The 115,343-nt window shown below is 70.5% G+C and carries 99 protein-coding genes, 3 tRNA genes and 1 pseudogene (2 of these 103 running past the window's edge); 38 read left to right on the forward strand and 65 right to left on the reverse strand.

The genetic code is table 11. The features are described 5' to 3' along the window. The 3 genes from QSK39_RS27725 to QSK39_RS27735 all read right to left on the reverse strand — a co-directional run. Positions 1-132 carry the 5' portion of a DUF2127 domain-containing protein gene (locus QSK39_RS27725; protein ID WP_285480744.1) on the reverse strand. The gene continues 345 nt to the left of window position 1, outside the view, so only the first 132 of its 477 coding nucleotides appear in the window; it begins with the start codon at positions 130-132; its stop codon lies beyond the left edge, outside the window. Between the two features lie 72 nt (positions 133-204). Further along, a complete protein-coding gene (locus QSK39_RS27730; RefSeq protein WP_285480745.1) occupies positions 205-765 on the reverse strand; it encodes a TetR/AcrR family transcriptional regulator in 561 nt (186 codons plus the stop codon). A gap of 48 nt (positions 766-813) precedes the next feature. Further along, positions 814-2,109 (reverse strand): glycoside hydrolase family 92 protein, encoded by a 1,296-nt coding sequence (locus QSK39_RS27735; protein WP_285480746.1) that lies wholly within the window; start codon positions 2,107-2,109, stop codon positions 814-816. Here QSK39_RS27735 and QSK39_RS27740 point away from each other — a divergent pair. Further along, positions 2,063-2,230: a hypothetical protein gene (locus tag QSK39_RS27740; protein WP_285480933.1), complete on the forward strand. Its 168-nt coding sequence runs from the start codon at positions 2,063-2,065 to the stop codon at positions 2,228-2,230. The two genes, QSK39_RS27735 and QSK39_RS27740, sit on opposite strands and share 47 nt — an antisense overlap. A gap of 4 nt (positions 2,231-2,234) precedes the next feature. Next, the gene (locus QSK39_RS27745; RefSeq protein WP_285480747.1) at positions 2,235-2,513 is read left to right on the forward strand and encodes a hypothetical protein; all 279 of its coding nucleotides are present in this window, start codon (positions 2,235-2,237) and stop codon (positions 2,511-2,513) included. On the opposite strand, the gene QSK39_RS27750 is transcribed toward QSK39_RS27745, so the two are convergent. The 4 genes from QSK39_RS27750 to QSK39_RS27765 form a co-directional block, all read right to left on the reverse strand. Continuing rightward, positions 2,497-3,945 carry an amidohydrolase gene (locus QSK39_RS27750; RefSeq protein WP_285480748.1) on the reverse strand — a complete coding sequence of 483 codons (1,449 nt, stop codon included), beginning with the start codon at positions 3,943-3,945 and terminating at the stop codon, positions 2,497-2,499. The two genes, QSK39_RS27745 and QSK39_RS27750, sit on opposite strands and share 17 nt — an antisense overlap. Before the next feature lie 218 nt (positions 3,946-4,163). After that, positions 4,164-5,720: an ABC transporter permease gene (locus QSK39_RS27755; protein WP_285480749.1), complete on the reverse strand. Its 1,557-nt coding sequence runs from the start codon at positions 5,718-5,720 to the stop codon at positions 4,164-4,166. Then, positions 5,717-6,625 (reverse strand): ABC transporter ATP-binding protein, encoded by a 909-nt coding sequence (locus QSK39_RS27760; protein WP_285480750.1) that lies wholly within the window; start codon positions 6,623-6,625, stop codon positions 5,717-5,719. Before QSK39_RS27760 ends, QSK39_RS27755 begins: the two co-directional genes overlap by 4 nt. 2 nt (positions 6,626-6,627) lie before the next feature. Further along, complete coding sequence (locus tag QSK39_RS27765; protein WP_285480751.1) at positions 6,628-7,242, reverse strand: TetR/AcrR family transcriptional regulator; 615 nt, start codon at positions 7,240-7,242, stop codon at positions 6,628-6,630. 237 nt (positions 7,243-7,479) lie between these two features. Between QSK39_RS27765 and QSK39_RS27770 the strand changes: the two genes are divergently transcribed. Next, a complete protein-coding gene (locus QSK39_RS27770) occupies positions 7,480-10,713 on the forward strand; it encodes a S8 family serine peptidase (protein WP_285480752.1) in 3,234 nt (1,077 codons plus the stop codon). Positions 10,714-10,872: 159 nt separating this feature from the next. Next, positions 10,873-11,904: a glycoside hydrolase family 99 protein gene (locus tag QSK39_RS27775; protein ID WP_285480753.1), complete on the forward strand. Its 1,032-nt coding sequence runs from the start codon at positions 10,873-10,875 to the stop codon at positions 11,902-11,904. On the opposite strand, the gene QSK39_RS27780 is transcribed toward QSK39_RS27775, so the two are convergent. After that, positions 11,892-13,055: an ROK family transcriptional regulator gene (locus QSK39_RS27780; protein WP_285480754.1), complete on the reverse strand. Its 1,164-nt coding sequence runs from the start codon at positions 13,053-13,055 to the stop codon at positions 11,892-11,894. The two genes, QSK39_RS27775 and QSK39_RS27780, sit on opposite strands and share 13 nt — an antisense overlap. 99 nt (positions 13,056-13,154) lie before the next feature. Here QSK39_RS27780 and xylA point away from each other — a divergent pair, with 99 nt between their 5' ends. After that, a complete protein-coding gene (gene xylA / locus QSK39_RS27785; protein WP_285480755.1) occupies positions 13,155-14,303 on the forward strand; it encodes a xylose isomerase in 1,149 nt (382 codons plus the stop codon). Positions 14,304-14,374: 71 nt separating this feature from the next. Next, a complete protein-coding gene (locus tag QSK39_RS27790; protein WP_285480756.1) occupies positions 14,375-15,106 on the forward strand; it encodes an SDR family oxidoreductase in 732 nt (243 codons plus the stop codon). A gap of 54 nt (positions 15,107-15,160) precedes the next feature. Here the strand turns inward: QSK39_RS27790 and QSK39_RS27805 are convergent, their stop codons facing one another. The 11 genes from QSK39_RS27805 to QSK39_RS27850 form a co-directional block, all read right to left on the reverse strand. Next, entirely contained in the window at positions 15,161-19,051 is a 3,891-nt protein-coding gene (locus QSK39_RS27805; protein WP_353051080.1) for a carbohydrate-binding protein, read from the reverse strand. 103 nt (positions 19,052-19,154) lie between these two features. Beyond that, positions 19,155-20,156 (reverse strand): sugar phosphate isomerase/epimerase family protein, encoded by a 1,002-nt coding sequence (locus QSK39_RS27810; RefSeq protein WP_285480757.1) that lies wholly within the window; start codon positions 20,154-20,156, stop codon positions 19,155-19,157. A 21-nt stretch (positions 20,157-20,177) separates the two neighbouring features. Continuing rightward, on the reverse strand, positions 20,178-21,545 hold the full coding sequence (locus tag QSK39_RS27815) for an alkaline phosphatase family protein (protein WP_285480758.1): 1,368 nt from the start codon (positions 21,543-21,545) through the stop codon (positions 20,178-20,180). Beyond that, a complete protein-coding gene (gene eboE / locus QSK39_RS27820) occupies positions 21,542-22,669 on the reverse strand; it encodes a metabolite traffic protein EboE (protein WP_285480759.1) in 1,128 nt (375 codons plus the stop codon). The genes QSK39_RS27815 and eboE overlap by 4 nt, the downstream gene beginning before the upstream one ends. Further along, entirely contained in the window at positions 22,666-23,517 is an 852-nt protein-coding gene (locus tag QSK39_RS27825; RefSeq protein ID WP_285480760.1) for a TatD family hydrolase, read from the reverse strand. Before QSK39_RS27825 ends, eboE begins: the two co-directional genes overlap by 4 nt. After that, positions 23,517-24,062: an EboA domain-containing protein gene (locus tag QSK39_RS53100; RefSeq protein ID WP_353051081.1), complete on the reverse strand. Its 546-nt coding sequence runs from the start codon at positions 24,060-24,062 to the stop codon at positions 23,517-23,519. Before QSK39_RS53100 ends, QSK39_RS27825 begins: the two co-directional genes overlap by 1 nt. After that, entirely contained in the window at positions 24,059-24,880 is an 822-nt protein-coding gene (locus QSK39_RS53105) for a sugar phosphate isomerase/epimerase family protein (protein ID WP_353051082.1), read from the reverse strand. The genes QSK39_RS53100 and QSK39_RS53105 overlap by 4 nt, the downstream gene beginning before the upstream one ends. Beyond that, positions 24,877-25,704, reverse strand: coding sequence for an SCO3242 family prenyltransferase (locus tag QSK39_RS27835; protein ID WP_285480922.1), 828 nt, complete (start codon positions 25,702-25,704; stop codon positions 24,877-24,879). The genes QSK39_RS53105 and QSK39_RS27835 overlap by 4 nt, the downstream gene beginning before the upstream one ends. Further along, positions 25,701-26,810, reverse strand: coding sequence for an inositol-3-phosphate synthase (locus tag QSK39_RS27840; RefSeq protein WP_285480761.1), 1,110 nt, complete (start codon positions 26,808-26,810; stop codon positions 25,701-25,703). Before QSK39_RS27840 ends, QSK39_RS27835 begins: the two co-directional genes overlap by 4 nt. Before the next feature lie 220 nt (positions 26,811-27,030). Further along, positions 27,031-28,299, reverse strand: a complete 1,269-nt coding sequence (locus tag QSK39_RS27845) for an ROK family transcriptional regulator (RefSeq protein ID WP_285480762.1) — start codon at positions 28,297-28,299, stop codon at positions 27,031-27,033. A gap of 305 nt (positions 28,300-28,604) precedes the next feature. Then, a complete protein-coding gene (locus QSK39_RS27850; RefSeq protein ID WP_285480763.1) occupies positions 28,605-29,054 on the reverse strand; it encodes a MarR family winged helix-turn-helix transcriptional regulator in 450 nt (149 codons plus the stop codon). Between the two features lie 135 nt (positions 29,055-29,189). On the opposite strand from QSK39_RS27850, the gene QSK39_RS27855 reads away from it, so the two are divergent. After that, positions 29,190-30,374, forward strand: coding sequence for an MFS transporter (locus QSK39_RS27855; RefSeq protein ID WP_285480764.1), 1,185 nt, complete (start codon positions 29,190-29,192; stop codon positions 30,372-30,374). Between the two features lie 23 nt (positions 30,375-30,397). Beyond that, positions 30,398-31,231: an aldo/keto reductase gene (locus QSK39_RS27860; RefSeq protein WP_285480765.1), complete on the forward strand. Its 834-nt coding sequence runs from the start codon at positions 30,398-30,400 to the stop codon at positions 31,229-31,231. A 36-nt stretch (positions 31,232-31,267) separates the two neighbouring features. On the opposite strand, the gene QSK39_RS27865 is transcribed toward QSK39_RS27860, so the two are convergent. The 5 genes from QSK39_RS27865 to QSK39_RS27885 all read right to left on the reverse strand — a co-directional run bounded on the left by QSK39_RS27865 (position 31,268) and on the right by QSK39_RS27885 (position 35,036). Then, on the reverse strand, positions 31,268-32,107 hold the full coding sequence (locus QSK39_RS27865; RefSeq protein ID WP_285480766.1) for an SAM-dependent methyltransferase: 840 nt from the start codon (positions 32,105-32,107) through the stop codon (positions 31,268-31,270). Positions 32,108-32,244: 137 nt separating this feature from the next. Next, a complete protein-coding gene (locus tag QSK39_RS27870; protein ID WP_285480767.1) occupies positions 32,245-33,339 on the reverse strand; it encodes a beta propeller repeat protein in 1,095 nt (364 codons plus the stop codon). A gap of 57 nt (positions 33,340-33,396) precedes the next feature. Then, positions 33,397-33,759: a DUF4180 domain-containing protein gene (locus QSK39_RS27875; RefSeq protein ID WP_285480768.1), complete on the reverse strand. Its 363-nt coding sequence runs from the start codon at positions 33,757-33,759 to the stop codon at positions 33,397-33,399. Beyond that, complete coding sequence (locus QSK39_RS27880; RefSeq protein WP_353051089.1) at positions 33,756-34,409, reverse strand: alpha/beta fold hydrolase; 654 nt, start codon at positions 34,407-34,409, stop codon at positions 33,756-33,758. The genes QSK39_RS27875 and QSK39_RS27880 overlap by 4 nt, the downstream gene beginning before the upstream one ends. A 198-nt stretch (positions 34,410-34,607) precedes the next feature. Continuing rightward, complete coding sequence (locus tag QSK39_RS27885) at positions 34,608-35,036, reverse strand: helix-turn-helix domain-containing protein (RefSeq protein WP_285480769.1); 429 nt, start codon at positions 35,034-35,036, stop codon at positions 34,608-34,610. 157 nt (positions 35,037-35,193) lie between these two features. Here QSK39_RS27885 and QSK39_RS27890 point away from each other — a divergent pair, with 157 nt between their 5' ends. After that, entirely contained in the window at positions 35,194-35,613 is a 420-nt protein-coding gene (locus tag QSK39_RS27890; RefSeq protein WP_285480770.1) for a hypothetical protein, read from the forward strand. 58 nt (positions 35,614-35,671) lie between these two features. Here QSK39_RS27890 and QSK39_RS27895 read toward each other — a convergent pair whose 3' ends face one another. From QSK39_RS27895 to QSK39_RS27905, 3 genes are all read right to left on the reverse strand, one after another. Then, on the reverse strand, positions 35,672-35,833 hold the full coding sequence (locus QSK39_RS27895) for a hypothetical protein (RefSeq protein WP_285480771.1): 162 nt from the start codon (positions 35,831-35,833) through the stop codon (positions 35,672-35,674). A 124-nt stretch (positions 35,834-35,957) separates the two neighbouring features. After that, positions 35,958-36,500: a type 1 glutamine amidotransferase domain-containing protein gene (locus QSK39_RS27900; RefSeq protein WP_285480772.1), complete on the reverse strand. Its 543-nt coding sequence runs from the start codon at positions 36,498-36,500 to the stop codon at positions 35,958-35,960. A gap of 76 nt (positions 36,501-36,576) precedes the next feature. Then, positions 36,577-38,130, reverse strand: coding sequence for a SpoIIE family protein phosphatase (locus tag QSK39_RS27905; protein WP_285480773.1), 1,554 nt, complete (start codon positions 38,128-38,130; stop codon positions 36,577-36,579). A gap of 139 nt (positions 38,131-38,269) precedes the next feature. Here QSK39_RS27905 and QSK39_RS27910 point away from each other — a divergent pair, with 139 nt between their 5' ends. Then, complete coding sequence (locus QSK39_RS27910) at positions 38,270-42,931, forward strand: HAMP domain-containing protein (protein ID WP_285480924.1); 4,662 nt, start codon at positions 38,270-38,272, stop codon at positions 42,929-42,931. On the opposite strand, the gene QSK39_RS27915 is transcribed toward QSK39_RS27910, so the two are convergent. Next, positions 42,886-42,956, reverse strand: a tRNA-Gly gene (locus QSK39_RS27915). The two genes, QSK39_RS27910 and QSK39_RS27915, sit on opposite strands and share 46 nt — an antisense overlap. A gap of 79 nt (positions 42,957-43,035) precedes the next feature. On the opposite strand from QSK39_RS27915, the gene QSK39_RS27920 reads away from it, so the two are divergent. After that, positions 43,036-43,112: transfer RNA gene (locus QSK39_RS27920), tRNA-Pro, on the forward strand. Positions 43,113-43,206: 94 nt separating this feature from the next. On the opposite strand, the pseudogene QSK39_RS27925 reads toward QSK39_RS27920, so the two are convergent. Continuing rightward, positions 43,207-44,666 (reverse strand): annotated as a pseudogene (locus QSK39_RS27925) (tyrosine-type recombinase/integrase). A gap of 2 nt (positions 44,667-44,668) precedes the next feature. Beyond that, complete coding sequence (locus QSK39_RS27930; RefSeq protein WP_285480775.1) at positions 44,669-44,920, reverse strand: helix-turn-helix domain-containing protein; 252 nt, start codon at positions 44,918-44,920, stop codon at positions 44,669-44,671. A gap of 484 nt (positions 44,921-45,404) precedes the next feature. Here QSK39_RS27930 and QSK39_RS27935 point away from each other — a divergent pair, with 484 nt between their 5' ends. After that, positions 45,405-47,756 (forward strand): tetratricopeptide repeat protein, encoded by a 2,352-nt coding sequence (locus QSK39_RS27935; RefSeq protein ID WP_285480776.1) that lies wholly within the window; start codon positions 45,405-45,407, stop codon positions 47,754-47,756. 381 nt (positions 47,757-48,137) lie between these two features. Here QSK39_RS27935 and QSK39_RS27940 read toward each other — a convergent pair whose 3' ends face one another. The 5 genes from QSK39_RS27940 to QSK39_RS27960 all read right to left on the reverse strand — a co-directional run bounded on the left by QSK39_RS27940 (position 48,138) and on the right by QSK39_RS27960 (position 53,742). After that, on the reverse strand, positions 48,138-50,129 hold the full coding sequence (locus tag QSK39_RS27940; protein ID WP_285480777.1) for an NACHT domain-containing protein: 1,992 nt from the start codon (positions 50,127-50,129) through the stop codon (positions 48,138-48,140). Positions 50,130-50,328: 199 nt separating this feature from the next. After that, positions 50,329-51,363, reverse strand: coding sequence for an IS481 family transposase (locus QSK39_RS27945; RefSeq protein ID WP_285480778.1), 1,035 nt, complete (start codon positions 51,361-51,363; stop codon positions 50,329-50,331). A gap of 241 nt (positions 51,364-51,604) precedes the next feature. After that, the gene (locus QSK39_RS27950) at positions 51,605-51,958 is read right to left on the reverse strand and encodes an ArsR/SmtB family transcription factor (protein ID WP_285480779.1); all 354 of its coding nucleotides are present in this window, start codon (positions 51,956-51,958) and stop codon (positions 51,605-51,607) included. Beyond that, positions 51,955-52,374, reverse strand: coding sequence for a hypothetical protein (locus QSK39_RS27955; RefSeq protein ID WP_285480780.1), 420 nt, complete (start codon positions 52,372-52,374; stop codon positions 51,955-51,957). The genes QSK39_RS27950 and QSK39_RS27955 overlap by 4 nt, the downstream gene beginning before the upstream one ends. A 210-nt stretch (positions 52,375-52,584) precedes the next feature. Beyond that, positions 52,585-53,742, reverse strand: a complete 1,158-nt coding sequence (locus QSK39_RS27960; protein ID WP_285480781.1) for a helix-turn-helix domain-containing protein — start codon at positions 53,740-53,742, stop codon at positions 52,585-52,587. A 125-nt stretch (positions 53,743-53,867) separates the two neighbouring features. Between QSK39_RS27960 and QSK39_RS27965 the strand changes: the two genes are divergently transcribed. The 3 genes from QSK39_RS27965 to QSK39_RS27975 all read left to right on the forward strand — a co-directional run bounded on the left by QSK39_RS27965 (position 53,868) and on the right by QSK39_RS27975 (position 58,052). Continuing rightward, the gene (locus tag QSK39_RS27965) at positions 53,868-54,575 is read left to right on the forward strand and encodes an HAD family hydrolase (protein ID WP_285480782.1); all 708 of its coding nucleotides are present in this window, start codon (positions 53,868-53,870) and stop codon (positions 54,573-54,575) included. 23 nt (positions 54,576-54,598) lie between these two features. Then, a complete protein-coding gene (locus QSK39_RS27970) occupies positions 54,599-55,624 on the forward strand; it encodes a restriction endonuclease (RefSeq protein WP_285480783.1) in 1,026 nt (341 codons plus the stop codon). A gap of 352 nt (positions 55,625-55,976) precedes the next feature. After that, positions 55,977-58,052 carry a KAP family P-loop NTPase fold protein gene (locus tag QSK39_RS27975; protein WP_285480784.1) on the forward strand — a complete coding sequence of 692 codons (2,076 nt, stop codon included), beginning with the start codon at positions 55,977-55,979 and terminating at the stop codon, positions 58,050-58,052. Here the strand turns inward: QSK39_RS27975 and QSK39_RS27980 are convergent. Next, positions 58,049-58,357 (reverse strand): sigma factor-like helix-turn-helix DNA-binding protein, encoded by a 309-nt coding sequence (locus tag QSK39_RS27980; RefSeq protein ID WP_285480785.1) that lies wholly within the window; start codon positions 58,355-58,357, stop codon positions 58,049-58,051. The two genes, QSK39_RS27975 and QSK39_RS27980, sit on opposite strands and share 4 nt — an antisense overlap. Positions 58,358-58,944: 587 nt before the next feature. Here QSK39_RS27980 and QSK39_RS27985 point away from each other — a divergent pair. Next, on the forward strand, positions 58,945-59,451 hold the full coding sequence (locus tag QSK39_RS27985; RefSeq protein WP_285480786.1) for a SigE family RNA polymerase sigma factor: 507 nt from the start codon (positions 58,945-58,947) through the stop codon (positions 59,449-59,451). Further along, complete coding sequence (locus tag QSK39_RS27990; protein ID WP_285480787.1) at positions 59,448-60,653, forward strand: hypothetical protein; 1,206 nt, start codon at positions 59,448-59,450, stop codon at positions 60,651-60,653. The genes QSK39_RS27985 and QSK39_RS27990 overlap by 4 nt, the downstream gene beginning before the upstream one ends. A 46-nt stretch (positions 60,654-60,699) precedes the next feature. Here QSK39_RS27990 and QSK39_RS27995 read toward each other — a convergent pair whose 3' ends face one another. Together QSK39_RS27995 and QSK39_RS28000 are read right to left on the reverse strand one after the other, a co-directional pair. After that, positions 60,700-61,482 (reverse strand): haloalkane dehalogenase, encoded by a 783-nt coding sequence (locus tag QSK39_RS27995; RefSeq protein ID WP_285480788.1) that lies wholly within the window; start codon positions 61,480-61,482, stop codon positions 60,700-60,702. Beyond that, positions 61,479-62,258 (reverse strand): SDR family oxidoreductase, encoded by a 780-nt coding sequence (locus tag QSK39_RS28000; protein ID WP_285480789.1) that lies wholly within the window; start codon positions 62,256-62,258, stop codon positions 61,479-61,481. The genes QSK39_RS27995 and QSK39_RS28000 overlap by 4 nt, the downstream gene beginning before the upstream one ends. A 67-nt stretch (positions 62,259-62,325) precedes the next feature. Here QSK39_RS28000 and QSK39_RS28005 point away from each other — a divergent pair, with 67 nt between their 5' ends. Next, positions 62,326-62,691 carry a winged helix-turn-helix transcriptional regulator gene (locus QSK39_RS28005; protein WP_285480790.1) on the forward strand — a complete coding sequence of 122 codons (366 nt, stop codon included), beginning with the start codon at positions 62,326-62,328 and terminating at the stop codon, positions 62,689-62,691. On the opposite strand, the gene QSK39_RS28010 is transcribed toward QSK39_RS28005, so the two are convergent. From QSK39_RS28010 to QSK39_RS28025, 4 genes are all read right to left on the reverse strand, one after another. Beyond that, positions 62,664-63,248 carry a bleomycin resistance protein gene (locus QSK39_RS28010; RefSeq protein ID WP_285480791.1) on the reverse strand — a complete coding sequence of 195 codons (585 nt, stop codon included), beginning with the start codon at positions 63,246-63,248 and terminating at the stop codon, positions 62,664-62,666. The two genes, QSK39_RS28005 and QSK39_RS28010, sit on opposite strands and share 28 nt — an antisense overlap. 9 nt (positions 63,249-63,257) lie before the next feature. Then, a complete protein-coding gene (locus QSK39_RS28015) occupies positions 63,258-64,820 on the reverse strand; it encodes a carbohydrate-binding protein (protein WP_285480792.1) in 1,563 nt (520 codons plus the stop codon). Between the two features lie 115 nt (positions 64,821-64,935). Beyond that, complete coding sequence (locus QSK39_RS28020) at positions 64,936-65,382, reverse strand: nuclear transport factor 2 family protein (protein WP_285480793.1); 447 nt, start codon at positions 65,380-65,382, stop codon at positions 64,936-64,938. Between the two features lie 5 nt (positions 65,383-65,387). After that, positions 65,388-66,263, reverse strand: coding sequence for a TIGR03619 family F420-dependent LLM class oxidoreductase (locus QSK39_RS28025; RefSeq protein ID WP_285480794.1), 876 nt, complete (start codon positions 66,261-66,263; stop codon positions 65,388-65,390). A gap of 147 nt (positions 66,264-66,410) precedes the next feature. Between QSK39_RS28025 and QSK39_RS28030 the strand changes: the two genes are divergently transcribed. Together QSK39_RS28030 and QSK39_RS28035 are read left to right on the forward strand one after the other, a co-directional pair. Continuing rightward, a complete protein-coding gene (locus QSK39_RS28030) occupies positions 66,411-67,232 on the forward strand; it encodes a hypothetical protein (protein WP_285480795.1) in 822 nt (273 codons plus the stop codon). Positions 67,233-67,283: 51 nt separating this feature from the next. Then, the gene (locus QSK39_RS28035; protein WP_285480925.1) at positions 67,284-68,117 is read left to right on the forward strand and encodes a DJ-1/PfpI family protein; all 834 of its coding nucleotides are present in this window, start codon (positions 67,284-67,286) and stop codon (positions 68,115-68,117) included. Here the strand turns inward: QSK39_RS28035 and QSK39_RS28040 are convergent. Together QSK39_RS28040 and QSK39_RS28045 are read right to left on the reverse strand one after the other, a co-directional pair. Further along, positions 68,105-68,914, reverse strand: a complete 810-nt coding sequence (locus QSK39_RS28040; protein ID WP_285480796.1) for an Fpg/Nei family DNA glycosylase — start codon at positions 68,912-68,914, stop codon at positions 68,105-68,107. The genes QSK39_RS28035 and QSK39_RS28040 overlap by 13 nt on opposite strands. Then, the gene (locus QSK39_RS28045; protein WP_285480797.1) at positions 68,914-69,387 is read right to left on the reverse strand and encodes a ribose-5-phosphate isomerase; all 474 of its coding nucleotides are present in this window, start codon (positions 69,385-69,387) and stop codon (positions 68,914-68,916) included. Before QSK39_RS28045 ends, QSK39_RS28040 begins: the two co-directional genes overlap by 1 nt. A 45-nt stretch (positions 69,388-69,432) precedes the next feature. On the opposite strand from QSK39_RS28045, the gene QSK39_RS28050 reads away from it, so the two are divergent. Both QSK39_RS28050 and QSK39_RS28055 read left to right on the forward strand, forming a co-directional pair. Next, complete coding sequence (locus tag QSK39_RS28050) at positions 69,433-70,155, forward strand: 2-phosphosulfolactate phosphatase (RefSeq protein WP_502873312.1); 723 nt, start codon at positions 69,433-69,435, stop codon at positions 70,153-70,155. Then, complete coding sequence (locus QSK39_RS28055) at positions 70,152-70,961, forward strand: MBL fold metallo-hydrolase (protein WP_285480798.1); 810 nt, start codon at positions 70,152-70,154, stop codon at positions 70,959-70,961. Before QSK39_RS28050 ends, QSK39_RS28055 begins: the two co-directional genes overlap by 4 nt. A gap of 7 nt (positions 70,962-70,968) precedes the next feature. Here the strand turns inward: QSK39_RS28055 and QSK39_RS28060 are convergent, their stop codons facing one another. Beyond that, the gene (locus QSK39_RS28060) at positions 70,969-71,589 is read right to left on the reverse strand and encodes a mycothiol-dependent nitroreductase Rv2466c family protein (RefSeq protein ID WP_284742165.1); all 621 of its coding nucleotides are present in this window, start codon (positions 71,587-71,589) and stop codon (positions 70,969-70,971) included. A gap of 161 nt (positions 71,590-71,750) precedes the next feature. Here QSK39_RS28060 and pepN point away from each other — a divergent pair, with 161 nt between their 5' ends. After that, positions 71,751-74,318 carry an aminopeptidase N gene (gene pepN, locus QSK39_RS28065; protein ID WP_285480927.1) on the forward strand — a complete coding sequence of 856 codons (2,568 nt, stop codon included), beginning with the start codon at positions 71,751-71,753 and terminating at the stop codon, positions 74,316-74,318. A gap of 259 nt (positions 74,319-74,577) precedes the next feature. Here the strand turns inward: pepN and QSK39_RS28070 are convergent, their stop codons facing one another. Both QSK39_RS28070 and ctaJ read right to left on the reverse strand, forming a co-directional pair. After that, positions 74,578-75,066, reverse strand: coding sequence for a DUF5130 family protein (locus tag QSK39_RS28070; RefSeq protein ID WP_285480799.1), 489 nt, complete (start codon positions 75,064-75,066; stop codon positions 74,578-74,580). Next, positions 75,053-75,304, reverse strand: a complete 252-nt coding sequence (gene ctaJ, locus QSK39_RS28075) for an aa3-type cytochrome oxidase subunit CtaJ (protein ID WP_285480800.1) — start codon at positions 75,302-75,304, stop codon at positions 75,053-75,055. Before ctaJ ends, QSK39_RS28070 begins: the two co-directional genes overlap by 14 nt. A 278-nt stretch (positions 75,305-75,582) precedes the next feature. Between ctaJ and QSK39_RS28080 the strand changes: the two genes are divergently transcribed. Then, positions 75,583-75,954 (forward strand): hypothetical protein, encoded by a 372-nt coding sequence (locus QSK39_RS28080; RefSeq protein ID WP_284742168.1) that lies wholly within the window; start codon positions 75,583-75,585, stop codon positions 75,952-75,954. A 115-nt stretch (positions 75,955-76,069) separates the two neighbouring features. Here the strand turns inward: QSK39_RS28080 and QSK39_RS28085 are convergent, their stop codons facing one another. Continuing rightward, entirely contained in the window at positions 76,070-76,567 is a 498-nt protein-coding gene (locus tag QSK39_RS28085) for an HNH endonuclease (RefSeq protein WP_329044121.1), read from the reverse strand. Between the two features lie 358 nt (positions 76,568-76,925). Between QSK39_RS28085 and QSK39_RS28090 the strand changes: the two genes are divergently transcribed. The 3 genes from QSK39_RS28090 to QSK39_RS28100 all read left to right on the forward strand — a co-directional run bounded on the left by QSK39_RS28090 (position 76,926) and on the right by QSK39_RS28100 (position 80,051). Further along, entirely contained in the window at positions 76,926-77,915 is a 990-nt protein-coding gene (locus tag QSK39_RS28090; protein WP_285480802.1) for a mechanosensitive ion channel family protein, read from the forward strand. Between the two features lie 143 nt (positions 77,916-78,058). Continuing rightward, positions 78,059-78,442, forward strand: coding sequence for a globin (locus QSK39_RS28095; protein WP_072477289.1), 384 nt, complete (start codon positions 78,059-78,061; stop codon positions 78,440-78,442). 58 nt (positions 78,443-78,500) lie between these two features. After that, the gene (locus QSK39_RS28100) at positions 78,501-80,051 is read left to right on the forward strand and encodes a glycoside hydrolase family 13 protein (protein ID WP_285480803.1); all 1,551 of its coding nucleotides are present in this window, start codon (positions 78,501-78,503) and stop codon (positions 80,049-80,051) included. On the opposite strand, the gene QSK39_RS28105 is transcribed toward QSK39_RS28100, so the two are convergent. From QSK39_RS28105 to QSK39_RS28140, 8 genes are all read right to left on the reverse strand, one after another. Next, positions 80,048-80,485: a hypothetical protein gene (locus QSK39_RS28105; protein ID WP_285480804.1), complete on the reverse strand. Its 438-nt coding sequence runs from the start codon at positions 80,483-80,485 to the stop codon at positions 80,048-80,050. The genes QSK39_RS28100 and QSK39_RS28105 overlap by 4 nt on opposite strands. Positions 80,486-80,539: 54 nt before the next feature. Next, positions 80,540-80,794 (reverse strand): hypothetical protein, encoded by a 255-nt coding sequence (locus tag QSK39_RS28110; RefSeq protein ID WP_285480805.1) that lies wholly within the window; start codon positions 80,792-80,794, stop codon positions 80,540-80,542. Between the two features lie 56 nt (positions 80,795-80,850). Then, the gene (locus tag QSK39_RS28115) at positions 80,851-81,486 is read right to left on the reverse strand and encodes a DUF8010 domain-containing protein (protein WP_284742175.1); all 636 of its coding nucleotides are present in this window, start codon (positions 81,484-81,486) and stop codon (positions 80,851-80,853) included. Next, positions 81,479-81,898: an acyl-CoA thioesterase gene (locus QSK39_RS28120; protein ID WP_285480806.1), complete on the reverse strand. Its 420-nt coding sequence runs from the start codon at positions 81,896-81,898 to the stop codon at positions 81,479-81,481. Before QSK39_RS28120 ends, QSK39_RS28115 begins: the two co-directional genes overlap by 8 nt. Then, the gene (locus tag QSK39_RS28125; RefSeq protein WP_285480807.1) at positions 81,895-86,880 is read right to left on the reverse strand and encodes an NAD-glutamate dehydrogenase; all 4,986 of its coding nucleotides are present in this window, start codon (positions 86,878-86,880) and stop codon (positions 81,895-81,897) included. Before QSK39_RS28125 ends, QSK39_RS28120 begins: the two co-directional genes overlap by 4 nt. Positions 86,881-87,544: 664 nt before the next feature. After that, positions 87,545-90,178 carry a tetratricopeptide repeat protein gene (locus QSK39_RS28130; RefSeq protein WP_285480808.1) on the reverse strand — a complete coding sequence of 878 codons (2,634 nt, stop codon included), beginning with the start codon at positions 90,176-90,178 and terminating at the stop codon, positions 87,545-87,547. A gap of 16 nt (positions 90,179-90,194) precedes the next feature. Then, positions 90,195-91,871: an energy-dependent translational throttle protein EttA gene (gene ettA / locus QSK39_RS28135; RefSeq protein ID WP_285480809.1), complete on the reverse strand. Its 1,677-nt coding sequence runs from the start codon at positions 91,869-91,871 to the stop codon at positions 90,195-90,197. 136 nt (positions 91,872-92,007) lie between these two features. Continuing rightward, positions 92,008-94,026, reverse strand: a complete 2,019-nt coding sequence (locus tag QSK39_RS28140; protein WP_285480810.1) for a bifunctional copper resistance protein CopD/cytochrome c oxidase assembly protein — start codon at positions 94,024-94,026, stop codon at positions 92,008-92,010. 56 nt (positions 94,027-94,082) lie between these two features. Between QSK39_RS28140 and QSK39_RS28145 the strand changes: the two genes are divergently transcribed. Next, complete coding sequence (locus QSK39_RS28145; RefSeq protein WP_285480811.1) at positions 94,083-94,721, forward strand: phosphoglycerate mutase family protein; 639 nt, start codon at positions 94,083-94,085, stop codon at positions 94,719-94,721. On the opposite strand, the gene QSK39_RS28150 is transcribed toward QSK39_RS28145, so the two are convergent. Both QSK39_RS28150 and QSK39_RS28155 read right to left on the reverse strand, forming a co-directional pair. Beyond that, a complete protein-coding gene (locus tag QSK39_RS28150) occupies positions 94,695-95,855 on the reverse strand; it encodes a sensor histidine kinase (protein WP_285480928.1) in 1,161 nt (386 codons plus the stop codon). The two genes, QSK39_RS28145 and QSK39_RS28150, sit on opposite strands and share 27 nt — an antisense overlap. Before the next feature lie 402 nt (positions 95,856-96,257). After that, positions 96,258-97,433 carry an MFS transporter gene (locus tag QSK39_RS28155; RefSeq protein ID WP_285480812.1) on the reverse strand — a complete coding sequence of 392 codons (1,176 nt, stop codon included), beginning with the start codon at positions 97,431-97,433 and terminating at the stop codon, positions 96,258-96,260. A 208-nt stretch (positions 97,434-97,641) separates the two neighbouring features. Here QSK39_RS28155 and QSK39_RS28160 point away from each other — a divergent pair, with 208 nt between their 5' ends. From QSK39_RS28160 to QSK39_RS28170, 3 genes are all read left to right on the forward strand, one after another. Then, the gene (locus QSK39_RS28160) at positions 97,642-98,025 is read left to right on the forward strand and encodes a peptidase inhibitor family I36 protein (protein WP_285480813.1); all 384 of its coding nucleotides are present in this window, start codon (positions 97,642-97,644) and stop codon (positions 98,023-98,025) included. A gap of 1,254 nt (positions 98,026-99,279) precedes the next feature. Continuing rightward, a tRNA-Arg gene (locus tag QSK39_RS28165) sits at positions 99,280-99,356 on the forward strand. 336 nt (positions 99,357-99,692) lie between these two features. After that, positions 99,693-99,896 (forward strand): hypothetical protein, encoded by a 204-nt coding sequence (locus QSK39_RS28170; protein ID WP_285480814.1) that lies wholly within the window; start codon positions 99,693-99,695, stop codon positions 99,894-99,896. Positions 99,897-100,409: 513 nt separating this feature from the next. On the opposite strand, the gene QSK39_RS28175 is transcribed toward QSK39_RS28170, so the two are convergent. Together QSK39_RS28175 and QSK39_RS28180 are read right to left on the reverse strand one after the other, a co-directional pair. Beyond that, positions 100,410-101,654 carry a cytochrome P450 family protein gene (locus QSK39_RS28175; RefSeq protein WP_285480815.1) on the reverse strand — a complete coding sequence of 415 codons (1,245 nt, stop codon included), beginning with the start codon at positions 101,652-101,654 and terminating at the stop codon, positions 100,410-100,412. A 4-nt stretch (positions 101,655-101,658) separates the two neighbouring features. Then, complete coding sequence (locus QSK39_RS28180; RefSeq protein WP_285480816.1) at positions 101,659-102,825, reverse strand: epoxide hydrolase family protein; 1,167 nt, start codon at positions 102,823-102,825, stop codon at positions 101,659-101,661. Positions 102,826-103,144: 319 nt separating this feature from the next. On the opposite strand from QSK39_RS28180, the gene QSK39_RS28185 reads away from it, so the two are divergent. Genes QSK39_RS28185 through QSK39_RS28195 form a run of 3 tightly spaced genes read left to right on the forward strand, consistent with a single transcriptional unit; the run spans position 103,145 to position 105,610 of the window. Continuing rightward, a complete protein-coding gene (locus QSK39_RS28185; protein WP_285480817.1) occupies positions 103,145-103,684 on the forward strand; it encodes a phosphopantetheine-binding protein in 540 nt (179 codons plus the stop codon). 2 nt (positions 103,685-103,686) lie between these two features. Beyond that, a complete protein-coding gene (locus tag QSK39_RS28190; RefSeq protein ID WP_285480818.1) occupies positions 103,687-104,850 on the forward strand; it encodes a pyridoxal phosphate-dependent aminotransferase in 1,164 nt (387 codons plus the stop codon). Next, positions 104,843-105,610, forward strand: a complete 768-nt coding sequence (locus QSK39_RS28195) for an SDR family NAD(P)-dependent oxidoreductase (RefSeq protein ID WP_285480819.1) — start codon at positions 104,843-104,845, stop codon at positions 105,608-105,610. The genes QSK39_RS28190 and QSK39_RS28195 overlap by 8 nt, the downstream gene beginning before the upstream one ends. 19 nt (positions 105,611-105,629) lie before the next feature. Here QSK39_RS28195 and QSK39_RS28200 read toward each other — a convergent pair whose 3' ends face one another. From QSK39_RS28200 to QSK39_RS28215, 4 genes are read right to left on the reverse strand one after another with little or no spacing between them, the layout of a single operon-like run. Then, a complete protein-coding gene (locus QSK39_RS28200; protein WP_284742191.1) occupies positions 105,630-105,866 on the reverse strand; it encodes an acyl carrier protein in 237 nt (78 codons plus the stop codon). A gap of 31 nt (positions 105,867-105,897) precedes the next feature. Beyond that, positions 105,898-106,914 (reverse strand): beta-ketoacyl-ACP synthase III, encoded by a 1,017-nt coding sequence (locus tag QSK39_RS28205; RefSeq protein WP_285480820.1) that lies wholly within the window; start codon positions 106,912-106,914, stop codon positions 105,898-105,900. After that, a complete protein-coding gene (gene dmpG, locus QSK39_RS28210) occupies positions 106,911-107,954 on the reverse strand; it encodes a 4-hydroxy-2-oxovalerate aldolase (protein ID WP_285480821.1) in 1,044 nt (347 codons plus the stop codon). The genes QSK39_RS28205 and dmpG overlap by 4 nt, the downstream gene beginning before the upstream one ends. Further along, positions 107,951-108,862 carry an acetylating acetaldehyde dehydrogenase gene (locus QSK39_RS28215; RefSeq protein WP_285480822.1) on the reverse strand — a complete coding sequence of 304 codons (912 nt, stop codon included), beginning with the start codon at positions 108,860-108,862 and terminating at the stop codon, positions 107,951-107,953. Before QSK39_RS28215 ends, dmpG begins: the two co-directional genes overlap by 4 nt. Positions 108,863-109,139: 277 nt before the next feature. Here QSK39_RS28215 and QSK39_RS28220 point away from each other — a divergent pair, with 277 nt between their 5' ends. The 4 genes from QSK39_RS28220 to QSK39_RS28235 all read left to right on the forward strand — a co-directional run bounded on the left by QSK39_RS28220 (position 109,140) and on the right by QSK39_RS28235 (position 114,360). Beyond that, positions 109,140-110,636: a 4-hydroxyphenylacetate 3-hydroxylase family protein gene (locus tag QSK39_RS28220; RefSeq protein WP_285480823.1), complete on the forward strand. Its 1,497-nt coding sequence runs from the start codon at positions 109,140-109,142 to the stop codon at positions 110,634-110,636. A 16-nt stretch (positions 110,637-110,652) separates the two neighbouring features. Further along, positions 110,653-112,014: a condensation domain-containing protein gene (locus QSK39_RS28225; RefSeq protein ID WP_285480824.1), complete on the forward strand. Its 1,362-nt coding sequence runs from the start codon at positions 110,653-110,655 to the stop codon at positions 112,012-112,014. Further along, positions 112,011-113,351: an extracellular solute-binding protein gene (locus tag QSK39_RS28230; protein WP_285480825.1), complete on the forward strand. Its 1,341-nt coding sequence runs from the start codon at positions 112,011-112,013 to the stop codon at positions 113,349-113,351. Before QSK39_RS28225 ends, QSK39_RS28230 begins: the two co-directional genes overlap by 4 nt. Before the next feature lie 169 nt (positions 113,352-113,520). Continuing rightward, on the forward strand, positions 113,521-114,360 hold the full coding sequence (locus tag QSK39_RS28235) for an SCO6745 family protein (RefSeq protein WP_502873313.1): 840 nt from the start codon (positions 113,521-113,523) through the stop codon (positions 114,358-114,360). A 53-nt stretch (positions 114,361-114,413) separates the two neighbouring features. Here the strand turns inward: QSK39_RS28235 and QSK39_RS28240 are convergent, their stop codons facing one another. After that, positions 114,414-115,343, reverse strand: partial view of an acyltransferase family protein gene (locus QSK39_RS28240; protein ID WP_285480827.1) — the 3' portion only. It continues 192 nt past the right edge of the window; 930 of the gene's 1,122 nt are visible here — the last part of the coding sequence; its start codon lies beyond the right edge, outside the window — the gene reads right to left on this strand; its stop codon occupies positions 114,414-114,416.

Raw genomic sequence — 115,343 nt, forward strand, 5'->3', positions numbered from 1 at the left:
CCCGCTGACGGTCGAGGCCGGGATGAACGCGAGGATCAGCGCCCCGACGACCTGCAGCGCGCCGTCGAGGCCCTTGATCGCGATCGCGATCCGGAAGAACTTCTCGGTCGCGGTCGTCTTCGCTTCGGTCATGCCTCCAGCTCAGCACGAACGGCAGGTCAGCGCACCCGGAGGGCCCTTTTGCGCCATTCGTGCCGGGCTGGGTCAGCGGCTCTCCGCCCGCACCACGTCCTCCGCGAACGCGACCGCCGCCTTGGCCGTGTCGTCGCCGAAGATCGGGCCGTTCGCGTACAGGCCGTCGATGATCGTCATGATCCGGTCCGCCAGCCGGTCCGGGTCGGCCGCCGACGTCTCCGCCGCCAATTCACGCAGCCGCGCCCGCGCCCGCACCAGGTACTCCACCGCCACGCGGTGGGCCGGGTGCCGCGGCTCCGGGAACTCCGCCAGCGTCGCGCGCAACGCGCACCCGCGTGAGCCGGGCTCGGTCGCCCGCACCCCGGCCTCGCGCACCAGCTCCACCAGCCGCCCTTCCGGGGACGGGGACGCCGCCCGGACGCCGGCCACCAGAGCGTCCCAGCCGGCGGCGCAGCGCCTCAGGTACGCCACGACCAGGTCGTCCTTGCTCGCGAAGTGCGTGTAGAGCAGGTTCTTGCCGCAGTCGCACTCGTCGATGATCCGCTGCAGCCCGACGGCGTGCACCCCGTGCCGGTCGAACAGCCGGGTGGCGGTTCCGAGGATGCGCTCACGGGCGTCCGGCGTCGGCATGCCGGGATAGTAATGGCCTCCCCGGCTTCCGGGGAGGCCATTACGCACTCACATCGCCGGCGGCGCCGACTTCGTGCCCCAGCTCGTCGGGGTATCGCTCAGGCGGAACCGGATCTTCCCCGCGCGGAGCAGGTCCGCGTGGGAGATCCAGCTGCGGTCGTAGCCGCGGGGTCCGACCTGGACGTCCTTTGTGTACTGCAGTTTCGCCGCGCTCGCACCGGGCGCCTCGATCTCGATCTCGCGGCCGCCGGCCGGGTGGATCTCGACCTTCTCGAACATCGGCGTGCTGAGCAGGTACGTCCCGGAGCCGGGCTGGGCTTCGAAGACGCCGGTCATGCCGAAGACGAGCCACGACGAGATGGTGCCGAGGTCGTCGTTGCCGGGCATGCCGTACGGCGTGTCGGTGAAGAGCGTCCGCGCCGCGCGCAGCACCGCCGACGTCTTCCACGGCGCGCCGGTCCAGCTGTACATCCAGGGCGCGTGCAGGTCGGGCTCGTTGTTCGGGTTGAACGCGAAGTTGTTGTGGTAGTCGTACGCGCCGTGGACCCAGGAGTCCTTGGCGGCCTTCGCCGGGTCGGTGAGCAGCAGCGGCGTGTCGAAGAACGTGTCGAGCCGCTGCTCCGCCTGCGCCGGGCCGCCCATCAGGCCGAACAGCTTCGCGGTGTCCTGCTGGGCGAGCCACTGGTACTGCCACGGCGTGCCCTCGTGGAAGCCGACGGACTGCGCCGGGTCGGGGTCGCCGACGCCGGTGCCGTCCGCGGCCTTCGTGCGCGGGAAGCCGGTGAAGCCGCGGGATTCGACGCCGGTGTCCCAGAGGTTGGCGAAGTTCCCACAGCGCGCCTGGAGGGTCTTGGCCTTGTCCCGGTAGCCCAGACCGGCGGCCATCGTGGACAGCGCGCAGTCGGCGAGGGCGTACTCGAGGGTCGCCGAGCCGGCCTGGCGGGTGTCGCCGTAGGTGTAGCCCGGCAGGTCCTGGTAGCCGATCCAGCCGTTCTTCACGTAGCTCGGGTTGCCGTCCCGGCCGCGGAAGATCGACTGGTCCGCCGGGACTTCGGTGGCGTTGCGCCACAACGCGTCGAACAGCTGCCGGGCGGTGCGCTCGTCGAGCAGGCCCCGGCGGTAGTTGTCGACCACCCAGGGCGTGACGGGGTCGCCGCTCATCACGTTCGTCTCGCCGCCGGCCAGTGCCCAGCGCGGTACCCAGCCGCCGTCCTGGTAGATCTCGAGGACGGACTTGGTCATGTCCGCCGCCTTGTCCGGGTGCAGCAGCGCGACCAGCTGGTTCTGCGAGCGATAGGTGTCCCACAGCGAGGTGGCTCGCCGCTTCGCCGAGGTCGACGGCACCCGGCAGGGACCGTACAAGCAGCTGGTGAACCCGCTCGCCGCGTTCGACGCCGTCGTGCACATCGACAAGATCACCCCCTGGCACACCTTCATCGGCGCTCCGGACCGCGGCGAGGATTAGGGAGATGGCGAGTGCGCTGCACGCTCACGCCGAGTCCGTCGCTTCGCTGGGCCGCGCCTACGCGGATCTCGCCGAGCGGCACCGGACCGCGGCGGACGCCGGGCAGTTCGCCGAGTGGATCGCCCGGGCCGGCGAACTGGCGGTGGCCGCCGAGCGCCTGCTCGCGCTGGAGATCGAGCTGGCCCGCGGAGCCGGTGTCACCTGGGTCGCCGTCGCCGGTGCGCTCGGCGTCAGCCGGCAAGCGGCGTGGAAACGGTTCGCCGGGGTCAGACCTGGTGCGTGACGTGCCCGGCCAGGACGGTCGCCGTCACCGGGAGGGCGCGCAGGTCGGCAGCGGACAACGTCGACGGGTCCGCCGCCGTCACCATCAGGTCCGCCACGTCCCCCACCGAAACCCCACGACGCCCGCCCGAAGACGCGGCCAGCGCGTCCGGGAACGAAAGCGCCTGCTCCGGGTGCCACGCCGGACGGTCGTCGTCCGTGCGGAAGACCGCCGACGCGATCCCGTCCCAAGGATCCAGCGGGGCCACCGGTGCGTCCGACCCGAACTCCAGCCGGGCACCCGATTCCAGCAACGAGCGGTACGGGAACGCGCGGGAAGTCCGGCCGTGCCAATGGCGGTCGGCGACGTCGCGGTCGTCCGGCTGGTGCGCCGGCTGGACGGCCGCGATCACACCCAGCTCGGCGAACCGCGCGATGTCGGACGGAGAAAGCAGCTGCGCGTGCTCGATCCGGCCCGGGCAGCCCACCGATGCGAACGCATCCAGCGCGATCGCGTTGGCCTGGTCACCGATCGCGTGCACCGCCGGGAGCAGACCGTGCGAGAAAGCCCGCTCCATCAACGGAACCAAGGCCGACGGCGGCAACTCGAGCAAGCCCGGGGAGTCCGAACCCGGGTAAGGGTCGTGGCAATAAGCCGTGCGGGTGTTCAAAGACCCGTCCACGAAGAGCTTGAACGGGCCCACCGTCAGCAGCCCGCCCGAATCCGGGAGGACGTCGCCCGTGCGGTGGCCGCGCTCGATCGTCTGGTCCAGCAGGTGCTTCGCGATCACGCAGGAAATCCGGGCCGCCGGGGCGCCGCGGCGCGTCCAGTCCGCCACCGTGTCCGCGTACTCGTAGTCGACGATCTGCGTCACGCCCCGCGCCGCCGCCGCGGACACCGCTTCGGTCACCCACTCGTCCTGGACGTCGATCGCGGCCGTCGGGAGCTGGGCCGTCGCGCTCATGCAGTCGTTCTCCAGCAGCACCCCCGTCGGGTGGTCGCGGCCGATCAGCTTCAGCGCCGCCGGGCTCAGCCACAGCGTGTGCAGGTCCGCGCTGAACAACGCGACCGCGCGGCCGGGCAGCGCCCGCTGGAGCAGGTCCTTGTGCGGCTTGTCCGGCCACAGCCCGTCACGGAAACCCGCGCCCACGACCAGCTCCGACTGCGGCGCGGGCGTCGCCAGCAGGTGCGCCAGCAGCAGTTCGACCGCCTCCCCCGCCGACCGCGCCGCTTCCAGGGGGATCCGGCGGCGGAACGTCGCCCACTGCACGAGGTGGACGTGCGCGTCGACCAGCCCCGGCAGCAGCGTGCCGCCGTGCCCGTCGACGACCCGCGCGGCGAACCCGGCCGAACCCGGCTCGGTGATCGCCGTGACGCGGCCGTCGTTGACGCGGACGTCCGCGAGCTCCCCGCCGAGGCCCGGCCGCACGCGGCGCAGGAGTAGATCATCCATGCGACCACCCTGCCAGCCGGGCCCGTCCGGGTGAAGCACCGAGTGAGATGGGAATGAGATGGGTAGTAGCTACGGTTGTAGGAGATGGCAGCCGTCGCCCGCCGAAGGGTCAGGGCCGGTCCATGGGCGCCGCCCTCATAAGCCGCGCAGGGTTCGACTCCCTCGGTTGCCGCTCGACAGGAAGAGCCACCGCCGCGAGACGGTGGCTCTTCGCGTATTCAGCCCACCGGGATGTCACGCCTTCGCAACGCCGCCAGACCACCCGCGCCGGCCACCAGAGCGATCGCCACCAGCCACACCACCGGTGCCACCGAGAACGTTCCGCCCGGCAGCCGCGCCAGGTGCTGGAACGGGGAAATCCCCAGCACCACGTCGTTCCACCGCAACGCCGTCCCCACCAGCGACAGCAGCAGGAACGCGCCCAGCAGCCCCCACGCCGCCGCCGCGAAGCGCGGGAAGAAGCCGACCAACGCCGCCGCCAGCCCGGCCAGTACCCACACCGCCGGCAGCTGGGCCAGCGCCGCCGGGACCAGCGAAGTGCCGTACGCCGCGCCGGTTGCCAGACCGGTCACCGCCAGCAGGAACGCCGACCCCAGCACCGCGAACGTCAAGTGCGCGAGGGCCCAGCCGAGCCGGCCGACCGCCGTCGCCAGCAGCGGTTCCGCCCGGCCCGCCGCCTCTTCCGCACGCAGCTTCAGCGTCGCCTGCACCGCGTAGCCCGCCACCGCCAGGCCGAACAACGTCATCGTCCCCGCCAGGTACGCGTCCGTCACCGCGCCACCGCCGCCGAGGCGCGACAGCACGTCCGCGACGGCCTGGTTGTCCCGCATCATCTCCGCGACGTTCTTCCCGACCCCGCCCATCAGCAGCCCGACCAGCGCCAGGCAGACGGTCCAGGCCAGCAGCGTCCCCCGCTGCAGCCGCCAGGCCAGCGCCAGCGGCGACCGCAGTGACGACTTCGCGCTCGCCCGCCCCAGCCGCGCCGGCAGCAGCGCCGCGCCGAGGTCCCGTCGCGCGGACAACGCCACCGCCAGCACCACGAGCAAGCCGGTGACCACCAGGGCCACCGCGAGGACCCACCACTGCTCCCCCGCGAACGGCCGCATCCGGTGCGCCCAGCCGATCGGCGACAGCCACGCGACCCAGCCCGCCGAACCGCTGCTGTCGCCCGCCGCCCGCAGCAGGAACGCCAGGACGAGCCCGCCGATCCCGATGCCCCGCGCGCCGCCCGCGCCCCACGTGAGCTGCGCGGCGACCGCGCCGACACCCGCGAACACCCAGCCGGCCAACGAGAACCCGAGCCCCAGCGCGAACGCCCCCGCCGCCGGAACCCCTTGCGCGGCAACGCCGAGCCCGACCAGCAGCCCGTAACCGAGACAAGCGCCGCACGTGGCGATCACCGCGGCCGCCAGCCCGGCGTGCCGCCCGACGACGGTCGCGCCGGTCAGCTCCCGGCGGCCCGCCTCCTCCTCGGTCCGGGTGTGCCGGACGACCGTGAGCAGCGCGATCAGCCCGACGACCACCGGGACGAACCCGCACTGCCACGCCAAAAGGTTGCCCACCGACGAGCTGTACAGCGGGCCGTTGCGGACCACGAACGTCGCGCTGGACGCGTTGAGGTCGTAGAAGTGCTGCCGCGCCGCCGCATCCGGGTAGGCCGCCTTGATCGACGAGAGGTACCCCATCGGCGCGACCGCGAGGCAGACGATCCACAGCGGCATCAGCAGCCGGTCGCGGCGCAGCACCAGCCGCAGCAGCGACCAGGTCCCGGTCATCGCGCCGCTCCGACCGGCTCGTCGTGGCGGTAGTGGCGCAGGAACAGCTCTTCGAGCGTCGGCGGCCGGCTCACCAGGCTCTTCAACCCGGCTTCGGCGAGGTGCCGCATGAGGTCGTCCAGCGAAGCCTGGTCGACGGACAGGTGGACGTGCGAGCCGTAGGTGCTCAGGTCGTGCACGCCCGGCAGCGCCGCCAGGCCGTCCGGCACCCGCGCGAGCGACGCGTCGATGGTGATCCGGCCCAGGTGCCGCAGCTCGTCCAGGGTGCCGGACTCGACGGTGCGCCCGGCCCGGATGATCGTGACGCGGTCGCAGAGCGCCTCGACCTCGGACAGGATGTGCGAGGACAGCAGCACGGTCCGGTCGCCGCGTTCGCGTTCCTCCGCGACGACCTGCCGGAACACCTCCTCCATCAGCGGGTCGAGCCCGGACGTCGGCTCGTCGAGCACCAGCAGCTCCACATCGGACGCCAGTGCTGCGACGAGTGCGACCTTCTGCCGGTTGCCCTTCGAGTACGTCCGGCCCTTCTTGCGCGGGTCGAGGTCGAAGCGCTCGACGAGCTCGGCGCGGCGAGCGGGGTCGAGCCCGCCGCGCAGCCGGCCGAGCAGGTCGATGACCTCCCCGCCGGTGAGGTTGGGCCAGAGCGTGACGTCGCCCGGGACGTACGCGAGGCGCTTGTGCAGCTCGGTCGCGTCGGTCCACGGGTTCCCGCCGAGCAGAGTGGCGTGGCCGCCGTCGGCCCGCATCAGCCCCAGCAGGACGCGGATCGTGGTGGTCTTGCCGGCGCCGTTCGGCCCGAGGAAGCCGTGCACCTCGCCGGTGTGGACGGTCAGGTCGAGCCCGTCGAGGGCCTTCGCCGCACCGAACGCCTTGGTGAGGCCGTCGGCGGTGATCGCTTCGGCCATCGTCAGTCCTTCCGTTGGTAGGCGGCCAGCGCTTCGCGGGCCTTTTCGAGGATTTCGGGGGTGGCGAGCGGGTTCATGAAGAGGTGCCCGGCGGCCATGGACATCCGCAGCATCGCCTCGTTGGTGCCCGGTTCCTCGCCGAGCGCGCGGGCGACGTGGTCCTGCAGGATCATCAGCCCGCCGGTCATCGCGGCGAGCGCGGCAGCGACGCCCCGCGGGTCGGGCATGTCCATGCCCTGCTCGCGGAAGTAGCGCTCGGTGCCGTCGACGATCTCGGTGAACTGCGCCTCGGCGGCGGCCGAGCCGTCGATCATGGCCCGGCCCAGGTAACGCCGGTAGAGCAGCTGGCGGGCGTCGAACGTCGGGAGGAACCCCGGGTTCGCGACGCCCTTCGCCAGCACCTCCTCCTTGAACTTCAGCAGCTCGTCGAAGACGTAGGTGTCACACGCCTCGCGCAGGCCGTCCTTGGACCCGAAGTGGTGGCGGATGAGGCCGCCGGACACCCCGGCGGCTTCGGCGATGTCGAGGACCGACGTCTTCTCCATGCCGCGCTCGGTGAACAGCTTGATCGCCGCGTCGCGGATCCGGGCCCTGGCCGTGAAGTCTTCCGTGCTCATCAGCAGTCCTATACGTGCGTGTAGTCGACTACACGAGAATATAGCCCGCTATACGCACATGTAGCAAGGCCGCACTTTCACGGGGAAGCGCCGCTTCGAGTTGCCTCCTAACCGGGCATCCCGTTAGGCCATTCGGCTCGCAACCAATTGCGGTCAATGGGCTAAGTGTCTGATTGCTGACGAAGATCTCACGTTGTGTACTTCACGGACGCATCTCTTCACGAAGGGTCGTTCTCAGTGACAACGCACAGATCGCGCTGGAGACGGCGGGCCGGGATCACCGTCCTCGCCACCGCTCTCGGCGCTTCCGTCCTCGGCGTCGCCGTTCCCGTGGCGTCCGCCCAGCAGGCCCCGCCGACCTCCGGCGCGGCCGAGGGCAAGACCCTCGACGAGCACGACCGCGCGCTCGTCGCCGAAGCCGAGAAGGCCGGGAAGCCCGACGTCACGCTGCTGATCGCGGCGGAGAAGGGCCAGACCGCCGCCGCCGTGAACGAGCTGAAGGCGCTCGGCGGCGTCGTCCAGTCCACCGACACCAAGCTCGACTACGTCAAGGTCAGCGTCCCCACGGACAAGGCCGAGAAGGCCGCGAAGCTCAAGTCGGTCAACGCGGTCGACGTCGACGGCCTCGTCTACCGCGACGACCCGAAGCCCGACGGCGCGCAGGACCCCTCGCCGCAGCCGGCCCCGGGCAAGAACACCCCGCGCGTGAACCCGTACCTCCCCACCGGCGACACCTACGCGGCCCAGTTCGGCCAGGTCCTGCCCAACTGGGACGGCAAGGACACCACGGTCGCGGTGCTGGACTCCGGCGTCGACCTCGACTCCCCCGCGCTGGCCACCACCAGCCACGGCGAACGCAAGATCGTCGACTGGTACAACGCCAACGCCACCAACTCCGGTGACGGCACCTGGGTCAAGCAGTCCACGGCGACCTACACCGGCGCCTTCACCTCCAACGGCAAGAGCTGGACGGCCCCGGCCACCGGCGGCCCGTACACGTTCGGCCTCTTCACCGAGACCGCCGGCGACCTGGGCGCCGCGGACAGCGAGACCGGCGGTGACGTCAACCGCGACGGCGACCGCGCCGACTCCTGGGGCGTGCTGCAGGACAGCGTGACCAAGGAGGTCCGCGTCGACCTCAACGGCAACGGCGACTTCACCGACGAGAAGCCGATGACCGACTACGCCAAGAAGTACGACGTCGGCTTCTTCGGCACCGACAACCCGGCGACCGACATCGCCGAGCGGATGGCCTTCGTCGTCCAGACCGACAAGCCGGGCTTCGTCGGCATCGGCATCGCCGGCGCCGAGCACGGTTCGCACGTCGCGGGCATCGCCACCGGCAACGACCTGTTCGGCGGCAAGATGGACGGCGCGGCCCCGGGCGCGAAGGTGCTCGCGGTCAAGGTCTGCCTCACCGGCAGCGCCTGCACGTCGTCGGGCCTGATCGACGGTGTCGTCTACGCGGCCAGCCACGGCGCGGACGTCATCAACATCTCGATCGGCGGCCTGCCGGCGCTCAACGACGGCAACAACGCCCGCGCGGAGCTCTACAACCGCACGATCGCCGAGTACAACGTCCAGATCTTCATCTCGGCCGGCAACAGCGGCTACGGGGCGAACACCGTCGGCGACCCGTCGGTGGCCACGGACGCGATCTCGGTCGGCTCGTACATCACCAAGGAGACCTGGCTCTCGAACTACGGCTCGAAGACCCAGAACGCCGAGTCGCTGCACCCGTTCTCCTCGCGCGGCCCGCGTGAGGACGGCGGCTTCAAGCCGGACATCATCGCGCCCGGCGCGGCGATCTCCACCACCCCGCGCTGGGAGGCGCCGGGCCCGGTGGCCGGCACGTACAGCCTGCCCGCGGGCTACGCGATGCTGCAGGGCACGTCGATGGCGGCGCCGCAGGCGACCGGCGCGGCGGCACTGCTGGTGAGCGCGTACAAGGCGACCCACCAGGGTCAGCGGCCGCCGGTCGCGCAGCTGCGCGCGGCCATCAAGTCGACCGCGCGGTTCGTGCCGGGCATCGGCGCGTACGCCCAGGGCGCGGGCCTGTTCAACGTCCCGGCCGCGTTCGTCGCGCTGTCGCTCAACCCGAAGCCGGACGCCGTTTCGACGTCGGTCGAGGTGCACACCGCGCTGTCGGGCCTGCTGGCCACCCCGAACACCGGCGTGGGCATCCACGACCGCGAGGGCGTGACCACGGGCAAGGCCTACACCCGCACGTACACGATCACCCGCACGACGGGCTCGGCGAAGCCGGTGCCGTACTTCGCGCGGTGGACCGGCAACGACGGGACGTTCTCCTCGGCGTCGACGGTGGTGCTGCCGCTGAACACGCCGGTGAAGTTCGACGTCAAGGTGAACCCGAAGAACGCGGGCGTCCACTCGGCGCTGCTGTACCTGGACAACCCGCTGACCATCGGCATCGACGTGCAGACCCTCAACACGGTCTTCGCGCCGCAGGAGTTCACCGCCGCCAAGGGGTTCCAGGTCGACGTCTCCGGCAAGATCGCCCGCAACCAGGCGACCAGCTACTTCGTGCGGGTGCCGCAGGGTGCCAGCGCGCTGAAGGTGGACCTGGACGCGGGGGCCGGTGCCCCGGGCAAGGGCCAGGTGCGGTTCCTGCGCTACGACCCGACCGGTGTCCCGGCCGAGGCGAGCACCTCGACGACGTTCTGCTACCTCCCCGACGCGGGCGCGGGCTGCCCCGGCGGCACGCCGACCAGCCGGACCATCGCCAACCCGCTGCCGGGTGTGTGGGAGATCGTCGTGGAAGCGCGCCGGACGTCCGATGTGGACAATGCGGCGTACAAGCTGACGGCTTCGGTGCTGGGCACGACCATCGCGCCCAACCCGGACACGATCGCCTCGGCGACGCTCGGCCAGCCGGTCGCGCGGTCCTACACCGTGACGAACACGCTCGGCGCGTTCACCGGCAAGCTGAACGGTGCCACGCTGGGCAGCGCGAAGATCGCGCGGCCGTCGATCGCCGACGGGGCGCAGCAGCAGTACCAGATCGCGGTGACGCCGGGCTCTACATCGCTGACGGCCACGATCGGCAAGACGTCCGACGTGGGCGCCGACCTGGACCTGGTGCTGTACAACTGCACGACCGGCTCCTGCGTGCAGGCGGCGATCAGCGCAGACGGTGACTCGGAAGAGTCGGTGACCGTGGCCAACCCGGCCGCGGGCGTGTGGGTCGCGCTGGTCGACGGGTTCGCGGTGCCTTCGGGCACCACGGACTACGACTACCTCGACGTGTTCACCAACCCGGCGTTCGGTTCGGTCGCGGTGACCGACGCGAACGCGGCGCGGGCGTCGGGCAGCTCGTGGACGGTGCCGGCGACGGTCACGGCCGCGGCCGTCCCGGCGGCGGGCCGGGTGCTGCGCGGTCAGCTGACCGTGCAGACCGACACGGGTGTCACGGTCGGCTCCTCGCTGGTGCTGGTCAACTCCGTGAGCTAGTCCCGCTCAACGGAAACCGCCCCGGGTCTCACCCGGGGCGGTTTTCGTTTTCCTGGTGGGTTCCCGACGCAAGTTTGCGCATGTCCGGTGAACTCTTGCCCTCGTTCGCGACGCGTCCGTATGGTCTGGAACACTCCGCACCCACCGAGGGGTTCCCGCATGCGACGGATTTCGGCGTGGTTCGCCGCGCTTCTCCTGCTGGCCACCGCTTTGCCGGGCACCGCGCACGCCGCGGCGGCGCTGTCGGGCCGGACGCACCTGTTCTACTACCCGTGGTACGGCAGCAACGCCGGTGCATACCGCCACTGGCAGCAGGGCGGGCACACACCGCCGGACGACATCGGCGCGAACCTCTACCCGGTGCTGGGGCCCTACGACTCCGGGGACTTCTCCGGCGCCGTCGAGCAGCACATGCGGTGGATCGAGCAGTCCGGCGCCGGGGTGATCGTCTACAGCTGGTGGGGCCAGGGGTCCTATGAGGACGGTCTGGCGGCGGGCGTGCTGGAAGCCGCGGCGCGGCACGGGATCCGCGTCGCGTGGCACCTCGAGCCGTACGGCGGGCGGACGGCCGCGTCGACGGTGTCGGACATCGGCTACCTCACCGGCCGGTACGGCTCCAGCCCGGCGTTCTACCGCGAGGGCGGCCGCGGCGCGTTCTACGTGTTCGAGAGCCTGCGCATCACGGACTGGACGCCGCTGGACCAGGTGCGGTCGTCGGCGATCGTGCTGGCGCAGACGACGGACACGAGCAAGGTCGCGCACTTCGGCGGGATGTACACCTACGACGCGATCGCGGGGGCGACGGCGCCGGGCTGGCGCGACGCGGGCGCGTACTGCGAGGCGAACGGCCTGGTGTGGGCACCCTCGGTGGGCCCGGGGTACATCGACGACCGGGCGGTACCGGGCAACACGACCCCGACGCTTGCGCGGGACAACGGGGCGACCTACGACCGGGAGTGGCAGAACGCGCTTTCCTCGGGCGCCGATTGGGTTTCGGTGACGTCGTTCAACGAGTGGCACGAAGGGTCGGTCATCGAGCCGGCCCGGTCGGCCCCGCCGTCGCCGGCCTACGAGACCTTCAACGGCGCGTACGGCACTTCCGGGACGGCGTCGGAAACCGCCTATCTGGACCGGACGCGTTACTGGGCTTCGCAGCTCGCCTCGCCTTGGGTGCGGGCCTACGCCTCCTGAACCCGCGCCAGGAACGGCGCCGGCTCGGCCAAGACCCGGTGCACCACCCGGCCCGCCGCGCCCAATGTCGCGGCGTCGCCACCGAGGCGGGACGCCGACAGCACCGGTGGCGTGCCCCGGAGCCCGCCGAGCCGGGCCGACAGCACCTCCGACACCGGCTCGGACAGCCACGGGTACAGCTGCGTGAACACCCCGCCCAGCACGATGCGGTCGACGTCCAGGAGGTTCACCGCCGACGTCAGCGCGAGGCCGAGCGCGCGGCCGGCCGCTTCGCACGCCGCCAGCGCCACCTGGTCGCCGTGCGCCAGGGACGCCAGCAGCGCGGGCACGGACAAAGCATTCCCCGCCGTCAGCAACGCCTCCTGCCCGGCGAACGTCTCCAGGCACCCGCTGCCCCCGCACCGGCAACGCGGCCCGTCCGGCGCCACGACGACGTGGCCCAGCTCGCCTGCCAGCCCGCGGGCACCGGAGAACAACGTGCCGTTCACCACCAGGCCCGCGCCGATGCCCACTTCGCCTGACACGTAGAGGAAATCCCGCTCGCCGTCGCCGAACCAGAGTTCGCCCAGGGCGGCGAGGTTCGCCTCGTTGTCCAGCTCGACCGGGACGGGCAAGTGCAGCAGGTCGGCCGGGCGGACGTCCTGCCAGCCCAGGTTGGGGGCGCTGAACAGCACGCCGTCGCCGACCGGGCCGGACACCGCCAGCACCGCGCCCGCGACCTCCAGCCCGAGCCGGTGCGTCTCGGTCAGTGCCTCCGTCGCCAGTGCCTGCAGCTCCGCCAGGACCTTCTTCGGCCGTGAACCGCGGTTGTCGCGCTCGCGGCGGGCGGCGAACCGGACGTCGCCGGTGAGGTCGAGCACCCGGACCGCGAGGTAGTCGACGTTGATCTCCAGCCCCAGCGACGCCACGCGCGCGCCGCTGAGCACGACCTCGACGCCCGGCCGGCCGCGTTCGCCCGCTCGCGCGGGGCCGGTCTCGGCCAGCAGGCCCGCGTCCACCAGGTCGCCGACGAGCTTGCTGACCGTGGACTTCGTCAGGCCGGTGAGCTCGGCGAGCGCCGCGCGGGTCAGCGGGCCGCCGCGGCTGACCGCGCCCAGCACGACCTCGAGGTTGCGGGCGCGCATCGAGTCGTGCCGCACGGCCTGGGTCATCGCGTCCCTCCCTGCGAAGCACTCTAACCGGCCTCTTGACGCCCGGGACCACCGCGGCGCATATTTAGTCTACAACGTGAACTAAATGAAGGGACAGTCATGAGCGACTACGCTCCCCAGCCGGCCGACAAGTTCACCTTCGGCCTCTGGACCGTGGGCTGGCCCGCGAACGACCCGTTCGGGGTCGGGACGCGGCCGCCGCTGGACCCGGTGGAGAGCGTGCACCGGCTGGCGGAGCTGGGCGCCTACGGCGTGACGTTCCACGACGACGACCTGCTGGCCACCGAGCCCGACCGCGACGTGGCGATCGAGCGGTTCCGGAAGGCGCTGGCCGAGACCGGGCTCAAGGTCCCGATGGCGACGACGAACCTGTTCACCCACCCGGTGTTCAAGGACGGCGGCCTGACCAGCAACGACCGTGACGTCCGGCGCTACGCGCTGCGGAAGGTGCGCCGCAACCTCGACCTCGCGGCCGAGCTGGGCGCGGAGACCTACGTCGTCTGGGGTGGCCGAGAGGGCGCCGAGTCCGACGCCGCCAAGGACGTCCGCGCGGCACTGGCCCGCTACAAGGAGGGCCTGGACCTGCTCGCGGACTACGTCGTCGAGAAGGGCTACTCGCTGCGGTTCGCCCTCGAGCCCAAGCCGAACGAGCCGCGCGGCGACATCCTGCTGCCGACCATCGGGCACGCGCTGGGCTTCATCTCGCAGCTCGCGCGGCCCGAGCTGTTCGGGCTGAACCCCGAGGTCGGGCACGAGCAGATGGCCGGGCTCAACTTCGTGCACGGCATCTCGCAGGCGCTGTGGCAGGGCAAGCTGTTCCACATCGACCTCAACGGCCAGCACGGCCCCAAGTACGACCAGGACCTGATCTTCGGCCACGGCGACGTGAAGAGCGCGTTCTTCCTGGTCGACCTGCTGGAGAACGGCGGCTACGAGGGTCCGCGCCACTTCGACTACAAGCCGATGCGGACCGAGGACCCGGCGGACGTGTGGGTGTCCGCCGCGGCGAACATGCGGACGTACCTGATCCTCAAGGAGAAGGCGGCGAAGTTCCGTTCGGACCCGGAGGTCGCGGAGGCCCTGGCGGCATCCCGGGTTCCGGAGCTGTCGACGCCGACGCTGGCGCCGGGCGAGTCGTTCGACGACCTGCTGAACGACGACTTCGACCTCGACGCGGCGGCGGCCCGCGGCTACCACTTCACGCGGTTGAACCAGCTGGCCCTGGAGCACCTCTTCGGCGTCCGCTGACCGGTGCGGGGCCGCCGCACGGACTCCGTTCGGCGGCCCCGCACGGCCCGGCCGCTCACTACGATCCGGGCATGACAGTCGCCTTGGTCACCAACGTGACGCAGTACGCGGGTCCCGCCGGCGCCGGAGCCCTCGCCGCCGACGGGTTCCGGGTGGTCTGCCACGACGAGACGTTCACCGACGCCGAAGTCCGCGACAAGTTCGCCGCCGGGAACCCGGACCTGACGCCGGTCGCCGAACAGGAGGCCGCGGCGCTGCTCACCGCCGCCGGGGACCACGGCAGCGTCGATGTCGTGCTCAGCAACGACTACGTGCCGCCCGCTGCGGTCCGGACGCCCTTCGACGGCGCGCCGCTCGGCGACCTCGAGTTTCTGATGCGCCGGCTGGTGTACCGGCCCTTCGAGCTGATCCAGGCCGCGACCCCGGCGATGAAGGCCGGCGGAGGCGGCCGGATCATCCTGATGACGTCGGCGGTCGCGGTCCGGCCACTCGCCACCGCGGTCCTGTACAGCGCGGCGCGGGCTGCGGCCACCACGATGACGACCGCGGCCGCCAAGGCGCTGGGCGAGCACAACATCCAGCTCAACGCCATCGGCCCGAACTGGTTCGAGAACCCGACCTACTTCCCGCCCGGGCTCTGGGAGTCCGACGCCGACCTGCGCGCGACCGTCGCCAAGGAGGTCCCGCTCCAGCGCCTCGGCCGGCAGGAGGAGATGGGGGCGCTGATCGCGTTCCTCGCCTCCGGCAAGGCCACCCCGGTGACGGGCCAGTTCTTCGGCTTCACCGGCGGCTGGCTCCCGTGAACCGTGAAGGGCACCCTCATGGCCTTCAAGTCCACGAGGGTGCCCTTCACGGCATTACGACACGGTCAGCGTGTCGATGTCGAACAGCGAACCCGCGCCGCCCCGGAAGACCAGGTGGAGCGGGCCCGAACCGGCCGACACCGTCTCGGAGACCGTCTGAAACGTCTCCCAGCTGCCCGTGTTCGGCACCGCGACCGTGCCCAGCAGGGCGCCGGTCGCCGAGCCGTCGCGGATCTCGATCGTGCCGCCCGCGCCCGCGGAGGACACGACCGCGCTGAACCGCGTGATGCCCGCCGTGCTCACCGACGCGTAGCCGGCCCAGTCGCCGTTCTCGATGTAGCCCAGCGTCTGGCCGCCGCTCGCCGGCGCGTGCGACGCGATCTGCACGCCCGCACCCGACGTGAACGACTCACCCTCCACAGTGGACGACTGAGCGACACCGCAGTCCGCCGCGACGACCCCGGCGGCGTACCGGATCCCGCCGACCAGCTCGGTCCGGAACGCGGTGTCCGAGTACGACTCGATCGTGTGGCCGAGCCCGGTGTAGAACGCGCGGCCGCTGCCCTGCGGGTGGCACCACGTGATCGGGTGGTCGGCACCCATCTCGCCGCCGGTGTAGCTGGACTCGTCCAGCGTCTGCAGCACGTGCACCTGGCCACGCGGGTTCGTCCGGTAGTTGTACAGCTCGTCGGTGCGGGTCCAGACCGCCGGCAGGTGCGCCGTGGCCGGGTGGGTGCCGTCCTCCGTCACGAACCGGGCCGACTGGATCGCCGGGTGGCTCTTGAAGTACGCGCCGACGAGCGTGCCGTACCACGGCCAGTCGTACTCGGTGTCCGCCGCCGCGTGGATTCCGAGGTAACCGCCGCCACCCTCCACATAGGACTCGAACGCCGCCTGCTGGTTCGCGTCCAGGACGTCACCGGTGGTCGAGAGGAACACCACCGCCTTGTACGCGGCGAGCGAAGAGGCCGTGAACACCGACGCGTCTTCGGTCGCCGTCACCCCGAATCCCTGCGCCTCGCCCAGCTCCCGGATCGCCTGGATCCCCGCCGGGATCGAGTCGTGCCGGAAGCCGGCCGTCTTGGAGAACACCAGTACGTCGTACGCGGGATCCACCTGGGTCGGCATACTGCTCAGGCTAAAGGTGTCGATGTCGAACAGGGAACCGGAACCGCCGCGGAACACCAGGAACAGCGGTCCTGATCCGCTCGACACCGACGTCGTGACATTCTGGAAGACCTCCCAGTCACCGGTGACCGGCACGGTCACCGAACCCAGCAGCGTCCCGGTCGCCGAGCCGGACCGGATCTCGATCGTGCCGCCGGCGCCGGCCGACGACACCCGCGCGGTGAAGGTCCGCGCGCCGGACGTGCTCACCGGCGCGTACCCGGCCCAGTCGCCGTTCTCGATGTAGCCCAGGGTGTTCCCGCCGCTGGCCGCGGCGTGCGGGGCGACCTGGACACCCGAACCGGACGTGAACGACTCGCCCTCGACCGCGCCCGCCTGGGTGGCGGTGGCGAAGGTGAACGCGTCGAGGTCGAACAGGTTGCCCTGCCCGGTGACGCCCTTGAACACGAGGTACAGCGTGGTCGTGCCGGCCGGCCGGTTCGCCAGGTTCGCCGTCACGGTCTGGAACGTGTCCCAGTCCCCGGTGTTGGCGACGGCCGCCGATCCGAGCAGGGTGCCGGTCGGCGAGCCCGCGCGTACTTCGAGCGTTCCCCCGGGACCGCCGGACGACACGCGCGCGCTGATCGACGACGCGTTGCCCAGCGCGTACGGCGTGAACGAGATCCAGTCGCCGTCGTCGGTGTACCCGACCGTCCGGCCGCCCTCCGCGGAACCGTGGTCGGCGAGCTGGATCCCGGACTGCGCCGAGAAGTGCTCGCCCTGGCGGTGCCGTGGCTGGAGCTTGTGCACGCTGTGCGACGTCAGCCCGCCGTTGTCGGTGTACTGCGCGTCGAAGACGCCGAAGATGTTCGCCGCGGCGTCGTGCTCACCGTCGACCGGGACGGCGATCGAGCCGCTGCACCCGGTCGCCTGCGTGATCTGGTGCTGGTGGCTGTCGTGGCCCAGCAAGTACGTGACCTTGACCTTCGAGCAGTCCAGCGGCCCGTCCTCCGGGTCACTGCCGGTCACCTGGAACGGCACGGTGTCCCCGAAGGAGAACAGCTGGCCGTCCGCCGGAACACCCAGTGAAACCGAAGGCGCGGTGTTCCCGACCGTGACGACCAGGCTCGCGGTGCCGGTCAGGCCCTCCGGGTCGGACACCGTGAGCGTCGGCGAGTAGGTGCCGTTGGTGGCGTAGGTGTGCGCTGGGTTCGCCGAAGTCGACGTGGCGCCGTCACCGAAGTCCCAGCGGTAGCTCAACGCCCCGCCTTCGGGATCACTGCTGCCCGCGGAGGAGAAGTTCACGGTCAGCGGGTTCGGCCCGGACGTCTTGTCGGACGCGGCTTTCGCGACCGGGTTGCGGTTCGTGCCCGCGAGGTACTCGATCCGGTAGAGCGCCTGGTTGTCGTCGCCGGTGCCGTAGTCGAGGACGTAGAGCGCGCCGTCCGGGCCGAACGCCATGTCCATGACCTGCGTGCCGGTCCACGGGAAGTTGTCGATCGTGCCGCGGCTGCCGTCGGCGTCGACGGTGACCGCCTTGATCCACTTGCGCCCGTACTCCCCGGCGAAGTACTTGCCGTCCAGCGACTGCGGGAACTTGACCGTGGACGTCGAATCGGCGTCGTAGCGGTAGACCGGCCCGCCCATCGGCGACTCCGAGCCGCTGCCGAACTCCGGCGGCGAACCTTCGTCACCGGCGTACTTGATCCACGCGGCCTTCGGCACCGGCAGCTTGGCGAGCCCGGTGTTGCGGAACGAGGAGTTCGTCGGCCCGCCCGCGCAGTCGTACTTCGCGCCGGACGGCCCGCTCGGGAACGTGAAGTGGTTGTACGTCTCGGTCGTGGTGTTCGAGCCGGTGCAGTACGGCCAGCCGAAGTTGCCCGCACTGGTGATCCGGTCGAACTCGACCTGGCCCTGCGGCCCGCGGCTGGCGTCGGTGACCCCCGCGTCCGGGCCGTAGTCGCCGAGGTAGACGACGCCGGTCGGTTTGTCGACACTCATCCGGAACGGGTTGCGGAAGCCCATCGCGTAGATCTCGGGACGGGTGCTCGCGGTTCCCGGCGCGAAGAGGTTGCCGGACGGGATCGTGTACGTCCCGTCGGCCTGCGGGTGGATCCGCAGCAGCTTGCCGCGCAGGTCGTTCGTGTTGCCGGACGAGCGCTGCGCGTCGAACTGCGGGTTGCGCGTGGTCCGCTCGTCGATCGGCGAGTAGCTGTCGGAGGAGAACGGGTTCGTGTCGTCGCCGGTGGTCAGGTAGAGGTTGCCGGCGGCGTCGAAGTCGATGTCACCGCCGACGTGGCAGCACTGGCCGCGGTCGTTCGGCACGGCCATGACGACCTTTTCGCTGGCCAGGTCGAGGGTGTTGTCCGTCTTGAGGACGAACCTCGACAGGTGAAGCTCGCCCTTAAACGGCGCGAAGTCGGCCTCGGTGCCGTCGGTCGGCGCGTCACCGTCCGGTGTGGACAGTCGTGGCGAGTAGTACAGCCAGATGTAGCGGTTCGAGGCGAAGCCGGGGTCGGCGGCGACCCCCTGGAGGCCTTCCTCGTCGTGGGTGTAGACGTTCAGCTTGGCCGCGACGGACGTCGCGCCGGCCGCGGTGGTGACGCGGACGGTGCCGTCGCGGGAGGTGTGCACGACCGAGCGGTCGGGCAGCACGGCGAGCGACATCGCCTCGCCGAGCTCGGCCGCGCCGGTGGCGAGGGCGACCTGCTGGTAGTCGGCCGCGGGGATGTCGGCTCTGGCGGGAGCGTCGATGGTGAGCAGGAGGCCGGCGCCCAGGAGTGCGGTGCCGAACAGCCTCGCCCACTTCGCAGGGGACCTTGGGGAAGGGTGCGTCATGCTGGATCCTTCCTGATTTTGAGCGTGCTTCGCCCCGGGTTGGCGCGAGGCCGCTTTCGATCACCTTCCGACGGGGCTGGCGGTCACCCGTTGAACAGAAGCCTTACTTCGAGGAGAAGGCGGCGTCGAACGCCGCCGTGGGTGGGGTGAAGTTGAGCTTGCGGACGAACTCCAGCGCCTCCGGCGCGCCGGTCAGCCGGTCCATGCCGGCGTCCTCCCATTCGATCGAAATGGGACCGTCGTAGCCGATGGCGTTGAGCATCCGGAAGACGTCCTCCCACGGGACGTCGCCGTGGCCGGTGGACACGAAGTCCCAGCCGCGCCGCGGGTCCGCCCAGGGCAGGTGGGAGCCGAGCCGGCCGTTGCGGCCGTTGAGCTGCTTGCGGGCCTCCTTGCAGTCGACGTGGTAGATGCGGTCCTTGAAGTCCCACAGGAACCCGACCGGGTCGAGGTCCTGCCAGACGAAGTGCGACGGGTCGAAGTTCAGCCCGAACGCCTCGCGGTGCCCGATCGCCTCCAGCGTCCGGACCGTGCTCCAGTAGTCGTAGGCGATCTCGCTCGGGTGCACTTCGTGGGCGAAGCGCACGCCGACCTCGTCGAAGACGTCGAGGATCGGGTTCCACCGCGTGGCGAAGTCCGCGTACCCGCGCTCGATCATCGACGGCGGCACCGGCGGGAACATCGCCACCGTGTGCCAGATCGACGAGCCGGTGAACCCGACCACGGTGGACACGCCGAGCTTCGCCGCGGCGCGGGCGGTGGTCTTCATCTCCGCCGCCGCCCGCTGCCGGACGCCCTCGGGCTCGCCGTCGCCCCAGATCCGGGCGGGCAGGATCGCTTCGTGCCGCTCGTCGATCGGATGGTCGCAGACGGCCTGGCCGAGCAGGTGGTTCGAGATCGCCCACACCTTGAGGTCGTACTTGGCCAGCGTCTCCAGCTTCGCCTGGACGTAGCCGTCTTCCGCCACCGCGCGATCCACTTCGAAGTGGTCTCCCCAGCAGGCGATCTCGAGGCCTTCGTAGCCCCAGCCGCTCGCCAGCTCGCACACCTCCTCGAACGGCAGATCGGCCCACTGCCCGGTGAACAGGGTCAACGGTCGTGCCATGTCCTGACCTCCTGGTGAGTCCTACTCGGTTCGGATGGCCGCCAGCAGCAAGTCCTTGACTTCGGTGGCGTGGATCTTTTCGCGTGCGAGCGCCGGGTCCGAGCACAGCAGCACCGGCCCGTCTTCGGGCGAGTCGGGCAGCCGCCCGTGGCTGCCGCGCACCGGCGCCGGGTCGAGCGGGACGACCTGCATCGAGTACCGCAGGCCGAGCTTCTTGCGGGCCAGCGCGGACGCCGCCTTCAGCTTCACCGCCGGGTCGTTCGGGTCGAAGAACAGCTCGGCCGGGTCGTACCCGGGCTTGCGGTGGATCTCGACGGTCTTCGCGAAGTCCGGCGCGCGGTCGTCGCTCAGCCAGTAGTAGTACGTGAACCATGCGTCCGGCTCGGCGATCGCGACCAGCTCGCCCGCGCGTTCGTGGTCGATCCCGATGCCCGCCTGTCCCTCGCGGTCGAGGACGACGTCCACTCCGGACAGTCCGGCGACGATGTCCCGCACCCGCGGGATGTCGGCCGGGTCGGCGACGTAGACGTGCGCGACCTGGTGGTCGGCCACCGCGAACGCCCGCGACGTCCACGGGTCCAGGTACTCCATGCCCGCTTGGACGTACACGTTGAGCAGGCCTTCGCGGCGCAGCGCCCGGTTGATGTCGACCGGCCGGCTGGCGTTCGTGATGCCGTACTCCGAGAGCGCGACGACGGTGTGCCCGCCGGCGGCCGCGAAGTCCAGCAAGGGCTTCAACGCCGTGTCGATCTCGCGAGCAGCCGCCGCGGCCTGGGGCGCGTCCGGGCCGAACCGCTGGAGGTCGTAGTCCAGGTGCGGGATGTAGACGAGCGTGGTGTCGGGCTGGTCCTCGGTCATGATCTTCTGCGCCGCGGCGATGATCCACTTCGACGACGTGATCGCGGCCGTCGGACCCCAGTAGGTGAACAGCGGGAACTCGCCGAGCGCGCCGACCAGCCGGTCGTGCAGCTGCGGCGGGTGGGTGTAGGCGTCCGGGGACTTCTTGCCGTCGGCGTGGTAGATCGGCCGCGGGGTCACCGTCAGGTCGACGTCCATGCCCATCGCGTACCACCAGCAGACGTTCGCCACGCGATGTCCGGCCTGCGCGCGGCGGGCGGCGTCCCAGAACTTGTCGCCCTGCACGAGCTTGTTGTGCTGGCGCCAGAGGAAGATCTCGCCGAGGTCGCGGAAGTACCAGCCGTTGCCGACGATCCCGTGCTCGGCCGGCTGCAGCCCGGTGAGGAACGTCGACTGCACCGAGCACGTCACCGCCGGGAACACGGTGTCGAGCTGCGCGGTGAAGCCGGGTTCGGCCATCTTGCGCAGGTTCGGCATGTGCGGGAGCAGCCGGGGTGTCAGCCCGACGACGTCGATGACCAGCAAGCTCATTCGGAAACCTCTTCCAAGCCTAATTCGATCAGGGAACGCCGGGTCCAGTCCAGCTCGGCGGCGATGCCCGCGACGAGCCCGGCGTCGTCGGCGGGTGCGTCCGGGAGCACCTGCCAGGTGTAGGTCTCGACCTCGACGTGGTCGGTGCGCGCGGTGGCGCCCCCGAACAGCTCGGCCAGGGTCCCGGCCAGCACCGGCCGGGTGGACGTCAGCGGCGGCGCCGGGTCGGCGTGCAGCGGCACGTGGAAGTGCACCCGCCACGGCGCCTCGCCCGGGAGCCCGCCGGCCAGCGCCTCGTCGAGGTCGTCGGCGCCCGGCGGAGCGCTTTCGTTGCTCTGGTGCAGGAACCGGGGTTCCACGAACGATTCCAGAGCCTTGCGCGTCTCCGGGTCGGCCGGGTTCGCGGCTTCGAGGGCGGCTGACGCCTGCAGCTTGACGACGTCCAGGCCGGCCGCTTCGAGCCGCCCGAGCGCGTCCGCCGGGTCCTCGAACCCGACCGCGAGGTGGCACGTGTCGAGGCAGACGCCCAGCCACTCCTTGTCCACTTCGGACAGCAGCGACGCCGCCTGCGCGGTCGTCTCGATGACGCAGCCGGGCTCGGGCTCGAAGGCCACGCGCACCGGGCGGTCCTGCTTCGCCAGGCCCTCGGCGAGCAACTCGAGCTGGCCGCAGTCGTCCCGCCATTCGGTGCGCCACCCCAGCGGCAACGTCGAGACGCTGCCCCGGACCGCGTCTTCGGGCATCAGCTCGGCGAGCAACCGCGCCAGGTCGAGGGTGTACCGCGTCCGTTCGGGCGTCGACCAGTCCGGCCGGTACACCTTGTGCTTGACGACCGGGTCGTGGAAACCCTGGTACGGAAACCCGTTGAAAGTGACAACCTCCAGCCCGCGGGCCGCCAGCTCCCGGCCCAGCCGGGCCACCGCGGCCGGGTCCGCCACCAGCTCGGAAGCCACCGGCCGGGCCAGCCACAGACCGAGCCCCAGCCGGTCGACCCCCAGGCGTTCCCGCACCGGCTCGCCGAAGCGGGCCAGCTGGGTGAGCACGCCGTCGAGGTCCTCCGCCTGATGCACGTTGGTGCAGTAGGCGAGGTGGACGAGCGTGCCGTCGCGATGCCGGAACCTCACTTGCGCGCACCTCGCAGGATCGAGTTGCCCGCGAACTCGGCTTCCGTCGCCTCGCCTTCGAGGTCGAGACGGCCGCTCTGGCCGTAGAACTCGACCGGGTTGCGCCACAGCACCTGGTCGACGTCGTCCTCGGTGAACCCGGCGGCGAGCATCGCGTCGCCGGTCTTGCGCGTCTTGAGCGGGTCGCTCTTGCCCCAGTCCGCCGCGGAGTTGACCAGCACCTTTTCGGTCCCGTACTCGCGAAGGATGGCGACCATCCGCTCTTCGTCCATCTTGGTGTCCGGGTAGATCGAGAACCCCATCCAGGAACCGGACTCCTTGACCATCGCGACGGTCACCTCGTTGAGGTGGTCGAGCACGACGCGCTCCGGCGCGATGCCGGACTCGCGGACGACGGCGATGCTGCGCTCGGTGCCGGCCGCCTTGTCGCGGTGCGGGGTGTGCACCATCGCGGGCAGCTCGTGGTCGATCGCCAGCGCGAGCTGCGCGGCGAACGCCTTGTCCTCCTCGGCGGTCATCGAGTCGTAGCCGATCTCGCCGACCGCGACGACGCCGTCCTTCTCGAGGTAGCGCGGCAGCAGGTCGAGCACCGGCGCGCACCGCGGGTCGTTGGCTTCCTTCGGGTTCAGCGCGATCGTGCAGTGGTGGGCGATGCCGAACTGGCTCGCGCGGAACGGCTCCCAGCCGACCAGCGCGTCGAAGTAGTCGGTGAAGCTGCCGGCGTTCGTGCGCGGCTGGCCCAGCCAGAACGCCGGCTCGACGAGCGCGCGGACGCCGGCGGCGTGCATCGCCGCGTAGTCGTCGGTGGTGCGGGAGCTCATGTGGATGTGCGGGTCGAAGATGCGCATCAGGCGTCCTGTTCGTTCAGCAGCGGGAGGAGGTCGGCGGGCACGGCGCGGCCGGCGGCGGTGCGCTCGGCGGCGAACGACCGCATCATGCGCAGCAGCTCCTCGTCGGTCCGGCGGTCCAGCCCGGCGACCTCGGCCAGCGGGATGCCCATGAAGACGCACTTGAGCACGCCGTGGCGGTAGGCGGCGTCGTCCAGGTGCGCGGCGGCGTACTCCCCCATCGCGGCGGTGACGAGCCGGGTGTCGTTGGTGCGCAGGGCGTCGGCGACCAGCACGAGCCCGGCGTCGCCGATGTCCACGACGGACAGTCCACGGAGGACGGCCCGCTTCTCGGCGGCGTCGCCGTAGCGGTAGAGGTCCGGCATCTCCGCGGCCGCCGCGGGCGCGGCTTCCAGGAGCTTGACGCGGGCCACGTCGTCGACCGTCCAGCCCGGCGTGTCCGACGGACCCCGGCCGACGCGGCGGCCGACGCCCGGGAACAGCGTGCGCAACGCCGAAGCGTCGGTGGCGACCTTGGTCAGCGCGTCGTCCAGCCAGGCGTTCACGCGGCCACCGCCTTGCGCAGGAACGCCAGGGACTCGCGCGTGATCCGCGGTGCCGCGTGGCTGTCGCGCGGCAGTTCCACCGCGACCAGCCCGGGGTACGGCGACAGCGCTTCCAGCACCGGCGGGAAGTCGATCTCGCCCCGCCCGAACTCCAGGTGCTCGTGGGTGCCCCGGCGCATGTCGTCGATCTGCACGTTCACCAGCCGCGGCAGCGCACGCCGGACGCAGTCGGGCACGGACGCCGTCTCGTTGCACCGGCAGTGCCCGATGTCCAGCGTCAGCCCGAACCGCTCCGGGTCACCCAAGCGCCGGGCCAGCTCGAAGTAGCCGTCGAGGTCCTCGACGAGCATCCCCGGTTCCGGCTCGAAGCCGAGCTTGACGTCGTGGTCGTCGGCCGCCTTGAGCACGTCGGCACACCCGTCGGCCAGATGTGTCCACGCGTCCTCGGCGGAGAGGTCCGCGGGCTTGTTGCCGCTCCAGAAGGACACCGCTTCGGCGTCGAGGTCCGCCGCGATCTCGACGGCCCGGGTCAGGAAGTCGATGCGCGACGCCCGATCCGGGTCGAGGAACGTCGGCGAGTGCTTGCGCCACGGGTCGAGCAGGAACCGGGCGCCGGTCTCGATCACGACGGCCAGCCCGAGCCGGTCCAGTTCCGCGCCGAGTGACGCGACCCGGCGGGCGAGGTCCGGGCCGAACGGGTCGAGGTGCTGGTGGTCGAGCGTCAGCGCGACGCCGTCGTAGCCCAGGTCCGCCAGGACGCGCAGGGCGTCGCCGAGGCGGTGGTTGGCGAAGCCGTTGGTGCCGTACCCGAACCTCATGTCGGCGACACCTTCCGGCTCAGCGCCCGCGCGATCGGGAACGCGGCGGCGACGGCCAGCGCCGAGCGCCACGCGCCGGTGCGGGCGATCAGCCCGGCCTGCAGCGGGATCATGCCGTGGATGCCCGCGCCGACCGCGCGCCGGATCTTCGGCGCGGCCGGGTCGCGGACGGCGTCGTACTGCGCCCGGCCGGTGGTCACCGCGTACGTCCCGAGCAGCGCCGAGGCCAGCGGGCCGACGCGGCCGGCGGCGATGCGCACCCCGGCCGTGGCGGCGAGGGTGGCCGCCGGCAGCGCGGGCTTCGCACCGTCCACTTCGGACCTTGACAACGTCGTCACGGCGTACGTGTGGGCCCCGACGGTGAGCGCCGCGGGCACCGCGGCCCGGGCACCGCCCGCGCCGAGCAGGACGTCCAGCGCCCGGGTCGCGGCCATCGCGGCCGGCCCGAACACGGTCTCCTTGAGCACGAAGTCGTACGCCCAGACCGTCGCGGCCAGCGGCAGCGCGACCCGCAGGGCGGGCTTCCCGCCGGCGGCCGCGGCGATGCCCAGCCCGCCCGCGGTCAGCCCGGCCGCGACGCCGAGCGCGGTCGCCGGCTTGACCCGGCCGGACGGGATCGGCCGCTCGGGCCGTTCCATCGCGTCGAGGAAGCGGTCGGCGTAGTCGTTGAGCGCCATGCCAGCCCAGTAGAGGCAGACGGACGCGCCGGTCAGGGCCACCGTCCGGCGGCCGAAGGGCCAGCCCGAGGCGGCGGCCCCGGCGACGGCGTCCCCGGGCACGGTCAGCGCGGCAGGCGCGCGGACGAGTTCGACGAGCGCCTTCACCGGTTCGCCCACTCACGCAGGGCCGCGAACTGCGACGCGAGGTCGTGCGGGCCGTCCCCGACAGGATCCTTGAAGAAGAAGCCGAACTCGGCGACCGGGCCGGCGACGCCGTCGCGGCACGCCTTGCCGGTCAGCCGGGCGAGGTCGAGCACCAGCGGCGCGGCGAGCGCGGAGTCGCAGCCCTGCCAGGTGAGCTGCAGCGTCATGCGCGTGCCGAGGAAGCCTTCGAAGAGCACGTGGTCCCAGGCTGTCTTCCAGTCACCGAGCGCCGGGACGTAGTCGATGTGCACCTCGCCGTCGACCTCCCGGCCGAGGTTCTGCGAGAGCACCTGCTGCTTCGACGCGTTCTTGCTCGACGCCGCGCCGGGGTCGGCGAGCGTGGCGCCGTCGCCCCCGCCGAGCAGGTTCGTGCCCGACCACGAGAGGACGTTCAGCGCGCGCTGGGCGAACATCGGCGCGAGCACCGAGCGCAGCAGCGTCTCGCCGGTCTTGCCGTCGCGGCCCGCGTAGGGCTGCCCGGCCGTGCGGGCGAGTTCGTCGAGCGCGGGCAGCCGCGCGCCGGTGGACGGGGTGAAGTCGACAAAGCCACAACCCGCGCGGAACGCGGCGTAGGCGTACAACGCGCTGGGCGGCAGGGCTTCCAGGTCGTCTTCCAAGGCAGCCAAGGACTCGTGCGCCGGGTGCGGCGCGCACGGCGCTTCGGTGGAGGAGACGTTGACCACCACCACGTGGTCCAGACCCTCCCGGAACTCGGTCAGGTCCGCGACGATCCGGTCGGCGGCGGCACGCCCGCCCCCGGACGGCGCCGGCCGGAGCCGGGCTTCCGCCGCTTCCAGCTCCGCCGTGACCGCGCCGGGCAAGGTGGCCGGCAGCACCCCCGCCGCCGCAAGCTGCTCCGCCCGCTTGACCAGCGGCGTGTCGACGACGTCGTGGCCCCCGAAGACCAGGTCTCCCAGGCCGGGAAGGTCCGCGCCGGCGAAGTCCGGCAGCTCGGTCACGCAGCCCGTGCGCGCGGCGAGTCCCGCCCGCATCGCGGCGGCGCCGGCGACGGCCGTGGTGGCCACCGATCCTCGGGCGCCGATCAGCCAGACACCGATCTTCCCCATGTTCATCCTCCAGTTCGGCGAGTTCAGCCCGCGCCGGTCGCCCCCGACGGGACGCGGGTCGGGACACCACTCGGGTCGGCGAGCGCGGTGCCCCTGGGCACGCAGAGGTCCCCCGGACTACATCGCCGGAGTCGATCAAGTGTTTCCGCACGCCTTCGCGACGAAGGCACACCGGGTCTTCGAACAGGCTCTTGGCCGATACCGGCCATTACGAGTGCCGTCATCCGCTGTCCCTTTCCGGCCGTACCGGCACCAGCGCCGGATCGTCGAACACCGCCTGCAGCGCGACGTGCGCGCCGCCGCGCGAAGCCGCGGAGAACCCGAGCCAGGACAGCTCAATGCGGCAGCCCCCGATGCGCGGGGCGATCACCCGGGCCTCCAGCTCGGCCAGCATCGGGGCGAGCAGGTACGGGCCCAGCTGGGCGAAGTAGCCGCCGAGCAGCACCACGCGCGGGTTGAACACGTTGACCAGCACGGCCGCGCCGACCCCGAGGCCGGTGCCGACCTGCGCGAGCGCGTCGAGCGTCCGCTTGTCCTTCAGCTCGGCGCGGCGGCGGATCATGTCGAGCCGTTGTTCGAGGTCGAGCGACGGGTCGTGCACCGGGTCGGCCGGCGACGCGGCGAGCCGCAGCATCCCGGCCAGCCCGACGAGCGTCTCCCAGCAGCCGCGGCGCCCGCACCCGCAGACGCGGCCCGCGGGATCGACCTGGATGTGCCCGACCTCTCCCGAAAACCCCTCCGCGCCACCGAGCAGCCGCCCGCCGGAGATGACGCCGCCGCCCACGCCGATTTCGCCGGTCAGGTACACGAGGTCGGCGGTCCCGGCGACGCTGCCCATGGCGTACTCGCCCAGCGCGCCGAGGTTCGCGTCGTTGGCCGTGCGGATCGGGAACGACGGCGGGCCCAGCCGCCGGGTCAGCCGTTCGGTGATCCCGCGCACCACCGAGACGTCGGTCCAGTGCAGGTTCGGCGCGAAGGCGACGGTGCCGCTTTCGTCGACCAGTGCCGGCACCCCGATGGTCACGCCGGCCGGCACGACCCCGAGCCGGCGGCACTCCCGCAGCGCCCGCGCGGTCAGCTCCGCGCCCGCGTCGAGCACCTTCGCCACCGGAAGCGCTTGGACGTCGAGTGCCACGCGTTGTTCGAAGAGCACGGTGCCGGTGAGGTCGAGGGCGAGCGCGGTCAGGTAGTCGACGTTGATCTCGACACCGATGCCGCCGACGCCGCGGCCGTCCAGCTCGACGATCGTGCCCGGGCGCCCGACCGCGCCGGCGCGTTCCCGTTCGCCTTCGCGAGCCAGCCCGCGCTCGACGAGCTCGGCGACGAGACTCGAGACGGTTCCCTTGTTCAGCCCCGTGTCCGCGGCGATCGCCGCACGCGAGCGGGGTCCCGCGTCGCGCAGGTGCCGCAGCACGAGCGCGAGGTTGCTCCGGCGGACGGCGGCCTGGTCGGCCGGGCGCACCGGCTTGAGCGAGAAGGAGGAGTCCACGCCGACACCACCCCGGTTCGTCTGGTGGTTCAACAAATTAGGTGCGGCGAAACGATCGGGTCAACGAGGGCACCCGGCGCCTTTCGTGGACAAAAGCCACACAAATCGTTCTGACCAGCGAAACTATCGAACGCAGGCAGCAAAAGGGTCCCACGGATGGAGCACGGGTTAGGGCGCCCGCCCGCCCCAATCCCACCGCCGAACGGGACCGACTTCCGTCGTGTCCCGGTCATCGGGACACCGGAGGTCTTACCGCGGGCCGACGCGAAAGTGTCGCCGCGGCACCGAAACTTTCCGCAAGCGGTTCAGCGGGTGAAGGTCAGCGTGCCGAGCGCGGCGACCAGCGGCGCGAGCTCCGGCAAGGCCTCGGCTTCGGCGAGGGCTTCCGCCAGCGCCGTGTCGTGGGTGGGCCGCGCCGCTGTCAGCAGGGCCTGCCCCGCCGGCGTCACCTCCGTGTAGATGCCGCGGCGGTCGTCGGCGCACAGGTAGCGGGCCAGCAGCCCGCGGCTCTCCAGCCGGGTGACCAGCCGGGTCGTCGCCGACTGGCTGAGCACCACCGCGTTGGCCAGCTGGTTCATCCGCAGGTGGAAGCCGTCCTGGCGGGCCAGCGCGTCGAGCACGCTGTACTCGCTCACCGACAGCTCGTGGTCGCGCTCGAGCGCGCGTTGCAGCCGGTCTTCGATCCGCGCGTGCAGCGCGGCCAGCGTGCGCCAGCCCTGCGCACGGGCTTCGACGGCGTCGTCGTCCAGTGACACGGTTCACCTCTCCCGGGCTTGCCGCATACGTTTGCGCGCGGCACTATCAAGCCTGTGCAATATACGGCGCGTGCAACTATCTCGGACGCTCGTAGTTGCTCACGCCCACAAGACTACTCCGGAAGAAGGAAGTCCATGCCCGCCGCTCTGCTCGCCCTCGCGATCAGCGCTTTCGGGATCGGCACCACCGAGTTCGTGATCATGGGCCTGCTGCCCGAGGTCGCGGCCGACTTCGGCGTCTCGATCCCGTCCGCAGGCCTGCTCATCTCCGGCTACGCGCTCGGCGTCGTCGTCGGTGCCCCCGTGCTCACCGCGCTCGCTTCGCGGGTCCCGCGCAAGACCGTGCTGGTCGCGCTGATGGGCCTGTTCATCGCGGGCAACGTGCTCTCGGCGCTCGCCCCGAGCTACGGCCTGCTGATGACCGGCCGGGTCGTCGCGGCCCTCTCGCACGGCGCGTTCTTCGGCGTCGGCTCGGTCGTCGCCGCGTCGCTGGTCGCCCCGGCCAAACAAGCGAGTGCAATCGCCCTGATGTTCACCGGGCTGACCGTGGCGAACGTGCTCGGCGTGCCCGCCGGCACCGCGCTCGGCCAGGCCTTCGGCTGGCGCTCGACGTTCTGGGTGGTCAGCGTGCTCGGGGTGCTCGGCGCGATCGGCATCCTGGCGCTCGTGCCGCACCAGGAACCGGACCCGGGCGCGGGCCTGCGCGGCGAGCTCGCCGTGTTCCGCCGCCCGCAGGTGTGGCTCGCCCTCGCCATGACGGCGCTCGGCTTCGCCGGGGTGTTCGCGTCCTTCACCTACATCGCGCCGATGATGACCGAGGTCGCCGGCTTCTCCGGCGGTGCCGTCACCTGGCTGCTGGTGCTCTTCGGCGCCGGGCTGTTCGCCGGCAACCTGCTCGGCGGCAAGGCCGCGGACCGCAAGCTGATGCCCAGCCTGTACGTGATCCTCGCGGCCCTCGCGCTGGTGCTCGTCGCGTTCGTCTTCACCGCCCACGCGAAGGTGCCGGCCGCGATCACGATCGCGTTGTTCGGCGCGGCCGGCTTCGCGACGGTCCCGCCGCTGCAGGCCCGCGTGATGGCCAAGGCCGAGGGCGCCCCGGCGCTGGCTTCGGCGGCGAACATCGCCGCCTTCAACCTCGGCAACGCCGGCGGCGCGTGGCTCGGCGGCCAGGCCATCGAGTCCGGCCTCGGCTACACCGCCCCCAACTGGATCGGCGCCGTGCTCGCCGCGGCGGGCCTCGCCGTGGCGCTCGTCTCCGGCCTGCTCGACCGCAAGTCCCGGGTTAGTTTCGACCCCGGGGAACGGGTACTCGCCCGATGAACCACCCACCGAAAGGAACTCTTGTGACCAGCGTGCCCGTGATCGAACTGAACAACGGCGTGCGGATGCCCCAGCTGGGCTACGGCGTGTTCCAGGTCCCGGACGACGAGACCGCCACCGCCGTCAAGGCCGCGCTCGAAGCGGGCTACCGCAGCATCGACACCGCCGCCGTCTACGGCAACGAGAAGGGCGTCGGCCAGGCTTTGGCCGAGTCCGGCATCGCCCGCGACGAGCTCTTCATCACCACCAAGCTGTGGAACTCCGCCCAGGGCTACGACTCGACGCTCAAGGCGTTCGACGAGAGCATGAAAAAGCTGGGCCTGGAGCAGCTGGACCTCTACCTGATCCACTGGCCGACGCCCGAGCGCGACAAGTACCTCGACACGTGGAAGGCGTTCGAGAAGCTGCACGCCGACGGCCGGGTCCGCGCGATCGGCGTGTCCAACTTCCAGCCCGCGCACCTGGAGCGGCTGCTCGACGCGGCCGACGTCGCACCGGCGGTCAACCAGGTCGAGCTCCACCCCTACCTGCAGCAGCAGGAGGTCCGCGAGTTCGACGCGAAGCACGGGATCGCGACCGAGGCGTGGAGCCCGCTGGCCAAGGGCGGCTCGCTGCTGGGCGACCCGATCGTCGCGGAGCTGGCGGTCAAGCACAGCCGCACGCCGGCGCAGATCGTGCTGCGCTGGCACCTGCAGCTGGGCAACGTGGTGATCCCGAAGTCCGTGACGCCGTCACGGATCGCGGAGAACTTCGACCTGTTCGGGTTCACCCTCGCGGAGGATGAGCTGGAGTCGCTGACCCCGCTGGACCGCGGCGAGCGCACCGGCCCGAACCCGGACACGTTCAACGCCGCCTGAGCGCGCACGCCCGTCCCGGCACCGCCGGGGCGGGCGTCACTGCTTGCGGGCGACTCCGCCCAGGGTCAGGAAGTTCAGCTCGCTCAGCGGGTGGAGCCGGGGGCCGTCGGGCCACCATTCGTGCAGGTAGACCAGCCCCGGCCGGAGCAGTTCGGTGCCCTCGAAGAACGCCGTGATCTGTTCGCGGGTGCGGTACACGCTGCCGAGGCCGGTGCCCTGGAAGCTCGTCTCGAGCAGCCGCGCCAGTTCTTGGCGGGGCGAGTCCTCTTCCGGGTCGAAGTTGTGCGTGAGCAGCAGGTACGAGCCGGGCGCGAGCGCCGCCACGTACTCCGCGACGATCGACTTCGCGCGCTCGAAGTCGTCGATGTGGTGGACGATCGACGTCAGCATCAGCGCCACCGGCCGCGTGAAGTCGAGGTACTCCTTGACGACCTCGTCGGCCAGCGTCTCGGCCGGGCGGGTCAGGTCGGCGCCCGTCACGTGAGTCAGGTAGTTCTCCTCGAGCAGCGCCCGGCCGTGCACCTGCACGACCGGATCGTTGTCGACGTACACGACCTGCGCGTCCGGGTTGTACCGCTGGGCCACCTGGTGGGTGTTTTCCGCCGTCGGCATGCCCGAGCCCAGGTCGAGGAACTGGTCGATGCCGCGTTTCCCGGCGAGGAACCGGACCGCGCGCACCAGCCAGTCGCGGTGCTCCTTGGCCATCGTGCGGGCGCCGGGCGCGATCGCGAGCAGGCGCCGCATCGCTTCGCGGTCGACCTCGTAGTGGTCGTGGCCACCCAGCAGCGCGTCCGACAGCCGGGCCAAGCTCGCCTTGGAGAAATCGAGGGAAGCCGAGCCTCCCTCGGTTCCGGACCGCAGGTCGCCAGGCGTCATCGACTGTTCTCCCTTGTCTGTGGCGCCGGCCCCCTGCCCGGGCCCGGCCACCTGTGTCCGGCAACGGACAGTGCACAGACTACGACATGCCGTTCATCAAGAGAACCGGGCCGAAGGGCCTTACCTGCCAGGGACAACTACCCGATCGTCCATTCGCGCCACATGTGTCCGCCGTCCGTGGTCCGATACAGGGCGGAGCCGCCGTCGGCGTCCGGCTGGCCGTCGACGACCACACCGGTGCCGCCACCGGGGAAGTCCAGATCGGTCAGGCTGAGCCCGCGGTCGGACAGCACGCTCGTCGTCCAGGTGCGGCCGCCGTCGGCCGTGCTGTGCAGGAACCCGGTGCCGCCGCCCTCGGCCGCGACCGTCGCGGACGACGGTGACGCCGCCGCGAAGCCCTGCGTGATCCCGGCGAACGGCGCCGCGTCCCCACCGCTGAACGTCCCGCCGAGCTTCGCCGCGTGCCGCAGCTGCCGCTCGGTCGAGCCGGGCTGCGGCGAACCGGGGCTGCTGCTGCACAACGCCACGACCTGCCGGTCGCGGACCCCGGCCAGCGAAGCGACCGACCCGGCCGGGCACGGCGGTTCGGCCGGGGTGAAGCGGACGCCGTCGCGCGAGGTCCAGTACTTCTCCGTGCCGTAGTCCGTGCCGAGCGCGACCTGCAGCCCGCCGCCGACGGCCAGGTCGCCGTAGGTGATCCCGCCGGTGGCCGCGAAGCCGGGCACCGGGAGCAGCACCGGCGAGCCGGCGATGCCGGAGTACAACCGCGTCGAACCGTGCCCGTCGCCGAAGGTGGTGAGGACGGCGAAGACCCGGCCGGCGGTTTCGGTGATCTTCGAGAGGTAGTAGGGCTCCCGCGCGCCGACCAGGCCGACCGGGTGCCAGCTCACGCCGCCGTCGCGCGTCGTGCGCACGCGGACGCCGTCGCTGACGTACGCGACGCGGTCGCCGGTGAAGGTCAGCGCGACGTGGTTGTGGTTGTCCGGCAACGCCATCGGCGGCGCGCCGAGCCGGCGCCAGTGCGTCCCGCCGTCGGTGGTGCCCAGCAGCGCCGGGCACCACGACTTCGCGCAGGGCGAGTAGCCGAGGACGTACCCGGTGGCCGGGCTCGTCCAGCTCGTCGACGCGGGCCGGAACCCCCTCGGCACAGCGGATTCCGCGGTGGCGGGCGAGGCCGACACGGCCAGGAGGGTGAGGACGGACGCGAGCAGCGCCGGGATTCTCATGATCACCTGGACGTGCCGCGCGGGACGGGGTTGCCCGTCCCGCGCGAGGTTCCCTCCCGCGGCTCAGCGCGCCGCGGCCAGCCGGGTGTCGAGCTCCGCGAGGTCGGCCACGAACCAGACGTTCCGGCCGCGGTCGGACTCCCGCACGACGTCCCGGAAGGCGGTGCTCGCCTCGACGTGCGCGCGGACGTCGCCGAGCAGCACCAGCCGGAAGCCGTACTGGACGATCTTCGAGAAGAAGTGCCCGATCAGCTTGGTGTGCATGTCGAAGAACCGGGCGGGGAACCGCTCGACCGGCACGACGAGCACGTCGACCTCGTGGCCGTAGGTGGCGCCGACGAGGTCGACGGCGTCCTGCTCGGTGGCCAGCTCCGGCCCTTCGGACGGCACGAACCACACCCCGGTGCCGTGGCGCTGGTCGATCACGATCCCGCTCCTCTCAAGAACTCCACGGTGGCTTCCGCCCAGCCGGGCAGGAAGTGCCCGGCCTCTTCGGCCAGGCGGACGTCGGCGTCCGGCCGGGCTTCCCGCAGCTTCGCCGCGGCGTCCCGCTGGTCGAGCAGGACGTCGCGCGCGCCGAAGTGGGCCTGCACCGGCATCGCGAGTGCGCGCAGCCGCTCGACCGGGAACGCCGGGATCGGCTCCAGCCGCGGCTTGAAGTGCTCGAACGTCGCCAGGGTGAACTCGCCGATCGCGCGCCGCCCCGGGTCGGCGGGGCCGCCGTGGGCGACCATGGCCAGCGAACGCCGTCGCCCCCAGCCGCCGAACCGGCTGTAGGCGGCGAACTTGAGCAGCGGCGCGACCCGGCGGCGGCCGATCCCGGCCGGGTTGACCAGCACCAGCGCCGAAACGCGCTGGGGACGGCGCAACGCGTGGTCGAGGGCCCACCAGCCGCCCAGCGAGGTGCCGAGGAAGGCCGCGCGGGGCAGTTCGAGCGCGTCGAGGACGTCGTCGAGCCACTCGGCGTAGGCCGGCGACCCGAGCGGCGGCCGCGCTTCGACGGTCCGGCCCGGCTCCCCGGGCGCGTCGACGGCGTGCACGCGCAGGTGCTCCGCGAGCGTCGCGATGTCGGGCAGCCAGTGCGCGGCGGTGCCCCCCGGAGCCCTGCAGCGCGACGACCGGCGGCGCGTCCACCGGACCGGAGACCACGGCGAAGGTGTCCCCGAGGCGGGTCTCGAACGTGTGTGCCTCGGACGGTACGGGCCAGTCTTCGAGGAGGGCGTCGTAGCGCTGCCGGACGGCTTTCGCGCCTTCGGCCGACCGGTAGACGGTGGTCACGTCAGCCCCTCGGTGAACGAGGCGACGAAACGCAGCAGGTCCGCGCCGGCGGCGAGGTCGCCGAGCACGATGATCTTCATGGTGGCGCGCTCCTTGTCGTAGATGGTTTCGACGCGCAGGGGCCGCTCACCCCCGTCCCGCGGCCCGTTCACCGAGGCGACGACGACGGTGGCGATCCGGTCGGCCGTCGCGCGGTCGACGCCGCTGACCTCGGCGACGCTCGAAAGCTCGGCGACGGGCCGGTCCGGCCGCGGTTCGGCGACCGGCAGCCCGGTGAATGCCTCGAGATCGTCGGCGGTGATGCGGTACTGCTTGCCGATCCGGACCGCCTTGAGCCGCCCGTCCCGCACGTAGTTCCGCACCGTGCGCACGTGCAGCCCGAGCTTCGCGGCGACCTGGTCGACGGAGAAGACCTCCTGCGCCATGACCCTCCTTATGTTCCGCAAACTACCCTACCATGTCAACCCTCAGGGAAGTTTGAGGAACATGCGGTTCGCTCACCCGGGTGACGGGTATCCCCCGGTGTTGCTCCCGATCGCCCAGGTACGTCCACATCGGACAGTCGAAAGGACGGCGACGTCGATGCCGTATCCCCCGCCCCAAGAACCGTACGAACCGCCGTACGAACCGGCTCCGGCCGAAGAAGTCGTGGAGCGCACCCACCCGCGCATCCGGATCGTGCGGACGGTCAACGCCCTCATCCACCTCGTGTGCGGGGTCTTCGCCCTGGTGCTCGCCGTGCACATCCTGCTGGTGTTCGGCGAGGCGAACGCCGCGAACGGCTTCGCGCACCTCATCTCCGAGTGGTCGGCCGGCGTCTCGCTCGGCCTGCGCAACCTCTTCACCCCGGACAACGAGAAGTTCCGGGTGTTCTGCAACGACGGCCTGGCCGCGGTCATCTGGCTGGTCATCGGGGCCGTGCTGACCGACGTCATCACGCGCATCGGCGCTCCCGGCCCGCGGCGGGTCTGGTACCGGCGCCGCCGCAGCTACTACGGCTGATCCAGCGCGCGAAGAAGCCGCCCCGGTCGCGACCGGGGCGGCTTCTTCCTGCGCTGGGTCAGCTCTGCGGCTGTTCGGCGACCGGTTTGACGGGCTCCGGCTCCGGCTGCGCCGCGACCTCGGCGGGATCGGCGGGCCGGGGAGTGGGGACGCCCTGGGCGGCGACCACGTCGAAGTGCTCCCGGCACCAGCGGCCGTAGCGGCGTGCCTGCACTGTCATGGTGTCCACCTCCTCTCCACGGGCGATCCTGGTCACACCCTCAGCGTCCTCCGCCGGGCCGCCGAAAGCCAACAGATTTAAGCCGGACTTAAGGACACGAGCGGGTGAATGTCTACAAAGGACTTCAGCCCGCGAACTCCCGCACGACCGTCCGGCAGAACGCCGGCAGGTCGTCCGGGTTGCGGCTCGAGACCAAGCCGTTGTCGACTACGACTTCTTCGTCGACGACGGTGGCCCCGGCGTTACGCAGGTCGGTCCGGATGCTCGGGTACGACGTCAGCGTGCGGCCACGCACGACATCCGCTTCGACGAGCGTCCACGGACCGTGGCAGATGACGCCGACCGGCTTGCCCGCGCGGACGAAGTCGCCGACGAATTTCACCGCTTCGCCGTTCGCCCGGAGGTTGTCGGGGTTCATCGTGCCGCCCGGGAGCAGCAGTGCGTCGAAGTCGCCGACGCCGACGTCGGCCACCTTCCGGTCGACCGCGAACCGGTCGCCCTTGTCGATGTCGCCGTTCATCGCCTGGATCTCGCCGGTGTCCAGCGACACCAGCTCCACCGTCGCGCCTTCGTCGAGGACGGCCTGGCGCGGCTGCTCCAGCTCGACCTGTTCGACACCGTCCGCGGCGAGGATCGCGACGCGGCGGCCGTGCAGTGCGTTCGCCATGAATCTTCCTCCGTCGAGATCAATGCACGGAAGAATTACCCCCTCCGGAGGCGGTCAAACGCGGTCCACAAAGGACTCAGTCCGAACACTCGATAGCCAGCACCGCGATGTCGTCGTGGGCCGAACTGCCGAGCCAGTCGCGCACGGCCTGCCGCAGCCGCCGCACGACCTCGCGGGCGGGCTGGCCCGCCGCGGTCGCCAGCACCGCGCGCAGCCGGTCGTCGCCGAACAGCTCCGTCGGGTCGTGCCGGTTGCGGGCCTCGGTGATGCCGTCGGTGTAGAGCAGGCCGACGTCGCCGCGCTCCAGCCGCACCTCCGCCTCGGCGAACCGGGCCTGCGGCGAGATCCCGACCAGCGTCCCGGGCACGGTGACCTCTTCGACCACCCCGCCCCGGCGGACGATCAGCGGCGCCGGGTGCCCGCCGGAGGCCAGCGTCAGGCCGACCCCACCGTCGGACGGCCGGGCCGTGCCGAGCACCAGCGTGGCGAACCGGCTGCTGCCGCCGGCGATGAGCAGCTCGTTGAGCAGCCGCAGCAGCGTCCGGCCGTCGCGCTCGACCATCGCGAGCGCGGTCAGCGCGTGCCGGACCCGCCCGGTCAGCGCCGCGGCCTCGGCGCCCTTGCCGCAGATGTCGCCGAGCACCAGGAACGCGCTGCCGTCGTCGTGCGCGAGGACGTCGAAGAAGTCGCCGCCGACCGCGAGCACCCCGGCGGCCGGCTCGTACCAGGTCTCGAACCGGGCGCCGTCCAGCTCGGGCGGGTCGACCGGGCGCAGCGTGGTCTCCAGGCCGCGCGTGGCCTCCTCCTGGCGGGCGTAGCGCTGCGCGTTGGCCAGGGCCGTCCCGGCCGCCCTGGCGAACTCGACCACCGCGCGCCCCTGCTCGGCGCCGAACTCCGGGTCCGCCTTGCGGCCCAGCAACAGGGCACCGGTGACGCCGGAGCCGCTGTTCGGGCCCAGCGACACCACCGCGACCTCGGCGTGCCCGGCGAACCGGTCGGCGACGACCGGGGGCAGCGTGGCGACCTCGGGCTCCGGCACGGGGGCCGACTGGGGCTTGCCGGTGGCCGCGAACGTCGCCGCGAGCACCGGCGCGACCTGCGCCGGGACCCGGCGGATCCGGCCGTGGCCGTGTGCCGACGGGCGCTCGCAGCTCCACCACTCCCACCGGCCGCGGGTGGTCGGCAGCAGCACGAAGACGGTCTCGGCCAGCGCGGAGGAAGCCAGCTCGGCGATCACCCGCGCGGTGCCGTGGCGCCCGCGCGCGGCGGCCAGCCGGGGCCCGGCCTCGGCGAGGAAGTCGCCGACGTGCCGCTGCGGGACGTCTTCCGCGGGCACGGTCCAGGCGTGCCAGCCGCCCGGCAGGGCCCGGACCCGGGCCGGACGGCGGTTGCCCGCCACCTCGACGTGCCCGGAGGTCTCGGCGACCGGGTGCAGCCGCGGCTCGGCGCCGCCGGTCAGCGTGTTCGCCGCCGGGTTCGCCCAGCGCAGCGCGCCGTCGGCGTCCTGGAGGAACACCGCGTCGCGCACGTCTTCGAGGACGGCCCGTCCGAAGGCGTCGAAGCCCGGCGGCGCGTCCTCACCGGACATCGGCGGCAGGGCCGCCGAGGCCGGGGCCGGACGTGACACCATGCACGGACCTCCTGCCTCCGGACAGCTATCGCACGGTTACCGCGTGAGCGGGCGGACTGGCTCGAAGTGTAGGGCGAATCATGACACGCTGGGTCATGGACCATGGCTGGCGCATGCGTGGTGGAGAGGGTCGGCACACATGACAACGGAATCCCAGAGCGAGGCGGCGGCGCTGGAGCGGCTGCTCGTGGCGGTGCGGGATCTCGGGGACGGCAACTTCCGCCGGCGGCTCGTGCCGCACGGCGACGGCATCTCGGCGCAGCTCGCGGTCGCGTTCAACGACATCGCCGAACGCAACCAGCGGCTGGTCAGCGAGCTGCTGCGGGTGCGCGCGGCCGTCGGCCAGGACGGCAGGCTGAGCGAGCGGCTGGAGGCCGAAGTCGGCCCCGGCGGCTGGAGCACCGCCGTCGACAGCGTCAACGGCCTGGTCGAGGATCTGACGCGGCCGACGATCGAACTGGACCGGGTGCTCGGCGCCGTCGCCGAAGGTGACCTCTCCCAGCCGATGACCCTCACCCTGGACGGCCGTCCGCTGCAGGGCGCGTACGCGACGCTGGCGAAGACGGTCAACGGCCTCATCGCGCAGCTGTCCCGCTTCGCCGCCGAAGTGACGAGGCTCTCCGGCGAGATCGCGGGTGAGGGACGTCTCGGCGGCCAGGCGGTCGTCCCGGGCGTGTCCGGGACCTGGCGCGACCTGACCGACTCCGTCAACTTCATGGCCGACAACCTGACCGAGCAGGTCCGCAACATCGCGCAGGTCACCACGGCCGTCGCGCGCGGCGACCTGACCCAGAAGATCAACGTCGACGCCCGCGGCGAGATCCTCGAGCTCAAGAACACCATCAACACGATGGTCGACCAGCTGTCGTCGTTCGCCGACGAGGTCACCCGCGTCTCCCGTGAGGTCGGCTCGGACGGCAAGCTCGGCGGCCAGGCCCAGGTGGCCGGCGTCGCCGGGACGTGGCGCGACCTCACCGACTCGGTCAACCAGATGGCCGACAACCTCACCGACCAGGTCCGCGGGATCTCGCAGGTCGCGACGGCGGTGGCCAACGGCGACCTGACGAAGAAGATCGAGGTCGACGCGCGCGGCGAGATCCTGCAGCTGAAGAACACGCTCAACACGATGGTCGACCAGCTCTCGGCGTTCGCCGGCGAGGTCACCCGGGTGGCGCGCGAGGTCGGCTCCGAGGGCAAGCTCGGCGGCCAGGCCGAGGTGGCCGGCGCGGCCGGGACGTGGCGCAGCCTCACCGACTCGGTCAACGGCATGGCCGACAACCTCACCGACCAGGTCCGCAACATCTCGCACGTGACCACGGCCGTGGCGAAGGGCGACCTGACCCAGAAGATCACCGTCGACGCCCGGGGCGAGATCCTCGAGCTCAAGACGACCATGAACACGATGGTCGACCAGCTCTCCGCGTTCGCCGACGAAGTCACCCGCGTCGCCCGCGAGGTCGGCACCGAGGGCCAGCTGGGCGGGCAGGCGCAGGTCCCCGGCGTCGCCGGCACCTGGCGCGACCTCACCGGCTCGGTGAACTTCATGGCGAACAACCTGACCACCCAGGTCCGCAACATCGCCCAGGTTGCGACGGCCGTGGCGCGCGGCGACCTGACGCAGAAGATCGCGGTGGACGCCCGCGGCGAGATCCTGGAACTCAAGACGACGCTCAACACCATGGTCGACCAGCTCTCGGCGTTCGCGGACGAAGTCACCCGCGTCGCCCGCGAAGTCGGCACCGAAGGCAAGCTCGGCGGCCAGGCCACCGTGCCCGGTGTCGCCGGGACCTGGAAGGACCTCACCGACAACGTCAACTTCATGGCGAACAACCTGACCGACCAGGTCCGGAACATCGCCACGGTGACGTCGGCGGTCGCGAAGGGCGACCTGACCCAGAAGATCTCGGTCGACGCGCGCGGCGAGATCCTCGAACTCAAGACCACGCTCAACACGATGGTCGACCAGCTGTCCGCGTTCGCCGACGAAGTCACCCGCGTCGCCCGCGAAGTCGGCACCGAAGGCAAGCTCGGCGGCCAGGCCACCGTCCGCGGCGTCGCGGGCACCTGGAAGGACCTCACCGACAACGTCAACGTCATGGCCACCAACCTGACCGACCAGGTGCGCAGCATCGCCACCGTGGCGGCCGGCGTGGCCAACGGCGACCTGTCGAAGAAGATCGCGATCGTCGCCCAGGGCGAGGTCGCGGCGCTGGCCGAGACGCTCAACGGCATGGTCGAGACGCTGCGCGCGTTCGCCGACGAGGTCACCCGCGTCTCGCGCGAGGTCGGCACCGAAGGCATCCTCGGGGGCCAGGCGCGGGTCCCCGGCGTGGCCGGGACCTGGAAGGACCTGACCGAGAACGTCAACTTCATGGCGCACAACCTGACCAGCCAGGTGCGCAACATCTCGCAGGTGACCACCGCGGTCGCGCAGGGCGACCTGACGAAGAAGATCGACGTCGACGCCCGCGGCGAGATCCTCGAGCTCAAGACGACCATGAACACGATGGTCGACCAGCTCTCGGCGTTCGCCTCGGAGGTCACGCGCGTGGCGCGCGAGGTCGGCACCGAGGGCAAGCTGGGCGGCCAGGCCGAGGTCGGCGGCGTGTCCGGCACCTGGCAGCGGCTCACCGAGAGCGTGAACCAGCTGGCCGGGAACCTGACCACGCAGGTCCGCGCGATCGCGCAGGTGGCGACCGCGGTGACGGCGGGCGACCTGACCCGGCACATCGCGGTCGACGCGTCCGGTGAGGTCGCGGACCTCAAGGACAACATCAACCAGATGATCGCGAACCTCAAGGAGACGACGAGGACCAACCGCGAGCAGGACTGGCTGAAGACGAACCTCGCGCAGCTGTCGGGCCGGATGCAGGGGCACCGCGACCTGGCGTCGGTCGCGGCGCTGATCCTGTCCGAGCTGGCGCCGCTGGTCCGCGCCCAGCAGGGCGCGTTCTTCCTGGCCCGCGACGACGACCGCGACGGCACGGTGCTGGAGTGCATCGCCGCGTACGGCCTCGCCCAGTCCCGCGCCGGCCTGCGGTTCGCGATCGGCGAGTCGCTGATCGGGCAGGCCGCCGTCGACCACCGCACGATCCTGGTCCAGGACGCGCCGCCGGAGTACGCGCTGGTGTCGTCCGGGCTCGGCTCGGCGTCGCCGGTGAACCTGATCGTGCTGCCGGTGCTGTTCCAGGGCGAAGTGCTCGGCGTGCTGGAGCTGGCGTCGGTCAACGAGTTCAGCACGGTCCACCAGGACCTGCTGGAGCAGCTGCGGCACACGATCGGCGTCAACGTCAACACGATCCTGTCCAACTCGCGCACGGAAGCGCTGCTGACGGAGTCGCAGCGGCTGGCCCAGGAGCTGCGGGCGCGCTCGGAGCAGCTGCAGGCCCAGCAGGGCGAGCTGCGGCGGTCCAACACGGAGCTGGCCGAGAAGGCGGCGCTGCTGGCCCAGCAGAACCGCGACATCGAGGTCAAGAACAGCGAGATCGAGCAGGCGCGCCAGGAGCTGGAGGAGCGTGCGGGGCAGCTGACGGTGGCGTCGCAGTACAAGACCGAGTTCATGGCGAACATGTCGCACGAGCTGCGGACGCCGTTGAACAGCGCGTTGATCCTGGCGAAGCTGCTGTCGGAGAACCCCGAGGGCAACCTGACGGAGAAGCAGATCCAGTTCGCGAAGACGATCTACGCGGCGGGGTCCGATCTCCAGCAGCTGATCAACGACATCCTGGACCTGGCCAAGGTCGAGGCGGGCCGGCTGGACATGCAGATGTCCGACATCACGCTGCCGGAGCTGGTGGACTACGTCGAGTCCCTGTGCCGCCCGCTGACGGCGGACAAGGGCCTGGAGTTCGCGGTCCACATCGACCCGCCGGTGCCGGGCAGCGTCCACACCGACGAGCACCGCCTCCAGCAGATCTTGCGCAACCTGCTCTCGAACGCGGCGAAGTTCACCGACGAGGGTCGCGTCCGCCTCCACATCCGGGCGGCGGATCCGGCCGAGGTGGAGCAGGAGGCGCTCCGGAACGCGCCCGGCATCATCGCGTTCGCGGTCGAGGACACCGGGATAGGGATCCCGGAGGAGAAGCTGGCGGTGATCTTCGAGGCGTTCCGCCAGGCGGACGGCACGACGAGCCGCAAGTACGGCGGAACGGGTCTCGGGCTCAACATCAGCCAGCAGCTGACGGAGCTTCTCGGGGGCGAGCTGCGCGTGGTGAGCGAGCCGGGGGTGGGCTCGACGTTCACCCTCTACCTTCCGGTGGCGGCGGCCAACCTGGTGGACCCGGCGGTGACGGCGCTGTCGTCCCCCCGCCTGCCGGCGGTGCCCAGCACGGTCCTGGTGGCGGCTCCCGACGTGACCCCGAAGCGCTTCCACGGTGAGAAGGTCCTGATCGTCGACGACGACCTGCGCAACGTGTTCGCACTGGCGGCGGTCCTGGAGCAGGCGGGCCTGGAGGTGGTCTACGCGGAGACGGGCGTGGACGGAATCAGGGCACTGGAGCGCCACGAGGACACGGCACTGGTCCTGATGGACGTGATGATGCCGGAGCTGGACGGCAACGCAACGATCGCAGCGATCAGGGCCGAGGCGGCGAACGCGGACCTGCCGGTGATCGCGGTGACGGCGAAGGCAACCCCGGAGGACCGGGCCAGGACGTTGGCCAGCGGCGCGGACGACTACATCACGAAGCCGGTGGACACGGACAAGCTGCTGGACGTGATCGCAGCATCGTTGGAAGCGGACGCCGCATCGTTCGGAGCGGGTGACGGGAATCGAACCCGCGTAGCTAGTTTGGAAGACTAGGGCTCTACCATTGAGCTACACCCGCGTGCCCCCGGAGGTACCCGGGTGCGAGGCCAGCTTAGCGTGACCCGCTAGGCTGACCGCACACCCCCCTGGGGGTGTCACGGGATGTGGCGCAGCTTGGTAGCGCATCCGCTTTGGGAGCGGAGGGTCGCAGGTTCAAATCCTGTCATCCCGACCAGCAGTACGGCTTTGACCAGCAAAAACGGCGGGACCACTTCACAGAAGCGGGGCCGCCGTCTCAGTTTCCGTCTCAGTACAAGCCGTTATACGGCTCAAACCACCACGCGCAAGCCGGGCGGCTCCTCGTCGCCGGGGCTATCCCCTGACGCCTTCGCGGCGTCGAGCAGTCGCTGAAGCTGGTCGATCAGTGAGGAGGGGTCAGGCTGCGCCACCGGCGTGGGCTTGGCCGCCGGGGGCGCGTCGCTCCACAGGAAGTTCTCGACCTGGTCGGCAATCCCGGCGACAACTTCGGTGGGCACGCGCACGTACCGTTTCGCGACCGCCGCGTCGCCCCACCCCATCACTTCCATGATCGCGGGTAGAGGGACCTTCAAGACCAGCAGCATCGTCGCCGCGGTGTGCCGCGCGTCGTGGAGCCGGGCGTCGCGGACTTTGGCCTCCGCCAGCAGTGTCTTCCACTCGTCATGGTCGGCGCGCGGGTCGATCGGTCGGCCGGTGGGCTGGGTGAACACCCAGCCGCCCTCATGCCACTCGGTGCCGGCGAACTCCCGTTTCTCGTCTTGTGCCGCCTTGTGCTTGCGCAGTAGATCGAGCAGTGGCCTGGGAATGCCGACGGTGCGGCGCCCGGCCTTCGACTTCACGTCGACTTCGCGAAGGCCGCCGCCGTGACGCTTCGGGCAGGAGCTGGCGTGCCGCACGCAGTCCGGCGAGCAGACCGGCGGACAGTTTGCGTGCCGAGTGCACGTCGGCGGGCACGGTGCGAGCTTGTGGAGCCGCTCGCCACACCGATGCGAGTCGTCACAGCCGTGCTTCCACTTGTACCGCTGGAGCTGGCGAGGCGTGCGCAGCAGGCCAGCGTCAAAGTCGAGCCGCGACCACTTCAAGCCGAGCGCTTCACCACGGCGCAGGCCGAGCGCGAGAGCGATCACGAATCGCGCGCCATTGCGCCGGCCTCGAGCGGAGGCCAGGACACGCTTCGCCTCGGCTGCGGTCAGAGGGGTGATCTCATCCTCGTCGACGCGCGGCGGCTTCGCGAGCTTCGCCGGATTCTTGGTCAGGTGCCCGCGGTCGACCGCCACGCCGAATGCAGTTTTCGCCGTGCGGTGGACCTGGTGCGCCGTTCCAGGCTTCGCGCCGGCGTCGGCCATCTTCGCGTAGAGCTTCTCCAGGTGCTCCGGCTCCAGCTTGCGCAGGCGGTGCGCGCCGAGCCCGGGAGTTAGGTGCTTGCAGACCGCCACGCGGTAGCCGGCGAGCGTGGTTTCTCGCACGGACGGTGCCGCTACGTTCTCGACCCAGTGGGCTAGCCACGTCTCGACCGTCCATGCCCTGGAGCCGGGTTTCGGAGCGGTGCCGGCGTCTCGTTGCCGCTCGAGGTTACGAACGGCGGTGATCACTTCAGCCTCGGTTTTGCGCTCGACGTGCCGACGGTCCGGCCTCCCATGTCGAGAACTCCCATTGTGACGCGACCGTGCCACTTCCCGTCCTGACCGAGGTAGATGCTGCCGGCACCGTTGGGGGCACGCGTGCCTTCGCTTCGCTTCCTGCGGGGCATGGTCAGCACTCTCCTGCTTGAGCGATAAGCCGCTCAACGTAGGCCGCCAACTCGTCGGCCGGGACGCGCCTGTTGCGCCCGATCAGAACACTGGGCACTACGCCATCTTTGATGAGCGCGAACATGGTGGTGCGACTGACCGCGAGCCGGTCGGCGGCCTGTTCGACCGTCAGCATCTCCCGAGGGCCCGTCGAGCTTTCGTCCGGGCTCGCGTCTGTCGCCATATGCAGTGCAAGGTGTTGCGCGTTCGACATGAGAAGAACCGTACTTCAAATCCGAAGGAATGAGCAGATCAATTTGCAGTTCATTTCTTTTCTCGAATTGCCATCATTGCACGTTTCGCAGGTTTCTCAGACAAGCTGCGGAGATTTGGCTCGACGGGCAATCTCACACCACGCGGCAGCGACACGCGGGCCATCCAGGTGGGCGCTCGTGGCGAGTGCGGGCTGGCGGTCTGCGGCGAAATGGTGCAGCAAAGCCCCAGCCTCCGCCTTGCAAAAGCGCAGCTCAACAGCATGCGGGGCGTCTGTCACACGTCGGTCTGATCCGACCAGTGTCTGGACGGGCTCTAGTGCATTGTTACGACGGGCATTCGCAGCCATCGTGACTGTCATTGATCAACGGCCAGGCCGGTTCCGCTACAGAAGCAGGCTCATGTAGCAACCCGGGGTTCCCTGACGACTCCCAATGCGCGAGGCTGCCGTGAATCGACGGCGGACCTGACGATTGGGGCGTGCGATGCGGGTGCAGCGATGGGGACGCCGGGGCTGGGTCGTTTTCACGCTGGCCGCAGCGACAGCGGTGGTCGCGGTTCCCGTGGTGCTGAGCGCGGTGGGGGTTAAAAACTCCTGGTGGGCCGGCGTCGCCGCCGCCGCGGCCGCGATCGCGGCCGCGTTCGTGAAAGTTCCCGCCGACCGGTATCAGCGGCTGGCGGCCCGCCGCGACGAGGGCGACCTGTCGGTGCTCGACGGATGCCTGGCGACCTCCCGCGGGGACCTGCCGCAAGTACGCCAGATCCTCGATCCGCGCCGTCTCGGCGTGCACCCCGCCGCCCAGCTCGCCGCCCCCGACCATGGCGGCGGCACCGTGGAGACAATGCCCGTCTACGTGCCTCGTGATGTTGACGAGCAGGTGCGGGCCCGGGTCGCGCGCGGTGGTTTCGTGCTGCTGGTAGGCGACTCCACAGCCGGTAAATCCCGCACGGCCTTTGAAGCGATCGTGGCCACAGTGCCCGATCACGTGCTGGTGGCTCCGAGGGATCGCCTGGCCGTCAAGGCCGCACTTGACTGGGCGACGCGCGCCGGCAACTGCGTGATCTGGCTGAATGATCTGGAGCATTACCTCGGAGCCGAGGGCGTTACACGGGAGATGCTGAGCCGTCTGTTGTCTACGACGCGGCACATCGTGGTCATGGCTACCATCCGGGCGCGGGAGCTGGCCCGGTTCGCCGACCACGCCGACGGCGACGAGGCGACCCGGCAGACGTTCCGCGCCGCACGCGAAGTCCTGGATCTGGTCGATGAGGAAGTCCGGCTCGAACGGTCGCTCAGTACCACTGAACATGACCGCGCCGCTGACCGATCCTGGGATCTACGCATCGCCGACGCTGTACGTCACAGCGGAGACTACGGACTCGCGGAATACCTGGCAGCTGGTCCAGAACTCCTGCGCGAATGGCGCAACGGGTGGGACGTCGGAACCAACCCCCGGGGCGCGGCATTAGTTACCGCCGCGATCGACGTGCGCCGTGCAGGAATGCAGCCGCCCCTGCCGGGCAGACTCCTGGAGGAGCTGGCCGAGCAGTACTTGAAACGACGCGGAGGGGATCGGCTGCGTCCCGAGCAGCTCGACGCTGCCTGGGGATGGGCGCTGAAAGCCCGCCGCGCAACCACGTCGTTGATGAGCGGCTCAGCCAAGGCGGGGTATGACGTGTTTGACTACTTGGTCGACGTTCTCCAACGCGACACGACCCCCGATAGCTACGTGCCAGAACCGACACTGAATGCCGCGATTGACTTCGCCGATGGTGTCGAAGCACTAACGATTGGGGCGACGGCTCGCATGCAGGGGTACTACACGGTGGCTCTTCGTGCCTGTTCGCAGGCCACGCAATGGCACAACGACAAGCACGGCCTAGAACACCCCAACGCCCTCATCAGTCGCGGCAACCTCGCAACCACGCTCAGCGAACTTGGCCGGCTCGACGAAGCCGAACGCGAACACCGCGTCGTATTCGAGGCGTCCGCGCGCGTGCTCGGCCCCGAACACCCCAATACCCTGATCAGCCGCAACAACCTCGCACACGCGCTGCGCGCACTGGGCCGGCTCGACGAAGCCGAACGCGAACACCGCGCCGAACTCGAGGCGTCCGCGCGCGTGCTCGGCCCCGAACACCCCGACACCCTGATCAGCCGCAACAACCTCGCAACCACGCTGCGCGCACTGGGCCGGCTCGACGAAGCCGAACGCGAACACCGCGCCGAACTCGAGGCGTCCGCGCGCGTGCTCGGCCCCGAACACCCCAACACCCTGACCAGCCGCAACAACCTCGCACTCACGCTGCGCGCACTGGGCCGGCTCGACGAAGCCGAACGCGAACACCGCGCCGTATTCGAGGCGTCCGCGCGCGTGCTCGGCCCCGAACACCCCAACACCCTGACCGGCCGCAACAACCTCGCAACCACGCTCAGCGAACTGGGCCGGCTCGACGAAGCCGAACGCGAACACCGCGCCGTACTCGAAACCCGCACCCGCGTGCTCGGCCCCGAACACCCCGACACCTTGACCAGCCGCAACAACCTCGCAACCACGCTGCGCGCACTGGGCCGGCTCGACGAAGCCGAACGCGAACACCGCGCCGTACTCGAAACCCGCACCCGCGTGCTCGGCCCCAAACACCCCAACACCCTGACCAGCCGCAACAACCTCGCAACCACGCTCAACGCACTGGGCCGGCTCGACGAAGCCGAACGCGAACACCGCGCCGTACTCGAAACCCGCACCCGCGTGCTCGGCCCCAAACACCCCAACACCCTGACCAGCCGCAACAACCTCGCAATGACGCTCCGCGAACTGAGTGACGAGACTTGAAGCCCGGGCCTCCTGATCCGTAGTTTAGCGCTGACCTGCGGATAGTCGGCGACCTGGGCATCGCCGGGCACAGGTGGTGGCAGACCGGGCGTGATCGGCACCGGTGTGCAGCAGTTCGTGGACCAGAACGTGGACCAAGATCGTGCTCAGCGACCAGACTGCAGTGCGATCGTCGTCGCTACCCGGGGTTCTGGTAGCAGGCTGCGCGACAGTTTCGCACGACCACGGCGAGCTGTGCTTGGCTGCGCGAGGTGGTCGGTGTCGTCGAGCACGGTCGTCAGCAGGCCGCGCAGCGTTGGGCGAGCCGTTCGCGCAGCAGATGCTCGCTTGCGGATCCCCGGCACGGTCGGCACTACCTGCTAGCAGCAGCCACAGGGAAGATTAGGCGTCCGCTGAGGATAATGGCGGCGCGAGTTGGTCCTGTAGCGTCGCGTGGCGGAACTGGTAGGTAGGGCCGACGGTGCGAAGCAGGTGCCGGACGCGAGCGTCTTCCAGGAAACGGCCGAGTAGCAGCGGTGTGCCCCAGCGGATCCAGAAGTAGATCTGGCTCAGGGCGACCAACCAGGCCTCGGTCCAAAAGAGCGCGAGCACCAGCCCGAATGCCGCGGAGTCGATGAGCATCGAGAGCTCAACATGGCTATCTTGGGCGACAGCAAGCCCTAGTCCCAGCAGCAGGCCGCAGCTGAGCTTGATGGCGAGATCGGCTCGCCAGAGCCCGTGCGGTCGCACGGTAGCGGGCGGATCGATCGCCATCGACATGGCCACGATCACGGCGCCGACAAGGCAAACACCGGCGATGGGAATCCCGTGGAGCACGTCGAGGAAGAGTGCCGCCGTGACGCCAACAACACCAGCGACGCCGAGCCCGATGCTGAAGGCCGAGAAGAACTTGGCCCACAGGATGCGACGACTGAACGCCTTCCCGACCATCATCGGCCTAAACCCCCTATACCATCCCGCCACAGCTCCTACCATCAACCCGAGCGACGCGCCACGGAAAAACCCCTCCGAGGCTGCGTTCGCGAAGCTGGAGCTAAAGCCGAATGGGTATGCCACCGCATCCGAAATACCCAAGAGAGCGGTTCCGGCCGCAGCGCCGAACAGTGCACTGATGAGGACACGCGCCGGGCGTGGTACCCACTTCGGGAGGTTCCACCGGACGAAGTCCCGGGAACCGCGGTCCCGCAAGTGGGTGGCGAGCACGGTCATTGTTTGGTGGGCCAAATCGGGGGAATACCGGGGCGGTCGCTGCGCCGGACGGGCCGTGTAGGCGGCCGTGATGGCTTGGTCGAGCAGGTGCTGAGCAACGTCGTCCGACCTGCGGAACCGGACGGTGTCGAGGAGTTCCTCTGGCGTGTGCCCGGCGGCCGCGACCGGGTAGACGTCGCGGACGAGGGTGATGGTGAGCGGGTTGGTCAGGGCCTGGGCGACGGCGCTGGCGGGTTGCTCGGTCAGCGTGTCGATCAGCTTCCGCCAGTGCGGCGGCGCGGGTTCGGTGAGCGTCTGTGCGAGGTGTTCGGCGGCGTCGGAGGCGGTCTGCGGCTTGAGTTCCAGGGCGACGGCACCGGCCAAGACGTGGTCGCGGGCCGCTTCGACGAGTTCGTCGGTGCGGGTGAGCAGGACCAGCCGCGAGGTCGCCTGCTGGCTGAGGGCCTGGAGGGCGACAGAGCGCACGGGCTGTGGCATCTCGTCGAGCCCGTCGAGGAACACGGAGACGCGGCCGGCGCGCTGGAGCGCGGCCGCCCGCGCACGGCCCCGGCGCCCGGACAGCGGAGGTAGCTCGGCGAGCTTCGTGGTGAGCCATTCCTGAAGCGCAGTGGTCGCGGGATTCCAGTCCTGCAGGGTGAACAGCACAGGGACAGGAATCGCGGCGCGGCTGACGGACTGTTCGCGGTAACGCAGCGCGTCGAGGAGCAGCAGGACGGCTGCCGACGTCTTGCCGCTGCCAGCGCCCCCGGCGAGGATGAGCCGTCCGGACGCGAGGCCGCCGTAGATGCGGTGCAGGGTGCGGTGCGTCCCTTCGCGCAGCTGCCGCGCGGTAACGCGCTCGATGCCAGGCAAGGGCTCGAACCCTGGCCGTCCCCCGGTGGCGGCGGCGAGCGGCCCGGCGACCGGCTCACCGCACCGCCGCCAGCGGATGGGCAGCGGCGTGGCCTGGAGCAACCCCCGTTCGACAGCAGCGTCCTGCCACTGAACCCGCACGGTCGTGGCGACGACGTCGGCGAGCCGGTCCAGGTCGTGCACGGGAGTCCGCCCGGAGCCGGCGCGCGCGTTCCCGACCTGCCAGAGGGTGAGCAAAATCCCGGCGGCGGCCAGGACGAACTGCCCGTACCCGCTGGCGTTGCTGCGTTCAGCAGGGTCGAGGAGCGTCACCTGGAGGACCCACCAGCCGAGCCCGCCAACGGCCATGACGGCGCCGACAACCCACCATCGCTTCCGCATCATGCCGGATCAGTCGCACAACGCACGCGAGTTGTGACACTTCCCCGGGAATTCGTCGGCTCACCTCGTCCGTTCATGGGTGGAGGTGAGGGGATCGAGCCCCTGGGTCCCGGCAAGATAGGCGGCATGACTATCCGCGACGTCTACATCTCCGCGCGCCCGATCTCCTGTATGAGGCCATGACGTTGGTGACGCCGGTGTGGAGCTGGGACGCTGGTGGCTGGTTTCCGGCGGCGGTGTGGGGTCGATGGTGGTTGTAGTGGATGTTCCAGACGGCCAGGGCTGCGGTGCGGTGGGTTTCGCTGGTCCAGGCGTGGGCGTAGAGGAACTCTTCGGCCAGGATCCGGTTGTAGCGCTCCACTTTGCCGTTGTGGCGTGGGGTGTAGGGCGTGATCCGCTGGTGGCGGGCGCCGCGTAGGACGATGGCGAAGTCGTTCGCGCGGTAGCAGGAGCCGTTGTCGGTGACCAGGCGGTGGATGTGGGTGATGCCGTGGCGGGCGAAGAACGCCCGCGCCCGGTGGACGAACCCGATCGCCGTCCGGGCGGTTTCGTCGGGCAGGGCTTCGGTGTAGGCCAGGCGTGAGAAGCCGTCGACAGCGGAGTGCAAGTAGGTGTAGCGGGGCCGTTGACCTCGGGTTTTGCCGCGAGCGACCTTCCGGTCCTGGGTACTGCCTTTGCCGTGGATGCGCCAGCCGCCGCCGTCGGGGATCTGGCCGGTCTTCTTCACGTCGAGGTGGACCATGTGCCCGGGCCAGCGGGCGATGATCCGGCGAGGTGCCCGGTTGGTGGCGCCGGTCGGGTCGATGAAGCGGCGTCTGTTCAGCCCGAGCTGGAGCAGGTGGCGGCCGACGGTCCGGGCCGAGATGGTGATCCCGTCTGCGGAGAGCTCGGTGGCGATCCGCCGAGCGGAGTACTTGCGTTGCCGGCGGAAATGCTCGATCCGGGCGACGACCTCGGCCGGGGTGGCCGTCGGCTGGTGGTGTGGCACGCTCGGATGGTCGAGCAGGCCGGTCTCGCCGTGGCGGCGGTAGCGGTTGACCCACTTGCTGGCGCATTGGCGGGAGATGCCCATCTCGGCGGCGACGTGGGCGATCGGGCGGGTCTGGCAACGCGCGACGAGCCGGCGGCGGCCCTCGACGGACAGCGGGGCATTACGGTGGTGCATGGACGGGTCTTTCTGTTCGGCGGACGAGTGGGTCGCACTTCTCATCCTGCCGCTGAAAGACCCGTCCCTCAGTTCAGGCCCTCGCCCGCGTCACCAACGTCATGACCCGCAACAGCTAGCAGTCCGGCGAATTGACGTTGCCGCTCCGGCGGCATGGTCCCGGTAGCCAGCTCCCGGATGACTGCGGGGACGGCCTGGTGCACGCTGCCAAGGCTGGTGAGGAGTTCCGCCGTCTCGGGGGTCATGACGGGCTCACCGGCGCGAACCAGTCCGGCTGTTCGTGCTGGCCTTGGACGAGCTGGTCCGCCGCTTGCTCGGCCAGCCTGGCGAGCCGGACCAGGTAGGCGTCACGCTGCCGGGCGCCGTGCTCCGTCAGCCGTGCCCAGCCCTCTTGCCCGACTCCGCGCCGAGTATCGGTGTACCCGGCGGCCCGCAAAGCGAAGAACTGGCGCTTGAGTCGGTCCTGACTAACCCCGGTGGCTTGGCACAAGAAGCTGAACCGGCACCACTGCGCCTCGCGCAGCAGGCACAGCAGATGCACCCGCAACGGGTCTGGCAGGACCGTGTCATGGGTGGCGGCGTAGGCCGGGCTCACGCTAGTGCTCCCGCCCCGGCCAGCAAGCGCCGCTGCTCTGTCCGCCGTGCTCCGGGGTGCCGCAGCGCCAGCACTTCCGCTCCGGCTACCTCATCCAGGTAGGCGCACATCGCCTCTTGCAGCTGCGTCTGGAGGGCCAGGTGCCGAAAACTGGGAACGACCACGTGCCGCGCTCCCGTCCGCACCAGTTCGGCCACCAGCTCGTCAAAGCCCTCCCGCGAGCCACAGTGGAACTCGAAGAAGAACCCGGCGAAGGTCAGCCCGTGGCCTTGTGCGAACCGGATCACCGTCTGCTCGAGGTGCCGCACCTTGTGGTCCGGTACATGGGCGGGCACGCGCATGTAGCCGTAGGCCAGCTGGGCTGCCGGGGCCGGCTTCGCCGTCTTGGGTAGCTGCAGGAGCACGGAGGTTGTCATGGGTCTTGTCCTGGTCGTCGCTGGTCATGGACGGCATCCCGGCGGCCAGGACTTCGCGGGGGAACGGTGCAGCGTGCGGTAGTTCGCCCGTGACCTCGGAGGCAGGAATGAGGTGGTCAACCGGCCGCCGGGATGCCAGAACCGACCGTATGGGCGGTACCGGCCAGTAACCCGAACTGTCAGTTCGGGTGGGTTTCCGCTGGAGACGATCTAGACGGGCAGACCGATGTCGGCGGCCAGGCGCACCGCCTCGACCGATACCGTCCGTCGTCCCCGCTCGATAACCGTGCGCAGGAGCGTGTGAGCCGCTGGGCGGAACCGGACGTCTTCCGGCGCGTCCTGCTCGGCGGTACCCAGTAGCGCCAGTGTCGTAGCGAAGTCCCGCCGCTGGGCATAGCCCTTGGCCTGGTCGAGCAAGAAGGCCACCCGCCGCTCAATCGACGGTGACCGCTCATGGTCAACTTGAGCCGCCAGCCGCAGGCCTTCGACCGCTTCGCCCGACTCCACTTCCACGGTCACCGCGTACATCGCCACGTTGGTCGGGCCGAAGGCCGTCCAGCAGGTGTTGCAGTCGCCCGTGCGCTCGGCCAGTGGAGCAGCCTGCCGCAGCCGATCCCGCCCTGTCCAGGCATCGCCGTTGCGCACCGCGGCCACGGCGGCAATAAGAAGGAGTGCGCCCGACAGTGCCACAGCCTCACGGTGGTCGGCGCGAAGGAGCGGTCGCAGGTCAGCCAGCGCGCTCATGGCCATCGCTTCGGCCTCTTCCGCGCGGCCGTCCGCCAGGAGCACTTGCGTCAGGTTCCAACGGGCCCCGGCCAGGCGTACCGGGTCGTCGGCCTGCTCGGCGGCGCGCTGCGCCCGGTCGGCGGCCAGCAAGGACAGGTCAACCCGGCCGACGCGTTTCGTGACCGTCCGCAGGAGCCCATACAAGTCGGCGGCCACCGTCTGGGCTTGGCGCTGCTGACGCCCGGCGGCCCCGCGAATCGTGGCTTCGGTCGCCGCGACGAGTTCCGGCAGGTCGGTGGTCAGTTCGGAGTAGCGGTGCGGCGAGGTCTGCCACGCATGCCAGGCCGCTTGCACTTGATTCTTCAGGTCAGGCAACGCCGCCGGGGCCGCAGCCTGCGGGGTGGTCATGGCGCGGTAGATGGCGTCAGCCGTAACGTCGCTGGCGCGAGGCGGCCGGGGCGCCGGCTGGTCGTCGAGCAGATCGCCGGGCTTTACGCGGAGCACGTCCGCCAGCTGGGCCAGCACCGCGATCGTCGGCAGCTTCTGGCCGCGCTCGATTTGGTACAGGTAATCCGGGGTGATGCCGGTTAGGCCCGCCACGACCGTCTTCGTCTGGTGCGCCGCCGTGCGGTAGAACCGCACCCGGTCTCCCACCCTACGCGCCAGATGATCGTTCATCGTCGTTGTCGAACCCTCCCGTCGGGCCGTGACCAGCGCAAATGGTATCGCGCCGTCCCCGATCCGTCACGGATGGCACACTCGCGTTCATGACCGCGCCGAACACGCCGCCGCGCACCTTGGTGCTGTGGGATGTCGACCACACCCTGATCGAGACGCGAGGCGTCGGCCGGGCCATCTACGACCGGGCGTTTCCAGCTGCCACCGGCCGGCCTCTGGCTAAGCTGGCGCAAATTTCCGGGCGCACCGAACTCGACATCATGGCTGAGTCTCTGCGCGTCAACGGCCTGGAGCCGACCGACGAAGCCGTGAAGAAGCTGGCCGATGCCCTTGTGCAGGGCTACGACGACGCCCGGGACGAGCTGGCCACTACCGGCCGGGCACTGCCGGGCGCCCGTGAGGTGCTTGAGCACTTGGCTACTAATCCCGCCATTCATCAGGGCATCTTGACCGGCAACCTGCGGGAGGTGGCGCGCATCAAGCTGGAGGTGTTCGGGCTCAACCAGTACCTGGACTTCGAGTCGAGCGCCTTCGGTGACGACCATGCCGACCGGCCCGAGCTGGTGCGGATCGCGCGGGAGCGGGCTGAAACCCAGACTGGCGCGCGGTTCGAACTCCGCGACATCGTGCTCGTTGGCGACACGCCCAATGACGTGAAAGCCGCCCTGACCGCGGGGGTGCGGGTGATTGCGGTGGCGACGGGCAAGAGCAGCGCGGAGCAATTGCGGGCAGCTGGCGCCGGTGAGGTTCTTCAGGGGTTAAGCGTGACGAAGATAGCGAAGCTTGCAATAAACTGAAGTAATTGACGACAGGTTCAAGCATGGAAAAATTCACCACCGACCATCTAACCGAAACGCAGTTTGAAGAGTATTGCTTTGATCTACTCAAAGCAATGGGGTTCGTAAATGTCCAATGGCGCAAGGGTACAGGACTCACATCGAGCCCGTCAGATCAAGGGCGAGACATCGAATGCGAGTACGTAAGAACCGAGATTGACGGGGCCGTACTTGTCGAGCGATGGTTTGTTGAGTGTAAACACTACAAGCAAGGCGTCCCTCCCGCGAAAATCAGCGGCGCAATCGCCTGGGCCGAAGCTGAGAGCCCGGATTGCCTTCTGCTTATAGCTTCAAATTTTTTCTCCAATCCAACCAAGGAGTACCTCGAAAAATACAAAGCCAACCGAAAGCCAGCTTTCAGGATAAAGCGATGGGAATTGCCCGACCTGAAGGAGAATTCAAACGGCAAGCTTCTGTTGCTAAGTAAGTATGGCTTAACAGAGGAGCTCGCCTTTCTTAGCATCATGCATCCCGCACACCTCGAGTACATCAAAAGCATACAGTTAAACACGCTTGACTACCTCTTCGAGTGCTTTGACGCATTGGAGACCACTAAACGAGACCAAATAACAGGCTGGCTTTGGGAGCCAATTATACAACCCAGGTATCGCGAGCCGGTCAATAAAAATGAGACCCTCAGGCAGATGCAGATCGATCCCACCGACTATGACATCTTCAAGCGAACGTGCTACGAGATCAAGCGGTCTGGCATTCTTAGCGAGATATTGCTCACCTCACTTATTGTTGGCTTCCTCCTCCAGGCAATGTTCGGACACGGCAATACGAGCTCAATTGACCAAGTCATGCGACGCTACAAAGACACCCTTGAATTCATGGCTAAACTCGAGCAGGCCGACTCCTCTAAAAGAGAGCTGGTCGAGAAGTCCCGGCCCAGGTTTGAAGAACTGATGCGGGAAACACCGGATCGAATTAGAGATGGCCATAAGCTGTACATTTACTTCTGCGAGAAGGTTGTGGTGCGACTCTTGCAGCAGCGAATCGATCCCTAACTTCTGCGACGACTAGCCGATCCAGTGGTGACCAAAGCCGTCCTCGCCGCGACGTCCGCAACAAGGGTGAGCCGGGGCAAGGTTGCTCTTGAGATTTCAAGTAATTGAACGCTCAAGTTAAGGCCGAGATGCGCTCGCGGCGGCGCCGCTGCCCGAAGCAGCGAGGATTTCACCTCCTATGGAAATTGCGGATTGGCCCACACAAGATGGAGCGTTACATCAGAAGCGTCGAAGTTATACACCTGTGCTTTGGTCGCCTTGCCGTCGCGATTCGCATAGACACCACACAGCTCCTGACCCAGCAAGAGATGCTCAGGTGGCACCAAAGCCGACGATGTGCTGAAATGTCACTATGGCGACCACTGGCGATAACCCGATTAAGGAGCCCGCCGAAGACACACTCGGGCGGGCGTCTTTGGCGCGACACCTCGCCGTCGAGTTGCGCCACCTCGATGCCAGCGAGGGCAGCGTCTTTGCCGTAATGGGGCCGTGGGGGTCAGGGAAAACGTCGCTCATCAACATGATTCGGCGCAACCTAGGCGATGATCCACCAATCACGGTCCTGGACTTTAACCCATGGATGTTTTCTGGCACGGAGCAGCTTGTAGACTCGTTCTTTGCCGAGCTTGCAGCACAACTCGGCGAAAAACCCGGCAAGTTGGGCAAGATTGCATCCGAGCTTGATGCCTATGGCGAACTTCTTAGCCCACTCGGAGCGGTGCCATTTGTAGGAACTTGGATTACCAGGTTCGGGAGCGGAGCGAAAGCCCTCAAGAAATTCGAGGATCGACGCAAGCAGAGTGTGACACAGCGACGTGCTGAACTGTCAAGCAAGCTTGCCGAACTTGAGCAACCGTTTGTGGTTGTCATAGACGACATCGATCGCCTCGACTCCAGCGAGGTCCGCGATATCTTCAAGCTCGTACGCTTAACTGCCAGCTTCCCGAACGCTATCTACCTTCTCGCTTTCGACCGCGACAGGGTTGAGCAGGCGTTGACAGGCGATGGCCTCACCGGCCGAAACTACCTTGAGAAGATCGTCCAGGCCTCGGTCGATATTCCCGCCGTATCGGATAACCTGCTCATCTCCCAGCTGACCACGGCGCTCGATGCTGCAATCGGCGACGTGAGCAACGATGTGCGATTTGATCAGAGCCGATGGCCAGACGTCCTAATGGAAATAGTCCACCCACTGGTTCAGAACATGCGTGACGTACGCCGCTTTGCAGCATCCGTTCGAGGAACGCTCCGAAGCCTGGAGGACGCGATAGAAGTTGTTGACATCCTAGCCATCGAGGCAGTGCGCGTATTTGCGCCGGACTTGTTCCGATCCGTTGTGTCAAATAGGGTTGCCCTGACAACCACAGCGAGCCTTTACGTCGGCAGCCGCCCTAATGAAGCGCACAAAGCAGCGATCAACGAGGTTCTCTCAAGCTCGCCAGGGCACGAGAAGATCGCCGAGAACCTTATTCGCCGCGTACTTTCGGCCGGTAGCCAACACCTGCCTCAAGGAATGCATTACGGGCCCGACTTCCAAAAGCAGTGGCTGAAGGGCCGACGCCTGGCCCACCCGCACATACTGGGGCTGTATCTGGAGCGACTGGTTGGCGACGATCTGCTCGCATTCAACGATGCCGAACGCGCGTTCGCCGTGCTAGCCGATGCCGGTCAATTGGCAGCGATCTTTGCTGAACTAGATCCCGCTCGGCGCGAAGATGTCATCAGCGCATTGGAGACCTTCGAGGGCGACTATCCAGTTGAGGCCGTAGTCCCAGCAAGTGCCGTGCTTCTCAATGTCCTGCCCACGCTGCCCAAGCGTGAACGGGGCATGTTCTCCATGGGGGATAGTCGCCTGACGGTGACCCGAGTGGTACTGCGACTCTTCCGCGAAATTGAACGATCAGCGGAAGTTGAAGAGGCGGTTAAGGGAATACTTCCTCACGTCGAAATACTGTCGTCGAAACTTGATCTTATTCACATGGTAGGGCACCGCGAGGGTGTCGGCCACAAGCTCGCCTCCGAAGACGGCAGCAAAATCTTTGAAGAAGTTTTGAGCGGACAAGTGCAGCAAGCTGTTGCCGCGGACCTCCGTAAGGACCCTGGACTATTGAGACTCATGCTCTGGATGCGGGAGCGCCCCGACCGGGAACAAGGGGCTATCTCGGTCCTCCTCGACGATCCGACGATCAACCTGGCGGTGTTGCTACAGGCGTACGGCGAGGCACGAATCCAGGCGATTGATAGCAGAGCAGTTACCCGAGAGCCTCGGCTTGGCTGGGAAGCGCTGGAGCGGATCTACGGCAGCGAGGATGCTATACGCGAAGCCATCGAGTCGGCGCAGACAGTCGCGGGCGACTCTGAGCCAGCAGCTGAAGTTCTTACTGTTGCTCGGAAGTACTTGGAAGGTTGGCGGCCCGAGCGCTTCTAGCGGCCACGTGACATGTTGCGGCCACTGCGCCCGTATCGATCGACCTTCGGGACTCCTGCTTCGTGCAGCCGATCTCTGACTGTCGTCTGCCCCACCCCTAGCTTCTCCCCGATCTGTTCGTAAGTCCAGCCCTTCCAGTACAGCTCAAGCGCAGCCGGCACGTCGTCCAAGCTCAGCCCCTTGGAGCTTGGGTCGATGCCTCGGGCGCGAAGATGCTTGCTGACGGTCCCACGGTGGATGCCGAGCTGCCGTGCCAGCCCGGCCACGCTGGCGCCACCGTGGAACCCTGCCACCAGCTCGTCCACCTCCGAGGCCTGGAGTTGACGCGCCGTTCGCGGCGCGCGGTCGGGTGGGCTGTTAACGGGCCGGGCATGGTCAGACCAGTCGGCAGCAATATTCAGCAGGCGTTGAACTCTGGTGGATGGACTTGAAAGGGCCTCAATCATCCCGACCCGGGTACGAGGCTTCGCTTCGCGTTCGCCTCTCACCCTCCTTCTCCTCTCCCGGGGGCCGAGCCCCCGGACCCCCACGGTGCCTCTGGTGGCGGTTGGGTGGTCTGCCGTGGCTCGTCGTCCCTGCCTGGTTGGCGATTCCGGCGACGGCTTCGGTCGGGACGTGCGCCCGCATCGGTCGTGACGCCTGTGCGCCTCGGCCGGCCTCCCCTTCGTCGTGATCTGCACCCTGGGCCAGTAGCCGGCCGGTGGGCTGCGCAAACACCCAGACCTGTACCGGCGAACTGCCACTCCTCCTGCATGCGCAACGAACTTGTCGTCGCAGCCGCGCCGCGATCGACACCGCGTTGTCCGGACGACTCGGCCGTCACCCAAAGTTACGGGCAACGCCCTCCGGTCGGACGTCGTATAGAGGGGTGACGTACTGAGAGGGGTGTCGGGTGCATGATCAGGACCGGGAGTTCCGGGCGTACTTCGAGGCGCGGGCGGCCGTTGTGAGGCGGACCGCTTTCCTGCTCTGCGGTGACTGGCACACGGCCGAGGACCTGGCGCAGACCGCGCTGGCCAAGGTCTACCAGCACTGGGGGCGGCTGGACCGGAACGGGCAGGTTGACGCCTACGTGCGCAAGGCGCTCGTGCGGACCCTCATCGACGAATCGCGGTGGCGGAAACGGCGGCCGGAGACGGTCGTCGACGTCCTGCCCGAGGTCGGTGAGGCGGTGACGGGTCTCGAGGAGGCCATGGACGTCCGGCACGCGCTCGCGACGCTGCCGCCGCGGCAGCGGGCCGCGGTCGTGCTGCGGTACTGGGACGACCTGCCCGTTGCGGAGACGGCGGCGGCGCTGGGGTGCAGCGAAGGAACGGTGAAGAGCCAGGTGTCCAAGGGCTTGGGAGCGTTGCGGCGAGCGCTGGCCGCGCGGCGGACTGTGTTGCGGGAGGGCTCGTGAGTGACGAGGTGCGGGACATGATGGGGGTGGCGCTGGCCGGCGAGCCGGCTCTCGGACTGGAGTTCGACCGGGTCGTCGCGGACGGGCGCAGGCGGCGGACCCGGCGGCGGGTGGCCGCGCTGGCGGGGACGGCCGCCGGGATCGTCACGGTCGTCGCGGCGACCACGGCGCTGACCGGGCTGGCGGGCAGCGCGCCCGCGCAGCCCGCCGGCTCGGCGTCGGCCACCGCCGCGCCGGCGCACCCGGGGTGCGTGGTGCCCGCTTCCGCGAACGGCTTCATCGACCTGCCCCGCGGCACCGCGAGCCCGGCGGAGCTGAGCGAGTCCGGCCGGCTGACCGAGGCGTTCCGGAAGGTCGCCCTGCCCGCCGGGGTCGAGGCGAGCCAGGTGCAGCTGTGCGTGATCCGGGACAGCTGGGGCGGCACCATCCCGCTCACCGGCGGCCAGCGGGTCACCGTCTACCTCCGGCCGCGCGGTGGCCAGGCGCCCGGCGAGTGCGTGAGCCACCCGGGCGCCGAGTGCTCGGTCCGGACACTCCCCGACGGCTCGATCGCGCGCGTCAACTCGCCGGACCCGAGCTTGGTCTACATCGAGGTGTGGCGTGCGGACGGCACGTTCGTGCGGGTGGACGAGACCGGTGGCGACGTTTCGACGAAACGAGTGCTCAGTGACGACGTGCTGCTCGCCCTCGCGACCGCGCCGCAGCTCAAGGTCGAGCTGAGCGGTCCGCCGATGCCCGCGGAACCGTCCGACCGGCGCGCGGCCGAACTGGACACGGTGATCGCCACCGCCCTGCCCGCCGGCCTGAGCGCCGAGCCGGCACCGGGCTCCGACCGCGGCTGGCGGTTCCGGGTCAGCCAAGGTGGTTACAAGGCCTACGCCAACCTCACCGACGCCAAGGGCACGGGCTGGGCGCTGGTGGAACTCCAAGCACCGGCCGACGGCGCGGTCACGTGCGGCAACCAGCCGGGCTGCGCGTCGGTCGACCTGGCCGGCGGGCGCAAGGGCGCGGTGACCACCACCGTGCAGCAGCCGGGAAACGTGACCGTCGTGACGCTCAACGCCAGGGCAGCGGACGGCACGATGATCACCGTCCTCACCTCCGACGCCGAGATGGGTACCGGCCACCGGTCGCGCCCCACGCCGCCGTTGTCCGAGGCGGACCTGGTGCGGATCGCCGAGCTGCCCGGCCTGCACTGGTGACCACGTCCCCGGGGGAGTCCACAGCTCCCCCGGGGATCGTCCGGCTTTACCCAGGCAACTGAGCCAGCCACGAAGTCAGCGTCGACGCGATCAGTGAAGGCTGTTCCTCCGGCGTGTGATGGCCGGCCGCCACCGGGTGGTGCGCCACCTCCAGCGATGCGAACGTCGCGGACATCCAGTCGATCATCGGCTGGGTCAGCATCGTGTCCAAGCCCGGGTCGAATGTGATCAGCAGTTTCGGCACCTCCGAAGACGACGCCAGCCAGCCGTCGAAGGCCTCGATCCGCGACACCACCGACGCCGGTTCGCCGCCCAGCGGCATCGAGCGAGCCCAGCGCAGCAACGGAATCCGGGACTCCGGGGTCGGGTAGATCTTCGCGTACTCCTGCGGGAGCGACGCCAGGAACATCGAGATCACGGATTCGCCGACGCCGGGAGTCTTGATCGCGCGGAACACCTCCGCGCCCGCCGGCGGGAACTCCTCCCACGTCATCGGCTTCAGGATCGCCTCCGTGAACGCCAACCCCCGGACTCGCGATGGGTGCCGGGATGCCCAGTCCGCCGCCAGCGCTCCTCCCCAGTCGTGGCCTACCAAGACCACGTTGTCCAAGGCGAGAAGGTCGAACCATTCGTCCAAGTAGCGTGCGTGGTCGTCGAAGGAGTACTCGATGGGCGGGCGCTCCGAGGCACCCATGCCGATCAGGTCCGGGGCCAAACGGCGGCCCGGAACGGAAGGCATCACGTTGCGCCACAAATACGATGACGTCGGGTTTCCGTGCAAGAACACCACCGGGGCTCCGGCTCCGGACTCCACATAGGACAAAGTCACTTGAACGCTCCCGCGAACCGCGCCGCCCAGTCGGCGAAGGGATGCGGTGGGCGGCCCAGTACCCGCGAGACGTCCGGGCTCACCCGCTGCTCCGCCGGCGTCGGCGAGCCCAGGATGTCCAGCGTTGCCTCCGCCACCTCGGGTGGCATGAACGACACGAACGACGAGAACGCTTCCGAGCGCGTCTGCGAAACGAACCGCACCGGCTCGCCCACTGCCTCCCCGATCGCCGCCGCCTGGTCGCGTGGGGAAATCAGAGTCGGGCCCGTCAGCTCGTAGGTGAGACCCGCGTGCGAGGAGTCCACCAGGGCCGCGGCTGCCACCGCGGCGATGTCCGCCGGGTCGATCAGCGGCAACGCCACGTCGCCGAACGGCGCAGCCAGTGTCCGCGAAGTGCGCACGCTTTCCGCCCACTGCAACGCGTTCGACGCGAAGCCGCCCGGGCGCAGGATCGTCCACTGCAGACCGGACGCTCGCACCGCATCCTCGAAGAACGACGGGTGACGGCCCGTTCCGACGCCTTGGGACGACAGCAACACCACCCGCGCCCCGCCGGCCGCGTCCAGTACCGGCTCCAACGGCCCTCGGAAACCCGGCGGCAGCAACAAGAACACCGCCGACGCTCCCTCGAAAGCCGGACGCACCGACGCCGCGTCCGACAAGTCACCCGCGAACGGCCCCCGGCGGGACACCGCCCGCACTTCCTCACCCGCCGACTCCAACGCCGCCACCAACGGCTGTCCGACGTTTCCCGTAGCTCCCGTAACAACGATCATGCCGACGACGCTACATTCGGACGTATAGTAGGTACCTAGAGGAAAGTATTGGACGGAGGCACCCAAAGTGACCGAGACCACACCCGAGCTGGCCTGTCCGATCGCCCCCGTCGTCGACATCGTCTTCAGCCGCTGGACGACGCCGATCCTGTGGGCGCTCAACGAATACGGACGTCAGCGGTTCGTCGAACTCGAACGCCGCATCGCCTCCATCACCCCGAAGGTGCTCACCCAGCGGCTGCGGCAGCTCGAGCGCGACGGCCTGATCACCAGGACCTACCACGCCGAAGTCCCGCCGCGGGTCGAATACGAGATCAGCGACCTCGGCCGCAGCCTCGGCCCGATGTTCGCGACCCTCGCCGAATGGTCGGCCAACCTCGGCAAGGTCGACGCGGCCCGGCAGGCCTACGACTCGCGCAGCTCCGCCAGGTAGTCCTCGGCCGCGGCCACATCGGCCGCCGAGGCAGTAGCACGCTCGCGGTCGAGCGCCGCCGAGAGGATCTTCACCGCCTGGTCGACGTCACCCCGCGAGTCCCCCTGGACGACGGCGTTCTCCAAAGCCCGCCCGAGTTTCGAAACAGCCGGCGGAGCGGACTCGGCGACCAGCGGGACGATCCGGATCCAGTTGCCACCCGGGTCCACGACGCTGAACCCGGTGACGCCGCCCATGTTCTTGCGCGGCCGGGGCCGGGTCATCCGCGGAATCCCGGCCACCAGCAGCTTTCCGCGCACCGCGCGCATCCCCGCGGCGAACGCTTCGAACAGCGCGCTGACGTCGGGGACCTGCACCAGGCAAGTCCCGTAGGACTCCGCCGGGTCGAAACCCGGCATCCCGAAGAAGTGCAGGTGCAGGTCCTCGCGGCGCAGCGCCACGTACGGGTTCGGGCGGAGCTGGTGGTACGTCCGCTCGAACCCGAGCATGCGGTAGAACTCCTCGATCTCCTCGACGTCCCCACACGGCAGCAACGGAACAGCCACTTCGTACGCCATACGAGGAGATTAGGGCGAAACGTCCAGATAGTCCAGGTTCGCCGGACCGTCGGCCGTCGTCGCCGTGACCCGCACCGCGTGCGGACCCGCCGCCAAGGCGACCGGCCGGGTGACCGTGCTCCACGTCGTCCACGCGCCGGTCGCCGGGAACGGCACGCCCGCGGCCACCACCGTGCCGTCGACCGCGATGTCCACCGGGCGCGCCGCCGCCGTGCCGTTCGCGTAGCCGAACGTCAGCGCCGACGCCGGCCCGGCCACCTGCCACTCGACGTAGCTGCCGGCCGCGTTGGCGCCGTTCGCGAAGCCGGTTCCCGAGAAGCCCGCGTGGTTCGCGTCCACCGTGCCGCCCGCCGACAGCGTCGCCGACTCGGCTTCGTAGCGCGAACCGGACCGGGACACGCGGTACAGCACCGTCGCGTGCGAGGGCACCGACGCGCTGATCGTCCCCGAAGTGCTCCGGATCGCCTTGCTCCACAGGTCCTTCAGCGTGTACGACGACGCGCTGCCGATGCCGGTCGCCGAGGCCGAAGTGCTGATCGTGGCCGTCGCGGAAGTTTCGTTGGACAGCGCCACCGCGCGGTCGCCGTCGGCCAGGACCTTGCTGTAGACGACCAGCCCGCCGGCCGAGCTCAGCACGGTCGCCTGCTTGCCCAGCGGGTCCTGGTCGAGCGCGATGACGTCGGTGTTCTTCAGGATCGAGAAACTGTCGTCCGACACCTTCCGCAGGTCGCTGCCGATGAGCAGCGGCGCCGCCATCATCGCCCAGAGGCTGAAGTGCGTGCGGTACTCCGCCGCCGTCATACCGCCGTTGCCGACCTCCAGCATGTCCGGGTCGTTCCAGTGCCCCGGGCCGGCGTACTGCGCGAGGCCGCGGTTGGCCTGCGCCTTGCCGATCATGCTCGACCACTTGTCGGAGATGTCGCCGGTGGTGCGCCACAGGTTGCCGACCGGCGCGGCCCAGGTCCACGGCTTGTTCTGGCCCCACTCGCAGATCGAGTACGCGATGGGCCGGCCGGACTTCGCCAGCGCGTCCCGCATCGCCTTGTAGCGCTGCTGCGCGTCGACGCCCTGGTTGTTGCAGTTGTCGTACTTCAGGTAGTCGACGCCCCAGGAGGCGAAGAGGTTCGCGTCCTGCTGCTCGTGGCCGAGGCCGCCGGGGAAGCCGGCCTTGTTGCACGTGTGCGTGCCGGCACTGGTGTAGATGCCGAACTTCAGGCCCTTCGCGTGCACGTAGTCGGCCAGCGCCTTGATGCCGTGCGGGAAGCGCGCCGGGTCGGGGACGAGGTCGCCCTTCGAGTCCCGGTCCGGCAGCGCCCAGCAGTCGTCGATGTTCACGTACTGGTAGCCGACGTCCTTGAGCCCCTTGCTGACGAAGAGGTCGGCGATACCTCTGATCATCGTCTCGCTGAAGTCGGCTTTGCACTGCGTGGAGTTCCAGTTGTTGAACCCCATCGGCGGCGTGCGCAAGAGCCCGTTTTCCAGGGCGGCAGCCGGGGTCTGGCTCAGGACGGTGCCGCTGGCCGCGAGCGCGAACGCGGCGGCCGCGACCGCCGTGCGCCGGAGGAAGGACATGCTTGCTCCCTGGTGGAGACATCGGAGGTCTACACCAGTTAGTAAAGAGTCCTACCTAACCGGACGTCAAGAGATCATGTATCAGATATGAAATTGGGTTTCCGCTGGCCGGGACCTACTCGGTCACCTGCCGGGCGGTCGCCATCGCGCGTTCGGTCTCCCAGAACGCCCGCATCGACGTGATCAGGCCGTCCTCGCCGACGCGGTAGACGAACACCCCGTCGGTGTCGACGCGGTAGCCGCCCGGCAGGTACGTCGTGATCGTCCCGACGTTCGCGCACTCGTCGCCCGCCGCGTGCGAGTCGCGGATCGTGAACTCGAAGCGCTCCACAGTGCCGATCGTCTTGTCCCAGAACGCACTGATCCCTTCGCGGCCGTGGTGGCCCTTGCCCTCCTCGTCGAAGAACGACGGCCCGACCGGGTCTTCCACCACCGCGTCCGGCGCGAAGAGATCCAGCCACGCCTCCTTCTCCCCCGCCGTCACCGCGGTCATCGACGCGAGCGCCGCGCGCCGCGCCGGCGGCTGCTCCGCCGCCGTGTCCCAGCTGACCTGCACGCCCACGGTCGTCACTCCTCGAACTTCGCGATGATTTCGGCCCCGAACTTGTGGATCGCTTCGAGCTTCGGCTCGACCGGCGCGTCGAACCCGACGCCGTCGAACACCCACGGCATGGTGATGATGTCGGTGACGCCCACTTCGGCCTGCTCGCGGTAGCCGTCGAGCCCGAACTTGTCGATGCAGACGGCCTGGTACTCGAACGGGTCGTCGGCCCGGCCGCGCTCGGCCAGCAGCTCCTTCAGCCGGGCGATCGTGTCGCGCAGCTCGTCGAGCTTCATCATCGCCGACGACCAGCCGTCGGCGACGCGGGCCGCGCGCTTCAGCGCGACTTCGGTGTGGCCGCCGATGTAGAACGGCACCCGCTTCGGCGGCGCCGGGCTCATCTGGATCTTGTCGAAGTCGTAGAACTCGCCGTGGTACTCGACCATGCCGCCGTCGAGGATCAGCCGGAGGACGTCGATGGCCTCGTCGACGCGCTTGCCGCGCCGCTCGAACGGGACGCCGCAGTACTCGAACTCCTGCGGCAGCCAGCCGACGCCGAGCCCGAGGCCGAACCGGCCGCCGGTGAGCACCGACGCCGAGCCGACCTGGCGCGCCAGCAGCACCGGGTTGCGCGAGCCGAGCTTCAGCACGGAGGTGTAGAACTCGATGCGGCTGGTGACCGCGCCCATCGACGCGGTCGCGACCAGCGGGTCGACCCAGGGCGTCTCCCCGGTCCAGAACCGGCTGCCGTCGGGCGTGTACGGGTAGTCCGTGTCCACCGTCTCGGCGTAGAAGAGCGAGTCCGGCAGGGCGATGGAGGCGAAACCGGCCTCTTCGGCGGCCCGGGCGAGCTCGCCCAGCTGATCGAGGGGGTTCATCGCGATCGACAGGGTGAACTTCATACCACGGAACTATAACGTGTTCTAGTTTACTCGGCCAGCCCGCACGGTGTGCCGGATCACGTCCCGGGAACCCTCCGCGTAACGTCCGCGTTGTCCGAATCAAAGGTGACTTCCGGTCACCGGGCACCGAGCTTCTGGGAGTGGTCCATGGGCACCGCGATCTTCCTGATCGTAGTCGTCGTCTTGATCGTCGGTGGCGGCCTCTACTTGTCACGGCAGCGTGCCGCGGCCCGGCAGCGGGAACTCGACGACGCGAAGGCCGACGCCCGGCGCCTCGTCGAGCGGCTCGGCGGCCAGGTCCTCAACCTCAACGGCAACGACACCGCGTCGATGCAGGCGATGGCGGACGCCGCCGAGCGCTACAACGCGGCCGGTTCCCAGATGGAGCAGGCCCGCACGATCGAGCAGGCCCGCCTGGTCAAGGACACCGCCGTCGAAGGCCTCTACTACGTCCGCGCCGCGCGCGTCGCGATGGGCATGGACCCCGGCCCGCAGCTGCCGGAGGAGGCCGAGCGCGAGCGCGCCGGCAAGGTCACCGAGCGCCGCGACGTCGACGTCGAGGGCCAGCACTACGCCGCCTCGCCCGACGCGGGCCAGGACACGCCGTACTACTACCCCGGCGGCCGCGTGGCCGGGCGGCCGGTGCCGCAGGGCTGGTACAGCGAGCCGTGGTGGAAGCCCGCGCTCGTCGCCGGCGCCTGGGGCCTCGGGTCGATGTTCCTGTTCAGCGCGATGTTCTCCGGCATGGGCGGCATCGCCAGCGCCTCGGCGTGGGAGTCGGGCTACGACGCGGGCCAGCAGGACGCGCTCGAGTCCGGTGACATGGGCGGCGACGGTGGTGACGGCGGAGGCGACTTCGGCGGCGGCGACGGTGGCGGCGACATGGGTGGCGGCGACTGGGGCGGCGGCGGTTTCGACGGTGGCGGCTTCGATGGCGGGGGCTTCGACGGGGGCGGCTTCGACTTCTGATCGCCGGCTGGCATCCTCCTGGACGACCTTCAGGAGGATGCCTTGGCGACCGTGCTGATCCCCGTCCCGGCCCGGGACTCGGACCCGTCCGAAGTGGCCGTCAGCCGGGCGGTGCTGAGCCGGGAGCACACGGTCGTCTTCGCGACGCCGGACGGCGCGCAGGCCACCTGCGACGAGATCATGGTCACCGGCGAAGGCCTCGACCTGTGGAGCCGCGTGCCGGGCCTGCGGAAGCTCACGGCGCTCGGCCGCGTGCTGCGGGCCGACGAAGCCGCGCGTGCCGCCCACCGGGCGCTGCTCGAAGATCCCGCGTGGCGCGCCCCGATCCGCTGGGCCGACATCGAACTCGACTCCTTCGACGGCCTGCTGCTGCCCGGCGGGCACCGCGCCCGTGGCATGCGGGAGTACCTCGAAAGCCCCGTGCTGCAGGGCGTGGTCGTCGACGCGTTCCGCCGGGACCTCCCGGTCGCGGCGATCTGCCACGGCGTCCTGCTCGCCGCGCGCAGCCTCGACCCGGGCACCGGTCGCTCAGTGCTGTACGGCCGCACGACGACCGCGCTGAACTGGCAGCTGGAACGCACGGCCTGGCGGCTCGCGCGCCGGACCCGGTTCTGGGACCCGGACTACTACCGCACCTACCGCGAAGAGCCGGGGCAGCCCGAGGGGTTCATGTCGGTGCAGCAGGAGGTCACGCGCGCCCTGGCGCGGCCGGAGGACTTCCGCGACACGGCCGACCGCGTCCAGGCGAGCGGCCGGGCCCGCGACCGGCTCGACGACGCGCGGCCGGCCTTCGTCGTCGAGGACGGCAACTACGTCTCAGCGCGCTGGCCCGGCGACGTCCACACGTTCGCGAAGACCTTCGCCAAGAGGTTTCAGGCCGGCTGACAGGTGGGGCACCAGTAGAGGTTGCGGCCCACCAGCTCCGAGTTCGCCACCGGCGTCCCGCACACCAGGCACGGCTGCCCGGCGCGGCGGTAGACGTACACCTCGCCGCCGTGGCGGTCGACGCGCGCCGCGCGGCCCATCGCCTCCGGCAGGTGCTCCGGGCGGACCGTGTCGATCCGGCCGACGCGGACGCCGTCGCGCATCAAGGTCACCAGGTCGGCCCACAGGTCGTCCCACAACGCCCGGTCGAGCGACCGTCCCGGGGTCAGCGGCGCGACGCCGTGGCGGAACAGCACCTCGGCGCGGTAGACGTTGCCGACGCCCGCCAGCACCGCCTGGTCCATCAGCAGCGCCGCGATCGACGTCTTCGAGCGCGAGATGCGCGCCCAGGCCTGGTCGGGTTTCGCGTCGCGGCGCAGCGGGTCGGGGCCGAGGCGCGCCTTGATCGCGTCCACCTGGTCGGGGGCCAGCAGCTCGCACCGGGTCGGCCCGCGCAGGTCCGTCCAGTGGGTCCGCCCGGACAGCCGCAACCGGACCTGGCCCACCGGCTCGGGCGCGGGCAGCGGGGACTCGCCGAACGTGCCGTAGAGCCCGAGGTGGATGTGCACGATCCCGTGTGGACCGTAGTCGTGGAAGAGGTGCTTGCCGTACGCCTGCGCGCCGACGAACACCTGACCGTCCAAACGGGACGCCTCGGTGGCGAACCGGCCCTGCGGGCTGCTCACCGCGACCGGGGCGCCGGCGTACCGGCGCTTGTGCAGCCGCGCGAGCCGGTGGAGCGTGTGCCCCTCGGGCATCAGGCCTCCGGCAGCGCCGGCGGGGTGCCGGTGCGCTCGTAGTCCAGCAGCTGCTGGACGCGGCGCGCGTGCCGTTCCTCCGGCGAGACCTCGGTCGCCAGGAAGGCTTCGACGATCTCCGTGGCCTGCTCGGCGGTGTGCATCCGGGCCCCGACGCCGATCAGCTGGGCGTGGTTGTGCTCGCGGCACAGCTTGGCCGTCTCGACGCTCCACGCGAGGCCGGCCCGCGCACCGGGGACCTTGTTCGCGGCGATCTGCTCACCGTTGCCGGAGCCGCCGACGACGATGCCGCGGCTGCCCTCGTCGGCCACCACGCGCAGCGCCGTCTCGACGCAGAACGCCGGGTAGTCGTCGGCCGCGTCGTAGACCTGCGGGCCGATGTCGGTGACCTCGTGGCCCTGCTTCTCCAGGTGAGCCACCAGGTGGTTCTTCAGCTCGAAGCCGGCATGGTCGGATCCCAAGTAGACACGCACGGCTGGGAGTCTGCCATCACGGCCGGTTTCGGGCATGCTCCGGGGGTGGGCATCTGGGAGCAGACGGGGTACGACGTCCGGCTCGACTGGGGCGCCGAAGGCGTGGCCGCCCTCGGCCGGGAATGCGCCGTGCTGGTCGTCGTCGACGTGCTTTCCTTCAGCACCACCACCGATCTCGTGGTCGGCCGCGGCGGGCGCGTGCTGCCGGTCCGCCGGCGCGACGAACGCGGGGTGGCACAGGCGCGAGCGGCGGGCGCCGTCATCGCGGGTGAAGGCGCGTTCAGCCTCAGGCCGTCTTCTGTGATGGAAATCCCGCCGGGAACGCTGCTCGCGCTCCCCTCGCCCAACGGCGCGACGCTGTGCGACGCCGCCGCGGCGACCGGTGCGCGGGTTCTAGCCGGCTGCCTGCGCAACGCTTCCGCCGTCGCCGCCAAGGCCCACGCGCTGGGCGGCCCGATCGGGCTCATCGCCGCCGGGGAACGCTGGGGCGTGAACATCTTCGGCCAGGGCGAGACGTTCGGCCCGCTGCGGCCGTGCGCCGAAGACCAGATGGGGGCCGGCGCGATCGCCGCGGCACTGGCGGAGCATGGCTCGTCCCTGTCGCCCGAGGCCGCGCTCGCCGCCCGGTCGGTCGACGTCGCGGCGCTGGCGGGCTGCGTGTCCGGCCGCGAGCTGACCGAGGCCGGGCACGGCGGCGACGTCACGCTGGCCGCGCGGCTCGACGTGAGCGATGCTGCCCCGATACTGAGCGAAGGAGTACTGGCATGAGCGGGCGCTGGATCGAGGTCGCCGACGGCGTGCACGCGCGCCGCTACGCGGAGCTGGACCTGACCGTGGGGCTGGTCGTGGGCGCCGAGCGCTGCCTGGTCGTCGACACCCGCGGCGACCTGGAGCAGGGTGCCGAGCTGGCCGCGGCGGTCCGGGAGCTGACGTCGCTGCCGTGGTCGGTCGTGTTCACGCACGCGCACTTCGACCACACCTGGGGCACCGAACGGTTCACGCCGTGCGCGGTCTGGGCGCACGAAGGCTGCCGCGCCGAGCTGACCGAGTACGCGGAAGACGCGCGCGCGAACTGGATCGCCTACTACCGCGAACAGGGCAAGGCGGAGACCGCCGACGCCATCGCGCGCACCACGTTCGTCGTGCCCGACCACCTGTTCACCGACCGGACCGAGCTCGACCTGGGCGGCCGGGCGGCGGTGCTGCTGCACCCCGGCCGCGCCCACACCGACCACGACGTCGTCGTGCACGTGCCGGACGCGGGCGTCCTCTTCGCCGGGGACATCGTCGAGAACGCCGAACACGGCTTCAGCGCGTTCTCCTTCAGCTCCGAGTCGGACCTGACGGCCTGGCCGGACACCCTCGACACGCTCCTCGCGCTGGAACCGCGTGTGATCGTGCCCGGCCACGGCGAGCCCGTCGACGCCGACTTCGTCCGCTACCACCGCCACGGCCTGCACGAGCTGATCGCGCTCAAGGCCGGGGTCGGGCGCGGCGAGACGACCGAGGCCGCCGCCGTGGCCGCTTCGCGCTACCCCGGCGACGTCACCTTGGCCGCCCTCAAGACGCCTTGAAGGCGGCTCAGTCGAAGTTCAGCTCGCCCGAGCGGGTGCGCTTGAGCTCGAAGAAGTCCGGGTAGCTCGACAGCGCGACGGCGCCGTCGAACACCTTCAGCGCGTCTTCGCCGCGCGGGATCGAGCTCAGCACCGGGCCGAAGAACGCGACGCCGTCGATGTGGATCGTCGGGGTGCCGACGTCCATGCCGACCGGGTCCATGCCCTCGTGGTGGCTCTTCTTCAGCGCCTCGTCGTACTCGGTGGAGTCCGCGGCGTCGTACAGCTCGGCCGGCGCGCCGATCGCGGCCAGGGCTTCCTTGATGACCGCGTCGCGGTCCTTGTTGCCCTGGTTGTGGTAGCGGGTGCCGAACTCGGTGTAGTAGTCGCGCAGCACCTCTTCGCCCTTGAGCTGCGACAGCGCGACGGCCACGCGCACCGGGCCCCAGCCCTTCGCCAGCAGCTCCTTGTACTGCTCGGGCAGCTCGTCGCGGCCCTCGTTGAGCACCGACAGGCTCATGATCCGGAAGTGCAGGTCCAGGTTGCGGTGCTTCTCCACCTCGAGGATCCAGCGCGAGGTGATCCACGCGAACGGGCAGATCGGGTCGAAGTAGAAGTCGACCCTCGTGGGCTGCTCGGCAGCGGTCATCAGGTTCTCCTGTGCGAAGTCAGGTCCGGTCCGGGGGCGGGCACACCCCCACACAGCGGGCCAACACCTCGGGACCCGGGCTTGTTCCCCATCGCCCGCCACCCCTTCCCCATGATTGGATGCGAGGAGTTGAAAACCGATACCAACGACCAGAGGTGCCTGTGCCCGCCCCCAACCTGACCCGCGACCAAGCCAAGCTGCGCGCGGACCTGCTCGACGTCACCGCGTACGACATCGAGCTGGATCTCACCGACGGCCACGGCGGCCCCGGCGAGAAGACCTTCGCGTCGAAGACGACCGTCCGGTTCGCCAGCGCCCGGGCCGGCGAGCGGACGTGGGTCGACATCGTCGCCGACCGCGTGCACTCGGCCACCCTGAACGGCACGGACGTCGACGTCAGCGCGTACGTCGAGGACAAGGGCATCGCGCTGGCCGGCCTGGCCGAGGCGAACGAGCTCACCGTGACCGCCGACTGCCGGTACATGAACACCGGCGAGGGCCTGCACCGGTTCGTCGACCCGGTCGACGACGGCGTCTACCTGTACACCCAGTTCGAGACGGCGGACGCGAAGCGGATGTTCGCCTGCTTCGACCAGCCCGACCTCAAGTCGGTCTACCGGCTCACCGTGATCGCCCCGGACGACTGGAAGGTCGTCTCGAACACGATGGCGGAGTCGACGGAGAAGACGCCCGAGGGCGCCGTCCGCACGGTGTTCAAGGAGTCCGAGCGGCTCTCGACCTACCTGGTCGCGCTGATCGCCGGCCCGTACGCCGAGTGGAACGACGAGTACACCGACGAGCACAAGACCATCCCGCTCGGCATCTACTGCCGCGCGTCGCTGGCCGACCACATGGACGCCGACCGGCTCTTCACCGAGACCAAGCAGGGCTTCGGCTTCTACCACGAGAAGTTCGGCACGCCCTACCCGTTCTCCAAGTACGACCAGCTGTTCGTGCCCGAGTTCAACGCGGGCGCGATGGAGAACGCCGGCGCGGTGACCTTCCTCGAGGACTACGTCTTCCGCAGCCGCGTCACCCGCTACGCCTACGAGCGGCGCGCCGAGACGCTGCTGCACGAGATGGCGCACATGTGGTTCGGCGACCTGGTCACCATGCGCTGGTGGGACGACCTGTGGCTGAACGAGTCGTTCGCCACCTTCGCGAGCGTGCTGGCCCAGGCCGAGGCGACCGAGTACAAGAACGCGTGGACCAGCTTCGCGAACATCGAGAAGTCGTGGGCCTACCGCCAGGACCAGCTGCCCTCGACGCACCCGATCGCGGCCGACATCGTCGACCTGCACGCGGTCGAGGTGAACTTCGACGGCATCACCTACGCCAAGGGTGCGAGCGTGCTCAAGCAGCTCGTCGCCTACGTCGGGCTGGAGCACTTCCTCGACGGCCTCAAGGTGTACTTCGGCAAGCACGCCTGGGGCAACGCCACGCTGGCCGACCTGCTGGGCGCGCTGGAAGAGGCGTCCGGGCGCGACCTGTCGTGGTGGAGCGCGCAGTGGCTGGAGACCACCGGGCTGAACTCGCTGAGCCCGCGCTACGAGATCGGCGCGGACGGGACGTTCACCTCGTTCGCCGTCGTGCAGTCCGGCGCGAAGCCGGGCGCCGGTGAGCTGCGCACGCACCGCGTCGCCGTCGGGATCTACGACGAGGACGGCTCGGGCAAGATCGTCCGGACCCAGCGCGTCGAACTGGACGTCGACGGCGAGCGCACCGAGGTGCCGGACCTGGTCGGGCGGCCCGCGGGCAAGCTCGTGCTGGTCAACGACGACGACCTGACGTACTGCACGATGCGGCTCGACCCGGCGTCGCTGACGACGCTGATCGACCGGGTCGCCGACATCACCGAGCCGCTGCCGCGGACGCTGTGCTGGTCGGCGGCGTGGGAGATGACCCGCGAGGCCGAGCTGAAGGCCCGCGACTTCGTCACGCTGGTGCAGCGCGGCATCCACACCGAGACCGAGGTCGGCGTCGTCCAGCGGCTGCTGCTGCAGGCCCAGACGGCGCTGAACTCGTACGCGGAGCAGGAGTGGGCGGCCTCGACCGGCTGGCCGGCGTTCACGACGCGGCTGCTGGAACTGGTCCACGCCGCCGAAGCAGGCTCGGACCACCAGCTGGCGTTCGTCAACTCCCTCGCCGGATCGGTGCTGGACGACGCGACGCTGGCCGTGGTGGCCGGCTGGCTGGACGGGTCGGCGCCGCTCGAGGGCCTCACGGTGGACACGGACCTGCGCTGGCGCCTGCTGCACGCGCTGGTGGCCCACGGCAAGGCGGACACGGCCGAGATCGACGCCGAGCTGGCCCGCGACAACACGGCGACGGGCCGCCGTCAGGCCGAGCGCGCGCGGGCGTTGCGCCCGACGGCGGAGGCCAAGGCGGACGCGTGGCAGCGCGCGGTGTACGACGACGAGCTGCCGAACGCGGTCAGCGACTCGCTCATCTCCGGCTTCTCCCACCCGGGCCAGAAGGCGCTGCTGGGTTCGTACGTCGCGCAGTACTTCGAGGTGATCGACGAGGTGTGGCAGCGGCGCTCCAGCGAGCGCGCGCAGCCGATCGCGATCGGGCTGTACCCGTCGTGGGCGGTGGCCCCGGAGACGGTGACGGCTTCGGACACGTGGCTGGAGGGCGAGCACTCGCAGGCCCTGCGGCGGCTGGTTTCGGAAGGCCGGGCGGGCATCGTGCGGGCCTTGGCGGCGCGGGACTTCGACGCCCAGGGCTGAGGCAGACGTAAAAGAGCCCCGCACCTCGGCTCGAGGTGCGGGGCTCTTCGCGTCTCTGCGTCATCAGGGCCCGTTGGGCGACTGGGAACTTCACCTGCGTGAGGCGGGTGCCGGCCGCGGCAAGGCAGTCGGAACGGACCAGCCGCCGCGACCAACCTCAAGTGTTCCCAGCGTCAACACCGGGGCGCTCAAGACCCACCCCGAACGTGCAAGAGCCCCGCACCTCGGGTTGAGGTGCGGGGCTCTTCGCGTCTCTGCGTCAGCGGGGCGCGGGGCCTGCCTGGTCGGACAGCATGCGCAGCGCGTTCACCAGGCCGTTCACCAGCCCGCGCACCAGGTCGCCCTCCTTGAAGGACGCCACCATGCTGGCGATCGCCAGCTTGGCGCCGCGGTCGGGCAGGCGGACGTAGGCCGTCTTGCCCGTCACGATCTCGATCAGGCGCTCGCCCGGGGAGACCGCGATCAGGACCGAGTTCGCCGGGTTCGACGTCGTCGCGTGCAGCTTCTCCGCCGCCGACCGGCTGTCTTCGCCCAGCTCGCCGAGGTACAGGCTGAAGTCGAGACCCGTCTCGCGGCTCGCGAACGTCAGCGCCTCGTCGAGGCGGGCCAGCTGGCGGGTGGTGAACGGGCTCGTCGGCACTTCCGGCTCGTACATCTTCGCGGCCGACACGCGGCCGCTCGACGTGAGAGCCTCGCCGTAGCCCAGTTCGGACTCGTCGACGCGCTTCGTCAGCTCACCAGTTGCCACGAGCGCCTCCTGCCGCGGTCGGGGCGCCCTCGGGCGCGCTGTTCTCGGTGGCGGCGTGGTGCCCCGCGCCGACCCCTTCGGGGTTGGCGCTCCACCACATGGCCGGGTAGTCCCAGGCCTGGCCGGACCGGCGCCGCGGGGCACCGCCGGACCTGCGCCGGAGCGTCAGCAGCCCGGCGAGGCCGTAGATGGCCAGCGGGATCACGGCGAAGACCACGATCGTCTCGACAACGTTCACGGCGCTGAGCGTATCGGATGACCTCGACGGCCACCGCGCGCGCCGCACTCGACCGTTCGTCGTAAGCCGACTGCCGTCCGCCGCTTGGCTCGCGGCGACTGGAACGTTGGGGCGAAGACCGTCGGGCCGAAAGGTTGCAACTCAACGTACAGGCGGCCGCACCCGCCGCTGTCGCCTTGTCGCAGCCTTGAAATCCTCGTAGCTTTTTCACCTGTACGGGCCTTGCGCCCCGCTCCCCAGCCCCAGCAGGTAACGCACCGGTCCCAGGAGGCCTTGCCATGAACAGCGTCCACACCCCCGCACAGGCGATCACCGAGGCCACCTCGTCACCCAGCGAAATCGAATTCGTGCCCGGAACGCGTGTGACGGCGGGCACAAGGGTTACCCGGGGTACACGCGTCACTCGCGGTACTCGCGTCACGGCGGGAACGCGCGTCACCATGGGCACCCGGGTGACGGCGGGGACACGGGTCACCCGCGGTACCCGCGTCACCCGGGGCACTCGCGTCACGATGGGCACTCGAGTGACGGCCGGCACGCGGGTCACGTGCGGCACCCGCGTCACGCGAGGCACGCGGGTCACCCGCGGCACGCGCGTCACCATGGGGACCCGCGTCACCTGCCAGAGCGACTACGCGCTCGCTGCCTGACCGCTCGTTCCAAGGCCGTACGCACTACCTGAACACGCGCAAGCACCCGGCTCGCCCCGGCCGCCGCAAGGCAGCCGGGGCGCCGTTACGTCCGGGCTCCGTCAGCCGGGGAAGATCAAGCCGCGGAGCCGAGATACGGCCGCCAGAGCGGATCGGCCTCCTTGGAGTGCGCGAGCAGCCGCCAGTGCGGGCCGTGCGGGGCGCGCGGGACGACGCGCAGGCGCCAGCCGATCTCCGAGAGCAGCCGGTCCGCCTTGCGGTGGTTGCACTTGGCGCAGCAGGCGACGCAGTTCGTCCAGGCGTGGGGCCCGCCCCGGCTGCGCGGGATGACGTGGTCGATCGTCTCGGCCCGCCCACCGCAGTAGGCGCAGCGGTACCGGTCGCGGTGCATCAGCCCGGCACGGGTCAGCGGCACCTGGGCCCGGTACGGCACGCGCACATACGTGCTGAGCCGGATCACCGAGGGCACGGGCAGCGACACCTTCGCCGAATGCAGCTCGATGCCGCCCGGATCGCCGTGCACCACTTCGGCCTTGCCACACATCACGAGCACCACCGCGCGCCGCAGCGGCAACGCGGTCAACGGCTCGAAAGTGGCGTTGAGCAGGAGCACCCGGCGCCGGCCCCAGGCCGGGGCTGCCGGATCCCGGCCTCTACTACGCTGTCCGGGCGGGCGGGTAACTCCCCCTGGGCGGTTCCCCGGCCCGGCCGGGACGGCTCCGCCGGATGCGGAACCCCCCGGATAGGCGCGCAGGACCACCTCTGGCGTCTCGGCGGCCATGGCTTGGCCGGAGACGCCGCGGGGGCTGGGTTGTCGGTCTGGCACTCGACCACCTCCAGGGGCGTAGGCATAGTCGACCACAGAACAGGCCCCCAGCGCACGTGTGTTACACGACGTGTCACATCCGCGCGACCCAACATCCACTTACAGTTGGGCTCACCGACCTGATCGGAAGGATGATCGAACTCCCGTGTCCCCCTTGCTCACCGCCGGCCAGACGCCGTGCATCAACGACGCGTCCACCTTGTGCTTCCAGGTGTTCAAGGCCACCGGCAACGAGTGGCTGGCCGGCTCGACGAACTGGCTGCTGACCAAGCCGCTGAAGATCCTGATGATCATCGTGATCGCGTTCGTCGTGCGCCTGCTGCTGCGGCGGATGATCAACCGCGTCACGACGCTCCCCCGAGGCAGCGGAAAGCTCCCCACGTTGCTGCGTCCCCTGCGCGAGCGCGCCCCCGAGGTGCTGGGCTCCGCCGTGATCGAACGGCGCCGCCAGCGCGCGCAGACCATCGGCTCGGTGCTGAAGTCGATGGCGACGTTCCTGATCTACGGCCTCGCCTTCATCCTCGTGCTGGGCGAGCTCGGCCTGGACCTCGGCCCGATCATCGCCTCCGCCGGCATCATCGGCGTCGCGATCGGGTTCGGCGCGCAGAACCTGGTGAAGGACTTCCTCTCCGGCATCTTCATGATGGTCGAGGACCAGTACGGCGTCGGCGACGTCGTCGACATCGGCGAGGCGACCGGCACCGTCGAGGCGGTCGGCCTGCGGATCACCACGCTGCGCGACGTCAAGGGCACGGTCTGGTACGTCCGCAACGGCGAGGTGCTGCGCGTCGGCAACTCGAGCCAGGGCTTCGCGGTCGCGCTCGTCGACGTCCCGCTCGGCTACACCGCCGACGTCGAGCGCGCGTCCGCCGTGCTCGGCGAGGCGGCCTTGGCCGCGACCGAGAGCGACGCGCTGAAGGACAACGTCCTGGAGCCCCCGGAGATGCTGGGCGTGGAGAGCGTGACCCCGGAAGGTCTCCAGCTGCGCCTGACCGTGAAGGTGCGGCCGGGCAAGCAGTGGGCGGTCCAGCGGGCCCTGCGCGGCCAGCTGCTGGCGGCCCTGGAGGAAGCCGGCTTCGAGCCCCCGCTCGGCCGGCTGTTCCCGAACTCCGCCCCGGTGGCCGAGAAGAAGTAGCGCTCCCGCGGCCGGGTCGTGAGATGGCTCACGACCCGGCCCGCGTGGTTACGCTGGGAAACGGGTTCGCGACCTTCCGGCGAGGAGCGGGACCGGGCGTCGGGAACCCGCACCCGGAAGGCAAAATGGAAGGCGTGTCAGCAGTGAGCGAACCGGCGAACCTCTACGAAGCGGTGGGCGGCGAACCCACGTTCCGCCGGATCGTCGCGCGCTTCTACGAAGAAGTCGCGCGAGACGAGATCCTGCGCCCGCTCTACCCCGAGGAGGACCTCGGGCCGGCCGAGGAGCGCTTCCGGCTGTTCCTCATGCAGTACTGGGGCGGCCCGCACACCTACTCCGACCGGCGCGGGCACCCGCGGCTGCGGATGCGGCACGCGCCGTTCAAGATCGGGCCGATCGAGCGCGACGCCTGGCTGCGCTGCATCCGGATCGCGGTCGACGAGGAGAACCTCGAGGAGCCCTACCGCGGGCAGCTCTGGGCCTACCTGGAGATGGCCGCCCACAGCATGATGAACAGCTTCGTATGAGAGCTGTAACCCCCGGGGCTTCGCCCCGAGCCGGGGGCTCCGCCACCCGGAGCCCCCGATGAGCAGCCGAGCCTGGTGGCGCGATGCCGTCTTCTACCAGGTCTACGTGCGCTCGTTCGCCGATTCGGACGGCGACGGCGTCGGAGACCTGGAAGGCATCCACTCCCGGCTCGGTTACCTGGAGCTGCTGGGCGTCGACGCGCTGTGGCTGACGCCGTTCTACCGGTCCCCGATGGCCGACCACGGCTACGACATCGCCGACCCGCGTGACGTCGACCCGATGTTCGGCACCCTCGGCGACTTCGACGTGCTGCTGACCGAGGCGCACAAGCGCAACATCAAGGTCACCGTCGACGTGGTGCCCAACCACACCAGCAACCAGCACGCCTGGTTCAAGTCGGCGATGGCGGCCGCGCCGGGCAGCCCGGAGCGCGACCGCTACATCTTCCGCGACGGCGTCGGCCCGAAGGGCGAGGACCCGCCGAACAACTGGGTCAGCGCGTTCGGCGGGCCGGCGTGGACGCGGGTGCCGGACGGGCAGTGGTACCTGCACCTGTTCGCGCCGCAGCAGCCGGACCTCAACTGGGCCAACCCGGAGGTCGCCGCCGACCTCGAACGCACCCTGCGCTTCTGGCTCGAGCGCGGCGTCGACGGCTTCCGCATCGACGTCGCGCACGGCATGGCCAAGCCGCCCGGCCTGCCGGACATGGACCCGCGTGCCGACGCGCTCGGGCCCAGCCACTACTACGACCCGCGGTGGGACCACGATGGCGTCCACGAGATCCACCAGATGATCCGCAAGGTGCTCGACGAGTACCCGGAGGCGATGGCCGTCGGCGAGATCTGGGTGACCGACGAGGAACGCCTCTCCCGGTACCTGCGGCCCGACGAGCTGCACCTGGCGTTCAACTTCCGGCTGGTGCTGACCCACTTCGACGCCGACGCGATGCGCACGGCCATCCAGCGCTCCCTGACGGTGCCGGCTCGCACGGGGGCGCCCGCGACCTGGACGCTGGGCAACCACGACGTCTGGCGGCAGGTCAGCCGCTACGGCGGGGGCGCGGCGGGCGTGCGCCGCGCGCGGGCGATGGCGCTGGTCGAGCTGGCGCTGCCCGGCACGGTCTACCTGTACAACGGCGAAGAGCTGGGCCTGGCCAACGTGGACATCCCGGTCGCCGAGATGGCCGACCCGCGGGCGAAGACCAGCGGAGCCGAGTTCGGGCGGGACGTCTCGCGAGTGCCGCTGCCGTGGGAAGGCGACCTGCCGCCGTTCGGGTTTTCCCGCAACCCGCGGACGTGGCTGCCGATGCCCGGCGAGTGGGCCGAGCTCACGGTCGAGAAGCAGATCGAAGACGCCGACTCGACGCTTTCGCTGTACCGGCAGGCGATCGAGCTGCGGAAGACGCATCCGGCGTTCGACGGCGACGAGCTGGAGTGGTACGGCGCCCCGGCGGGGTGTTTCGCGTTCCGCCGCAAGAGCGGCGGTCTGGTGTGCGCGCTGAACACGTCGGCGTCGCCGATCGCGCTGCCGCCAGGCGAGGTGCTGCTGTCGAGCAGCCCGCTGGTGGACGGGAAGCTCCCGGCGGACGCGGCTGCCTGGCTGGTTTAGAGCGGCACCCACCGGCCGGGCTTGACGACCTCGGCCGCCTCCGGCGCCACGCCCCGCGCGATCTGGTTGACGCGCTGGTGCGACAGCCCGACCAAGTCGGCGATCGCCCGCTGCGGGATCTGGCCGTTCAGCGTGGCGACCAGGCGGGCGCGGACCCCTTCACGCCACTGCGCGACCTCTTCGGCGAGCCGGTCCGCCTCCTGGTACTGCAGGACGAGGTCGGTCGCGTCCGCGTCGTCGAACTCGTAGCGCCAGCGGAGGTGGAACCGCTCGGCCGGGAGGCCCGTCAGGTTCGCGATGATCTTCCGCATGCCGGGGTCGACGTCGACGAACTGCTTGAATTCACCCGCGGCGTCGTCGAGTCCGTCGGTCACCTTCGCGGTCCACAGACCGGCTTCGCGGGTCACGGCCACGGTGAACGCCGGGAACCTCATCAACTGGCTCACCTCCGGGAAGGCGCGGACTGTAACCAATCGGTCACGAGGCTGTCAACTGCTCTGGTCACCGGAGCCGGAGCCGTCGTCGAAGGCGCCGCTCGCCAGCCACGCCACGAGCGCCGCGGCCTGGAGGTAGGGCGCCGCTTGGGCGGCCGCCCGGCCCGCCGCTCGCGTGCGGCCCCACCTCTCAGGACGCTCGGCGCGCTCCGGCGCCTGCTCCCCCGGCGGACGCTCGCGACGCCAGGGCGTCTCCTCCGCGCGGACTTCGTCGAGGAAGTCCGCCGTCGGGTCGTCGTCCGGGGGCATGTGCACCAGCGTGCCACCGAAAACCGGCGCACGCCCGCGACACAAGGATTCCGTAATCAGAACAGCAGCGGCAGCAGCGCGTGCCGGCGCCGGACGATCGCGCCGTAGCGCGCGTCCAGGCGCAGCCACGAGTCCGTCGCCGTCACGCGGACCACGTCGCCGTCCACGTCCGAATCCACGAACCCCATGCCGGACATCGCGAACAGGCAGCGCATCTGGACCTTGACCTCGACCGTGCCGCCGCTGACCGTCAGCACCGCCTGGTCCATCAGCGACGCCGGCGGGTTGCCGTGCGGGCCGGCGTTGTCGCGCGCCAGCGTCACGCCGCGGTCGGCCAGGTCCGACACCACCCGGGCGGGCAGCTCGTCGACCAGCTGCCACGGCCCGGACGGCGGCAGCTCGCCGTGCCAGAGAAGATCACGCGCCGGGCCCGGATCCATCCGCGGCCCGCCCGCCACCGTCAGCGCCGCCAGCAGCTCGTTGCCGGACACCGTGACGTCGCCGGGGGTGACGTCACCGGCCACCGCGCGCGTGGCCAGGCACTCGAACGGCGTCGCCGTCCAGGCCTCGACCACGCCGTCGCCGCGCTGCCGCAGCCGGACGGCCGTCTGGCCGTCCAGCCGGACCGCGCGGGCGACGAACGCACCGAGGGTCTCCCGGTCCGCCGCGTCCGGCACGAAAAGCTCAGGCATCCGCGAACCCCTGCTTCAGAAACTCCGACTCGGGCGGGCTGAGCCTACGCGGCCGCAACGCGACCGTGTCGTACGGCGCCAGCACCGTCTCCGCGGTGACCGCCACCGGGTCGGACTCGGCCGGCCCGGTGTGCACGCGGTAGGCCAGCCGGAAGCTCGCCGCGCGCAGCTCCGTCAGGTCGATGTCCACGCGGAGCTCCTGCCCGGACACCACGATCGGTGCCTTGTAGGCCACCTCCAGCTTGACGACGACGATGCCCTTCGGCAGCTCCTCGAGCCCCGCCTCGACGGCGCCCTTGAACAGCAGCGGGATGCGGGCCTCTTCGAGCAGCGTCACCATCTTCGCGTGGTTGATGTGGCCGTAGACGTCCATGTCCGTCCAGCGCGGGCGGACGTGCGCAACGTAGGTCACCGCACCGTGCTCCGGATCTGCCGGGCCGCCACCGAAAGCGTCGCGAGGTCGAGCCGGCCGGACTTGGTGATCTCGTCCAGCGCGACGCGGGCCCGCTGCAGCCGGGACGCGTTCGTCTTCTCCCACTGGGCGATCTTGGCGTCCCCGCTGCTGCCCGGGTCGCTGTGCTTCAAGGCGTCCAGCGTGATCGCCCGCAGCGACCCGTAGACGTCGTCACGCAGCGAAAGCCGGGCGAGCGCGTGCCAGCGGTTGCCGCGTTCGAGCGCGCTGATCTCGGTCAGCATCTTGTCGACGTCCAGGTGCGCCGACAGCGCGTAGTACAGCTCCGCCGTCTCCGCCGGGCTGTGCGGGGCGTCCACGCCGACCTGCTGCTCGGCGAGTTCGGCCACCTCGGTGACGTCGAGCAGGCCGTAGGTGTGCAGCAGCAGCGAGACGCGGCGGGCCAGCTCCTCGGGCACGTTCGCGGCGATCAGCTCTTCCACGTGCTTCTGCACCGACTCCGCCTCGCGGCCGCGGAGCAGGTCGCCGATCTTGGGCACGAGCTTGCCCAGCACCCGGCCGAAGCGCTTGATCTCCGACAGCGGCGCCAGCGGCTGCGGGCGGTTGGTGAGGAACCAGCGCGCGGCCCGGTCGAGCAGCCGCCGCGTCTCCAGCACCATCGCGTCGGCGACGTCGGTGTGCACGACGTTGTCGAGCGCGTCGATCTCCGTCCACAGGGCCGGCAGGTCGAACACCCGCGTCACCACCGCGTACGCGCGCACGGCGTCGGTCGCCGTCGCGTTCATCTCCTCCATCAGCCGGTAGACGAAGGAGATGCCGCCGCCGTCGACGACCTCGTTGGCGATCATCGTGGTGATGATCTGGCGGCGCAGCGGGTGCTCGCCGATCGCGTCGGAGAACCGCTCGCGCAACGGCTTCGGGAAGTAGTCGGACAGCCGGCCGGCGAACACCTTCGAGTCGGGCAGGTCGCTGGCCAGCAACTCGCCCTTCAGCTCCAGCTTGACGTGCGCGAGCAGGGTCGCGAGCTCCGGGGACGTGAGGCCCTTGCCCGCCTTCTCCAGCTCGCGGAACTCGGAGTTGCTCGGCAGCGCTTCGAGCTTCCGGTCGAACGCGCCCGCGGCCACCAGCGCCTGGACCTGGCGCGCGTGCACCGACAGCATCGGCGCGGCGTGCGCCCGGCTGACGCCGAGGACGGCGTTCTGCCGGTAGTTGTCGTCGAGCACCAGCGCGCCGACCTCGTCGGTCATCTCCGCCAGCAGCTCGTTGCGCTGGGCCTCCTCGAGCTTCCCGGTCTGCACCAGGTGGTCGAGCAGGATCTTGATGTTGACCTCGTGGTCGGAGCAGTCGACGCCGGCCGAGTTGTCCAGCGCGTCGGTGTTGATCTTGCCGCCGGACCGGGCGAACTCGATCCGGCCCAGCTGGGTCAGGCCGAGGTTGCCACCCTCGCCGAAGACCTTGACGCGCAGCTGCTTGCCGTCGACGCGGATGGCGTCGTTGGCCTTGTCGCCCGCGGCGGTGTGGGTTTCGGTCTCCGCCTTGACGTAGGTGCCGATGCCGCCGTTCCAGAGGAGTTCCACCGGCGCCAGCAGGATGGCCTGGATCAGGTCCATCGGCGCCAGCGCGGTGACCCCTTCGTCGAGCCCGAGGGCTTCGCGGACCTGCGGGCTGATCGGGATCGACTTCGCCGAGCGCGGGTAGATCCCGCCGCCCTCGCTGATCAGCGAGCGGTCGTAGTCGTCCCACGAGCTGCGCGGCAGGTCGAACAGCCGGCGGCGCTCGGCGAACGTCGAGGCGGCGTCCGGGTTCGGGTCGAGGAAGACGTGCATGTGGTTGAACGCGGCGACGAGCCGGATGTGCTCCGACAGCAGCATGCCGTTGCCGAAGACGTCGCCCATCATGTCGCCGATGCCGACGACGGTGAAGTCCTCGGTCTGGGTGTCCTTGCCCAGCTCGCGGAAGTGCCGCTTGACGCTCTCCCAGGCACCCTTCGCCGTGATGCCCATGGCCTTGTGGTCGTAGCCGACCGAGCCGCCGGAGGCGAACGCGTCGCCGAGCCAGAAGCCGTACCGCGCGGACATCTCGTTGGCGATGTCGGAGAACTTCGCGGTGCCCTTGTCGGCCGCGACGACCAGGTACGAGTCGTCGGCGTCGTGCCGGACGACGCCCGGCGCGGGCACGGTCTTGCCCTCGATCCGGTTGTCGGTCAGGTCGAGCAGGCCGGAGATGAACATGCGGTAGCAGGCGATGCCCTCGTTGAGCTGGGCGTCGCGGTCGATGCTCGAGTCACCGGTCGGGGCCGGCGGCATCTTCACGACGAAGCCGCCCTTCGCGCCGACGGGCACGATCACGGCGTTCTTGACCGCCTGCGCCTTGACCAGGCCGAGGATCTCGGTGCGAAAGTCCTCGCGGCGGTCCGACCAGCGCAGGCCACCGCGCGCGACCTCGCCGAAGCGCAGGTGCACGCCCTCGACGCGCGGCGAGTAGACGAAGATCTCGAACCGCGGGCGCGGCTCGGGCAGGTCGGGCACGCCGGCCGGGTCGAGCTTGATCGCCAGGTAGCTGCGCGGGGCCCCGTCGGCGTCGGTGACGTGGTAGTTCGTCCGCAGCGTGGCCCGGATGACGGCCATCAGCCGGCGCAGGATGCGGTCCTCGTCGAGGCTGGTGACCTCGTCGATCATCGCGCTCAGCTCGCTCGCCAGCGCTTCGGTCGCGGCCTCGCGGTCGGCGTCGCCCAGCTGCGGGTCGAAGCGGGCCTCGAACAGCCTCAGCAGCTTCGTCGCGACCTGGGTGTGGTTCAGCAGCGTGTTCTGGATGTAGTCCTGGGAGAACGCGCTGCCGGCCTGGCGCAGGTACCGCGAGTAGGCGCGCAGCACGGCCGCCTGGCGCCAGGTGAGCCCGGCCCGCAGCACGAGGCCGTTGAGCCCGTCGACCTCGGCGTCGCCGCGCCAGGCGGCCTCGAAGGCGTCCTGGAAGCGGTCGCGCAGCGCCGTGATGGCTTCGGCGTCCGGCTTGGCCATCACCTTCTGGTCGATGCGCAGGCCGAAGTCGTAGATCCAGCACGCGCCGCCGTCTTCGCGGTGCAGCTCGTACGGCCGCTCGTCGACGACCTCGACGCCCATCGCCTGCAGCACCGGGAGCACCTTCGACAGCGTGACGCCCTCGCCACGCAGGTAGAGCTTGAACCGGCGTTCGCCGGGCTCGGCGTCGGCGGGCAGGTAGAACGACAGCGCGAGGTCGCCCTCGTCGGTCAGCGAGTCGAGCGCGCGAAGGTCGGCGAGTGCCTCTTCGGCGGAGAAGTCCTCCCGGTAGCCCTCGGGGAAGACACTCGCGAAGCGCTGGCCCTGTTCGGTCGCCGACTCCTCGCCGAGGACGCCGACGGCGACGCCGCCGTCCGAGCGCTCCCGGCGTTCGTCGAGGACCGCCTCGACCATCCGGTCGTCCCAGCTGCGGACGGCGTCGTTCAGCCGGTCCTGGATCCGCGGGGTGTCCGGCTCCAGCCGGCGCGTGGGATCGGTGTGGACCATGAAGTGCACCTGCGCGAGGACCGTCTCGCCGATGCGGGCGCTGTATTCGAGCTGGGTGCCTTCGAGCTCTTCCAGCAGGACTTCCTGCATCGCCAGCCGCGACCGCGTCGTGTAGCGGTCCTGCGGGAGGTAGACGAGGCAGGAGTAGAAGCGGCCGTACGGGTCGCGGCGCAGGAACAGCCGCAGCCGACGGCGGTCCGACAGCGTGATCGCGCCGGTCGTCGTCGAGTACAGCGAGTCGGTGTCGGCGGAGAACAGGTCGGCACGCGGCCAGTTCTGCAGGACTTCGAGCATCCGCTGGCCGGAGAAGGACTCCATCGGGAACCCGGCGCGGTGGATGACCTCGCGGACCCGCTTGCACACCACCGGGATGTCGAGGACGTTCTCGTGCAGCGCGGTGGTGGTGAACATGCCGAGGAAGCGGTGCTCGCCGGTGACGGTCCCTTCGGCGTCGAAGGTCTTCACGCCGACGTAGTACGGGTAGACCGGCCGGTGCACGGTCGAGGGCGCGCTCGCCTGCGTCAGCACCAGCAGCGTCGGCGAAAGCGCGGACGCGGCGGTGTCCGGGCCGGCGGTGAGGCCGCGGGCGGCCAGGCTGTCCTGGCGCAGCACGCCGAGCCCGGAAGCCAGCACGGCGCGCAGGGCCGGGTCGTCCGAGTCGGGGTGCGGGTTGTCGACGAGCTCGTAGCGTCGGTAGCCGAGGAACGTGAAGTGGCCGTCGGCCAGCCAGCGCAGCAGGCGGGCGCCTTCGGCGACCTCGGCCTGGGGCAGCTTCGGCGGGTCGGTTTCGAGTTCGCTCGCGAGCTGGCAGGCCGTCTGGGCCATCTTCTCGGCGTCCTCGACGACCTCGCGGACGTCCCCCAGGACGCTGGAGAGGCGGTTGTCGAGCTCACGGGCCCGGTTCGGGTCGGTGACGAAGTCGATCTCGATGTACATCCACGACTCGGCGGCCGAGTTCGCGGGCGGCTCGCCCGGGTCGGCGTCCGGGTGGACTTCCTGCAGCTCGCCGGTCAGGTCGCGGCTGACGACGACGATCGGGTGGACGATCCGCTGCACCTGCACGCCGTCCCGGGCGAACTCCGCGGCGATCGAGTCGACGAGGTAGGGCATGTCGTCGGTGACGACCTGCACGACGGTGGCTTCGCGCGCCCAGCCGTCTTCGGCGACGGTGGGGTTCAGCAGCCGCACGGCCGGGCGGCCGGGCATCCGGGACTTGGCGAGCTGCAGGTGCGAGCGCACCGCGCCGACCAGGTTGACGGCCTCGTCGCCGACGATCTCTTCGGCCGGGATGTGCCGGTAGTAGAGCCGGATGAGCTCCCCGATCTCCGGCGCCAGGCCGGCGGCGGCGTCGATCAGGTCGTCCCTGATCTGCTCCGGGCTGGCCGGGGAGCGCTGACCGAATTCGGGTTCGGTGTCGGCTCCGGTTCCGGGTAGGGACGAGACTCCGGTCGAGCTCATTTGAGGCAACTCTCCAGTATTCGTGAGGTGGCACCGCGCCGTTTCGGCGTTGAACCGGACTACCCCACACTAATGCGCCGCGATCGGGGATCACATGAAGACCCGGGGGTTCCCCAGACCCGGAAAACCCTTCCGGGCCAGCGAATTCGCGTGATCGGTCAAGCTACTGACGGGTTGCGTTCGGAGGCTCCGCGCGGCGCTGACCAGCCGGGGTCGGCGGGCGTTACCCGACGTAGGGCCAACATGATCGGTTCAGCTGAGGACCGCCGGAGCCGTTCGGCGAAGGTTGTCGGCCGGTCGGCGACACCGGAGTGCGACGGACGCCACTGTCCGCGGGCCTCCGACAGGTCGGCGACGAATAGGGGGGTCTCGCCGACGCGGGGTGGGCCGGGGTGCGGTGCGGAGTGGGCGAATCCGGCAATTCGGCGACGGGTCCGGGTGGTTCGGCGCGAGGGCTTCGCGAAGTGAAACGGGGACGGCGGGCGAGGGTCGGCGGGCTTGGCCAGTCACCCAGCCGGGCCGAGCGGCGCGGGGGTGCTCCGCCGCCACCTTGGATGAGGTGTGCAAGGCACCAGCCGGGCCGCCACTCGGGCTTGGCGCCGCGCGGTGCTCCGCCGCTACCTCGGATGAGGCATGCGAGACACCAGCCGGGCCGCGACTCGAGTCAGTCGCCCGAGCCGTGGCGGCGGGAGTCGGGGACCTCGGCTCCGTGGCCGTTGCGGCCGTGACCGTTGCGGCGGCCCGTGTCCTTCGAGCCCAGCTGCTTGACCAGCGCCGCCGCGCTCGCCGTGCCCGCCTGGTGCTCGGCCAGTGCGCGGGCCAGCAGGTCCGCCAGGCCCGCGTCCGGTGGGGGCTCGTCCTCCGCGATGGCGCGCGCGTAGCTCTCCGGGAACGGGGCCGTCGCCGGGGTCCAGTGGCCGAAGTCCTCCATCGGCTCCAGGGACGGCGGCATCCGCAGCCGCGGGAGCCAGGGCTCGGCTTCGTCGCGGTAGTCCGGCACCGACGGCGGCTCGTCCTCGGGCCGCGGCGGTGGCGCCAGCTCCGGCTCGGCGCGCTCCCGGCGCGGGCTGTCGTCGGCGCGGGTCTCCGCGTCTTCGGCGCGGCGACGACCGCCGCTCGCGCCGCCCGACGACGAGATGCCCAACCGGTCCAGCACCGACTGGGCGGCCTCGGAACCGTGCTCGGCGTCGTGGCGGGTCGACGGCTGTGGTTCGCGCCGCGGCTCCCGCTCGGCGGCTGGCTCGGGCGCGAGCGGCAAGGCCGGCGTGATGCGCGTGGGCGCCGACTCGCGTTCGGCGGCGGTCTCCCGCAGCCGCGCTTCGGCCAGGGCCGCCCAGGAGAACTTGGGCTTCTCGATCTCCTGCGGCGCGGGTGGCTCGGGAGCGGCGGCCCGGGTCTCGGCCGGTTCGGCCCGGCGCTCGGGCGCGGTGCGGACTTCGATCGGCTCGGCGGGGAGCTCCGGCGCGCGCCGGCGTCCGGACGGTGGCGCTTCGGCGGGTTCCGGCGCGGCCGGGATCGGCCGCGCCTGGCCGGGCGACTCGCGCCGCCACGGCGGGTCGGCGGGCGCCGACCGCACCTCGATGGGCTCCGGCCGCTGAGGCTCGACGGAATCAGGCCGACGAACCGGCTCGGCCGAAGCCGACCGCACCTCGATGGGCTCCGGCTCACGCCGCGGGGATTCAACGGGCTCAGACCGACGCACCGGCTCAACCGAGGCCGACCGCACCTCGATGGGCTCCGACTCATGCCGTGGGGGTTCGGCAGGCTCAGACCGACGCACCGGCTCACGCCGCGGAAGTTCGACAGACTCGGACCGACGCACCGGCTCGACCGAAGCCGACCGCACCTCGATCGGCTCCAGCCCACGCCGCCCCGTCGGCTTCGCCTCGGCCGGCTCCGGCCGCCGCCGCTCGACGGCCACCGGCTCCGGGCGCACGCGTGGCTCCGCGGGCTCGTCCCGCACCGCCGGCATCAACGACGTCTCGGCCGCGTCGGCGGTCACGCGCGGCCGTTCGAACGACCACGCGGGCGCCGGCTGCCGCGGCTCGGGCTTCGGGGTCTCCTCGCGGCCGAACGACCAGCCCGGCGTCCGCGGCGAAGGCTCCGGGACCGCCACCACTTCGGCCACGACGGGAATCGGCCGCGACGGCACCGCCTTCAGCACCTCGTCGAGGTCGACCGACGCCGGCTCCCCCGTGCCGAACTCGCCGGCCAGCACACCGCACGCCTGCCGCCGGGCCCGCGCGTGGAGCTGCTCGGCCGCCCGCGAACGGTACAGGCACGCGATGGCTTCTTCGGGCTGCCCGAACCGCTCCTCCAGCTGCGCCAGCTCCAGCCACAACCGCGCGGTGACCGCGGACAGCCCGTGCCGGTCGGTGCTCGCCACGGCTTCGCGGACCAGCTCGATCGCCGCTTCGCCCGACCCCGAGGACAGGTGGATCCGGGTCGCGACGGCCAGCCGCAGCCAGCCCATCGGCGCGACCCCGGCCGCCCGCACCGGCTCGGCCAGGACCGGCTCGGCGATCTCGTACGCCATTTCGGCGTCGCCGCGGTCGAGCAGCGTGCTCACCAGCAGCAGCACGAGCCGGATCCGGACGAGGCCGCCGTCGTCGGCCGGGTTGTCCAGCTTCTCCAGGAAGCCCAGGCCGGTCCGGGCCGCGTCGGCCGCCGCGGTCAGGTCGCCGTGGCGACGCCGGTGCGCGGCCGTGCCGACGCGCAGCAGCGCCCGCACCAGCAGCTGGGTGTCGGCGCTCAGGGACTCGTCGCCGAGGACGAGCTTGTCCGCCTCGACGAGCGCCCGGTCCAGCTCGGCCTTCCGGCCCAGCAACCCGAGGCAGCCGACGAGGTGGGTCAGCGCGGCGGCGCGGTGCACCGGCGAGACGACCGGATCGGTGAGCACCGGCCGGAGCGCGGCGAGCCCGGTCAGCGGCACGCCCAGGCTGCGGGCGCACACGGCGAGGTCGATGCGCAGCCGGGCGGCGATGTCGCCGTAGCCGGCGTGCTCGGCCGCGCGCAACGCCGCGACCGCCCGCCCGACCGTGCCCGGCCGCTCGCCGAGCCGGACGCGCGCGGACACGACCAGGCTCTCGGACCGGATCCACTGCTCGTCGGCGCCGGCGGCTTCGGACAACGCGGCCGCGCGCTCACCCAGGACGAGCGCTAGCTCGGGCGCCCGCAGGTGCAGGGCGTCCGCCCGCTCGATCAGCCGGCCTACTGCGGAGAGGGTTCCCCCGGCATTGGCGGCGCGCCCGCTCTCGTGCGAGAGCGGGCCCGTCCGGTGCTGCTTGCTGGCTTCCACGGGGAAACCCGCCCCCTCAGTCGCGGGTCAGCTTGCGGTGGGTGACACGGTGCGGGCGGGCGGCCTCGGCGCCCATCCGCTCCACCTTGTTCTTCTCGTACCCTTCGAAGTTGCCTTCGAACCAGAACCACTGCGAGGGGTTCTCGTCGGTGCCTTCCCAGGCCAGGATGTGCGTCGCGACCCGGTCGAGGAACCACCGGTCGTGGGAGATCACGACGGCGCAGCCGGGGAACTGCTCCAGCGCGTTCTCCAGCGAGCCCAGCGTCTCGACGTCCAGGTCGTTCGTCGGTTCGTCGAGCAGGATCAGGTTCCCGCCCTGCTTGAGCGTCAGCGCCAGGTTGAGCCGGTTGCGCTCACCACCGGAGAGCACGCCCGCCGGCTTCTGCTGGTCCGGGCCCTTGAAACCGAACGCGCTGACGTACGCGCGCGACGGCATTTCGGTCTGCCCGACGTGGATGTAGTCCAGCTCGTCGGAGACGACCTGCCACACGGTCTTCTTCGGGTCGATCCCGCCGCGGTTCTGGTCCACATAGGACAGTTTGACCGTCTCGCCGATCTTGACCACACCATCGTCCGGCTCCTCGAGCCCGACGATGGTCTTGAACAGTGTGGTCTTGCCGACGCCGTTCGGGCCGATCACGCCGACGATGCCGTTGCGCGGCAGGTCGAACGACAGGCCGTCGATGAGGACGCGGTCGTCGAAGCCCTTCTTGAGCTTCTCGACCTCGACCACGACGTTGCCCAGCCGCGGGCCCGGCGGGATCTGGATCTCTTCGAAGTCGAGCTTGCGGTGCTTGTCCGCCTCCGCCGCCATCTCTTCGTAGCGGTCGAGCCGCGACCGGGACTTGGTCTGGCGCGCCTTGGCGTTGGACCGCACCCACTCGAGCTCGGTCTTGAGCCGCTTCGCGAGCTTCGCGTCCTTCTTGCCCTGGACCTCGAGGCGCTCGCGCTTCTTCTCCAGGTACGTCGAGTAGTTGCCCTCGTAGCCGACGACGCGGCCGCGGTCCAGCTCCATGATCCACTGGGCCACGTTGTCGAGGAAGTACCGGTCGTGGGTCACGGCCAGGACGGCGCCGGCGTAGCGGGAGAGGAACTGCTCCAGCCACAGGACACTCTCGGCGTCCAGGTGGTTGGTGGGCTCGTCGAGCAGCAGCAGGTCCGGCGCCGACAGCAGCAGCTTGCACAGCGCGACGCGGCGGCGCTCACCCCCGGAGAGGTGCGAGACGCCCTCCTCCGGCGGCGGGCAGCGCAGCGCGTCCATCGCCTGCTCGACGGTCGAGTCGAGCTCCCAGGCGTCGGCGTGGTCCAGCTCCTCCTGGAGCTGGCCCATCTCCTCCATCAGGGCGTCGCTGTAGTCGGTCGCCATCAGCTCGGCGATCTCGTTGTAGCGGTCGAGCTTGGTCTTGATCTCGCCGAGGCCCTCCTCGACGTTCCCCCGGACCGTCTTCTCCTCGTTGAGCTCCGGCTCCTGCATGAGGATGCCCACGCTCGCACCGGGCTGGAGGAACGCCTCGCCGTTGCTGGCCGTCTCGATCCCCGCCATGATCTTGAGAACGGTGGACTTACCGGCACCGTTCGGCCCGACCACGCCGATCTTGGCGCCGGGGTAGAACGCGGTGCTGACGTCGTCGAGGATGACCTTGTCCCCGACGGTCTTGCGCACCTTCTTCATGGTGTAGATGAACTCGGCCATACCGACGATCGTAGAGCGCACCTGATCGCGACCCGACGCCGGTCACCGTCGGACTACCGAAAGTCAGGCCGGGGTCACCGAAACCGTCGTTTTGCCCGGCTCCGGACAAGGCTGACCCTCAACCGGAAGTCGAGAGTCAGTCCGCCCGCTTGCCGTCGGCGAGGTTCTTCAGCATCGCGTTGTAGGCGTTCAGCTCCTCGTCGCCGGTTGCCGCTTCGCGCCTGTCCCGCCGCTTCGCCTCGCGCTCGTCCTGGCGTGACCACTGCACCAGCAGCGCGATCAGCACCAGCAGCACGGGGAGCTCGCCCGACGCCCAGGCGATGCCGCCGCCGAGCCGCTGGTCGGTGAGCAGGTCGGGCACCCACGGCAGGTGCAGCTGGCTGTAGAACGCCTGCCCGATCACGGTCTGGGTGCTCATCAGGATCACGCCGAAGAACGCGTGGAACGGCATGGCGGCGAACATCATGCCGAGCCGGCCGAGGTACGGGATCCGCCGCGGCGCCGGGTCGACGCCGATCACCGGCCAGTAGAAGACGTACCCGGCGAGCAGGAAGTGCGCGTTCATCGCCAGGTGCGCCCAGTGGTAGTTCAGCGCGTTGTCGAACAGGCCGGAGAAGTACAGCGCGTAGAACGAGCCGACGAACAGCAGCAGCGCGACCACCGGGTGGGTCAGGAACCGCGACACCGGGGAGTGCACGAACGCGACGATCCATTCGCGCGGTCCCGGCGGTGCGTCCTTGCCCGCGGCCGGCAGGGCGCGCAGCGCGAGCGTCACCGGCCCGCCGAGCACGAACAGCACCGGCGCCACCATCGACAGCAGCATGTGGTTGCCCATGTGCACGCTGAACATCGCGGGGGCGTAGCGGCCGATGCCGGACGACGTCGCGATCAGCAGCACCACGCAGCCGACGATCCAGGAGACCGTGCGGCCGACCGGCCAGGAGTCGCCGCGGCGCAGCAGCCGCTGCACCCCGGCGAGGTACAGGCCGCCGAGGACGAGCGCGAGGGTGCCGTAGACCAGGTCGAAGCGGGTGTCGAAGAGCAGCCGCCACACCGTCGGCGCGCCGTCGAGGTTGTAGCCGATCAGCAGCTCGGTGGTGGACGGCTGGGTGACCGCGTCCGCCGGTGGCGGCGTCCTGGCCAGCCCGGACGCGATCCCGATCGTGACGAACATGATCAGGATCTCGACCGCGGCCAGCCGCATCAGCTGGCCGCCGCCCTTGCCGTCGACGAGGTCCGGGATGCCCTTCCGGCGTTGCTGGTGGCCGAAGACGCCGAGCAGCAGCAGGGCGACCGTCTTGGCGACGACCAGGAGGCCGTAGTCGGTCGTGAACAGGTCATTGAAGCCGATCCGCACCAGTGCGTTCACCACGCCGGAGATCGCCATCACGATCCAGCACACCAGCGCCAGGCGCGAGAACCGCTGCGCGGCCAGGCTCAGGTGGTTCCCGCGGCGGTAGCCCAGTGCCAGCAGGGCGATCAGCCCGCCGACCCACAGCGACGCGGCGACGAGGTGGAACAGCAGGCTGTTGGTGGCGACGTCGTGCGAGCCGCCGCTGGCCGAGTGCCCGGTGACCGCGACCGGCACCAGCCCGCCGACGGCCAGGAAGAACAGCACCGCCGTCCAGCCCCACGACAGCGCGAGCCGGCAGCCGAGCGCGACGAGGATCGCGATCAGCGCGGTCCACAGCCAGGCCTTCGGCTGCTCGATGGCGCCGACGAGGTCGAGCAGGGTCTGCGGGTCCAGGACCTCGCCGAACGGCTTCCCGGCGGTGTCCGCGGCGGTGAAGGCGACCGAAAGCAGGGCCGCGCCGAACCACACCCAGGCGGCGATCCCGGCCGCACGGAGCGCGCCGTAGCCCTCCGGGCCGAGCGTGCCGGACTGCTGCGGCGGCACCAGGAACGCGGCCAGCAGCAGCGAGCCGACGCAGATCACCGACGCGGCCTCGGACAGCACGCGCATGACGGTGATGCCGTACTTGGTGACCAGCCCCGGATCCGGCAGGCCGGCGATGACGTAGCCGGCCCCGCCGGTGAGCGCGATCAGCCCGATCGCGACGACGGCGGCCAGCAGCACGCCGACCGCGAGCAGGGGCAGCACACTGGCCCGGCGACGCGTGGGGACGCCGGATTTCGTCACGGGCTCGCTGGACACGCCCCAGAGGGTATGCCCAGCCCCGGTCAGGCCCGTGTGACGGGCAGGATGGGAGCGTGAAGATGATCCTCCTGCGGCACGCCGAGTCGCTCGGCAACGTCGACGAGCTCGCCTACACGCGGATCCCGGACCACGCCCTGCCGCTGACGGACCAGGGCGAGCGGGAAGCGCTTGCCGCCGGGCCGGAGATCGCCCGGCTGCTCGGCGGCGCGCGGCCCGCCGTCTACGTCAGCCCGTACCTGCGGACGCGGGAAACGTTGCGGCTGCTGGACATCGAGGCGTCGTGCGAGCGGCTGCTGCAGGAGCCGCGGCTGCGCGAACAGGACTGGGGCAACCTCCAGGACCCGGCCGAGCAGGAGCTCCAGAAAGCGCGGCGCAACGAGTTCGGGCACTTCTTCTACCGGCTGCCGTTCGGCGAGTCGGGCGCCGACGTCGACGACCGCGTCGCGGGGTTCCTCTCCGACCTGCGCCAGCGCGACGAAGGTCACCCGGACACGGTCCTGATCGTCTCGCACGGGCTCACGCTGCGGCTGCTGTGCCGCCGTCTCTTCGGCTGGAGCATCGAGCTGTTCGAGTCGCTGGAGAACCCGAAGACCTGCGAGTACCGGGTCCTCGAGGAGCAGGACGGCAAGTGGACGCTGGACCGCCCGTTCACGCAGTGGCGGGACTCACCCGACGGGGAAACGCAGCTCTAACGGCGCGGTCAGCACGACGCGGGTGCCCTGGCCGGGCGCCGAGTCGATGCGCGCGGTACCGCCGATCTCGGCCAGCCGGGCGTGGATCGAGTTCTCGATGCCGAACCCGGCTCGGCGCACGCCGGTGTCGAAGCCGGTCCCGTGGTCGCGCACCGAGACGGTGACGATGCCGTCGTGCTCTTCGAGGCACATGACGGCTTTGCCCGTCTTCGCGTGCTTCAACGTGTTTCGCAGCGCTTCGCGAGCCGCGTCGTGCAGGGAGTTGACGACGCTTTCCGGGACGTCGGTGGGCTTCGCGAGCGAGACGAGGTCGACGCGCAGGCCCTCCGCCGTCATCTCGACCGCCAGCGCGCCGAGGCGGTGCTCGAGGCCGCCCGGCTCCGTGGGCGCGTCGCCGTCGAGGCTGAGCCGCAGGCGCAGGGCGTGCGCGCGGGCGATGCGGCGGACCTGGTCGAGACTGCCCACCGGGTCGAGGCCGTCGCGGGGCGCCGGCAGCGCGAGCGACTCCATCACCTGCAGGACCGTGTCGTGCAGGTCGCGCCGGTACCGCTCCCGCTCGGCGGCACGGCCTCGCTGCTCCCCCAGGCGGTGGGCGAACCGCATCGCCCCGGCGACGAGCACGACGATCGCCAGCGCCGTCGCGGCGGCCGCGACCAGGGCGAGCACGATCCACGTCGCGGGCGCCGACGTGCCGGACACCACGGCCATGCCGTAGCGCAGGAGCACGGCGCCGGCGATCGCGATCGCGCCGGACGGGGCGCCGCGCAGCAGCGTCCAGACCATGACCGTGCCCATGATGTTCGGCCAGGTCAGGGCGAGCAGGCCGGGTTCGTGCGCGGCGAAGATCGCCGCGGCGACGCTCGTGACGAGCGTGTACGCGGTGTCGGCGGCGAGCACCGGCCGGATGCCGGTGCTGCGGTGGAAGACCCAGGCGACCTCGGCCAGGTTCGGCACGAGGTAGAGCACGATGGCGAGGCCGAGCACCGGAGCGCCCAGCGGGCCGCCGGCCCAGACCGCTTGCAGGAACAACGCGAGCCGGAACGCGACCGGCACGAGCACGAGCCTCGGCACCGCCCCTTGCACGAGCGGGATCCCGGCTCCGCCGGCGAGCGCCCCCGCGCCGCCGAGCAGCACAACCCTCACGACGTCCTCCCCGGGTCAAGGCCCCTACCCTGACCAGCCCACCTGAACTCGTAACGTCGGTGCATTCATTTCAGTTTACGACGCGCTCAGCTTGCCCCGCCCGGTTCCGCACTGTCAACGGGGCTTCGGCGATAGGGGCCGTATGCGAAAGAGACGCTGCCCGGCAGGCCACGGCTCCCGGACTTTTGTCACGATTCGGCCGTCAGCGCGGCCGGCGTCTCGCGGCGGTGGCTTTGCCGGCTCCTCGCGGCGGCCGGGCGCGCCGCCCCAGGCAGCCGTTTCCTCGACTGCGCACCCGGCGGCCGACCGCCGGGTGCGACAGCCCCGGCAGCGTTCCCTCGGCGGCGCCGTCGCACCCGGCCGTTGGGGCGCCGGCCGGCTTCGCCGGGAGCCTCATTCGGCCGTCAGCGCGGCCGCCTCCCGGTTCCGCGCCCGCCGGGCGCCGAGGGCGGCGGGCAGGATCAGCGCAGCGACCAGCCCGACGAACCCGAACGCCACGCCGTAGTCCGTCACCTGCGCGATGCCGCCGACGATCGGCGGCCCGCCGAGGAAGCCGGTGTAGGCGATCGCCGTGACGAAGCCGATCTCGCGCTCGCCGCCGGTGCCGTCGCCGCGTTTGCCGGCGTCGCCGGCCAGGCTCAGGGCGAGTGGGAACGACGCCGCCAGGCCCGCGCCGGCGAGCGCGAAGCCGACGTAACCGGCGGCGGCGACCGGGATCGCGGCCGCGGCGAGCAGCCCGGCGGCGGCCAGGACCGACCCCGCGGCGAGGCAGCGGGTGGGGCCGAACCGGCGTTGCGCCCACGACCCCGCGAGCCTGGTCAGCGCCATGACCAGCTGGAAGCCGCCGAACGCGAGGGCCGCGGCGCCTGGGCCGACGCCACGTTCGGCCGTCATCAGCAAGGCGGACCAGTCCGAGGACGCGCCTTCCGCGATGGCCGAAGCCAGCGCGACCGCGGCGAGCAGCCACAGCACCGGACGGCGGATCGGCGCGCGGCTCGGCGTGACCTCTTCGCTGTGCTCCGGACGGCTGCCGGGGACCTCGCGGATCACCAGGACGAGCACCGCGACGGCGACCACGGCGGCCACGCTCAGGTGGCGCCCCGGCGGCCAGTCGTGGCCGGCGGCGAGCCCCGCGGCCAGCGAACCGGCGAGCGCGCCGAAGCTGAAGCCCGCATGGAACTCCGGCATGATCGGGCGGCGGATCCGGCGTTCGACCGCCACCGCGGCGACGTTCATCGCGACGTCGAGCATCCCGACGCTCGCGCCGATCAGGAGCAGGGCGCCGGCCAGCAACGGCACGCTCGGCGCGAACCCGACCAGCACCATCGAGCCGGCTGCGCTGACGGTGCTGCCGGCGACGACCACGCGGGCACCGGCCCGTTCGATGATCCGGCCGGACACCGACGCGGCCGCGAGCATCCCCGCGCTGGCCCCGAGCAGGGCCAGGCCGAAAACGCCCGGCGAGGCGTGCACCTGCGCCGCCAGCGCCGGGGTGCGCGAGGCCCACGAGCCCAGCGTGAGGCCGTTGAGCGCGAAGACGACGAACACCGCGACCCGGTCCCGCTGCATGTGCCCATGCGTGCCACGGGTTCGATGCCTTAACACCTGTCCCACCCGCACGCAAGAGGCATTCTCGAACCTGTGGACAACCGGCCCCCGGCCGGGCACCTGTCCACAGATCCGAAATTGCGGGCTGACAAATCTTCCCCCGCCCGCCAATCTGGAATCACCAGTTCACCGCGGCCCCGAAGCCGCGATTCCAGAGGGGAAATCCACGATGTCTTCACGCCGTCTCCGCGCCCGGCTGCCGCACCTGCTGATCCTGGCCGCGCTGGGGTTGCTGACCAGCGTCGGAACCGCTCAGGCCGCACCCGCACAGGCCGAACCGGGGTGCCAGAAGGGTGAATTCTGCCTGTGGCAGGCCGGCGACTACGGCGGCGACGCCCAGCGTTTCGACCTGCGCACCGCGAATCCGGGGGAATGCATTCCCCTGCCCGAGGGATTCGCCGGATCGTCATTCGCGAATCTGCTGACGCGGGACGTCACGGTGTACCAGAGCGAGGAATGCTCGACCGAGGGAGATTTCGTCACCTACCCGGGTGGCGGCACGTTCGTCCCGGACGCGCCGTTCCTGGTCCGCGGGATCCAGATCTGGGAGTGACGGCCTGACCCGGGCCCGCACCGCCGCCAGCTCCCAGGAAAGAGCCGGCTCGCGGCGGCGGCCGGACCCGACCGGGGCCGCTCCCCCGACAGCGGCCCCACCCCGTGGGCGCGCCCCAGCGGCGGGGCGCGCCCACGGGCTTCCCACGGCCCTCCCGGTGCTCACGGCTCTCACGGCTCTCACGGCTCTCACGGCTCGAGAGGGTTCCGGCAGCCGAGCCGGGCGTCTCAGGCGGTCGGCGACGGTCGTGCCGTTCCTCGGTCGCCAGGGAGCCCGCATCGCGTCAGCGAGGCTCACGGATGCTTCGGCGACCACCGAGCAGCCCCTCGGTCGTCAGAGAGCGCACAACGCGCCAGCAAGGCTCTCGAGCGGTTAGGCAACCGCCGTGCCGCCCTCTGTCGCCACAGGGCCCGCAACGCGCCAGCAAGGCCCACGGGGACGGTTGGCGACCGTCGTACCGCCCTTTGGCCGCCAGGGAGCCCGCAACCCGTCAGCGGGACTCTCGGACGTTCGCCGATCGCCGTGCCGTTCGGTGATCGTCAGAGAGCCCGCATCGCGTCAGCGAGACTCTCGAGCGATTCAGCGACCGTCGTGTCGCCCTCGGTCGCCAGAGAGCCCGCAACGCGCCAGCAAGACCCCACGGGGACGGTTCGGCGACCGTCGAGCCGTCCCCGCGGGTCGCCAGAGAACCTGCAACGCGCCACCAAGGCTCACTGGCGCCCACGGCCCACGAGGCGGTCACCCGGACCGGTGCCTCGGCTGGGCTCTCTCGCCCAGCTGAGCCAGTCGCGTGCACTCGGACCGCGAGGTCGCCTTACCCGGTGACCAGGGCAGACACGCCTGGGCTGGTCCGGGGAGCGCCGCCGGGAGCACACAGACGGCCCACGACACGTTCAGGGAGGTGAGGCGACCACCGCGCCGCCCGCCGCGGCAGGGAGGCAGCGGCGTGCGGACGCTCGCGGCGCTGCCTGCCCGGCCGCTGGTCGTGCGGGCGAGCGTGGTCGGGCTGGACACAGCAAGAGCCTTCTGATCGCCAGATTACAGGTTCGCGGCGCGCCGGGAAGCCCGTTCGGTCACCCTCAGCACCGCACCCGACACTCAAGGAGGTCCACACCACGCTCTCGACGACGTTTCCCCCGAAGTTCCGAATTCCGTCGAACGAGACCTGAAACGATTCGCCGGTGTCGAACGATCGAGAGGATGGCGACGACTAAGCTGCCAGTGCCGGGTTACCGGCAGCAGCCGTCGGCGCGGGCCCTCGTAGCTCAGCTGGATAGAGCAAGAGCCTTCTAATCTCTAGGTCGCAGGTTCGAGTCCTGCCGGGGGCGCCACCAGGGAAGACGTCGTGCGCGGCTGCGCACGACGCACCCTGGCCACGTGCCCGGTCCCCTCTTCTGGCGCCGTCGGCGTATCCCCCACTTTGGACGGTCACCGTCCGCGTTCCCGTGCACGGTGAGTCCGGAAGTCGCACCGCGTGAGCGGCCAGGTGGCCCAACGGTCCTCGACCGAGCCCATCCCGAGACAACCTTGTTACCTCCGGGGTCGAGGCGCTGTTCCGCAGCCGATCCGTCACGCCCAGCGATGACACCCGCAGTACGACTGCATCCGACAAGACAACCCGATCGAGCGAACCGCCCTCACCTCGAACGAAGGAGGCTGAACACACCGTGGACCCCGAACACCCCGGCGGACGACACCGGCGCCGGCGGGCCAACCGCGAGACCCGCACCGTCCTGGACGAAGCCCGCCGAGCCGGCCTCGTCCGCCGCCACCTGACCAAGCTGCGCTACCTGGCCGAGCGCGCCGAACGGGCGCCGGAGCCCGGAGCGCCGGCTGCTGAGCCACCGCCTTCCACATCGGACGCCGCCTGACCTCGCACGACGCCGCCAGCAAAACGCAGGCGCTGCCGGGTGCACGCCCCGTGCCCGGCCAACCTGGGGCAGGCGAACCGACAACGCACCACAACCCGCGCAGCCAAGGGCACCGGTCACCCCGGCGGCGTGGCCGAGCGAGCTGGCAGTGAGCCATAGCCTGCGGGGCAGGGCGCACGCCCGCTGCCTCGGCGGCGTGACCGGGCAAGCCGGCAACGCACGCGCGGCCGGGCTCACCCGGCGCTCGGGCGATGTGACCAGGCGAAGGCTATGCACCACACCCGCGCCGCCAGGCGCACGCCAGGCATCTGAGCGGCGCGGCCGGGTCGCACGCCTGCTGCCTGGCCGCGTGGTCAACCGAACCGGCCCGTCACGCTTGTCCGCAGATGATTCGGCGGCCACCGGGAGCCGGGCGCGCTCCCCTGTGGACTTCGTCGAACCGTCGGCTCCGCACGAAAAGGCGGCCTCTGTCCGGCGCAAGCCGGCAGAAGCCGCCCCTCGTAGACCGGAAAACTACCTGCTCGCGGCCGACTCGGTGCCCTTCAAGTGGACCGGGAGGGCTCGGTGGCCGTTCATGATGAACGTCGACAAGGGCTCGAGATCGGCAGGTTCCACGGCCAACGCCAGATTGGGGTACCGCTCGAAGAGGCTGGACAAACCGACCGTAGCCACCAGGCGAGCGATCCCGGCTCCGAGGCAGAAGTGCGGGCCGTGGCCGAAGGACAGGTGCTCCTTGTCCGCTCGGGTTACGTCGAACTTGCACGCCGACTCGCCGTGCAAGGCCGGGTCGCGGCCTATTGCCGCGTAGTTGACCAGGATCGGGTCGCCCTGGGGGATCGTCACTCCGTCGCCGAGGTCGATGTCCTCCATTGCGTAGCGCAGCGGGAGGGAGGCGAGCGGGGACTCGACGCGCAGGGTCTCGTCGATGACCTCGCTCCAGGCCACCTCGCCGGACTTGACCAGTTCCAGCTGGTCGGGGTGGGTGAGCAGTGCGGTGATCGCGTTGTCGAAGAAGTTGATCGTCGTCTCCGAGCCGGCGCCGAGGATCGCGAAGATCGTGTCGGCGAGCTCCTGCTCGGACAACCTCGACCCGTCCTCGTCGCGGGCGGCGATCAGGTCGCTCGTGATGTCCTCGCCCGGGTTGGCGCGCTTGGCCGCGATCAGGTCCGCCATCGCGCCGCGCCAGCCGGCGAGGACCGACTGGGCCTGCTCGGGGGTGACCGTCGTGTCCACCATCATGTCGATCACCTTGGCGGTGGCCGCGCGGGCCTGCTCGTCCATCCCGATCAGCTCGGCGACCAGCATGGCCGGCAGCGGGTAGGCGAACCGCTCGCGCAGGTCGACCACCTCGTCCGGGCCGGCGGCGGCGAGCGCGTCGAGCAGCATGTTCGTCAGCGCCACGATGCGCGGGCGGATGGCTTCGGTTCGCTTGGGGGTGAAGGCCTTTCCGACCAGGCGGCGCAGCCGGACCTGGTCCTTGCCCGTGGCGGTGACCATGTTGTCCATCGCGACCCAGCTGATCATCTCCCAGTCGGGCGGGATCTCGCCGTTGATGAACTTCGGCCAGTAGTTGCGCGCGTTCTTGGTGACCCGCGAGTCGGCGAGCAGCTTCTTGATCACCTCGGCACGGGTGACCGACCAGGCGAGCACGCCACCGGGCAGCTCGACCCGGGTCGCCGGGCCCAGAGCCCGCAGGCGAGCGGCCTCTCCGTGGATGTCACGTCCCGTCGTGTCCAGGACTGGGCAACGGCTTTCCATCGGTTCACCTTTCGAGGGGCTGGAGAGAACGAGCGAAGGAGCGGATGTCGCCGACGAGCGGCTCGGGCTGCTCGAGCGCGGCGAAGTGGCCGCCGCGGTCGAACTCCGTCCAGTGCGCGAGCGTCGGCAGGTCGCGGTCGGCGAGGCTGCGGACCGGCTGGAAGATGTCGCGCGGGAAGACCGCCACCCCGACCGGCACGGCCGGGGGCGGCGGCTTCTCGCCGGCGGCGATCGCGCGCAGCGCGGCGGCGCCCTCGTAGTAGAAGTTCGCGGACGTGCCCGCGGTGGCGGTCAGCCAGTAGATCGAGACCGCGTCGAGGATCTTGTCGCGGCTGATCGCGTCCTCGGGCACCTTGTCGGAGTCGCTCCACTCCTTGTACTTCTCGACGATCCAGGCCAGCTGGCCGACCGGCGAGTCGGTGAGCGCGTAGCTCACCGTCTGCGGCCGGGTCTGCTGGAGCTTCATGTACCCGGACAGCTCTTCGTCGAACTTGGCCAGCAGGCCGAGGCGCGCCAGGTCCTCCTCGCCGAGCGCGGCGAACTCGGCCGGGTCGCCGCTCGGGAAGGTCATCAACATGTTGACGTGCACGCCGGCGCAGTTCTCCGGGTCCAAAGTGCCCAGTGCCAGCGAAATCACCGCGCCGGCGTCGCCGCCCTGGGCGATGTAGTCGCGGTAGCCGAGGCGGCGCATCAGCTCGGCCCAGGCCTGCGCCATGCGCGGCACGTCCCAGCCGGTCGCGCGCAGCGGGCTGGAGAAGCCGTAGCCGGGCAGCGCCGGGATCACGAGGTGGAAGGCGTCGGCCGGGTCGCCGCCGTGCGCTCGCGGGTCGGACAGCGGGCCGATCAGGTCGAGGAATTCGGCGACGGAACCGGGCCAGGCGTGGGTGAGCAGCAGCGGGCGGGCGCCGGGTTCCGGCGAGCGCACGTGCAGGAAGTAGACGGTCGCGCCGTCGATCTCGGTGACGAACTGCGGGTGGCTGTTCAGCGCCGCTTCCGTGGCGCGCCAGTCATAAGAAGTGCGCCAGTATTCGGCGAGCTCCTTCAGGTAGGCGAGCGGAACGCCGCGGTCCCACCCCGTGCCGGGCAGTTCCTCCGGCCAGCGGGTGTTGGCCAGCCGCTCGTGCAGATCGTCGATGGCTGCCTGCGGGATCTCGACTCGGTACGGCTGCATGCTCGCCTCAAATCAGTACGATCGGGGCTGACGGGGAATCTGCTGGAATGCGTCCGGCACACCCATCCTCGTGCTACGCCGAATGGCGGCGCACCTCCTACGTTGCCCGATCTGAAGGCCGTTCGTTCCGCGACCCGGCGATCACTACTGGCAATTCCGCAGTTCGAGCATCACCGTGCCGCGCCCGATAAGCGATGCGCAACTCTTGAATTGCCGGGCCGCGACCGGAATCTGAGCAATGCGGAAGGTTGCCGGCCGGCCGGGGCCTGCGAAGGTGGTCCGAGAGACCCTCAAAGCCCGAACGGAAGGTGAGCGGCTGATGGCTGTCACTGCGATCCAGGACGTGCGAGACGTACTGGCCGCCTACCCCGGACTCGCGGACGTCGCGGTCCTGGCACACGCCCAGGAACCGGTCGGTGAGGTCCTGGTGGCCTACGTCGTGGCGAGCAGCCCGGGCCTCGATCTGGTCGCGCTGCACAAGCACGTCCGGGAAATGCTGCCGGGCAGCGCGGTGCCGGCCGCGATCGTGGTCGTCGACGCCATTCCGGTCGACGCCGAGGGAATTCCGCAGCGGCAAGCACTTCCCGCGCCCGATCTGCGCGGGCTGCTGCCCTACCGGTCACCCGACACCCCTCGCCAGGAAGCGCTGTGCACGATCTTCGCCGAGGTGCTCTCCCGGACCCGCTGCGGTGTCGACGACGACTTCTTCATCATGGGCGGCGAATCGATCGACGCCATGCTGATCGCGAGCCGGGTGGGCCCGGCGTTCGGCCTGGAGATCTCGATGAACGAACTCTTCGACGCGCCCACGGTCGCGGAACTCGACCAGCTCCTGGACCGGATGAGCACCGGAGGCTGACGATGGTCAAGGTTGCCGACCGGATGCGGGGCCTGCAGGCGTCCGCCATCGGGGCCATGACGGTGCGCTGCCAGGAGCTCGGCGCCGTCAACCTCGCGCAGGGGCTCAGCCAGGTTCCGCCGCCGGCCTCGCTGCTGGCAGACGGCGCGCGGAACTTCGAGCACCTCGGTCATTCCTACAGCCAGCCCGAAGGCCTCGCCGTCTTCCGGGAAGCCGTTGCCGACAAGGTGAAGCGCAGCAGCGGGCTCAGCGTCGAGCCCGCCACCCAGGTCGTGGCCACGGTGGGCGCGACGGGCGCTCTCATGGCGACGCTCACGGCGCTGCTCGACCCGGGCGACGGCGTCATCGTGTTCGAACCCTGCTACGGCTACTACCTTTCCTCGATCAGGATGCTCACCCTGGCCCCGGAACCGGTCCGGCTGACCGGGCCGGGTTTCGAGATCACCGAGGAATCGCTGCGGGCGGCCGTCACCGGCCGGACCCGCGCGATGATCATCTGCACGCCGAACAACCCGAGCGGCCGCCGGCTCACCGCGGCGGAGCTCAAGATCGTCGCGGCCGTCGCCGACGACCACGATCTGCTCGTCATCACCGACGAGGTGTACGAAGACATCTACTTCGGCCCGGAACCCCACCTCGCCGCGGCGACGGTCGGGAACCTCGCCGCACGAACGGTGACGCTGGGGTCGCTGGGGAAGTCGTTCAGCATTCCCGGCTGGCGGCTGGGGTACGCCTGCGGCCCGGAACAGCTGATGGGCGCGATCCGGGTCGCGGTGGACTCGTTCGTGGTCTGCGCGCCGGCTCCGCTGCAGGCGCTCGGCGCGCGGGCGCTGAACCTGGGCGAGGACTACTACGACGACTTCCGCGCGATGTACGACCGGAAGCGCCGGACCCTGGCCGCGGGTTTCGCCGCCGCCGGGTTGTCGCCCAACGAACCGGAGGGCGCCTACTACCTGTTCGTCGACTGCTCGCGGATGGGCGTGGCGACCGGGGTGGAAGCGGCGGAAATCCTGCTGGAGAACAACCTCGTCGGCACGGTGCCCGGCGAGGCGTTCTACCTGGACGAGCCGGATCGCCCGTACGTCCGCGCCTGCTTTTCCCTTCCGGACGAGGTACTGGCCGAAGCGGTCGGCCGATTGGCGAACGGGGAGCTGACCCATGGGTGAGAACGTGAGGGGGCGCGCGGTGCTCGTGACCGGCGCGGCCCGGGGTATCGGGCAGGCCATCGCGAAGCGGTTCGCGGCGGCCGGTGACCGGGTGGCGATCCTGGACAAGGTGCCGGCCGGCGTCGCCGGGGACCTGGTGGCCGGGCTCGAGGGCAGCGGCCACGTCGTCGTCGAGGCCGACCTGCTGGACGCCGAAGCCGTGCGGGCGGCGGTGGACTCGGGCGCCGGGCAGCTGGGCGGCCTGGACGTCGTGGTGAACAACGCCGGCATCTTCGTCGCGCACCCGATCACGGAAGTCGACTACGCGACCTGGCAGAAGCACTGGCAGGCGACGCTGGGGGTCAACCTGGTCGGCGCGGCCAACGTGACCTGGTGCGCGGTCGAGCACATGCGGCGGCAGGGACGCGGCGGGCGGATCGTCAACGTCTCGTCCCGGGGCGCCTTCCGCGGCGAGCCGGAGGTGCCGGCCTACGGGGCGAGCAAAGCGGCCGTGAACTCCCTGACCCAGTCGCTGGCGATCGCGCTCGCGCCGGACCGGATCGCGGTTTCCGCCGTGGCGCCCGGTTTCGTGGCCACGGACATGACGACGGACTGGCTCAAGCCGCCGGGCGGCGACGAGATCCGGGCGCAGAGCCCGTTCGGCCGCGTCGCCGAGCCGGGCGAGATCGCCGCCGGCGTGTTCTACCTGGCCTCCGCCGAGGCCGAGTGGGCCAGCGGCACCATCCTCGACCTGAACGGCGCTTCGTACCTGCGGACCTGACCGGGTGGCGGGCCGGGCTTCAGGCGGCCGCGGCCCGCTTCCGCTGCTCCATGAGCGCGACGATCTCCGCCACGGTGTCGAGTTCGAGCAGCTCGTCGTCGGTGATCCGGATGCCGTGGCGCTCGGTGAGCACCATGGACAGCTCGACGACGGCGAGGGAGTCCAGGCCCGCGTCTTCGCGGCTCGCGTCCGGGTGCACTCCGTCGGCGTCCAGCAGCAGCACCTCGGTCATGACCGACTTCAGCAGCTCGTACATTGCGTCCTCCCGTGTCCGTTGGCTGGATGCCCTATGCGTCGTGGGTTTCGAGCTCGGGCCAGGTCAGCGTGGTGGCACCCCAGGTGAGGCCGCCGCCGAACGCGGCCAGCAGCACCCGGTGGCCGGGCTCGAGAGTCCCGTCCGCGGCCGCCTGGGCGAGCAGGACCGGGATCGAAGCGGCGGCGGTGTTGCCGACTTCGGCGATGTTCGTCGTCGCCGCGTCCCGGCGCAGGCCGAGCCGGGTGGCCAGCGCGGCGCTGACGCGCGCGTTCGCCTGGTGGGTGATCACCCGGTCGACGTCGCCCAGCTGCCAGCCCGCCGCCGCCAGCGCCTCGGTCGCCGCGGCGCTCATCCGCTCGACCGACTGCCGGAACACCTCGCGTCCCCGCATCCGGAAGTACTGCGACCCGTCGTCGGGGGCCGACTCCCGCAGCGGCAGCCGCGAGCCGCCGGCCTTGACCGTGATCAGCTCGCTGCGATCGCCGTCGCTGCCCAGCACGAGCGGGCCGACGGCCCCCGGTTCGTCGGCCCGGCCGCGGCGCAGCACCACGGCACCCGCCCCGTCGCCGAAGATCGGCCGGGTCGTCGGGTCGTCCGGGTCGAGCAGGGTGGAGAACGCTTCGGCAGCGATCAGCAGGACGCGCTCGGCCAGCCCGGCCGCGATGAAGCCCGCCGCCGTCGCCAAGCCGTAGACGAACCCGGTGCACACGGCCGAGACGTCGAAGGCGGCGACACCGCTCAGGCCGAGGCGCGCGGCCACGTCGGGCGCGGTCGCCGGGCAGCGGTAGTCCGGGGTGGTGGTCGCCAGCACGACGGCGTCGACCAGCCCGCCGCCGGCCGACTTGAGCGCGGCCCGGCCCGCCTCGACCGCGAGGTCGGAGGTGGCTTCACCCGGCTCGACCCAGCGGCGGCGGGAGATCCCGGTCCGTCCCTCGATCCAGTCCTCCGACACGTCGAGCCGCTCGCACAGCTGGGCGTTGGTGACCGTCCGGTCCGGCAGCCAGTACCCGAGGCCGCACAGGACCGCGCGATCCACCGGATCCGTCACGACTCGTCCCCGGCGCCCCGCAGGGCCAGCGCGACGTCGACGATGAGGTCCTCCTGGCCCGCGACCGCCTGGCGGCGGCCGAGCTCGAAGAAGACGTCACGCGGGTCGACGCCCTCGCGGGCCGAGATGTCGAGCACCCGCGGCTTGAACCCGGAGAACACCCCGGCCAGGCCGCTGACGATGGAGAGCGAGTCGACCTTGGGCGGCGCCGGCATCAGCTCGCGTTCGGCGATGTCCGCCGCGTCCAGAAGCCGGTAGAGGTCGATGCCGGTGCGGTAGCCCACGCGCTCGAGCACCGGCACCAGGACCTCGAGCTGGGTGTTGCCCGCCCCGGCGCCGAACCCCCGGGCGCAGGCGTCCAAAATGGACGCTCCCGCGTCGGCCGCCGCGATGGAGTTCGCCACCGCCATGCCCAGGTTGTTGTGCCCGTGGAACATCACCGGCACGTCGACGGCGCCGCACATGGCCGTGATGCGCTCGGTGACGTCGGCCGGCAGGTAGTGGCCCGCGGAGTCCATGATGCCCACCCCGGTGGCCCCGAACCCGACCAGGCGCGCGCAGTGCCCGGCGAGCTGCTCGACGGTCGCCATGTGGCTCATCAGCAGCACGGCGTGCGCCTCGACACCCTTCTCGCGCAGCCAGCCGAGGTGCCGTTCGGCCAGGCTCGACTCGGTGCAGTGGGTGCCGATGCGCACCAGGTCGACGTCGTGCGCGATGGCGTTCTCGAGGTCCTTGATCGTGCCCCAGCCGGGCAGCATGAAGACGCCGAGCTTGCTGGTGGTCAGGGCGTCCCGGGTGATCGACAGCATCTCGTCGTCGCTGAGCCTGGCCCGGCCGACCTGGAGCGAGGAGGCGCCCAGCCCGTTGCCGTGGCCGACCTCGACCACCGGGACGCCCGCCGCGTCGGCGGCCAGCGCGTACGCGCGAAGCTGTTCCGCGGCGAGGCTGTGCCGGACGGCGTGGTGGCCGTCCCGCAGGCTCGGGTCGTGGATCTGGATCGGCTTGCCCGGGGCGACGTCCGGGGTCGTTGCCTCGCTCATGAGTTCACCACGCCTGCCATCGGGAGCCGGTCCGCCGCGTAGCTCTCCGCGACCAGGAGCGCGGCGGAATTGATGATGTCGAGGTTCCCGGCGTACCGCGGGATGCGGTCCCCGGACGAGGTGACCTCCACGGCGACGAAGCCCTTGCCGTCCTCGGCGCTGCACGCCTTCACCGCGAACCCCCGGGCGAAAGAGCGGACTTCGGCCGCGGCGCCCCGCACGGCCGAGCGCAACGACTCGGTGGTGAGATCCTTGCCCAGCAGGGACATGGCGACCCGGAAGGTCGCGGGCGGGCGCGCGGGGCTGATGTTGAGGATCGCCTTGACGTCCGCGACGCCGGTGAAGCTGCGGACCGCTTCCTGCGTGGTGTCCACGTACTCGTCGAGGTTCATGCGCGTGCCGCGGCCGATGCTCAGCGTGGCGGCGGTCGTCACCACCTCGATGTAGTCGATCTCGTGGGCCCGCGTGATCGCGTGCAGGATCGGCACGGCCGCCTGCCCGCCGCAGCTCACCATGCTGAAGTCGCGGTGCGTGGCGATGTCCGCCCGGTTGACGGTCGGGAAGATCATCTGCCCGTTGCGGCTGGGCGTCAGGTCGATGAGCATCGTGCCGAAGGGCGCGAGCTTCGCCACGTGCTCGGCGTGGGCGGCCGCGCTGGTGGCGTCGAACACGACGTCGAACGGGTGCTCGTTGTCCACAAGGGACTGAATGCCGCCTGCCGCGACCGGCACGCCGAGCTTGGCGGCCTGCCGCAGCCCCGAGGTCGCTTCGTCCCGGCCCGCGACGAGCCCGAGCTCCAGCCGGTCGGAACGGATGACCTTGGTCATGAGGTCGATGCCGATGAGGCCCGCGCCGAGCACAGCAACGGACAGCCGGCCGGGCGCCGTCCGGTTGTCGTTGTGGATCATTCGTCACTCCTGACGTGAGAGAACGGCTCGAGTGATCTGTCGCGGGAAATCGCCGAGGGGCGCAGAGCCCATGGGTATCCATGATTGCCGGAAAGCGCGCCGGCCAACGTCTCCCAGGTTGCGTGGCCGCCGGCCGGCCCCGGCGAGCAAGCATGAAGATGACCGGATCCGAGACCGGAGCATACTTACCGAGAGCGCGAAAACGACCCCGCGAAAATGCCGCGCGTGTTCTTTTCCCGACCCCAGCCGAATGTGCCGAGCCCAACCGGAGAATGCCATGACACGGCCGTTGACCGGCGCCGAGTACCTCGAGAGCATCCGCGACGGGCGGGAGATCTTCCACCACGGCAAGCGGGTCGACGACGTCACCGAGCACCCCGCGTTCCGCAACCCGGCCCGGATGATCGCCCGGCTCTACGACGCGCTGCACGACCCGGAGCACCGGGACGTGCTCACCACCGCCACCGACGCCGACGGTTCCGACGGCTACACGCACCGCTTCTTCACCACGCCGCACAGCGCCGCCGACCTGGTCGCCGACCAGCAGGCCATCGCCACGTGGTCCCGGCTGACCTACGGCTGGATGGGGCGCAGCCCGGACTACAAGGCCTCGCTGCTCGGCACGCTCGGCGCGAACGCCGAGTTCTACAACCCCTTCGCCGCCAACGCGCGGCGCTGGTACCGGGAGTCGCAGGAGAAGGTCCTCTACTGGAACCACGCCATCGTGAACCCGCCGGTGGACCGGCACCGGCCACCGGACCAGGTCGGCGACGTGTTCGTGCACGTCGAGCGGGAGACCGACAGCGGCGTGGTCGTGACCGGCGCGAAGGTCGTCGCGACGAACTCCGCGCTCACGCACTACAACTTCATCGCCCACACCGGCCTGCCGATCAAGGACCGCAAGTTCGCCATCGTGGCCACCGTGCCGATGGACGCTCCCGGGCTGAAGCTGATCTGCCGCCAGTCTTACTCGGCCGCGGCGGAGGCGACCGGCAGCCCGTTCGACTACCCGCTGTCCTCCCGGATGGACGAGAACGACGCCATCCTGGTGCTGGACAAGGTGCTGATCCCGTGGGAGAACGTGTTCATCTACGGCGACGCCGTCAAGGTCGGCATGTTCAGCGGGCATTCCGGGTTCTTCGAGCGGGCCATGTTCCACGGCTGCACCCGGCTCGCGGTGAAGCTCGAGTTCATCGCCGGGCTGCTGGCCAAGGCCCTGGACATCACCGGCGCCGCCGGCTTCCACGGCGTGCAGGCCCGGCTGGGCGAGGTGCTCGCCTGGCGGAACCTGTTCTGGGGCCTGTCCGACGCGGCGGCGCGGAACCCGGTGGTGTGGCGGGACGGCGCGGTCCTGCCCAACCCGGACTACATCATGGCCTACCGGTGGTTCTCGCAGGTCGGCTACGCCCGGGTCAAGGAGATCGTGCTCCAGGACATCGCGAGCGGGCTGATCTACCTGCCCTCGGGCGCGGACGACTTCCACAACGCCGAAATCCGGCCGTACCTGGACGCCTACCTGCGTGGCTCGCACGGCGTCGGCGCGGTCGAGCGGGTGAAGGTGATGAAGCTGCTCTGGGACGCGGTCGGCACCGAATTCGGCGGCCGGCACGAACTCTACGAGCTCAACTACACCGGAAACCACGAAAACACCAGGATCGAGCTGCTGCGCGGCCAGATCGGCGACGGGAAGCTGGACGGGTACCGCGCGTTCGTCGACCGCTGCCTCGCCGAGTACGACCTGGACGGCTGGCAGGTACCCGACCTCTCCCGATAGAGTATGGAGCTCCACTGTGGACGTGTATCCGCTGAGTTCGCGGCAGCTGGACCCGGACGGCTTGGGCCGCTCGACCAAGCACATCGTCGCCCTCGCCCTCCGCATCAAGGGGGAACTGCGCGTCGACGCGCTCGAAGGCGCGCTCGACGAAGTCGTGGAACGGCAGGAAGCCCTGCGCACCCGGCTCGACTACGACGAGACCGACGGGATGCGCGGGGTCCAGGTGGTGCTGCCGCCGATGCCGGTTCCGCTCGCCGTGCACGACGTCGCGCCGGCTCCCGGCCGCTCCCGCGACGAGCTCGCCATCGAGCTGCTGACCGCATTGAACGAGGAGCCGATGTCCTTCGCGGACACGCCGTCGTTGCGCGCCACCCTGCACCGGTTCGACGACCACGACGCCGTGCTCACCCTCCTGTCCCACCACCTCTTCAGCGACGGCTGGTCGATCGGCGTGCTCCGCCGCGAAATCGCGGCCTGCTACCGCGCCCGGGTGACCGGGGTGCCGCACACGCTGCCGAGCCCGGTTCCGTACCGCGAGTTCGCTTCCTGGGAACAGGAGTTCCTGCGGGGCGAGCGGGCGACGGCGGCCCGGCGCTTCTGGCAGGGCAAGCTGGCCGGTGCCGAGATGTGCACGATGCCCACCGACCGGCCCTTCAGCCCCGAAACCCAGGCACCGCGGGCCGAGGTGCGGAACTTCACCATCGATCCGGACACCCTCGCCGAGGTCACCGCGAGCGCGGCCCGGCACCGGTGCAGCGTCTGGCACGTCTTCCTGGCCGCGTACATGGCGCTCGTGGAAAAGATCTCCGGCCGGGCCGACCTGACCCTGCTGACCGTGAACAGCGGCCGGCCGGCGCGGGAGTTCTACGACACCATCGGGTTCTTCGCCAACCTCGTGCCCGTCCGCCTGGAGTTCGGCGAATGCGAGAGCTTCGCCGACCTCATGCTCCGGGCCCGCAAGGCGAGCGCGGAAGCCCAGCAGCACCAGCTGCCCCTGGGGTCGATCCTCGAGATGTACCCCGACCTGATGAAGGGGTCCGGCGATCCGCTGGCCCTGCCGGCCGGGTTCAACTACATCAGCTCGCCGGCGGACCACGAGGACACCGAGTTCACCACCAGCGTCGAACCGGTGACCCTGGCGGAAGAACAGCCGTCCTCGTTCCGCCGCGGCGCGTTCATCTGGACCTTCCTCGTCGTCCCCGCGGGCGAATTCCGGTGTGTCGTCGAGTACGAACCCAGCGCGGTCGACGCGAGCACGGTCGATAGCTGGGGTTCGGACTACATCGACCTGATCCTGGCGATGGCCGACCGGCCGGACCAGGCTTGGCACCGTGGGCAGACGTCCGGCAAGTCGCACAACGGCGGAGGATTCGCGTGACGACAGTCATCGAGCTATGGATCACGGAAAGCCCGAACAGCACGCTGCCCGGCTTCGGCGACCCGCTGGTGCTCGCGGCCGAGTCGTTCAACCGGGCCCACCCGGAGTACGACGTGCGCATCCGCCGGGTCGAGGTGCACCTGATGCCCGAGACGGTCGCCGAAGCGATCGCGCTGGGGAACCCGCCGGACGTGGTGGAGTACACGTACTCGTCCACGCAGACCGCGCTGGACACGCGCGCGGCCGACGGCGCGCCGATGTTCGTCCCGATCCAGCGCGCGATCGGCGGCCGGACCGAGATCCTCGGGGAGCCGGTGGTCGTCGAGGACCTCGTGCCCACGGTGCGCGAGTACTACAGCGTCGGCGGTGAACTGGTCTCCGTGCCGAGCATGGTGACGACGAACCTCCTGTACGCCAACAAAACCGTGCTGGACCGCGCGGGGATCGAGCGGATGCCCGTGACATGGAAGGACCTCACGGCCGCGTGCGCCACCGTCGCCGCGCTGCCGGACGGGCCGGGGCACGGCGTCAGCTGGCCCAACTACGGCTGGGTGTTCCACCAGGAGCTCGCCGGCCAGGGCGCGCTGCTCACCAACGGCGGCAACGGCCGGACCGGCCGCGCCACCCGGGTCTTCCTGGACTCGCCGGAAATGCTCGGCTACGCGAGCTGGTGGAAGGAGATGCTCGACAGCGGCCACTACCTCCCGACCGAGGAACTCCACTACTTCACCTGCATGCAGGCCTTCGCGCGGCAGGAGATCGCGTTCGTGGTCACGTCTTCGGCCGTCGGCCAGATGATGGTCGGCATGGCCGCCGAAGCCGGCTTCGAGCTCACGGCGGGCCAGCTGCCGCGCCCGGACGAGCACCGCTCCCCCGGCGGTCCCCTCGGCGGCCATTCCCTCTTCCTGGCCGCGGGCCTGCCGAAGGAGAAGGAGGACGGTGCCCTCGCCTTCCTCCAGCACCAGCTCGACGCGGAGCACGCGGTGGCCCGGATCAGCGTTCCCGGGAACCCCATGACCTCGCTGCCGATCACGCAGGCGGCCTACGAGCGGACGACGGCGGACGACTGGACCGACCCCTTCCCCGGTTTCCGGAGCGCCACAGCGCAGGTGACGTCGGCGGAGCGGACCCCGGCGGCGGCCGGCCCGATGGTCGGCAACCTCAACGGCATCAACATCGTCCTCACCGAGGCGATGGAGGACGTGCTGCTCCGGGACGCGGAGCCGGCGGCCCGGTTCCGCGCGGCGACCGAAGAAGCGCAGCGGCTGCTCGACCGCTACAACGCGGCGGCTCTCGCCTACCCGCCCGTGACCCCGGACGACCTCCTGGCCGGCTGACGCGCACCACCGAACGGTCCTTTCTTCGCGGATTCCGCGAGGAAAGGACCGTTCGCTGTCAAGGAACTCCGCATTTTCGGAGATGCCGACGGCCGCGAAGTGCACGATAGGCGGGACTCCCGGCTACCGACCTGGTCAACGGAGCGTGACCGCGTGCATGATGTCCGTCATGACTTGCCTTGCCCGTCGCATGTTCGAGCTCCTCGAGCCGATCTGCCTGGTCACCTTCTTCGCCGACGAATGCAACGAGGAGCTGGCCGCGCTCGGCCACCGCACCTATTGGGACGGCTATTTCGCCAGCCGCGCCGCGCCGCTCGGGCGGGTGCCGGCCCACGTCGTGCACGCGGCCTTCTACAGCTTCGCCGACGGCGAGGCCGCGCGGCACATACCCAGCGCGTGGGAGACGATCCCGCCCGAGGCGTCCGTCGCCGCGCGGGAGCGGGGCAGCGCGGCCTCCCTGCGGCGGATCCTCGGCGAAGCGGCCGGCTCCCCCGGCGTGCTGCGCGCCGCCGACCTGACCACCAAGGCCGCGACGAGCGCGCCCACCGAAGGCCGGATGATGTACGCCGGGATGCGCGCCCAGCCGGTGCCCGGCGACCCGGTCGCCCGGCTGTGGCATTCCGCGACCATGCTGCGTGAGCACCGGTGCGACGGGCACATCGCCGCACTGGTCGGCGCCGGCATCGGCGGCACGGAGGCCCACGTGCTGTCCGCGCTGGAGATGGGGATCCACCCGCCGGAGTCGTTCGGGCGCGTCCACCACCTGCCGAAGGAGCGGCTGGCCGCGGTCATGGCCGGCTTGCGCGAGCGTGGGTTCGTCGACGAAGACGGCTGGTTCACCGACGCCGGCCGCAAGACCAAGCAGCACGTCGAAGCCCTCACCGACGAGCTGGCCACCCCGCCGTACCACGCTCTCTCGCCCGCCGAGCTCGACGAGCTGGTGGCCGCGCTGACCCCGATCACCGAAAAGCTGGTGGCCGCGGGGATTCCGGCGCCGGGCCGGGACTGACGGCGAAGGGCGCCCGGATCGCTCCGGGCGCCCTTTGCGTACGGCCACCGCGCTCAGGCGGCGCGATCGACCTGGTTTCCGGTCGGGACGGACGTGATGACGGCGGCGCCGCGCCCGCGCCGGGAAGTGGCGAACCGCTTCATGATGGGCTGTTCGACGAACTTGAAGGTCACCCAGGACAGCAGCAGGGTCACCGCGAACAGCAGGGCCAGCACCGCGGCCGAGGTCAGCGTGCTCCAGTTCTCGCCCTGGCCCAGCAGGTTGTGGCCGGTGACGAGCACCAGGTGGTGCCACATGTAGAAGGCGAACGAGATGTCGCCCAGCCAGACCATCAGCCGGGTGCCGAGGAACGTCGGCAGCCGATCGAGGTCGGCCCGCGCGCCGGCGGCGATGAGCAGGCCGAGCGGGATCAGCATGACCGCGCTGAACTGGTAGAGCGGACCGAACAGCGGGGTGACGAAGTAGGCGCCGACGGTCAGGGCGACCGCTCCGCCGAGCTTCAGCGGGAGGCGTCGCCCGGCGAGCACGACCTTGGCCATGAAGATGCCGAAGATGAACGTCAGCAGCTGCCCCGCCGGGCAGTGGAAGACGAACCACAGCTCGAGGTCGCTGAAGCCCTGCGGGAACTGGTTGCCGGCCGGCAGCAGCTTGGCGAAGCTCGGCAGGGACAGCACCGAGGCGGCCGAAATGAGCGTCCAGAGCCACAGTCGCTCCGGCCGGACCTTGTTGACCAGCTTGATGATGAACGGGAACGCGGCGTACATCAGCAGCTCGCACGACAGCGACCAGGCGACCGGGTTGAAGCTGGTGCGGACCTCGAGGCTCGGGCTCCAGCTCTGCAGCAGGAACGCGTTCAGCCAGCCGCCCTGGAGCACCGTGCCGGTGATCGCCGTGACCGGGATGAGCGCGACCGCGAAGGTGATCAGGTGGTTGGGGTAGATCTTGAAGAACCTCCTGCGCCAGAACTTCGGGGCGCTGTCCCG

Source organism: Amycolatopsis sp. NBRC 101858, assembly GCF_030269325.1.
GTDB lineage: Bacteria > Actinomycetota > Actinomycetes > Mycobacteriales > Pseudonocardiaceae > Amycolatopsis > Amycolatopsis ponsaeliensis.

Bases quoted from the DNA above. Each gene is read 5' to 3' on its own strand.
- QSK39_RS27815 (WP_285480758.1), bottom strand. From the start codon at position 21,545: ATGAGCTTGCTGGTCATCGACGTCGTCGGGCTGACACCCCGGCTGCTC.
- QSK39_RS27965 (WP_285480782.1), top strand. From the start codon at position 53,868: ATGACCGCGCCGAACACGCCGCCGCGCACCTTGGTGCTGTGGGATGTC.
- QSK39_RS28040 (WP_285480796.1), bottom strand. From the start codon at position 68,914: ATGCCCGAGGGGCACACGCTCCACCGGCTCGCGCGGCTGCACAAGCGC.
- QSK39_RS28000 (WP_285480789.1), bottom strand. From the start codon at position 62,258: ATGATCGTTGTTACGGGAGCTACGGGAAACGTCGGACAGCCGTTGGTG.
- QSK39_RS28180 (WP_285480816.1), bottom strand. From the start codon at position 102,825: ATGCAGCCGTACCGAGTCGAGATCCCGCAGGCAGCCATCGACGATCTG.
- QSK39_RS27810 (WP_285480757.1), bottom strand. From the start codon at position 20,156: ATGGCACGACCGTTGACCCTGTTCACCGGGCAGTGGGCCGATCTGCCG.
- QSK39_RS27825 (WP_285480760.1), bottom strand. From the start codon at position 23,517: ATGCGCATCTTCGACCCGCACATCCACATGAGCTCCCGCACCACCGAC.
- QSK39_RS27730 (WP_285480745.1), bottom strand. From the start codon at position 765: ATGCCGACGCCGGACGCCCGTGAGCGCATCCTCGGAACCGCCACCCGG.
- QSK39_RS27945 (WP_285480778.1), bottom strand. From the start codon at position 51,363: ATGCACCACCGTAATGCCCCGCTGTCCGTCGAGGGCCGCCGCCGGCTC.
- ettA (WP_285480809.1), bottom strand. From the start codon at position 91,871: ATGGCCGAGTTCATCTACACCATGAAGAAGGTGCGCAAGACCGTCGGG.
- QSK39_RS27790 (WP_285480756.1), top strand. From the start codon at position 14,375: ATGACAGTCGCCTTGGTCACCAACGTGACGCAGTACGCGGGTCCCGCC.
- QSK39_RS27905 (WP_285480773.1), bottom strand. From the start codon at position 38,130: ATGGTGTCACGTCCGGCCCCGGCCTCGGCGGCCCTGCCGCCGATGTCC.
- QSK39_RS28060 (WP_284742165.1), bottom strand. From the start codon at position 71,589: ATGACCGCTGCCGAGCAGCCCACGAGGGTCGACTTCTACTTCGACCCG.
- QSK39_RS27755 (WP_285480749.1), bottom strand. From the start codon at position 5,720: ATGACCGGGACCTGGTCGCTGCTGCGGCTGGTGCTGCGCCGCGACCGG.
- dmpG (WP_285480821.1), bottom strand. From the start codon at position 107,954: ATGAGCGAGGCAACGACCCCGGACGTCGCCCCGGGCAAGCCGATCCAG.
- QSK39_RS27900 (WP_285480772.1), bottom strand. From the start codon at position 36,500: ATGGCGAACGCACTGCACGGCCGCCGCGTCGCGATCCTCGCCGCGGAC.
- QSK39_RS28155 (WP_285480812.1), bottom strand. From the start codon at position 97,433: ATGCAGCGGGACCGGGTCGCGGTGTTCGTCGTCTTCGCGCTCAACGGC.
- QSK39_RS28175 (WP_285480815.1), bottom strand. From the start codon at position 101,654: ATGGAAAGCCGTTGCCCAGTCCTGGACACGACGGGACGTGACATCCAC.
- QSK39_RS28115 (WP_284742175.1), bottom strand. From the start codon at position 81,486: ATGCCTGAGCTTTTCGTGCCGGACGCGGCGGACCGGGAGACCCTCGGT.
- QSK39_RS27765 (WP_285480751.1), bottom strand. From the start codon at position 7,242: ATGAGCACGGAAGACTTCACGGCCAGGGCCCGGATCCGCGACGCGGCG.
- QSK39_RS27775 (WP_285480753.1), top strand. From the start codon at position 10,873: ATGCGACGGATTTCGGCGTGGTTCGCCGCGCTTCTCCTGCTGGCCACC.
- QSK39_RS27805 (WP_353051080.1), bottom strand. From the start codon at position 19,051: ATGACGCACCCTTCCCCAAGGTCCCCTGCGAAGTGGGCGAGGCTGTTC.
- QSK39_RS28055 (WP_285480798.1), top strand. From the start codon at position 70,152: ATGAGCGGGCGCTGGATCGAGGTCGCCGACGGCGTGCACGCGCGCCGC.
- QSK39_RS28025 (WP_285480794.1), bottom strand. From the start codon at position 66,263: ATGAAGTTCACCCTGTCGATCGCGATGAACCCCCTCGATCAGCTGGGC.
- QSK39_RS27970 (WP_285480783.1), top strand. From the start codon at position 54,599: ATGGAAAAATTCACCACCGACCATCTAACCGAAACGCAGTTTGAAGAG.
- QSK39_RS28015 (WP_285480792.1), bottom strand. From the start codon at position 64,820: ATGTCCTTCCTCCGGCGCACGGCGGTCGCGGCCGCCGCGTTCGCGCTC.
- QSK39_RS28110 (WP_285480805.1), bottom strand. From the start codon at position 80,794: ATGCCCCCGGACGACGACCCGACGGCGGACTTCCTCGACGAAGTCCGC.
- QSK39_RS28125 (WP_285480807.1), bottom strand. From the start codon at position 86,880: ATGAGCTCGACCGGAGTCTCGTCCCTACCCGGAACCGGAGCCGACACC.
- QSK39_RS27955 (WP_285480780.1), bottom strand. From the start codon at position 52,374: ATGACAACCTCCGTGCTCCTGCAGCTACCCAAGACGGCGAAGCCGGCC.
- QSK39_RS28030 (WP_285480795.1), top strand. From the start codon at position 66,411: ATGGGCACCGCGATCTTCCTGATCGTAGTCGTCGTCTTGATCGTCGGT.
- QSK39_RS27750 (WP_285480748.1), bottom strand. From the start codon at position 3,945: ATGGATGATCTACTCCTGCGCCGCGTGCGGCCGGGCCTCGGCGGGGAG.
- QSK39_RS28105 (WP_285480804.1), bottom strand. From the start codon at position 80,485: ATGAGGTTCCCGGCGTTCACCGTGGCCGTGACCCGCGAAGCCGGTCTG.
- xylA (WP_285480755.1), top strand. From the start codon at position 13,155: ATGAGCGACTACGCTCCCCAGCCGGCCGACAAGTTCACCTTCGGCCTC.
- QSK39_RS28160 (WP_285480813.1), top strand. From the start codon at position 97,642: ATGTCTTCACGCCGTCTCCGCGCCCGGCTGCCGCACCTGCTGATCCTG.
- QSK39_RS27865 (WP_285480766.1), bottom strand. From the start codon at position 32,107: ATGACGCCTGGCGACCTGCGGTCCGGAACCGAGGGAGGCTCGGCTTCC.
- QSK39_RS28215 (WP_285480822.1), bottom strand. From the start codon at position 108,862: ATGATCCACAACGACAACCGGACGGCGCCCGGCCGGCTGTCCGTTGCT.
- QSK39_RS27975 (WP_285480784.1), top strand. From the start codon at position 55,977: ATGGCGACCACTGGCGATAACCCGATTAAGGAGCCCGCCGAAGACACA.
- QSK39_RS28200 (WP_284742191.1), bottom strand. From the start codon at position 105,866: ATGTACGAGCTGCTGAAGTCGGTCATGACCGAGGTGCTGCTGCTGGAC.
- QSK39_RS28185 (WP_285480817.1), top strand. From the start codon at position 103,145: ATGGCTGTCACTGCGATCCAGGACGTGCGAGACGTACTGGCCGCCTAC.
- QSK39_RS53105 (WP_353051082.1), bottom strand. From the start codon at position 24,880: ATGAGGTTCGGGTACGGCACCAACGGCTTCGCCAACCACCGCCTCGGC.
- QSK39_RS28195 (WP_285480819.1), top strand. From the start codon at position 104,843: ATGGGTGAGAACGTGAGGGGGCGCGCGGTGCTCGTGACCGGCGCGGCC.
- QSK39_RS27910 (WP_285480924.1), top strand. From the start codon at position 38,270: ATGACAACGGAATCCCAGAGCGAGGCGGCGGCGCTGGAGCGGCTGCTC.
- QSK39_RS28220 (WP_285480823.1), top strand. From the start codon at position 109,140: ATGACACGGCCGTTGACCGGCGCCGAGTACCTCGAGAGCATCCGCGAC.
- QSK39_RS27780 (WP_285480754.1), bottom strand. From the start codon at position 13,055: ATGACCCAGGCCGTGCGGCACGACTCGATGCGCGCCCGCAACCTCGAG.
- QSK39_RS28190 (WP_285480818.1), top strand. From the start codon at position 103,687: ATGGTCAAGGTTGCCGACCGGATGCGGGGCCTGCAGGCGTCCGCCATC.
- QSK39_RS27930 (WP_285480775.1), bottom strand. From the start codon at position 44,920: ATGTCGAACGCGCAACACCTTGCACTGCATATGGCGACAGACGCGAGC.
- QSK39_RS27890 (WP_285480770.1), top strand. From the start codon at position 35,194: ATGCCGTATCCCCCGCCCCAAGAACCGTACGAACCGCCGTACGAACCG.
- QSK39_RS27840 (WP_285480761.1), bottom strand. From the start codon at position 26,810: ATGGGGAAGATCGGTGTCTGGCTGATCGGCGCCCGAGGATCGGTGGCC.
- QSK39_RS28100 (WP_285480803.1), top strand. From the start codon at position 78,501: ATGAGCAGCCGAGCCTGGTGGCGCGATGCCGTCTTCTACCAGGTCTAC.
- QSK39_RS27745 (WP_285480747.1), top strand. From the start codon at position 2,235: ATGGCGAGTGCGCTGCACGCTCACGCCGAGTCCGTCGCTTCGCTGGGC.
- QSK39_RS27895 (WP_285480771.1), bottom strand. From the start codon at position 35,833: ATGACAGTGCAGGCACGCCGCTACGGCCGCTGGTGCCGGGAGCACTTC.
- QSK39_RS28235 (WP_502873313.1), top strand. From the start codon at position 113,521: ATGACTTGCCTTGCCCGTCGCATGTTCGAGCTCCTCGAGCCGATCTGC.
- QSK39_RS28010 (WP_285480791.1), bottom strand. From the start codon at position 63,248: ATGGCGTACGAAGTGGCTGTTCCGTTGCTGCCGTGTGGGGACGTCGAG.
- QSK39_RS27885 (WP_285480769.1), bottom strand. From the start codon at position 35,036: ATGGCGCAGGAGGTCTTCTCCGTCGACCAGGTCGCCGCGAAGCTCGGG.
- QSK39_RS28080 (WP_284742168.1), top strand. From the start codon at position 75,583: ATGAACAGCGTCCACACCCCCGCACAGGCGATCACCGAGGCCACCTCG.
- QSK39_RS27760 (WP_285480750.1), bottom strand. From the start codon at position 6,625: ATGGCCGAAGCGATCACCGCCGACGGCCTCACCAAGGCGTTCGGTGCG.
- QSK39_RS27855 (WP_285480764.1), top strand. From the start codon at position 29,190: ATGCCCGCCGCTCTGCTCGCCCTCGCGATCAGCGCTTTCGGGATCGGC.
- QSK39_RS27935 (WP_285480776.1), top strand. From the start codon at position 45,405: ATGCGGGTGCAGCGATGGGGACGCCGGGGCTGGGTCGTTTTCACGCTG.